Origin of the sequence: Paenibacillus sp. FSL R7-0272, assembly GCF_037969905.1 — a bacterium.
GTDB classification, from domain to species: domain Bacteria; phylum Bacillota; class Bacilli; order Paenibacillales; family Paenibacillaceae; genus Paenibacillus; species Paenibacillus polysaccharolyticus.
The window spans coordinates 1,557,129-1,672,471 of record NZ_CP150221.1; the positions used below are offsets into that span (position 1 = coordinate 1,557,129).

Genomic DNA, 115,343 nt, shown 5'->3' on the forward strand with positions numbered 1-115,343 from the left:
TTGCTCGCCGGGTACAAGACCCGCTGGCTGAACTCGTTAAAATTGATCCAAAAGCGATTGGCGTCGGCCAATACCAGCATGATGTATCCCAGAAGGTTCTGGAAGAGAGCTTGAAGGCTGTTGTAGAATCCGCAGTTAACCATGTTGGCGTGGATGTTAATACGGCTTCACCTTCCTTGTTGTCTTATGTTGCTGGTGTTAATGCAACGATTGCCAAAAACATTGTCAAATATCGTGAAGAGAACGGCCGTTTCACAAGTCGTCGCCAGTTGCAGAAAGTGCCCCGTTTGGGCGCAAAAACATATGAACAATGCGTAGGCTTCATGCGTATCTCTGAAGGAGAGAACCCACTGGATCGTACGCCAATTCACCCCGAATCGTATAAGGTGGTTGATCAGCTCTTCAAAGAGCTTCAGGTCGAGCTGGACAAACTCGGAAGCAAAGAACTGTCCGTACTTCTGTCCGAACAGCAGACAGAACAGTTGGCCGTTAAACTGAATGTCGGTGTGCCTACACTACGCGACATTCTGGACAGTTTACAGCGCCCGGGTCGTGACCCTCGTGAAGAGATGCCGCTGCCGATTTTCCGCACCGATGTACTCAAGATTGAAGATCTGGTGGAAGGTATGGAACTGCAAGGTACCGTTCGAAATGTCATTGACTTTGGTGCCTTCGTTGACATCGGCATCAAAAGTGATGGGCTTGTCCATATCTCTCAATTGAGTAACGGGTACGTTAAACATCCGATGGATGTTGTTTCTGTTGGTGATAATGTGACCGTCTGGGTGATGAATGTAGATACGAAAAAAGGTCGTGTTGGCCTGACGATGAAAAAACCTGCATCTGCAAATTCGTGATTAATTATCGCGTTTTGGCATCATGATGTGATGTCAAACTAAACGTCTGTAGACGTATATACGTGTAAACGTATAATGGGACAGCCTTCCGCATTGGGAAGGCTGTTTGCTGTTAAGTATTATCCTTTTTGGTGCAATGGTATGGATGGGTATGGTGTTTGGTGTACAAGGCTTAGATTTCGTTCTCCATGTTGCGCTGTGAACTGCTGGCAGGTTTGTTGCGATAGAAATACCAGCATTCGTTCAGTAACTTGATTTGACGACTGTCCTTTTTGTGGAACGCCCGCATGAGTTGGTTGCAGAGCCATTGAGGCAAAGGAATCTCCTCCTTTTGCATAATTCATCTGTACGTTAGCATATGTGGCAATAGCCTGGACTGTGCGGGATAACTCCATGTCAATTCAAAATGATCATAATCTGTTGAACCAGAACGAAAAAAAGCACATTCCCCTGTGCGGGAAGTGCGCCTTTTGCATTGTATTGAGTTTTGCCAAAATAATTTCCCTATGAAATGTATCAGAACGACTCCATCTCTTCTTCATACCATTGTTCCAATTGGGCTTGTAGTGCCCGGATCTCGGTAAGCAGGGAAATCAAAGGATAATTGCTTTCACGCAGGGCAGCAAAACGCTCTTCAAGGGCATTGATATAATCAAGCCCGCCGATGATGGACAAGTTTTCGTTTAACAGATCGAGATGATCACATTCGGCAATAGCCCAGGGTAGAACGGGTACATCTGTTGCCGTGAGTTTGTCGATTTCCTTGTGCAGACGCAGATTAAGTGCACTGAGTTGATAAGCATAATCCGCGGGCATTTCAACAAACTGTAATTGTTGCTCCTGCTGCAGGATGACATAGCGCATTGTAGGCATAACGAGTATTAATCTCCCCTCATACATTCTACTTGACAGTGTAGCCTACGAAACGGTTAAAATTCAAGTATTGTACGGGAAAAACAGTGTGCTCGGGCGGGTGGAGAGAGAGGAGAATGATGGAAAATAAGGAATTACAACAATGGATTGAACAGATTTCTCTGGAACATTTCGGAGTTCCGTTTACTCATGAAGCGATATTTAACCGTCGTCTGACGACAACAGGTGGAAGGTATATGCTCAAAAGCCATCGGATCGAGATAAATCCACACCAGCTTGAAGTTTATGGAAAAGACGAGGTTGAGAAAATTATCAAGCACGAACTGTGCCACTATCATCTGCATATTCGAGGGCGGGGATACCAGCATAGAGACCCGGAATTCAAGGCACTTTTGCAAAAAGTAGGTGGTTCAAGGTTCTGTCAGTCTCTCCCCGGAGACAAGGGCAGAAAACCGCTGCCGTATCGGTACAAGCTTGTATGCAAGAGTTGCGGGATGGAATATTTGCGTAAACGGAAAATAGATCCCAAACGTTATCGCTGCGGTCGATGTTCAGGCAAACTGACACTTCAAACCATCTGATGTACACTATGTAGAATCCGTTGTAGAAAGTGAATCAAAGGCAGGTTGACTTGAATTATTAATCATGATAAATTAATGTTATTCAAGTTAATTTTCCCTGATAGCTCAGTTGGTAGAGCACTCGACTGTTAATCGAGTTGTCACAGGTTCGAGTCCTGTTCGGGGAGCCATTTCTTGGAGAGATACCCAAGTGGCTATAAGGGGACCCTCTGCTAAGGGGTTAGACTGCGTAAGCGGTGCGAGGGTTCGAATCCCTCTCTCTCCGTTCTGAATATACTTCTATGCCAGGGATGAGAACCCTAAAGGTTCGTCGGAGCATAAGCTTCGGTAGCGATACATCGCAGTCTCGAGCGAAGTGAGAGTATCCCTCTCTCTCCGTTCTGATTATACACTTTTAATCCTCTTTACATGAATGAGAAAATTATTCATGTAAAGAGGATTTTTTGGTTTTTTAGCATCTGAGCCGTTTACAGGGAAATACCCAAAAGTTCGTACAAACCTGATTTTCCAGCCTCGGTTACTTCTACGGAGCGACTTCCTGTTTTTTGACGAATCCAATTCAGTTCAAGTAATCGCTGAACGAGCTGTTCACCAAGCAAGCCGGACAGGTGATGACGGCGTTCGCTCCAGTCCAGACATTTACGAGCGATGGCCCGGCGTGATCCTGGCTTCAATTGCAGCTTAATTCCAAATGAGCTAAACCACTGCGATCCTTCCTCCGTAATTAAATAATCCTTACCTTGCGCTTCTTTAGGTTCGACCAGATAACCTCTCTTGAGCAATGCTTCGCAGAGTAAAACCCCGAGTTTTCCAGCCAGATGACCGTAACAGGTGCGAGCATAGCTTAATTGTTGCAATTGATTGGATTGCTTCAATGAGCGAACCTGTACCGCTGGGGCAATGCTGGCCATTTTCTCAATCAGATCCGCAATGTCCTCGTTCGCGAGACGATAATACCGATGACGACCTTGCTGTTCTACTTCCAATAGTCCTCCCGTTACAAGTTTAGCAAGGTGATTACTTGCGGTCTGTGGACTGACTGCGGCCATATAGGCCAGCTCGCCGGCAGGTAACGCCCTTCCATCCAGCAGAGCGGAGAGAAATATAGAACGGCTTGTATCGGCAATAAGTGAGGCAATAACAGTGATATTCGGATATGCATTCATACTTCGATGATAGTTGAAATAATGCTGTATTACAATTGGATTCAATTCATGAATTGAACAGGAGAGGTATAAGGTGAGCAACGATATGCAGCAGTATAGCACAAAACAAACTACCCAGTCGGCTCGGGAGAATCAGCACGAGACGATTAATCCCAGTATTTTATACTATGGCACCCCTGTGATCATCCTTAGTACTTTAAACGAAGATGGGTCTACGAATCTTTCCCCATTATCGTCTTCTTGGGCGCTGGGGGATTGTCTTGTGCTGGGGATAGGTACACAGGGCAAGGCTTATGAGAATCTCTGTCATCATCCTGAATGCGTTATTAATCTGCCGGATGACTCGATGTGGGGAAAAGTTGAAGCACTGGGGCGGTTGACGGGAAGCTCTCCCGTGCCAGAAGTTAAAAAACAAATGGGATATACGTTTTGCCAAGATAAATTTAGGACAGTAGGTCTGGCGTCTCAAAGTTCAGTTCAAGTAGCGCCAGATAAAATAGCTGAATGTCCGCTTCAGATTGAAGCGGATGTACAACATATACGTATCCCGGAGCATACGCCGAATATGGCGATTGTAGAAGTGAAAGCGGTGAAGGTGCATGCACATTCTCATTTAATTTCAGATTTCAATAAGATTGATCCGAAGCAATGGCATCCGTTGATTTATAATTTCAGGCATTATTACGGACTTGGGGAGAGACAAGGGGAGAATTTTCGGGCATAGAAATAAATGGCTGATGAGATCGAGTAAGAGGCCGAATAAGAAGTCGAGTGAGAGGTTAAGTGAGAGTTGCACTCCTTGCATGTTACGGAACCGAAAAAACAAGCACAGGCTGGCTCGGTTAACGAGACTGCTGTGCTTGTTCTTGATTTTACTAATTTTACTAACTTTTGAATGGTACCTTATCAGCCTTCCGAGACAATGGTTTCCTCAGGCGCGATCGGTTTGCCTTCTAACAGGCTATGAATCGCATGAGCGACGCCATGCTCCACATTGGTCAGTGTGATTGTTTTAGCCATGGAGCGAATTTCGGGTTCGGCATTGCCCATTGCGATACCTAGCCCAGCCATTTGTAACATGGAAACATCATTAAAATTATCCCCGATCGCGGCTGTGTCTTTCATCGAAATGTTCAAGTGCTCCGCCAGTTTGGAGAGGGCATTGCCTTTGGATACATCCGGGTGTTGCATTTCAAAGTTATGCTCAAAGGAGACTACCATTGCCACATCGGTTCTGGAGGAGAAATATTCACGTCCGCGTTGCACCTTTTCTGGATTCATCGAGAAGGCCATGATGTTATAGATGCAAGCTTCTGCCGGAATTTCAAGATGGCTGTTCACGCGGTGATAGTCTTTTTTGTCGTAGTGTTTTTTGATCGAATGAATCATACGCTCGATATCTTCACCGGGTTTTGATCCCAGGACACGTTCCAATTCGGCGAGCATCGTCTCATGAGTACTGATTGCAGCGTATATGCCCATCTGAGTTGAAGCTTCATAATAAATGTGCTCATCTTCCAGCCATTGCATGACAGAAGCGGCCGTTTCACGTTCCAGAGGGAGGTGGAATAAGCGTTCTCCATTCTCATCATGAATGGTAGCGCCGTTGGAACCGATAATCGGTGTTTTGATTCCGCCTTGGCGGCTAATTGCCACAACATCTGAATATACGCGTCCGGTCGCAATGGTTACTTTCATACCAGACTGTTGCGCTTTCTGGATGGCATCGGCATTCTCGCGGCTAATCTGGCTGTCTCTATTCAACAAAGTTCCATCTAAATCGGTAGCAAATAACTTCATATCTTTACAACTCCTTATCTTGTGTGGGTTCAGGGATTAGAATCTCAACCTTTTGTTCGTTTAAAAAATCCAGCCATTCCTGATCCGGCCATTGATCTGTAATTAATACGTCTACCAGCGACCAGTCTGCAAAACGATAACCATAACGTTTGCCCATCTTGGAGTGGTCGGCGAGGATAATTACTTTTTTGGCGGATTTCATCATTTGATGTTTGATCTTGCCTTCCTCTTCGGAAGCACTGAAACCATCCATAGTGAGACCGCCAATGCCTATAAAGGCTTTATCCACATAGTAGTGGGAGAGTGTCTCAATAACCGGTGTACCGTAGACATAACGCTGTTCCTTATCCAATCGGCCTCCTAACAGTCGAATCTGGACTGCTGTGTGCTTGGATAACGAATCAGCAGAGTGAATGGAATTTGTAATTACAGTGCAGGATTTCCCGTTCAGATTCTCCGCGCAGGACTGCACCGTTGTGGAGGAATCCAGGATAATGGTTTCTCCTGAACGAACGAGAGCAGCGGCGAGTTTGCCAATGGCTCTTTTTTCCTCAGATACATACTTCAACCGATCCTGATACGATTTGAACTCTTGTGGGGGAGAAGGGAGGATTGCGCCACCACGTGTACGAATAATGGCTTCCTGCTCTTCGAGTTTAATCAGATCCCGGCGTGCCGTATCTCGTGAGACATCGAATAAAGATACAATCTCTTCAGCCGAGATACGATGATGCTTGCGCAGGTGCTCGATAATGAGTTGCATGCGTTCTTCTTGAAACAAACGTAAAGCCTCCTTATATTCATGGATGACCGTGCGTTGTACTATAGTTTAATTATAAGTAATTATAATGCGATCTGCAATATTGTAAGTGAAAATAAGTTTTTATAAGTTTTTTAATCATTAATTTACATAATTAAAGTACAGTTATGACAAGAATGTGATTTTAGATATAAGGAGATGTAAATAGGGAGCCAGATTAGGAGACAAAAAGTAGACCGATTGGCTGAGAAAAATGACTTTTGAATGCGAGCAAAAATTTGGGTTTTAAAAAAATATAAAAAAAGTGTTGCACTGTTTTATTTCCCTGTGATATACTCATTCTTGTCGCCAAGAAGACAAATTGTTCATAAGGCCCGTTGGTCAAGGGGTTAAGACACCTCCCTTTCACGGAGGTAACAGGGGTTCGAATCCCCTACGGGTCATAGCATTACCTCATTCTTCACCGTTAAGAGATTCGTCTTTAATCAGGGATTTCTTTGAAAGTCACTGCTCTGTAACATCCGATATGAAGCATGGCATAACATCAGGTGAAGGTACATTGAGAGCCATTAGCTCAGTTGGTAGAGCACCTGACTTTTAATCAGGGTGTCGAAGGTTCGAGCCCTTCATGGCTCACCATTTACAATTTTATATGCGGTCGTGGTGGAATGGCAGACACGCTATCTTGAGGGGGTAGTGGGTGTATACCCGTGGAGGTTCGAGTCCTCTCGACCGCATCAGATTTTAGAGTGGGACATCCTTAAGGAATTAAGGGTGTCTTTTTCTATTTTTTCGCGAATGCTAAGTTGTTGTTTAAAACGAACCTTTAATCAGCGAACCGGGCCAATCAGATTGATGTATTTATCGGACGATACTCCAGATGACTGGAACAGTGCTTTTCCTGGATATAAAAGGGCTGAGGATTCAGAAATATTGTGCTATAATTCAATCATATGGCATTTAAGTTGATATTACGGTTGGAAGGCGGTTCTTGCATGAAGTCAATCTATGAGCGAATTGAGCACCTGATTGCCGAAAGAGGGATGACAAAGAAGGCCTTCTGTGAACAGCTGAAGATAAGCACAGGCAATTTGGGTGACTGGAAACGTGGTAAATCAATCCCGAGTACAAATAAACTCATTGAAATTGCTTCATTTTTTGATGTGAGTCTGGACTGGTTAATGATTGGGCGTTTATCGAAGGAAGCCATTGTGCGGGAAAAGCGGGAAGATTATTTTTTTAACGTGTTGCGGCAATTGAATTGCCAAGAGAGTGAATTATCGACTGTGGAACAGTCTTTTATTAGTGAATATATCGAGTTCACTCGTTATCGCAAATTCAAAGAGAGTAAAGATTCCGGAAACTATAGCTACCAACCTGAAGTGGAAGACGAAAATAAGTCAGAGCAGTAAGGGGCGTAAGTGTCTCTGGTTGATAAAAAAACCTCCATCTGTGCCCAAGGGAATGATTTCCGGGACAGTAGGGAGGTTTTTTTTCTGTAGAAATATCCGTTTAGTGATGCTGATCAAGAATACTGGAGTATTTGGGGTACAACTGGCGGATGCAATCTGGGCAGATGTCGTGTGTAAACTCGGCGGAAGTGTGTTTTTCCAGATAGCACTCAACGCTGTTCCATTTGTCTGATTCATCCTTGATATGTTTGCAAACGGCACAAATAGGTAGCAGTCCATGGAGGGTGCGCGCTTCAGTCAAGGCTTGTCGCAGCTGAAGCTCTGTCTTCTTCTGTTCTGTAATATCTGTGTGAGCGACCAAAGCAAGGTTGGTATCTATCGTAGGTCCGTTCTGTAAGGGAGTAAGTTCTACGCGAAACCATTTCTCCTCGTTGTGTGGTGTGATAACAGAGATATCGTATGTATGGGTTTTGTTAAAAGGAATAACGTTATGCCTCAGATACCTCGCGAACTTGGTTGGATAGTGGTTTTTTTGTTGTGCTGCCCATGCTTCCATCAGGTGGAGGTAATGATTGTGGCGGCTGGCTGCGCGTATGAAAAGTTTATGAAGTCCGTGCTGCCAGGCCCGGTTACAGCTTCGTATCATCCATTGATGATCAATAATGATCAACTGATGATTGGTCGCCTGGAACGATAGGCTTTCCAGGTCGGATGTAATAGTTCCCATGAGAGAAGTCCTCCTTATGATGGATGAAAGTGTTCTTATCTCAGTTCCTCTGGTATGTTCAAAATGTCAGCGACCTGATGTCTGAATCGGGTTGCTTTGCGTGTGCCGTGAATAAGGTTGGATAGACGGTAGGGTGGAATATCATGTTGTTCGCAAAAGGTTTTCTGATCGACCTGAAGTTCGGTTAGCCGTCGTTTGATAGCCCATCCGAACGGAGTGACTGGCTTCTTCTTGTTCAATAGGGTTCACCCCTGAGTGGATTTTATAGTATTCAGCAGGTCATTCTTCGTGTGAAATAGATAGAAATACGTGCTGTTGGTTCCATTATATACGTAAATTCGTCATCTAACAATTAAAAAATACGGAAATAAGTGTATTTTTTGAATTAAAATGACGTAAGTCCGCCTTTTTGTTGATTGGACAAAATAAAAAAACACGCCAGCAAGGGGAGTTGCGGCGTGTTTTTGGTGTGCTCTGAAAAAGAGGTTTCGAGGAGGAGTGCGGAATTATGCTCTGTAAGCGTGCAGGCCTGCTCCAAGCATGTGGAAGCTGGGGAATAACGACTTCATGGACATGGACGTAGGATGCATGGGTGCATCCGGTGAGGAGGCGCTCACAGTAGTCCATTCATTCTCAAGGTCTGCGGTCAGGCGAGCCAGCAGTTCCCGAGTGGCATTTTCATTTAGGGGGATAACTTTGCAAGCTTCGGATACGCATGCATTCATGGCTGAATGTAAGTAACCGAGAACCGCCTCTTCGACGGGGATATCGAGGTGGTGGTTGATCCAGGCGTGAACGGTGGGGAGGCAACCAACTGAATTGTATTTTACGAAGATTTGTTCAAGCGGGCTAAGGTCGATCCAAGGATGCAAGGCGCGAGACAGTTTGATTAAACGTTTGCCTATGATTGCTGCTTGCTCTCTAAGTTCAGGAGGGGTTCGCTGTACATGTACAAGTTTGTCGATCAGGGCAATTCGCCATGTATCCTTATGATCTGTTGCGGTGTAAATCCCCTTGATAGCCATACCTTCTAGACGAACGAGACTGGGGTGTAACTGGCAACGCATAAATGATTCGAGTTCCTCAGCTGTCCGAATGGTGCCTTCCTTGATGTGGGTGTCCATGCCGAAGAAATGGGTGAATCCTCCCACTTGGACAGAGGGATCAAGCAGTTTCGCATAATCGAGTAGCTTATTCCCACGGTTCACGATCTTTCGCCTCCTGCGCTTTATTGTGTTATATTTAATTACATATGATAATCTTTTCTTAAGTTTAATGTGTAAATCCGAATTATATGATATATATATTCACATAAATATCCGTGTTTTGTCAATGATTTATGAGAAAATAAAAACTTAATTAAATATTATGCAGAATTAGAGTTATATAATATGACATAATAAATTATATCTGTGTCATATATTTATGTCTAAAGTCCCTTTGGCCTTTTGCCGAATCAGATTAATGATATGTAATTTTCGAGGAAATATGACTGAATTTTGCAAGAGGTGTGGAATAGGAAGGGAAGAAGAACTGTTATCAATTTAGAGTAAAGCCGGTTGTAGTAAAATGTCATTCATAAAGTGATTAATAAGGACTTTACATTTGTTTAAGAATCCGGTATAATCAATTCTGTTGCCGATAATTTACGACATGCGGTCGTGGTGGAATGGCAGACACGCTATCTTGAGGGGGTAGTGGGCGTATGCCCGTGGAGGTTCGAGTCCTCTCGACCGCATTATATGAAGATTTACGAGAGAAGCTTTCCGTGATGGAGAGCTTCTTTTTTTGTTTTCATATAGCAAACAAGGGCGAATTATTCAGGATGAGGGCATGTGTTAAAAGAGAGAACGCAAAAAAGCCGCCCAAAAGCTTGAGCAGTGTCTGGCTCTTTGCTTTATAGGTGGCTTGTTTTTGTTTATATGTTTGTTCGAAAGTCTACATTTATTGGTTAATCAGCTTCTGAATATCCTCTTCGATTTTGTCCGGTGTAGTCTGCGGAGCATATCGTTTCACAACTTTACCGTCCTGATCGACAAGGAATTTGGTGAAGTTCCATTTTATTGCTTTGGAGCCGAGCAAGCCTGGTGCTTCTTTAGAAATGTGCTGGAAGAGCGGATGAGCGCTGGAACCATTGACGTCAATTTTCTCAAACATCGGGAAGCTTACACCATAATTCATCTGGCAAAACTCAGCAATATCATCGGAAGAACCCTTCTCCTGCGCGAATTGGTTGCTTGGGAATCCAAGCACTTCAAACGGAGCATCCTGGAATTTATCCTGAAGTTCTTGCAAACCCTTGAATTGAGGGGTGAGACCGCACTGGCTTGCGGTATTCACGATTAACAACACTTTGCCGCGATATTGGGACATCTCAATCTCTTGTCCGCGAAGGGTGTTTACTTTGTAATCATAGACTGACATGGGGAACGCCTCCATCCTGTTATTCTTAATATACTTATTATATTTTAAGCAATTAAATAATGCAAAACTTATTTGGATTTAGCGTTGTTATAACCATTCGCCTGCTGGAATCCAAAATGGATGAGAAATACATGAATCAATTTTTGTGCGGTTGAGAATTAGATAGCTTGGAAGAGAAGGATAGCGTATGACCTCATTGTAAGCGTTATTATAGGTGGTTATTGCCGGAAATCTGGCGATTCGGTGATCTGTATGCACTTTACATGATCATGGCACGGGGTGTATGATTCATAGCGTAATTTGAATTTTAATTAAATTGTACCTGAAAAACGAAACAAACGATAATATCGATCGGTCTTATAATGAAGATTTACGAACGATGTTTTAATCGCTGAGTTTCCATTCATTGTGGATGGAAAACGGGGGAACCAACAGAATGGGCTGTATGACAGCAGCGGACATTCATGGGGTGAATTTTTCGGTGAAAGCCGGAAATAGGGCGACTCTCGCGCCCGAATCCGTCAGCTAACCTCGTAAGCGTTAAAGGGAGAGGCAACAAACCGCACGCTGGTTCATGGCGCTTTCGTCATGGATTATTTAAGAAGCGTTTCGGAGGCCTTGGTCCCCACGCTTCTTTTTTGTTGTCTTTTCACGCCAAGGGAGGAACGAAGAATGGATAAAGAGATGATTTTGGTAACCGCTCCAAATGAAGCAGGACGTAAATTTGTGAAATTGCTGATGTATAAAAAAATGCCATTTGCCGTTCTGACGAACAGTGCTGATGAGGAGCGCAAACTTCGCCGTCTTGGCGTAGAACACGTCATCCGTATGAATACAGCAGCTGCTGAGAAATGGTTTTTGCCGCAAGGCAGTGTAGGCAATGTATTTATTTTTGAGAACAGTCTGAACTTGACATGCCGCTATCTTCAAATTTGTCGCTCCTGGACATCGAAGTCCTTGTGTGTGATCACGGAGCAGAGCCATCCTAAAGGGATTTATCGTGGAATGGGCGCGGATAAAATTGTGTATTCACTGAATGGAGAAGTTGGGTTCCTTCTTAATAGCTGCAATAAACCGGAAGCTGAAGTGAGCAGCTTGTGATTGACATTGATCCAAGGTAAGACGCCTGTTATAATTGCAGGTATAGACTAACGGAATTTGAGGAGACTCATGCTTGTCGTGGGTCTTCTTTTTTTATGGAAACAGTACGGTAGTATAGAAGCGAGGGATAACCTGTAGCTTACGAGGAGGAATCAGCGTGCCGGATATTGCCGGATTGAAGTGGTTGTTTTTTGATGTGGGGGATACGCTGGTGGACGAATGGGAGCCAGTAGATGATATTATTGGGCAGTTCGTTCGGGAAGCGAATGATTATGGCTATCCAGTAAAGATTGAGGCGGTAAGAGAACTGTTTGCTACCTGTTACTGTAATTATGAACAGTGGCCCATGAAAGTGGCCATACGTACATATATTCATGATGAAGATCACCGCATTCAGATTCAGGACAAGCTGAAATTCCATAAAGAATTGGAGCAACCGTTTCCTTCTGCAACCAAGGTGCTTGAACAGCTTTCGCATCACTATCGTATTGGCATCATTGCGAATCAGAGCCCTGGGACTGAAGCAAGGCTGGAGAGTTACGGACTTCGTAAATATGTCCATGTCCTGGCCTGTTCGGCAGAAGAAGGAGTGTCCAAGCCTGATCCGGAGTTGTATGCGGTTGCTCTGAAGCAAGCTGGATGCGCGCCCGAAGAAGCGGTTATGATTGGAGATCGAATTGATAATGATATTATGCCAGCACGTAGTTTAGGCTTACGCACCATTCGTATTTTGCAAGGGTACGGAAGGTTCCAGCCAGAGCTTTCGGATGGCGAGCGTGCAGACTGGACGGTTGAATCGCTGGATGAACTTTTGCCCCTGCTTATACCGGATGTGGATGCAGGCAAATCTATATAATGATCTGCTAGATGAGATCGGATTACAGATTTTTTGTGTCTGGAGTGGCTTAACAACTCAAAGACACCAAAAGGCTGATGTGCCCCCCACTGTGGCACATCAGCCTTTTTTATTACGGAATTATATAAGTTGAATTCCTTTTTACACATAAACGTAGAGGACAGAAAAAAACTGGAAAAGCAAAGCGTTTGCCTGAAAGCTTTCTGAAAGAAAGCTACATCGGAAGCATACGCGCATCACCAGATTTTCCACTTGAGAAAAAGAATCCAAAAAATCTGGGGATAACCGCTACTCTCCAGGTTATTCTGTCATTGGAGTGAAAGTGTAAACATCTTTAGTCTGACTTATATAAGCTTAGAACAGCATGATGGTCTGGATGATTAAATACACATTCAGCACAACGATGATAGCGGCAATAGTCCAAGAGACGATTTTGAGCCACAGTTTGTTTGCAAAAGGCCCCATGCTTTTTTTGTCACTTGTGAACATCACAAGCGGGATGACGGCGAATGGCAATTGCAGGGACAGGATGACCTGACTCAAGATCAGCAACTCTTCAGTGCCGCGCTCACCGGCAATAGCAGTGACGATAACAGCAGGGATGATTGCAATCAGTCGGGTAACCAGTCTACGCAACCACGCCGGGATACGGATGTTCAGGAAGCCTTCCATGACGATCTGTCCTGCGAGCGTGCCTGTAAGGGTTGAGTTCTGACCGGATGCGAGCAAAGCTACGCCGAACAAGACACTGGCGATCGTTGTACCAAGCAGTGGGGTTAGCAGATGATACGCATCTGCAATTTCAGCGACCTGTGTCATACCGGCGCTGTGGAACACTGCCGAAGATACGATCAAGATGGCCGCGTTAATGAACAGAGCTAGCGTCAAAGCAATGGTTGAATCCATCGTGGTGTAGCGGATAGCTTCTCTTTTGCCCTGAGTGGTTTGCTCAATCTGGCGGGTCTGCACAATGGAAGAATGCAGGTACAGATTGTGCGGCATAACGGTAGCTCCGACAATAGCAATCGCGACATACAGCATGGCCGGGTTCTGCAAAATCTCGGTGCTAGGAACGAATCCGTGAAGAACACCGCCCATATCCGGTTTCGCCAAAAATAGGTCGATGCCAAAACATAGAGCAATGGTTGCCATCAGTATGATTACGAGGATTTCCAGCGCACGGAAGCCTTTATTTTGCAGTACCAGAATGAGTAAGACATCCACTGCAGTAATGATAACACCATATAGCACGGGGATATTAAACAGCAACTTAAGGGCAATTGCTGAGCCGATAACCTCAGCTAGATCGGTAGCGGCTATAGCGAGTTCACACAAAATCCATAACATCATGACGACGGGAGCGCTGAAACGTTCACGACATGCTTGGGCTAAATCTCTTCCAGTGACAATGCCTAGTTTACCTGCAAGGGATTGTAGCACCACGGCCATCATATTAGAGATAAGAATGACGGATAATAGCGTATATCCGAATTTTGAACCGCCTGCGATACCGGTAGCCCAGTTACCGGGGTCCATATAACCGACAGCGACAAGATAACCTGGGCCGACAAAGGCGAGGAACTTTTTCCACCACGCCGCATTTTTGGGTACTTTCATGGAACTGTGTGCCTCACCTAGCGAGGGGGTCATCGTAGCTGCAGTAGCAGACGCATATTCGCTGGATGGAGAATTGAACGGATTTTTTTGACTCATACATGGATCACCTGACTTTACAATAAGATGTGGCCGGCTTGTAGCCGGAATAAATTCATTTTTAGAATGTGCTCTAGCACAAATACTGTGGCAAATAAACGGAATGAATACGAGTGCTCATATATCTAAAATTTTATGTTCATGTTTACATTGTACACCCTCAATAATTTTTGTCTAGTGCAACTTTTGTGTAGTCGGACAAAAAATAAGGAGAATCTGAGGTTATATTTTCGAAGAGCCTCTTTGTATCGTACCCATTTCGTTAAAAGATACGACTTTTATCAGGGACGCATGAAATGTAGCCAAATGTAAAAGCTGATAAAGTAAACAATCAGACGTTTCAAATCGAGCCAGAAGTTTAAAATGAATTGTAGGCAGTCAAAACTTTATTAACGAAGGAGAGATTCTGATGGAAGCTTTATATACAGCAACAGCGACAGTAAAAGGTGGACGAACAGGTTCGGTGGCTTCTTCGGACGGTGTACTGCAACATGATCTGAAAATGCCGAAAGAACTTGGCGGTGCCGGTGGAGAAGGCACAAATCCCGAGCAACTTTTTGCAGCTGGATACGGTGCATGTTACGAGAGCGCTCTGGCTAACGTGGCACGCAAAGCAGGTGTGAAATTGGAGAATGTCGTTGTAACCAGCAACGTATCGATCGGCAAAGATCCAACAGATGACGGATTCAAGCTAGCGGTTCGTCTGGATGTGAGTATGCCGGGAGTGGATCACAGCCAGGCTGAGGATCTTGCCCGCAAGGCGCATGACTTCTGTCCTTATTCAAAAGCAACACGCGGCAACATTGACGTTGTACTCAACGTTGTCTAATAGATAAGATAATTCCTGGCTCTTTCTCTTTGAAAGGCACAGGTAAAATAAAGAGCAAGGTATCCAGTGATATCTGATCTTCAAGCACACAAGCCCTGCTGGTAGCTCAGCAGGGCTTGTGTTTTCTAACATATACCACCCAAGAATCACCTAATCTGAAAGCGGAGGAGGATTTCTCCGTGTTAGGTCGTACTCTTTTACATAAACGTACAGTCACTTCATGCCACATATTCCATTAAGGGGGAACGGCGATGAGTATTGAAGAGATGATTGAGAGGAAATTTGTATGTACCAAATGTCGGGGTACGGAATGCAACATTAAAGAAGTCTCTATGTCAGGAGCGGGGCTCAGTAAGGTGTTTGATATTCAGCATAACCATTATTTGTTTGTGGGCTGTACGGCCTGTGGATATGTGGAAGTGTTTAACCCGGACGTGTTGAAAGGCAAGAAACAGGGACAAGTTGGCACAATTCTGGATATTCTGTTCGGCGGATAGACATGCGTGAGTTGACATCGACCTGAAATTTCTTTAATATGATTTAGTACTGAAAGTGTCAGTGTCATTAGCATGAACCAAATTTGAATTCACGGGTGATATCCATGTCTTATAGACCAAGCATTGCACAACTGCAAGTAGCCAGCAAAAACGAAAAAGACGGATTGTACGAATTTACGATGAAACTGGTGGATGGTACACAGTGCCGTGTATTCTACTCCAAATCTCCGGATTGGAAAATGACAGCGATCAGCCGTCTGCAGAAAACACCTTGTCCTGTATGTCGTAAAGACTTCATCTGCAAATGTATGGATCAATGGTCAGGTGACCTGCATCAACAAATGATTAACGACGAGTGGATGGAAAAAGCACTGGCTGAGTAATTGTCGGACAGTTATGAGCGTAGGCACTGAGCCTGCGCTTTTTTTCTATTTTACTAGAGAGTGTGGCAGAATAAATTCGGGTTAGGCGAGAAAGTTGGCTCAAAATGGGTAAGTAATCTAACAGCACCATAGAGGAGGCCACGATCATATGACAGTAGACCAAGAGGATAAGCATCAGGGGCACCCGATTGTTCTTGTAGACGGCGTATGCAACTTTTGCCAAGGAATAACGAAATGGATTATCAAGCGTGACCCGGAAGGGAAATATCACTTTGCTTCACTGCAGTCGGATGTGGCGAAAGGATTGCTCGAGAAGGGTGGTCTGAGAACTGACAGCATGGATACGTTTGTATTGATTGAAAATGGAAAATACTATACACGCTCCACAGCAGCGTTAAGGTTGGCCAAAGGTCTCAAGTTTCCTTATCCGTTACTCTATGTGTTTGTTATTGTGCCCAAATTCATTCGTAATGCAGTATACAACTGGGTTGCGCGCAATCGGTACCGCTGGTTTGGGAAGGACGATGCATGTATGTTGCCTACACCCGAGACTAAAGATCGATTTTTATAAGTATAAAAGTATCAGTTTTCAAGGATAAGCTTCCATAAGAAAGAAGTTTCATGTAAGGTGATTAATATCGGAAATTACTGGGTAATTACTGTGGGTTACATTATTTTTTACATTATTGGGAGGATAACAACTTGAAGAAGTGGACGACAATGATTATTGGGGCATTATTGGCAGTAAGCTTGGCAGCATGCGGAAACGACACAGATAAATCTGCAACGCCGCCAGCAGGTAATGAAACAACGACTGAAAGCAACAATACAGCGGAGCAGAATGCGGCTGTTCCAACATTGGATGAATTGCTTGCCAAAACAGGTGAAGCAACGAAAGCGCTGAAAAGCTTCACTACAGAAGCTAACATTGATCAAAAAATTAAATTGGATGCTGGTGAGCAATCTCAAGATCAGCAAGTAAAAACGTCTTTGAAAATGGATATCATTAAAGATCCAATGATGATCTATCAAGAGATGGAATTGGATATGTCTGGACAGAAGCAAAATGTAAAACAGTATATTACTTCAGACAAAATTTACTCCCAAGTGGGTGACCAGTGGGTAGCTATTCCAGAAGATCAAACGAAGGCGCTCATCGAACAATTGAAAGCTAGCATGAACCCGGAAAAAGAGCTGGACCAATTCAAAAAAGTAAAAGAAGACGTTAAGATCACTGAAGAGGGCGACAACTATGTCCTGAACGCAGATGTATCGGGTGACAATGTCAAGGAATTGGCTAAATCCGTTATGGAACAAAACGGTTCAGATGCTCAAATGCAGGCTATGCTTGATCAAATGAACATTAAGAGCATGAAGATGAAATATTTGATTAACAAAGAGACGTCTCTTATGGAGAAGATCGATGTAGAGATGGTGATGGAGATGGAGCAAAACAATCAGAAAATGACGATGGACATGAAAATGGACACTTCGTTCTCCAACCATGACAAAGTTGCAGAAATCAAAATCCCGCAAGAGGCTTTGGACAGCGCAAAATAAGTAAAGCCTGAAACACCTTTGATTCTTACTTCGGAATACCTGTGGGTAGACCGGATAAGGATCAGGGGTGTTTTTTTGATTTTGGAAGTTCTTTAGAGTGTTATAATATGGACTTGTATGATTTGTTTTTTAAATTTGGTCATTTGTAAAAGGATCAGCCGTGATTGTAAACATGTGGTTGCGTAAGGTTAATTCATCATTGTTTTAATGGGAAGGGGATACCGAGATGATCAAATATGCACATATTCATCACGTAAGTCTGGCTGTTCGTAATTTGGAAACCGCAAAAAAATTCTATTCGGGTTTGCTCGGAATGCAGGAGATTGAGCGTCCTCCGTTTCGTTCCACGGGTGCGTGGTATGCGATCGGCAGTCAGCAACTTCATCTGTTGCAACATCCGGAAGGTCATACGCTGCGGGAAGCGGGGATTGATACAACCGACGGACATTTTGCACTTTGGGTGGTCAGTTATTCGGAGACGCTAGCTTGGCTGGAAGAGCAAGGTATTGAATATGAAGCTAGACCAGATAGTGTGGCTGGATTCGCTCAGATTTTTATCCTTGATCCGGATCGAAATATCATTGAATTTGGAGCGCCTTATGGTTCCTAGGTGAGATGGTTAGAATAAATCCCTTGCTCGTCCAGAAATTGTATGTTATAGTGTGCATACATTCATAGCACGTGACGGAAGCACCGTCCATATCCTGCAATTTCATGCGGGAAATGGGCGGTGTTTTTTGTGCTTTTTTTTGATGGGAGGGAAACGTAATTGATTGTCCTTAAGGCAATGCTGGTATCGAGGGATAAAGATTATATCCAAGCTTGGCTTGACTATGTACAGCGTAGTTCGTCAAGCTCCACGATGCGATTCATCGCTTTTTCACAGTGGGAAGCATTCAGGAATCATATGGATGAACTGGATGAACAAGAGCTACCTGATCTGATCATCGCTGAACCTGAGTTTTTAAACCCTTGGTTGATGAATGGTGGGGATGTCTCAGGTATCCCATGGCTTATGCTTAGCGAAGGAGCTGACGAAGGGCACGAGGCGAAGCAACTCATGAAGTATCAGCCGTTGCCTGCGTTGCTTGAAGCCGTCAGGAGGGCTTGCAGGCAACCACGTAGTAAGCGGAGTCGACATTCGGGTCAAGAAACATTAACCATCGGTGTATTATCGGCATCGGGTGGGAGTGGTAAAACAGCCGTAGCTCTGCATATGGCGAAGCAACTTGGACTCGCTGGGTATTCTGTGTTGTATCTCAATCTGGAGACTCTGGACAGCTCATTTCCTTTCCTGGAGAGAGGGTTACGGCAGGGCAGTCAGCATCATGTGGAAGCAGAGACAGGTTTATCACGACTACTATATGATCTGAAAGCCCGTAAAAGGGAGGTAGCGGGTGGTCAGTTACAGACGCAGCGGCGTAGCCTGAATCAAGGTCCTACACAAGATAGAAGTGCGGGGGGAAGGAAAAGTACGGATGCACATACAGATATAGAGTCTGCTACTTATTCGGATATCTCGGTAACAGGACAAATGAAAACAATAGTTGAGTATGTTGTTGGGCATGAGGCATTAAAGGCGGATGTGTTCTGGCCGTTAGCCAACCGTAAGGAAATGTTACAGATGTCTAAAGCGGATACAGTGGATCTCATCCGGTATCTGACCGATTCCGGGCAATATGAAGTGTTGATTCTGGACGGAGACTCAGGCTGGGATGAACGTAGTGATGGCATCCTGAAAACGGCAGATACCTTCGTCTGGTTAGTAGAAGATGATATCGCCGCGATGCATCGATGGGGACAATGGCTTCAGCATAACGAACGTAACCGAACAGAACTGTTAGGAAGTATGCTGGAGCGTACGTATTTTGTCATCAACAAATATCGGGAGCAAGTGATCAATCCATTGCCAAGACCTGATCTGTATGTGGATGCAGTGTTGCCTTATATTCCTTCTTGGAAACAGATGAATCAGGAAGAGGTCATGCTGAGTTCACCGATCTTCCAGCGTGAAGTAAAGAGATTGTGTGAATTGCTGATTCAGGCTGAAGGAGGTGGCTAGCCGCAAGACAGAATGCATTTATATACAGGAGGAGCCTGGGGAGTTATGACAGATCATTTATGGAACATCACAGACCGTGAAGAACAATTTCAAATGCTTCGCAGAGAGGTCCGAGCTTCGCTCGATATGACTTCTTCTGCCGGGGATGAGGAGTTGTGGGATGGGATTGAGAGAAAAGTTCTCGGTGATTCGGACCTGGAAGATTTGACTTCAGGTGAGCGCCATGAGTTGGTGCAACGATTGTACGATTCTTTTCGCGGATTGGATATTTTACAACCTCTGGTGGATCACCCGGACATTACGGAGATTATGATCAACAGTCATCGGGAGATATTTGTGGAACAAGAAGGGGAGGTCAGACAGATTCCACTGCAATTCGAGTCCAGAGAGCGGTTGGAGGATATTATTCAAATAATCGTGTCTGGTGTGAACCGCATCGTCAATGAATCTTCCCCCATTGTGGATGCCCGCCTGAAGGACGGTTCACGGGTCAACATTGTGCTTCCGCCTATTGCGCTAAAGGGGCCAACGATGACGATCCGGAAGTTTCCCAGTGAGCCGATGAAGATGTCTGATCTGATTGAGAAGGGGGCCTTGCATGAGGAAGCAGCCGAGTTATTACAGCAGTTAGTGCGGAGCAAATACAACATTTTTATCGGGGGAGGTACAGGTTCGGGGAAAACGACTTTTCTGAACGCGTTATCCCAGTTCATCCCTGCTGATGAGCGTATTATTACGATTGAGGATTCAGCGGAGTTACAGATCGTGACTGTGCCCAATCTCGTCTCTCTGGAGACCAGAAATGCCAATACAGAAGGAAAAGGTCTTATCTCTATCCGGGATCTGATCAAATCCTCCTTACGGATGCGTCCAAACCGGATTGTGATTGGGGAAGTGCGGGGAGCGGAAGCGCTGGATATGCTACAGGCGATGAACACGGGCCACGATGGAAGCTTGTCGACTGGCCATGCTAATACAATCTCGGACATGATCAGTAGACTTGAAACGATGGTCCTTAGTGGAGCGGAACTTCCCATTACTGTTGTAAGACAGCAGATTAGCTCGGCCATCGATATTTTTGTACATCTTTCTCGGCTTCGAGACCGTTCACGTCGTGTGACGGAAATCAGTGAAGTGATGGGTTTATGTCATGGTGAAGTGCTTCTGAACCCGTTGTTTCGATTTCAGGAGCAGGAGGAACGGGAAGGGCGTATCATTGGTGGACTCATCCGGGTGGGCAACCTGACCAAGGTGGATAAGATTCATATCGCCGGACTTGGAGAGTGGCTTGAAGGATACATAGAACAATTAGCTGAGCAGGCCGGACCAGAAAACAAGTAGTAAGCTATGAAAATAAAGCGAGCTATAGGATGGGATACAAGGTGAGTGGAAAAGAAAAACGTCTTATAACAACTATGATTTAATGTTTTTGATGTGACCTATCTTGTTGTTAACGATATTGGGAAGTTCCAAACCATGTTGTGAGAGAAAGAGGGTGCAGAGGGCGGTGCAGGGCAAGCAAGCATTAACGAATTATACCGTATATACACTTAGCTCAAGACAACGCTTTGTCTGTATGCTGGTCAGCGGATGTTTATTTTTCGGTGTTGGCTTGTTGTTTTATCATCACTGGTTGGCAGGCACGATACTGGCTGCTGGTTGTATATGGGTGCCCAGGTTTTGGACAAAGGTGTTACTGGAACGCAGAAGGATGACACTTAGTCTGCATTTCAAGCAGGCTCTGTATGCACTATCCTCGGCCCTGGCGGCCGGGAAGTCAGTGGAAAACGGTTTTAAGGAATCCGTTGAAGACCTGCGGATGTTGAACCCTGAAGCTGATACCGATTTGATTCGAGAGTTCACTATATTGCGGACACGCATGGAATACGGTCAGCCGATTGAAGAGGCGTTGCAGGATTTTTCGGAAAGGGCACAGATTGAAGATATTACGAATTTCGCAGACGTGTTTATTACTTGTAAACGAACGGGAGGTGATCTGGTGGAAGTGGTTCGTCGTACCTCCGCAGTGATTGGAGAAAAGCTGGATATTCAACAGGACATCATGGTTGCTGTGGCTCAGAAAAGATTTGAATCCAAAGTGATGTTTGCGGCACCCTTCATTTTTTTGTTATTTCTCAACCTGACCGCCAAAGATTTTATGGAACCATTATACAGCGGGCTCGGATATCTCATTTCTACAGGTGCGCTTGCTGTGCTGGTCTGCTGTTATCTATGGATTCATCGCATTATGGATATCAAAGTGTGAGGAGATGAAAAGATGCTGTTTCCCCTCATGATTGGAGGAGTACTTAGTGCGGGCTGGATTGTGCTTGATCGAACCCGAGGGAAAACTTACAAGCATTTACGAAAGCTGCATATGGAAGGATTACGTTTGAAAAAAATGCATGCTCCTTTTCTGTTTATGCTGGACAAGTTCGAGATCGGCCGCAGATTACCTGTACTTATGTTTCGGATGCAGCACGCGATCCAGAAGATGCATGGCATACAACATAGCGGTGAGAAAACGCTACTCTATTGTGCTGAAATGTTGACATACTCATGGCTAGTGTTGCTGGCAGGATGTTTATTATCCCTCGTGAGAGAGGTAGGAACGGGAGGATTAGCTGGTGGGATTGTTCTTGCAATTGCTTTACCGTTTGCGATGTATAAGGATCTTTACACCAAGGTGAAGCGAAGAGACCAAGATATCCTTATAGAGCTCCCTGAACTGCTTAATCGAATTGTGCTCTTGGTTGGGGCAGGGGAAACAGTACAACGTGCAATCAACCATAGTGTGAATAGCCAGGGCGAACGGAATCATCCCTTGTACAACGAATTGCGGAGAGCGGCAGGGGACTGGAATAACGGATACTCGTTTCAGCAATCTTTAGAGCAGTTCAGTCGCCGATGTGGTGTGCAGGAAGTAACGATTTTTACAACGACAGTTTTACTGAATTTCCGGCGTGGAGGAGGTGACTTTGTATTGGCACTGCGGGATCTGTCACATGTATTGTGGGAGAAACGCAAGGCGGTTAGCCGGGCCAAGGGAGAGCAGGCCTCTTCGAAATTAGTGTTTCCGATGGTGCTGATCTTTTTTACAATCGTGATCATGATCGGTGCGCCAGCTTTTATGATGATGAACATGTAGGAGGGAAATTGGGATGAAGAACAAGGTAGCGGCATTTTGGAAAGAAGAAGAGGGTCTGGGTACGCTGGAACTGATTCTGATTATTGGTGTAATTATCATTATAGCGTTGATCTTCAAAGACCAGATTAAAAAGTTGGTAACAAGACTGCTGGTTAATGTCAGTAGCAAAAGTGATGAGTTTTTTGAGTAGACGTTTTAGAAAGGAAGAAGGGAGCTTCACTGTCGAAGCTTCCCTGGTCTTCCCCATCATATTATTTATCCTGGTGTTGCTGCTGTTCTTCACGATGTACATGTACCAAAAAACGTTTTTAAACCAGCATGCTTATGCGGCTTCTGAACGAGCTGCCTACAGTTGGGATAATAGTCACAAACAGGCGCTGACAGGCGAATATGCTTCCGGGGAATATGATCACTTGTATTGGAGGTTAAGCGATGATCGGCTGTTAGGAGCTTTATTTGGTTGGGCGGGAGCGGACAATGAGGTTAGTGTTTCTATACCTGGATCTGAAGGCGTTAGTCTTTCGGAAAAAAAACTAGCACAAGCATCAAGCCATATGCCTTCAGCGATGAAGGGCACAATGACATATCAAAATGCATTGATCCAGCGGAAGGTAACAACTGAGCTTGAGCAGGTTATATCGTTGCCTCTGCCCTCATTTTTGTTTGATTCCGGCAATCTTGTGCTCACGAAGGGCTCCTCTGCTGTTGTAGAACCGGTTGAATTCATCCGAACGGTGGATTTGATCCGTTATTACGGTGCCAAGTTTAAAGGAAAAGGTGGAAAGGAAGCGACTTCAGCTGTGGAGGCAGGGCAAGTTATACAGCATTTTGGAAAAAACGAAAAATGAGCAAAGGGGGAGGGAGGCACTGTTTAGAAAAAAAGATGGTGAAGCTGGAGCTGTAACGTTATTTCTGATTTTGATTCTGGCTGGAGTGTATATGTTTGTGGCAATTTTTATTGATTATGCGAGAATTGCTGCCTTCAAAGTACAGACGGAGCGGATGGCACATGCCGCAATGAGATCCGTTATGTCAGCTTATGATACATCGCTTCGGGAGTATGGTTTGTTTGCATATGGCGACAGTAGCGGAGATGCCATTATGGCCAAAGTGTTGAATGATAGTGTGAAACCTTCTTCCGTAAAGGATGGTTTCCCGATTCTGGATATTCAATGGGACACCACTTCACTCGGTATGGAACGTGAACTGGGCAGGTATGATATTTTTAATCGTCAAATCCAGGAAGACATGAAGTATAGAGCGCCGGTTGATTTTGCTATTGAAGTGATTAATCGATTCAAACCGATGTCAGAGGAGATGAAGGAAGCAGCACATACCGTAGATCTGTTGAAGAAATTACAAAAGCTCTATGACAAACGTGAGAAATTGCTGGATGAAGCGATTGGGAATCAGATTGAATCTGCCGATAAGGTAATGAAACTTCCAGACTTGATCATGAAACCGCCAGCCCAGGCCATCTATGAAGAAATGCTTGAGACAGCGCCAGAGACAGCGGCAGAAGCGGCTGCACGTTATGCGGATTACTTAAGCAAGAAACAAGCAGACGAAGGACTGCCTCTCATTGAACAGCTGTACATATTGGAATTGGGGCGTTACCGGACAGGTGTAAATCAGATTGTGACAGGAATCAGCATGTTGATGCAACCAGGGCTAGAGGCGCATAAGACCAAACTATTGGAAGCACAGGACAAGATTGAAGAGGCACGTGAAATTAATGAAGAAATGAAACGAGTGATTGCGGAAGGAGAAAATCGTTCCGAGAATGCCGGTTATGACAACGTGGGTAGCTCTACCCTCCCTGGAACGAGTCCGACATCTGCGGGTTCCGGCAATGAAGCCAAAAGTACACGTTCGCTCGCTTCCGAGCTTGTCAGGGAAGATGCTCTATTTGATCGGATAAAATCTCGTGTGATTTCTCAAAATGAAGACTTCTCTGGCGTGCGAAAAGATAGCATGGAACTCAATACCCAGCTTCGGAGTGTGACGGGTATGAGTGGTGTTCCAATTAAACCTGCGGTCAGGCAGGCAAGTCAGACTACGGAACGTTATATGAATTCTTTTGGGAGAACAGGCCCTTCCAATCTTATCACACAGAGCCAACAGGAGCTTGAAAACGGCCGTGGATCGGATGCCCAGCGTAAAGAGAATGACAAGCAGTCCAAAGGGAAGTTGAAGGAAATCAAACGGATATTCAGCCGGATAGAAAACGGAAGTTCCGGTTCCGTGCAGACATTCAAACAGTTGGAACAATTTTATGAGGCCAACATAGCGTTCAATCAAAAAAGCTCTGAGCGAGCGGAAAAGACAGAGATTGCGAGTGATCCGTATGATTCCGGTGGAAATGCCATGAAGGGAATGGATCACCTGTTTGGAGGGATGTCAGGACTACTCGGACAACTTGGCGATGAGTTGTTTCAGAATGAATATGCGCTTGCTTACTTTAATTCCATGGATTTTGGTCAATTGTTCTCCTGGACGGAAGGTAGTGGAGATGTTAATGACGTGTTCAAACTGGAGAATCAGGAGCTGGAGTATATTCTATACGGTTTTCATAACCCTTCAGGTAACATCGCATCTGCATATGCGGAGGTCTTCGGAATGCGTCTGGCGATTCGTACAGCTGAAGGACTAAGTGAGAATAGTAAGCTTGGGAATCCGCTTCTTGTGCTGTCTGCCGCGATCCTATATGGAATCACGCATGCAATAGAAGATATGGTGAAGCTGGCGAAGGACGGCAATGTTGAATTATCCAAATATATCAAGGTGAAGCTGACATACAGGGATCACCTTAGATTGTTCCTGCTTATGCATAGCAATAATGATCGCAAAATGTCCCGAATGTTAGCCTTGATCCGATTGAATACGGGAGCTAACCCGGATGAGAAACAAACTTATGCTTCCGGTCAGATGCGCAGCAGCATCAAGCTATGGTTTTTGCCTGGAATTGTGCGAAGTATAGGCGCTGTTATGGGCAGTGAGGATCAAGTACAAGATGGACGCTTTTTCATTGAACGGAAGGTGGATTATTCCTATTGAACACGTGAAAACATGTTGATGGAGGCATGATGGAAAAAAGGGTTCAGGTTCAGGATGAAAGGAAATGTGTGCAGATGCAACATCGGATCACGCGGATAAGCAGATTGGAACGCTTGAAGTCACTGAGAAAACAGGTGTTTGAAGCGAAGAAAGAACAGGGCACTATGGTGCTGGAGGCTTCGCTGGTTCTACCCATTTTTCTATTCTTTATCCTATTTCTTATCTTCATTGTTCAGATGACACTGATCTCCACCGCATTGCAGAGTACAGCGGGGGAAACGGTAAAACAGTTATCAACGAAGGTTTATCCAGTATCGCTTGCCTTCGCGCCTTCAGATCCTGCTGGAGTTGAGAGCCTGGAGGAGGGCTGGAAATGGCCACAGCTGTCCCTGACGGAATGGGCAGACGGTTACGCTTCTTCCTTGCCTTCACCCTTAAGTGACTGGGTGCGAGATGCAGCGAAACGTGGTGAAGAGCCACTGCAAAGAATCAAAACGTCGGTAATGGAAGCCATACTTGATCCGGTTGTGAAGCCGTTGTTGCAACCTTTTGTTGAAACTACACTGCTAGATATGGAACGTATTCATGTTAACGGAGTATCCGTTCCTAACTTGAAGAATAAGACGAATCCGTATTTCAGATTAGAGCTGAGTTATGAGTTGCCTGTAAAGGTTCCTTTTCTCGGCAAGCCTTTACGAATTCAGGTTGCTGCATCAGAGCGGATATGGATTGGTGACACAGGAGAAGGAAGTGGCAACGGAAGCGGGGGAGAAAATAGCACGGGGTCAGCAACTGTTTTATCAAAGCCAGATCCAGCATTCATAGGGAACCATGCAACGATAAAGGTTCAGGTCGAGCCAGGCGCAACGGCTAATCTCACGATTTTTTACAAGTCTGGTGAGAGTTCTGCGAAGCATATTGGCTGGGCTACGGCTGACGAGAACGGAATCATAGAATGGACATGGTTTGTGGGCACTCGAACAACGGAAGGGACTTGGAGTTTTGTTGTAGAGACTGCGGAGGGCATGCAGACGGAAACTTCATTTACGGTAGCATCCAGAAAGTAAGGAGCGATGATATAGGTGGGATGGTTTTATGTGATCTGTGGTATATATCTTCTGGTGGCGTTTGTAACCGATATACGGTCTATGAAAATTCCGAATCGGTTGACTCTACCAGTAACGGCAATGGGAGTTCTTGCTCATCTTGCCTGGGGAGGCTGGGGAGGTATGTGGTTCTCTTTAGCTGGATTTGCTGTTGGTTTCGGTATGTTGTTTTTAATGTACGTCATCGGTGCAGTCGGTGCAGGAGATGTGAAGTTATTTGGGGGCATAGGAGCCTGGACGGGGTTTACATTTGGCATACACGTGATCATATATTCCATTCTGTACGCTGGATTAATCGGCTTAGTTATCCTTTTATTTCGCAAAGATGCGTCGCAGAGAATACGTACAATGATGTTTAATATATTCGGTTTCTTTAAACTCGGCTCTCTTAAACTCGTAAGTCACGAAAAAACGTTGAAGTTCCCGTTTATGCTCGCTGTACTTCCCGGTTTCGTCAGCTCATGGATTTATATGTTTGGGTAGTTGCTCTGCTCTGGAATAACAGCGATTGAAAGGCTCCTCTGTTATTGGAGCATCCGTGTAATGACTTTTGTTAACATATTAAAACAATGGAAAGTGAGGAGCGGTATGTATGGCTTAACGAGGGATTTCGTACGTAACGGCGGGACATTTATGGTTTTGGAAAAAGCGGACGGGCTACGAATGGAGGAACTCAGCAGGGTACAGATCGGTATGTTAACCTCGAATCGAATTCCTCGTATGCTACCTTTATTCACTCGGGAGATTGATCAGAATGTAACGTTACAGTATGACATCTCCGGATATAAGATGTTGTCCCAGATGTTAAAATCGAGTCAAATCAGCTTGCCAGTATTGTATAATCTTTTATTTCAGTTGGCAGAAGCTCTTGTGGAGTGCAGGCACTACATGTTGGAACCACAAAATTTGTGTATTCACGAAGACTATATATTTATTCAGGGGGCAATGGAGCAAGGGGAGCTTGGTTTAGTTTACGTACCCATGATGAATGCCCATGCCCGGCAGGAGAAGCAACCCCCGCAGATATTCCGTGACTTGGTAATCAAGCTTATGGCTCATGTTCAGGAATTAGAAGGAGAGGGCATACAACGAGTATTACAGTTATGTGATGATGAGCGGTGGGACATTCGGCAATTACGTGAACTTTTATTAGAATTGTGTACTGGTAAACCAGCACGACCGATATCCAGTCAGCTACCTGAAAAGAAAAGCGTCGCCAGACTTAATTACAATAAACCTGATACAGAACAATCAGATCGTCATCAACGTGAGCGCCAGCAAATCATCAAACCGGATGTAGACATTAAAAAAGTAGACCCTTATTCGAATTCTTTGTTACACAGGCCAACAGCTGGCCAACCTTCGTCGAGAAATACAAACTACTTTCATCAGAATCAGACCTCAACTCAGCCTGAGTCCTCTTCATCATTTGTTTCCGTAGATCAGAAAAATGTGGAGATGGAAGAGCAAAATTCGGTCACTAGCTCTTCGCGTACAACATATATCTGGCTAGGTTGTATAGTTTCCATGGCATTAGTATGGAGATTTATCTACATGCAACAGCCAAGTCAGAATGCAATGATTTTGTCTACAGCGCTAAGTGTTGGCCTCATTGCAGTGGCGAGTTGGATGTGGAAAAGAACGGGTGGCTCCGCTGGTGTATCCGGCGTTCGTATCCCGTTCTCTTTATCAGTGCTAGGTAAGAAAAAGGATAAGGGGGCTAAAGTTGAAGAGGAGATGTTTCAGGAGAGCTGGCGCTGGAATGCCATGGATAAGCCCGAAGAAGATAAGGGGAAATCCATTGAATCTTTGCCTGAGGTTGCTGAAGATCATACCTCTTCCCGCCTTCGCAGCATGAGCATATCCCCTATGAACCTAAAGTCTGAAGAAATGCTCAATCCACCATATACTGAGAAACGGGAAAGGGAATGGGGGAGCACTTCTGAATCCCATCTCACGGGCTCAGCCGCTGAGGCAACAGTTAATCTGCAGCCACTGGACGGATTATCCAATGAAGACAGAAGCTCTAGTCTACCATCATATTACCTTGAATTAACTCTAAATAAAGGTGGAGGGAGCAAACGTGTTGATGTGAAGGGGGCATCTTTTGTCATTGGAAGAGCAGCGGATATGGTTCAATATGTAGATAACTCGACAGGTGTATCCCGTGCACATGTGGAATTGAGTCGGAGCAAGTCTGGTTATGCTCTCAAGGATCTAGGTTCCGTCAATGGAACGATGCTTCAAGGAAAACTGCTGGCTCCTTACAAAGAATATCCACTGACGGATGGGGATACGTTCATCCTGGCCGAATCGGTCTACGTTTATCGAGTGTCAGGATGAACTGTACGATCCAAATGTAATTTGTTTTAATCGGATAACCCGCGATGCTTCAGGTCCTCAAGAGCCTGAGTCAATGTGGGGAAGGTAAACTTAAAACCGTGATCCAAGGATTTTTGTGGAATGACCCGTTGTCCTTGAAGCAGGACGACGGATAGTTCACCAACCAGTGTTTTGATCAGGAAGCCAGGGACAGGGAACCAGTGAGGACGATGATAGACTTTGCCTACCGTACGGCCGAATTCATCATTGGTTACCGGGTTGGGCGAAGAAGCATTAACTGGACCCGAAATTTCTTTGTTATGAATAGTAAAGTCGATCAATCGAACGATATCCATGATGTGAATCCAACTGGTCCACTGTTTGCCGCTGCCGATCTTGCCGCCAAATCCTAGCATATAGGGCAGTTTCATCAATGGGAATGCCCCTTTTTTATGACCCAAAACGAGACTGACACGGATTTTGACCAGTCTTACATCCCGGATGGCATCGGCGGCAACTTCCCATTGTTCCGAGACGCGGGAAGGAAAATTCATCGACCTTTGCGGGCTGCTCTCATCAAAGGTTTCATCGGGAGAGGTGCCGTAGATTGCCATGGCCGAAGCCTGGACGACAACTTCTGGCTTTTGTCGTAGCGATTCCACTAGTTTAGCAACCCGGGCAACGGTTGTAACTCTGGATTCCACAATTTCCAACTTGGCCTTCGTTGTCCAACGCTGGTTCAATGTCTCACCCGCTAGATTCACCAGAGCATCAAAACCTTCCAGTTCCTGCGGCGTTTCTTCGAGCTGATCCCAAGATATATATGTAAGGTTTTTACTCGGATTATGCATGTCAGGAAGCTTGCGAGTGATTACTTTCACATGATGTCCGGCCTGCAACCAGTAATCTACAAGTGCGCCTCCGACAAATCCGGTACCTCCACAAATGGCAATTTTCATATTGAACATCCTCTCTTATGGGTCAAAAAGCCCCGCAAGGTAAGTTAAATGAGTGAAAAGGGCTTACCGAGCGGAGCTAACATGTGTTTAATTTAACCAAATTGGTACCACATCTAACGATGCTGACCTGCTTTATTTTCCAATCGGTTCATACGCTATAATTCATGGAATGATTATTTCATCAAATGGCGATATGGAGTATAGTCGATTTTATTTTTCTCCAGAAATTTAACCAGAAATTTGTTGTCCCGTTTTGGTGTCGCAATGATATAACCTTTAATGCAATGGTCTCTGGACACTTCGGTTGCATGATCTTCCACGGCAATTTTACCAATCTCGGCAGCAATGGAATGTTTGGCAATGTCGCGAAAAGGGCCAGGTACAGGCTCAACAAGCTGATCCAGAAAAGCTTTGGCTTCATCTGTCCATAGGTGGCGGCTTGTCTCCACCCAGTGATTCTGCCAATCCAGCTTGGACTTTCCGTCAGCTTTCGGCAGCACTTTAAGGAACTTCCGCATCATGAAAAATCCACCGATGCACATGCTTCCAAGCAGCAAAAGCGTCCAGAACGCAATCGTATTCATAAACCAGTTGCTGGGCGAACTACTCGTTAAAAGCTGGGTGTAGGTATTAAAAATCATTGCCAAATCACCTCGGTTTATTGATTTTCACGCCCTGATGAAAAGGCGTCCATGTTCCGTAATTTGCTGTCAAAAATAGCCTCTCATTCGAATTATATCGCATTTCTAGATTTATTTCGATAATCGCGTTATGATAGTGGATAATTCAGAAAAAGGGGGATCTATTGATGCTGAAAATCGGCTCCCACGTGTCCTTTTCGGACAAGGGATTATTGAGTGCAACGAAGGAAGCGTCCTCGTACGGTTCCAGTTCGTTTATGATATATACGGGTGCACCGCAGAACACACGCCGCAAGCCTATTGAATCGATGTTTATTGAGGAAGGCAAACTTGCAATGCAGGAAGGCGGATTTGAGGACATTGTTGTGCATGCTCCTTATATCATTAACCTGGGCTCTTACAAGGACAGCACATATGGACTGGCTGTGGACTTCCTTCAGGAGGAAATTCGCCGTACTCACGCCATTGGTGTGAAAAACATCGTATTGCACCCTGGTGCATTTACGGATAAGGATGCTCATTACGGTATCGAACGTATTGCACAAGGATTAAATGAAGTGCTCGATGGTATTCAGGAAACCGATGTGAATATTGCACTGGAGACGATGGCTGGCAAAGGGACTGAGATGGGCCGGAGCTTCGAGGAACTTGCACAGATTATTGAGAAAGTGAAACATAACGAACGTCTGACGGTGTGCATGGATACGTGCCACATTCATGATGCGGGTTATGACATTGTCAATGATCTGGATGGTGTACTGGATCAATTTGATCGAACGGTTGGACTTGACCGCATTGCTGTAATGCACATTAACGATAGTAAAAACCCTGCCGGTGCACGCAAAGACCGTCATACACCGATTGGATCGGGCTGGATTGGTTTTGAAGCAATCAACCGTATTGTAAACCATGAGAAGCTGAATAATCGTCCATTCATTCTGGAAACGCCGTGGATTGGTAAAGATGCCAAAACCCAGCGACCGATGTATGAAATTGAAATTGCATTGCTGCGCGGAGACGTGGAAGGCCGTTTCGGTCAGGAGTTCCTGAGTGAAGTCGAGCAAATGCAGCACTTCTTCAAGGGTAAGGAACTGGATTCCCGTGCGTATGTACTTGATGTGTGGACACTGCTCAAAAATGATGCCAAAGCCAAAAAAGCTGATCCGCGTGAACCGCTGGAACGCTTGTATGACATGGTGACAGAGGCGGCATTGTTCCCGCATTTGAATGAAGAACAAATCAATCACCGCTTGATTGCTTGGCTTGCAGGGTAATCCCTGCAAGTCTTGCCTGATATAGTTCATGTATGTCTTGTCTAATTGAAGGAGGAAGATTAACCCGATGGAGATTCACGCAAAACAAATACGACCTGATGATCAAAACCGCGCCAATCGAGCGCGTATGCTTATTTCCTGTCCGGATGGTCCGGGAATTGTAGCAGCGGTATCACACTTTTTGCATCAACATGGTGCCAACATTGTACAGTCTGACCAGTATACGATGGACCCGTCAGGCGGTATGTTTTTTATGCGGATCGAGTTCGATCTACCGCAACTGGAGAGCAACTTGGCGAAGCTGGAAGCGGATTTTGCCGATGTAGCAACACGTTTCGAGATGGAATGGTCTCTTTCAGCGGTTAGCCGCAAAAAAAGGTTGGCTATTTTTGTATCCAAAGAGGATCACTGTTTGGTAGAGCTGCTCTGGCAATGGCAGGCTGGCGATCTTGATGCGGATATTGCTCTTGTGGTCAGCAACCATTTGGATATGAAAAACTATGTAGAGTCTTTCGGCATTCCGTATCACCATATTCCGGTTACAGCCGATACGAAAAAAGAAGCGGAGCAACGTCAACTGGAAGTGATCGGCAACGATGTGGATGTGATTATTCTCGCCCGTTATATGCAGATTATCTCTCCAACGTTTATTGAACATTACCGTAACCGTATTATCAACATTCATCATTCGTTCTTGCCAGCCTTTGTTGGAGGTAAGCCATACGCTCAAGCCTATAACCGTGGTGTTAAAATCATTGGCGCAACGGCGCATTATGTAACGGAGGAGCTGGATGGCGGCCCAATTATTGAACAGGACGTTCAGCGTGTAAGCCATGGGGATAATGTGACCGAATTGAAACGCATTGGACGTACTATTGAGCGTGTTGTGCTTGCGCGGGCTGTGAAATGGCATGTGGAGGACCGTGTTCTTGTACACGAAAATAAAACAGTCGTATTTTAAGTCTAAGTTTACGCTTTAATACTGTGCAAGGTTGATCCGTAACCTTGCAAGAGAAGTAGACTCAGTCACTCAGAGAGTGCTCCACTATAATCCGAGCGGCCCCAGTTCAATGATGAACCGGGTGCCGCTTTTTGGCGTGTATGTATTTTCCGCATAGACCTAACAAAGTACCAAAGAGAAGATGGCCAACGACCCAATAGAAAATGGCACCAGCGTCATTCAGATCGGGTACACGTGGGGATAACGGAGACAAAGGGAGATAGAGCAGGGAAGAGACGGCTCCAATAAGTATTCCTCTACTGACTGGACGGCCTGAACGTCTGATCCACCAGATATAGAAAATCCCGATGATAACAGATACAGCAAGGTGCAGGAAAAATTCGATCCATTCCGGCAGGCGCGGAGGAAGCCCTGGTACAAAATCAATGTTAAGTAGCAAGGTGTATACCTTTTCGTCAGTTAATGTTTGGACCACTTTGAGAAACAGTCCTAGAAAAACGCCGCTGACGATTCCGGTTATGATCCCGGAAAACAAGGGTAATGATGATTTTAACGAACGAGACGGGTGTCGCACTGCATCTGACATTACAAGCCCTCCTTGGAATGAAGCATACCTAGCTATCTGAAAAATAAACCGTTCACCTTGCTCTCGAATCGAGAGATACAGACTAGAAGATGCAAATTTCACGTTAATCTCTAAAAAGTGTATGGTTTTCAGCTTAAAGGTTATACTTCATCCGATGGATTAACAAGGTTTAGCGAGAATCAGCCGAATTTTTCCGTAACTTTCTAAAAGAAGGTTATGGAAAAGCTTCACGGCAAGTGATACAATACAAAAGTGAATAAGTCAAAATGAAACATTCAAGCGGATTCACTTATTGTTTATGCGGTTTGCTTGTATGATGAGAGGGACTCGCTTGCGCACCCGACTTATCTAAAGACATGAGGAGGACAAACCATGACTGACAAGAACGAAGCGATTCAAAAGGACGAGAACACCACAATCGACAATCTGTCGATTACAACCGTACGTACTTTGGCGATTGATGCAATTGAGAAGGCAAATTCCGGACACCCGGGTATGCCGATGGGCTCCGCTCCGATGGGGTACCAGCTTTTTGCAAAAACGATGACTCATAACCCGGACCACCCGACTTGGATTAACCGGGACCGCTTTGTGCTGTCCGCAGGACATGGCTCCATGTTGCTGTACAGCTTGCTGCACCTGAGCGGCTACGATCTTCCTATGGAAGAATTGAAACAATTCCGTCAATGGGGAAGCAAAACTCCGGGTCACCCGGAATTTGGACATACAGCTGGTGTTGATGCAACTACCGGACCACTGGGTCAAGGTATTGCAATGGCAGTTGGTATGGCTATGGCTGAAGCTCAACTGGGCGCGACTTATAACAAAGATCAATTTAACGTTGTTGATCACTACACATATGCAATCTGCGGTGATGGCGACCTGATGGAAGGCGTATCTCATGAATCTGCTTCCCTGGCTGGACGTCTGGGCCTTGGTAAACTGATCATGTTGTTCGATTCCAACGACATTACGCTGGATGGTAAACTTGATCTGTCTTCTTCCGAAAGCATCGCTAAACGTTTTGATGCGTATGGCTGGCAAGTGCTGCGTGTTGAAGACGGTAACGATCTGCCCGCAATTGAAAAAGCAATCAAAGAAGGTCAAGCAGACACAGCACGTCCTACATTGATCGAAGTGAAAACCGTTATCGGTTACGGTAGCCCGAACAAGCAAGGTAAAGGCGGCCACGGCGGTACTCACGGATCTCCACTGGGTGCAGAAGAAGCTAAACTGACTAAAGAATATTATAAATGGGTATATGAAGAAAACTTCCACGTACCAGCTGAAGTTCGCGATCACTTTGCTCAAGTAAAAGAAAAAGGTATTGCTGCAAACAAAGCATGGGACGCACAATTTGCTGAGTACAAAAAAGCATACCCTGAACTGGCTGCTCAGTTCGAAACAGCAATTAACGGTGATCTTCCAGAAGGCTGGGATCGTGATCTGCCGAAATATGCGGCAACAGACAAAGCATTGTCTACGCGTGTAGCTTCCGGTAACGCTCTGAACGGTCTTGCACACAATGTGCCTCATTTGACAGGTGGTTCTGCTGACTTGGAAAGCTCCACAATGACGCACTTGAACAACCTGGCAAACTTCACTCCGGAAGACTATTCAGGCCGTAACATCTACTTCGGTATCCGTGAATTCGGTATGGCTGGTGCGATGAACGGTATGGCACTGCACAGCGGCGTGAAAGTATTCGGCGGTACGTTCTTCGTATTTACCGACTACCTGCGTCCGGCTGTTCGTCTGGCTGCACTGATGAGCCTGCCAGTAACGTATGTTCTGACTCACGACAGTATCGCTGTTGGTGAAGATGGTCCTACGCACGAGCCGATCGAGCAATTGGCTTCCCTGCGTATCATCCCGAACCTGACGGTAATTCGTCCAGCTGACGGTAACGAAACTTCTGCAGCTTGGGCTTACGCGCTGGAGAACAAGAGCAACCCGGTTGCCTTGGTACTGACTCGTCAAAACTTGCCGATCCTCGAAGGTACTGTAGAAGGTGCACGTGAGAACGTTAAACGTGGTGCTTATGTGGTGTCCGATGCTAAAGACGGTAAAGCGGTAGCACAAATCATCGCGACAGGTTCTGAAGTACAGCTCGCTGTTAAAGCTCAAGCTGCACTTGCTGAGCAAGGGATTCAAGTTCGCGTAATCAGCATGCCTAGCTGGGATCTGTTCGAGAAACAAGACAAAGCTTACAAAGAGTCCGTTCTTCTTCCGGATGTTAAGGCTCGTCTGGCGATCGAAATGGCTTATCCAATGGGCTGGGAAAAATATGTTGGAGATCAAGGTGACATTCTCGGAATCAGCACATTCGGTGCTTCCGCGCCTGGCGACCGTGTAATCCAGGAGTATGGTTTTACTGTGGATAACGTAGTTAGCCGCGTAAAAGCATTGCTGTAATTAAAACTTTATACTTCAACAGTCTGTCATGGGCCGAACGTCTTCCGGCGCTTCTGGCTCATGACAGTTGTTATTTCCGCAGAGTCAAGGGCGGCATGGCTGCCCTGATCTGTGTTGCCTTTTGTTTTCATTAACTTCAGGGGAGCGGGTACGCATGTCACAATTCGATCAAGTCAGTGTAGTGAAAAAGGCCAACATATATTATGATGGCCAGGTAACCAGTAGAACGGTTATTTTGGGGGATGGCAGCAAAGTGACGCTAGGTATCATGCTTCCAGGTAACTATGAGTTCGGCACAGATTCCCGCGAAATTATGGAGATTCTGTCCGGCGATCTGAGAGTATTGCTTCCTGGTGAAGAAGAGTGGCAAGAGATTCAAGGCCAAGCTACATTCCACGTGCCTGCTGAATCCAAATTCAAACTGGAGATACGCAGCGTTACCGACTACGTCTGCTCGTACCCGGCGGAATAACACAAGAAGGGGAACTCGAACCGCATTGTTGCGGATTCGATTTGCCCTTTTTGCTTCTTGAATGTTAACAGCCAAGTTCGTGCATAAGCTTGTCAGCAAGTTGGATTTGAAGTATCCTTAGGACAAGTTGTTTAACATGGAAAACGGAAATAATATACCGATATCAGGAGGTTTTTGAGATCATGGCAAAAAAAGTGACATTTGACTATAGTACAGCTTTGCAATTTGTAAACCAGCACGAAGTAGACTATTTCGCTGAACCGATCCGCTTGGCTCACGAGCAACTTCATAATGGTACAGGAACAGGTTCCGACTATCTCGGTTGGATCGACCTTCCGACAGCATATGACAAAGAAGAATTTGCCCGCATCCAAAAAGCGGCTGCTAAAATCCAAAGCGATTCCGAAGTGCTGATCGTGATCGGTATCGGTGGATCATACCTGGGAGCACGCGCAGCGATCGAAATGCTGACACATTCCTTCTACAACAACTTGCCGAAAGACAAACGCAAAACTCCTGAGATTTATTTTGCAGGTAACAACATCAGCTCTACGTATGTGACACACTTGCTGGATCTGGTAGAAGGTAAAGACTTCTCCGTGAACGTTATCTCTAAATCGGGTACAACAACTGAACCAGCGATTGCATTCCGTATCTTCCGTGCAGCTCTGGAGAAAAAATACGGGAAAGAGGAAGCTCGCAAACGTATCTACGCAACAACAGATAAAGAGCGCGGAGCACTCAAAAAGCTGGCGAATGAAGAAGGTTATGAATCTTTCATCATCCCGGATGATGTAGGTGGACGTTATTCCGTACTCACAGCAGTAGGTTTGTTGCCAATCGCAACAGCAGGGATCAACATCGAAGAAATGATGCAAGGTGCAGCTGATGCTTCCAAAGAGTACAGCAATCCGAATGTAGCGGAGAACGAAGCCTATCAATATGCTGCTGTTCGTAACGCATTGTATCGTAAAGGCAAAGGAACAGAGATTCTGGTGAACTACGAGCCTTCCTTGCACTTCGTATCCGAGTGGTGGAAACAGCTCTTTGGTGAAAGCGAAGGTAAAGACTACAAGGGGATCTATCCTGCATCCGTAGATTTCTCCACAGACTTGCACTCTATGGGTCAATTCATTCAGGAAGGTAGCCGGAACATCTTCGAAACCGTTATTCAAGTCGCAGAAGTATCCGAACACATTTCCATTGAAGCTGATGCGGACGATCTGGACGGTTTGAACTTCCTGGAAGGAAAAACGATGGATTTCGTCAACAAAAAAGCATTCCAAGGAACGTTGCTCGCACATACAGATGGCCAAGTTCCAAATCTGATTGTGAACATTCCAGATATGACTCCATATTCCTTCGGATATCTGGTATACTTCTTTGAAAAAGCATGTGGCATCAGCGGATATTTGCTGGGTGTGAATCCATTTGACCAACCGGGCGTGGAAGCATACAAGAAAAATATGTTCGCATTGCTGGGCAAACCAGGCTTTGAAGAAGAGAAAGCAGCGCTCGAAGCGAGACTTTCTGAATAATTCATGGCTTCGCTCATATAGTTAAATAAAGATTGTTAAGTCCATCCGGGAATGCGAGCTTTTGCAGGGTATCGTTTCCCGGGTGTCATTAACCAAGGCAGTTCATCCGCAATATGCGGGGAACTGCTTTCTTGTAAAATGGATGATTTAAGGAAAGTTGGATTGGAAATGATTGAACGTTATCGAACGGTTCGAGGATCGGGACAACTGGAAATTGTGATCAAGAAATCACGGTTTATCGGTCATATTATGCCGGTCTCAACTGAGGAAGAAGCTATTGCTTTTATTGATGATATCAAGAAAAAGCATTGGAATGCGACACATAACTGCTCGGCGTACATGATTGGAGAGCGGGATGAGATTCAGAAGCAGTCCGATGACGGGGAGCCGAGTGGTACAGCGGGTAAACCTATTCTTGAGGTGATCAAGAATCAGCAATTAAAGAATGTAGCGATTGTTGTTACAAGATACTTCGGGGGAATCATGCTTGGCGCTGGTGGACTTATTCGTGCGTATACAGATGGTGCTGTGGCAGCGATTGAAGCAGGTGAAGCCATTACCAAAGTGTTGCATCGAGAAGTATTTGTCGAACTGGATTATACGTGGCTTGGGAAAGTGGAAAATGAGTTAAGGGGCCGGGAAGTGCGTACAGGTGAAACGGCTTTCACCGATAAAGTTACGTTAACGTGTCTTCCGCCGGATAGTGAAACCGAGGCATTTATCGCCTGGATCACGGATTTGACGCAAGGGCAATCCCGGATCACGGAGGGACAGCGGCTTTATTTTATTGAAGGGGAATAAAATATATGGCTAGAAGAGCAGTCGAACAGGAGTTGTCGAGGGAGCGGATACTGGAGGCGGCGAGGCATCTTTTTATTACCAAAGGATACCGCGCCATTTCGATGCGAAGCATCGGCCAGCATCTTGGCTATAGTCATGGGTCGCTGTATTATCATTTTAAGGAAAAAGCAGAATTGTTCTATGCGATCGTGGTGGAGGATTTCAACCATCTGGGACATCTACTGTTGCAAGCCATGGTCAGGCCGGTTGCAGGCGGCGTGAACAAAGTGGAGCATATTTTGATGGAGTTTATTCGATTTGGTCTGGAAAATCCATATCAATACGAGATTATGTTTATGATTCGGGACGAGGAGTTGTTGTCCTATTGTCGTACGGAGCAGGGACGTTGTTTCGAACTGTTTGCGTCGATTATCAGGCAGTATATGAAGGAAGAGGGCTGTGCCGAAGAAGATATTCAGCATGTGCCGCGTACTTTGTTTCTGGCTATGCACGGATTCATATCGTATCATATTCAAGATCGTTTAACGTTTGCGGAGATCGAATCCTCTGCGTTGTCTCATGTGAAAGTATTGTGCCGTAACTTGGGTCAGCAGCCTGGCGTGCAATAATTTGCCGCTTATGCCTGCCCCTACACTTCAAGGCGGTGATTGATCATAACATTAACTCTTTATTACGTTATCATGCGAAAGATATTATTTTCATACGCTGAAGATGAAGACAGGCGTTCCTAACCCCGGTACAGGGTGGAGCGCCTGTTTGTGTTTGTCTTTTTTGGAGATGGAACTTAACCTTCCATAATTTTAATAAAATACTCCCGGTTACGCGGTCCATCAAATTCGCAAAAATAGACTCCTTGCCAGCGTCCGAGAAGTAGTCTGCCTTCATGAAGGATGACAGTCTGTGATGGACCGGTAGTTATTGATTTGAGGTGAGAGGCCGTATTGCCCTCGGCATGACGATACTGAGGGTGCTCCCATGGGTACACCTCATCGAGACGTAACAAGACATCATGTTTAACATCAGGGTCGGCATTTTCATTAATAGCAATGCCAGCTGTTGTATGTGGACAATAAATGAGTACGGTGCCATTCTGCACGCCGCTGCTTTGCACAACTTGTTTGACTTCCCGTGTGATATCCTTCATTTCATCTCTTGCAAATGTTGATATATTTTGTGTGTATAACATGTCTTTCCTCCTTGTCGTTGTAATGGCTCTCCTCAATTTTAACTCCTCAGATAGTAACTTAACCACCTGAAGATCAACAAAACTCATTGATTCTACAGGTAGAAATAAACGATTTATAAAAGGATGTATACAAGGATGAAGGCTACACAAATGTTTGATTACATTGAACGGAATTTCGCCAATGTAATGTACTGAAATCGTTTATTAAAAATGGGGAAATTTGTGTATTCGAGGCATCAAATAGTTCGAATAAAAGCATTGACGATCAGCACTGCAAACTGGTAAAGTATCAGATAAGCAAAAACCAAGTAGACTAATGGGAATAATAATAAAGTAAACTTATCCAACTCAGGAAAATGTCGTATGAAGTCAGGTAGACTGCCGACCGGAGTTAAAGCCGGAGGCTGGGAGGGAACACAGTAATGAACACCGTTCTTCGTCACAAGGGATGGACTTGGGGTTTTCGCAGTACCGTATTGTTATATTTCATCGTGCTCATTGTACTTCCAATCATCGGTGTATACGCCAATTCCTTCTCCGAAGGATGGAGCAATTTTGCTGAGAGTATCATGGACCCGATCGCATGGAAGGCGGTGCTGTTAACGGTACGTCTGGCCGTGGTCGCCGCTATAATTAATGTGGTCTTAGGAACCATGATTGCCTGGGTGTTAACCAGATATCGATTCGTTGGCAGATCCTTTCTTAACAGTCTCGTCGATTTGCCTTTTGCGTTACCAACAGCCGTAGGCGGTCTGATGATTATGCTGTTGCTCGGCCCGATCAGTGCTGTCGGAAAACTGGCTGAATCCATGGGGTTTGAAATTGTTTTTCATCAGCCTGCAATTGTGATTGCGATGACCTTTGTTACCTTTCCTTTTGTCATCCGGGCAGTGCAGCCTTTGCTGGAAGAGATCGATCCTTCCGAGGAAGAGGCTTCGTACACGATGGGTTCTTCCAAGGCACGTACATTCATGCAGGTCATTCTTCCATCTATGGCTCCTGGCATGATTAGCGGCGGAATGTTGGCTTTTTCCAGAGCGCTCGCTGAATTTGGCGCGGTTGTACTGGTTGCCGGTAATATTCCAGGCAGAACACTAACCGCTTCTGTTTTTATCTATGGTGAGATTGAAAGTGATAACCCGACTGGGGCTGCTGCCGTATCCGTGTTGCTACTAACGCTCTCCTTCCTGATCCTCTGGCTGATCAATCTGGTACAGATGCGGGGGAGAAGAAGATGAGAAGACTCTTAATCGGACTTACGTTTGTAGTATTCACACTGCTGTTGATCATTCCTCTTGGACGGATTCTGATTGGCGCATTTGAGGATGGTGCAGGCGGCTTTGTTAAAGGCATTATGCGTCCTGAAGCGCTTCACGCTCTGATGATGACAGGGTTGGTCGTTCTGGTGGTTACCCTGTTAAATACATTGTTTGGCATCATGATGGCCATTTATCTGGTCCGCGCAGGATGGCTGAGTGATCGGGTGAAAGGACTGCTTAACAGCATTGTCGATTTACCTTATGCGGTATCGCCGGTTATTGGCGGTTTGATGATTGTTTTGTTGCTTGGACCAAACAGCATCATGGGAGGTTTTTTTGAGGGCATCGGATTTAATGTGGTGTATGCTTTTCCAGGCATGGTTATTGCCACGTTGTTCGTTACGTTCCCGTTGATGGTAAGGGAAGTTATGCCCGTCCTGCAAGAGCTAGGTTCGCAGCAGGAAGAGGCGGCTTCCACACTTGGAGCCTATGGCTGGAGAACGTTTTGGAGTGTTACCTGGCCTTCCATCCGCTGGGCAGTGGTCTATGGTCTGGTTCTGACGGTAGCGCGTTCACTGGGAGAATTCGGGGCGGTATTGGTCGTATCCGGTAACATTATGAATAAAACGCAGACAGCAACAACACTGGTGTATCAGGATGTAGAGAATTTCAACGTGTCAGCCGCAAACGGTGTGGCATTGGTGCTGGTAACCTTCTCCGTAGGACTGCTGCTCCTGATGGAATGGGCCAAGAAGCGAAAGGAAGTGCATTAAGATGCATGTAGAAGTTCGTGATCTGAACAAACACTTTGGTGATTTTCATGCGGTAAAAGATGTCTCGTTCGATATTGCCAAAGGACATCTGATCGGTTTGCTCGGCCCCAGCGGAGGCGGGAAAACGTCGATTCTGCGTATGCTAGCAGGGCTTGAAAGCCCAGGGTCGGGCGAGATCCGCTTCCACGGAAAAGTCGTGAATCATCTGCCGCCTCAAGAGCGAGGCATTGGATTTGTATTTCAGAACTATGCGTTGTTCAAACATATGAGTGTTTTTGATAATATTGCGTTTGGTCTCAAGGTGAAAAAGACACCCAAAGCCCAGATTCGTGATCGCGTGATGGAACTCGTTGAGCTGACTGGGCTGAAAGGTTTCGAACAGCGTTATCCGCACCAGTTGTCAGGTGGACAGCGTCAACGTGTGGCCTTTGCCAGAGCGCTTGCGCCTGAGCCACAGTTACTGCTTCTGGACGAACCGTTTGCAGCCATTGATGCAAAGATCCGTCAAGAGCTTCGTTCATGGCTGCGTGAGTTGATCGAGCGGGTAGGCATCACGTCCATCTTTGTTACTCACGATCAGGATGAAGCCATTGAAGTAGCAGATGAGATTATGATTATCAGCCAAGGTCGTTTGGAGCAAAAGGGTACTCCTTGGGATATTTATAAAAATCCGCAGACCCCATTCGTGGCGACTTTTATTGGGGAGTCTACGGTGGTGGAGGATGCCTCTCAGCTGAAAGGTTTCGAACATGCTGTGCATGGTGGCAATACGCGCGCACTGATCAGACCCGAGTATATCGAGATTGGACTCAAAAACGAGTTCACGATGTTGTCTGCAACGGAAAAAGGCATTGTGAAACATCTCCACTTCCGCGGTAGTGAATGGATGGTTGAAGTTGAGGTGGAGGGACATAAGCTCATCACTTATCGCTCATTGGAGAAAACGACACTGGAGATCGGGCAAACGATTCGTGTGCTTGTGCACCGCGCCTATTTGTTCAACGACTCGGAGAGCTGGGTTGTTGAGAACCGACTGAAAGAAGATCCGATGCCTGTCATGATCTAGAGCCTGTTATGTTAAGAATAAAGCAGAAATGAAAGAAGGAGCGGCCATGCAGACGAGCCAAAACAAAAAGAAATTTATACCTCTATACGTGATCCTGATGCTTGTGCTCGTCTGTGTGACTGCCGGATGTAGCAAGCAGGAGCCAGGGCAGCCAGACGGGGTTTCGAGTGGGGATTCTTCGAACACACTGGTTATTGGTGCATATAGCGTAGCGAAGGATGCGGTAGGTGAACTGTTGCCCAAGTTCCAGGCAGAATGGAAAGCCAAAACGGGACAGACCATTAATTTTCAAGAGTCTTATGAAGCCTCAGGAACTCAAGCCAGAGCGATCGTCGGCGGGTTCGAAGCGGATGTAGCCTTGCTGGCGATGGAAAGTGACATCGACAAACTGGTGAAGGCCAAGCTGGTCACTACGGATTGGAAACAAACGCCGAATGAGGGCATGATTACTCGTTCAATCGTTGTGCTGGGAACACGAGCAGGAAATCCACTTGGGATTAAAGATTTTCAGGATTTAACCAAGCCTGGCGTAAAGGTGCTGTATCCTAACCCGAAAACATCCGGCGGTGCACAGTGGGATATTAATGCGATCTACGGTGCAGGATTGAAGCTGTCGGAGGAGAAAGAGGGTAAGAAAGACCCTGCCGCAGCCAAAGCATTTCTGGAAGAGGTGCACCAGAACGTTGAATCCCTGGATAAGAGTGGCCGTTCCTCGATGGCTGCATTTGAATACGGTGTAGGCGACGTCATCGTAACATACGAGAATGAGTTACTCGCTCGAATTGCAAAGGGTGTAGATTATGATATCGTGGTGCCGAAAAATACGATACTCATCGAAAATCCTGCAGTGGTGGTGGATAAATACGCTGACAAACATGGCAATCGGGAGCTGGCGGAAGCCTTTATCGCATACTTGCGGACACCTGAAGCGCAGCGTATTTTTGCGAAACACGGCTTCCGCTCGGTAGACCCGGATGTATTTGCCGAGACGAAAGAATCGTTCCCGACACCAGCGGGACTGTTTGATATCAACTATCTGGGTGGATGGGATGAGGTTCGTAAGACGCTCTATTCCAAACGCGGCGTATGGTATCAGGTGCTGGCAGGACTGTAGCAGCTAATGTGAACCTTCATTTTACGGCATGCCGAGATGGAGGTTTTTTACTACGAAAAGGTTATAATAGGAAGTATACTAATACACATGTTGGCATAATCGTAATTGCAGAGAGGTGTGACCGTAATGAGTACAGAGATCAAATTGTCCCAAAGCACAGCGATTCGGCTGGAGCAGGCCCGCGGCAAGGGCATGCCAGAAGCGGATATATTAAAAGCGATTCAAGCCAAGGATGTAGCGGCATTTGATAGCGTATCCGAAGAGCATTATCGGTACGATACGTTTTTCTCCTATGCGGACGAGCATGGTGAGGACTTGGAAGGGGCTCTACAGAACGGGTATCGAATTACGTTTAATACGCGTGGAGGACTTGGAATTTGGCTGGAAAAAGCATTTAATCTGCAAGCAGACAAGGATTTCGCGGTGGGTGAGGGGATCATCACCGGTTTGCAGTTGACTGCAGAGCAGGCTGAGGTGCTAGAGCAACGTCTGGCATGGAACTGGGTCATCACGGATGCCTCAGAGGTTCCTGCTGGCCGTGAACTGACGTTGAAACTGCGTGCGCTGGTGTGAGCGGACGCATATGGAATCATCGTGTCTGAGGCTGGGTTTCTCCAGCCCGGTCAGACGACAGACTTTCCCGGCCAGCTGTGATGAGCTGTGAGTGGGGGAGTCTTTTTTTTGCAAAAGCGGAGGTAGGGGATTACAATTTACATAAAATATTTGTGGCACAACTTTGTTGATTACGAAGGAAGAGACATCACATCTGAGCTGAATCGGCTTCAGGGAGCGAGAGGGGAATGCGGAATGAATCAGCTCACATTTCTGGGCACAGGCGACGCCATGGGTGTCCCAAGGGTGTATTGTAGTTGTGAGGTATGTGCAGAGGCGAGGCAGACAGGAGAGAATCGACGAAAACGTTCATCGGTCATGATTCATGATGGTAGTCACGTGGAAGATCAGCCTGAAGACGGGATGTTTATGATCGACTGCGGGCCGGACTGGCGTTCCCAGATGGAAGATCAGGGGATGCGGATGGTGCACACGTTACTGATTACACATGCGCATTTTGATCATATCGGCGGTTTGCCGGAATGGGCAGATGCGTGCCGCTGGCTAGGCATGAAGGGAAAACTGTATGCCCCGCGTGAGGTAATTGTTACTATACAGGGACAATTTCCGTGGCTCGCTCGTCACATGGATTTTATGGAAACGGATAACGGGATTGAACTCGGTGGATGGAAGGTTCGTTCCTGGAAAGTGTGTCATGGACATAACGGTTTTTCCTATGCATATCGGCTGGAGCGTGAGGATTATGCGTGGGCGTACTGTTCGGATGCTATAGATTTGAAGGAAGACGAGAGGGAACCGTTGTATGGACTGGATCTACTGGTATTGGGCACAAGTTTTGTGCATGAGCTGGCGGAGTTTTCGACGCGTTCGGTGTATGATATGCAGGAGGCGCAGGAGCTTTTGCGAGAGTTGAAGCCGGGACACACCTATTTTACACATATGTCCCATGATGTAGATGTAAGGCAGGACTATAAACTGGATCAGGGCATTACCATAGCACGAACAGGCATGACGGTGACGCTGGGCTAAGGTTCGATGTCGATGCGAAATCAGGATTCGGCATTAAAATTGGAGAACCGGAGATCTAGGAATAGTTTTGTTTTGAAAAAATAATGAAGAAGAGCGTATCCTTTACAGGAGGTTCTTCGTTTACATAATGAAACACTTAATTAATATAAGTTGAACTATTTTTTACACTATAACGGAGAGGACAGAAAAAACCTGAAAAAGCGAAGCGATCGCCTTTATCACCGGATTTTTCCCTTTGGAAAAGGGAATCCAGAAAATCTGGAGATAACAGCGATTGGAAGGTTATTCTGTCATCGGAGTGTCCTGTGTAAAATTTTTAGTTCAAATTATATTATTAATCAGGAACAAACAAAGGGGGGCCCCCGAGATGGCCTTTGTGAAGTCCGCAGATTGCGAAGTCAACAGACTTGAGCATGAATGGAGTAACACGCGTAATTACAAGACGGATCATGTTGGAGATGGCGGAATTACCAATCAAATGAATCAAGCTAGTCCAATAAATCAGATTACTACAACGAATCAGAGATATGATATGGATTGTACAAAGGATGCTGTTGGGAAACGTATTTCGCACCCCATGTTGCACGATATATTGCCTGACCTAATGGCTTCACTCTATGCATATTGCTTGTCATTGACCAAATCAGTGACAGAGACAGAGGATCTCGTACAGGAAACCTGTCTTAAGGGATTATCGTCAGAGATGGTGCAAGCTTCCGAAAGATCAAACGCGTCGTTTAATTGGGAGGCTTATCTGATTCGGATTGCACGCAATACATGGATTGATGGAATTCGTAAGCAGGAGAAGCTGCGATCTATTCTCGCGGAGATGAAAGCTGTGATGTCCGAATGTACGGAAGAAGAATCATTTGAAGAGCTAGAGACTGCGGTGCAACTGTTAGTTCACACCTTGCCACCATGGCAACGAGCAATCTATATTTTACGTGAAATCATGGGATATAAGACGGCAGAAACCGCTGAGATGCTGCATACAACCGAAGGTGCTGTAAAAGCGGCATTAAGCCGTGCCCGTACAGCTTTAACCAAGGTTAGGCATACATTGGAGGAAGCAGGGATGGATGCTGCATTGGAACAGGCGACGATGGAAGAGCACGCTGATCTGGAGCAAGAGCAGCTCCGCAGTTATCTGATGGCTTTCCGCCAAGGGGATACCGCACGTCTAATTGATCTGTGCCTGAATCGCACGGACGATCCGATGGCTGTAGCGGGTACGATTTTGCAGCAGACTCTGCCGTCTCAAGCGATGCAGCCATTGATGTACGGTTATGCCACTTCGAGCACGATTTCGATGCCTTATGGAGGTGGATATACGGTAATCATGGCTGCCTAATATAAGGAGGCGACATATATGAACGTTGTACCTTACGTGGTAGAACAGACCGCTCGCGGCGAGCGGAGTTATGATATTTATTCACGCTTGTTGAAAGACCGCATCATTATGGTGTCAGGAGAGATTGAAGATCAGATGGCCAATGCCATTATGGCCCAATTATTGTTTTTGAGTGCCGAGGACCCGGATAAAGATATTCAGATGTACATTAACAGTCCGGGGGGATCTGTGACAGCGGGTTTCTCGATTTATGATACGATGCAGTTTGTGAAGCCGGATATTTCGACGATCTGTACCGGTATGGCGGCGAGTTTTGGTACGATTTTGCTGGTGGGCGGCACCAAGGGGAAACGAATGGCGTTACCGAACAGCGAGATTATGATTCATCAGCCGCATGGAGGTACACGCGGGCAGGCATCCGATATGCTGATACATGCAAACCGGATTATCCAGCACCGCCAGCGTCTGAATCAGTTGCTTGCAGACCATACAGGCCAGCCGCTGGAGCGCATTGAAAAAGACTCTGACCGCGATTATTTCCTCACCGCAGCCGAAGCGGTGGAATATGGTCTGGTGGATAAGGTTGTTACAGGTGCGTAGTGTCACCTTAGATGGAATTGACGAAGCGAGTGACACAGACAGCAAATATAATCGAAACGACGGATGTAAAGATTTGGACGACAGGGGACTGTCGTTCTTTTTTTTGTTTTTTCTATTGGAGGTAAGAAAATGGATAAAAAAGGTTGACCTAAACCGGATATAGTGTGTATATTATATATATACACTATGCCTGGTTATTAATATGAAACAATGGCAATGAGGTGAAGGAACGAACATGAATATACGGATATCCAATGCATCAAGCGATCCCATCTATATCCAGATTTTATCCCAGATTCGGCAGAGCATTCTGAACGGAGAACTGGCAGCAGGAGACCATCTTCCTTCCATCCGTCAACTTGCGAAAGATCTGCAAGTCAGCGTCATTACAACGAAACGTGTATATGAAGAGCTGGAAAAGGATCAGTTAATTGATTCCGTAGTTGGCAAGGGAAGTTTTGTATCCGGTGCAAATCAGGATTTTATCCGGGAGAGACGTATGAAGCAATTAGAAGCGAAGATGCTTGAGGTTATTCAGGAGAGCAAGGAACTGGGCATGAGCACACAGGATTTGATTCATCATCTTACTTTGCTGTTAGAGGAGGAATAGGCAAGATGAATGCGATAGAATTGCGGAATGTTACGAAAGGGTATCCGTTATTTAAGGTGGATAACATATCCACAGATGTGAAACAGGGATTTATCACAGGGCTCATTGGCCCAAACGGAGCTGGAAAAAGTACATTAATCCGAATGATTACCGGACTCATCCATCCTGATCGGGGAACAGTGAGAACGCTGGGCAGTGAGAATCCAAGCGGTGATGTGGCTGTCAAGCAGCGGCTCGGTATTGTGTCCGATGAATGCTTTTATTATGAACATTTGACCATCCGGGAGATGTCACGTTTAATTGCTCCTTTTTACAGTCGCTGGGACCATGCCGTGTTCAAGAGTTATTTGGAACAATTTGAATTGTCTCCGAAAAAGAAAATCCAGGATTTATCCAAAGGCATGAAAATCAAATTCTCGCTTGCGGTTGCTCTGTCTCATGATGCCGATCTGCTTGTCATGGATGAACCAACATCCGGTCTTGATCCGATTTTTCGGAGGGAGTTGCTTGATCTACTGGCTGACATGATTCAGGACGAGTCCAAATCCATCATTTTCTCGACACATATTACGACGGATCTGGAGCGGATCGCGGACTATATCGCTTTTGTTAATCAAGGCAAGCTGATTTTCAATGAAGCCAAAGACGACGTACTTGAGCGCTACACCATTGTGAAAGGCGATATGGATCTACTGGATGCGGATACCCGGCGTCAATTCGTTGGCATACGTGAAACATCGATTGGTTTTGAAGCGTTATCGGACAACAAAGTGGAGGCACAGCGTATGTTCGGCAGTGAGGCTCTTTTGCATAGGCCCGCGCTGGAAGACTTGATTTATTTCACGGCAAAAGGAGGACGTCAACATGCTTAATCTGCTTCGCAAAGACTTTATTGCACTGAGAAGTTCGTTGTGGATTATTGCTCTGTATGTGGTGATTTTCAGCTGGGCGTTTATCCCGAAGATGGAAATGTCCATGTATCTCGTAGGGATTTATACGGCTTTTGGCTCGATTATGCTAGCTACGATGATTGATATCAAAAACCATAATCATAACTTTTTAGTTACACTTCCAGTCAGTCGCAAACAGATCGTGCAAGCAAAGTATCTGTCTTCCATTCTCTATTCCCTGTTTGGAGTGCTTGTATCCTACGGCATTCACAAGATTGTTAGCCTGAATTATCCTGAACTCAACAAACCTCATTATTCCCTGTTGGATATCCTTATTTCTATGGGGTTGGTATTTATACTGGTATCTATTTATATGCCACTTTTCTATGCACTCAGCAAAAAGGGAGCAGGCATTATTAATACGGTTTTCTTCGTTTGTTTAATTGTTCTTGCTCAACCGACTGCGTTTATTCTTGATGTTGCGGGTAAAGATGGGCTGATCACAACACCCATTATCGTGGGGATTGCCATAGCCATAGTGACCTTGTTTTTTGTTTCGTATGTCGTCACGATCCGGTTATTCGAGAGAAAAGATCTGTGAGCGGATTGACTGCATGGACTCGAAGCGGGCGCTAACGATCACAGATGAGCCTATTTGCTCCATTTCAGGTGATTTAAGAATGTAACGATCTCAGGAGACGCTATTTTAGTTATTTCGATGGAAAATGGGTAAAAATCACATGTTTCCATTGAAATAAGGTCACTGGTGATCGTTACATTTTTAGGTTGTGAAAAACGCCTAAATAAGATTTCTGGTGATCGTTAGCGTTGGCATGAAGTGGACATCGATGTGCCCACAGAGGAAACAGCCATTTTGATTATAGACAAAAAGTGGTCTGACCTAAGCCTTGGACACCTCTCCCCATTTTCGTTGACTCTCTGAGCTTTCGTTGACCCACTGTCAGTGGGTACATTCAGAATTCTGCACACTTCTAAGACTTGGCGAGGTTCAATCCACTCTTCAAACTTCCTTATCCAGCCTAAATTCCGGTACTCCTTCGAGTCTTTGTTGCTCTTACTAGTTCTCTTCATCGATCCCAAACTAAGTTTCTTTTTAACTTCTCGCCGCTAAAGTGATCAGTCTGTCCATGCCTTCCCGAATCTGCTGTTCACGGGCGTAGGAGAAGGAGAGACGGAGTTTGCGGCTACCTGATGCGTGTGAGGGATCAAACACGGTGCCAGGCACAAAAGCAATGGAGTGCTCCATGCTTTGGTGTAACAACCTGCCTGTGTCGATCCCCTCGGGAAGCTCGGCCCAGATGTTCAGACCGCCCTCGGGGCGTGTCCATGTCCAGTCTGTCTCCAGCAGACACTGCTCCATCACTTCCATTCGAAGTTGAAGTGCAGTTCGAAGTTTGGACAGATGCTGATGCATACGATCCGACTGGAAGTAACGTAGAAACAGCTTCTGATTCAGTAGTGGTGATCCGTTATCTGTCAGGGCTTTGATCGCCTGGAGTCCTGCCATAAGATGTGAACGGCACATAATGGCTGCGATTCGCAGACCCGGAACAACGTATTTGCTGTAGCTGCGGATGTACAGTGTATGTCCAGAAGTATCATAAGTGAAGATTGGCGCAGGCGGTTTTTCTTTAAAATAAATATCGTATGTGCTGTCATCCTCCACCAGGAAACAGCCATATTGTTCAGCCAGTTCAGGTAACTGTTTGCGTTGCTCTACAGATATGCTGATGCCTGTTGGGTTTTGGAACGTCGGCGTCATATAAAAGAGGCGTGGCTTCTCTGTTTTCATCAGATGCTCAATCTGCTCCAGATCATACCCGTCGGGATGGATATCGGTAAAAACAAGCCGTGCACCCTGTTTGCGGAAAATTTCCATGGCAGGGCCGTAAGTTGGTCGCTCAATCAGTACCCGATCTCCGGGCTTGACCAGTGCACGGGAGATGACATCAATCGCCTGTTGAGCACCGGATGTAATCAGTACTTCGTCAGAGGACAGGTAGAAGCGTTCTTTTGCCGTCAAATGGCTGGCTAGACTGGTACGAAGCTCTAGATCGCCTTGGATCGTTGAGTAAGTACCGAGTAGACGAGGATATTGATCTAACAGATCGCGCATCAATTCGCCCCAATATCGGTTGGGTAGTAGTGCAGGATCGATTAATGATTTGGAAAACTGATATTCCGCTTCCAGTGATTGGACCCGGTCAAGTGTGTCCCAATGGAGCCAGGCCGACACGGAGGGATCATCTCCCTGATCTGTATCGGATAGTGGTTTGGCTGGACTGACGTAATAACCAGATTTGTCTCTAACATAGACGATCCCACGTTGTTTTAACTCCTGATACGCTTTGAAAACCGTTAGCCGGTGCACGCCGAGCAGTTCGGACAAGCTTCGTACCGAAGGAAGTTTTTCCTGTTCAACCCACTCCCCAGCCTCAATCCGTACCATGAGATAGTGGATAACTTGCTCGTACCGTTTCATGCTGTTGTCTGCCATCATTACCGTTCTGCTCACCCGACCCACGCTCCTTTTGATCTCCATTGTAACAGCAAAAGGGAGGTAACTGTTCTATTTTGTTCATTCTGTTCTATAGACCATGAGCTATGATGGAGAACAGATAAAGGAGTGGTTAACATGGTAGGGATTGCATTTACCGTAATGTGTCTCGTTTTTGGAACAACTTTTCTGGCGATTAAAATTGGTGTAGAGGCAGGTATGCCGCCTTTTCTATCTGCTGGACTGCGATTTTTGATTGCGGGAGCTCTAATGTTTACATGGATGTGGATGAAGGGAAAAGTGAACTTGTCCCTGTTATTCCGCAAAGAAATGCTGATTACAGGTGCAGGTCTAACATTTGCGACATTTGCCACATTATATTGGGCGGAGCAACATGTCAGTTCCGGTGTAGGAGCTATTCTATCGGCAACAGGACCGCTGATGATTATGCTCATGCAAACGGCATTATTGCGGCAGAAAACCTCTGCCCGCATGGTGATTGGCTGCCTGATCGGGTTTACAGGTGTCGTACTAGTCGTTTTGCCAGGCGTATCGCTTGGTGCAGGTTCTTTATTTTTGTGGGGATGCATCGCGGTACTGGTGGGGGAAGTCTGTTATTCCGCAGGTACGTTATATTCCAAAAAAGTCATTCATCAATTCAGTGAGATGAATCCTGTTGCCATTAATGCGGTGCAGATGATGTATGGCGGTGTGCTGTTATTTATCCTCTCTGCACTGACGGAATCCTGGAATATGTCGGCACTGGATGTGCTACCGGCGGTGTCGTCCGTGATCTATCTGACGGTCATCGGTTCAATGGTCGGGCACAGTCTATTCTATTGGATTATGTCACGCACTAATCCGCTGTTTCCGGCAACCTGGTTATACATATCGCCACCAATTGCCGTTGGGCTCGGTGCGATCGTGTACGGAGAGCATGTCAGCTGGGTGACGTGGGTCGGTGTCGTTTTGGTTATCTCGGGGCTGTTAACCATGAATGAGAAGGTGAGCGGCTGGTTGAAGAAAGGGAGACGTACGAAGGTGATTGTGCAAGGCTCCTAGAATACCGGATGAATCTCCTCTATAGTATGATAGTAAGAGTTCTTACTTTGAGGAGTTGTGTGTAGTCTATGAGAAAAATCTTCCTGAATTTCGTAACCAGTGTGGCTCTTTCTATCTTGGTATTCATTCTTGTTTTATTTTTCGTTCATATATCCGATTCAACGAATATCATGGTTTCGGTTGCAATTACTGTGTCGTTACAGATTTCTTTTTTAACCGCAGTATTGCTTGCCAAAAATAAAAAATAAAACTAGAAACAAGAAAGCCCGGAACCACCAATTATTGTGGTATCCGGGCTGTTTTTATAAGAACTTTCGTTTATTCCGCGTTCAGTACAAACTTCTCGATAACTTCTTTTACGCCGTCTTCGTTGTTGCTCGCCGTAATATAGTCTGCTAATTCTTTCAGCGCAGGGATGGCGTTGCCCATCGCTACACCAAGACCAGCGACTTCCAGCATCTCGTGATCGTTCCAAGAGTCGCCGATGGCGATGCACTCGCTGAGTTCGTGACCGAAATGGTCGGCCAGGAACGTCAGTGCGTGACCTTTCGTGCCTTCTTTATGCATAATTTCGAGGAAATACGGCTTGGATTTGGTGATATGCACTTCAGGCCCGAGCAACTCACGCAGCTCTACAGCCACTTGGTCCAGATAGTCTGGCTCATCGATGATGAGCAGTTTTGGTGTTGGTTGTTCGATGACTTTAATGAAGTCAGACTCGATGTAATATTGCGTGCCGTTTAACTTGGCATAGTCGAGCAGTTTTTGGTTTTCTTCACGAGCATACAGCTTGTCGTCGATGTACGTTTGCAGATGCAAGTTTTTCTCCAGGCAGTAGTCGAACAATTTGCGGGAAGCTTCTTGCGGCACATAGCGCTCATAGAGCACTTTTTCATCAAGCAGGTTTTTCACCAAAGCACCTTGATAGGTAATAATTGGCACGTTCAGCTTGGTTTGGCGTGCAAGTGCCTGTGCGGAAGCGTAAGCGCGTCCTGTCGCGAGGGTTACTACTACTCCGTGTGCTACCGCTTGCTCCAAAGCCGTTTGCGTAGCGGGTGTAACTTCCTTGTTGTCATTGATCAGAGTGTCATCGATGTCGATGGCAATGAGTTTGTAAGTCATGTGATGTTTCTCTCCTTTTTTATCTGTGTCTATTTCATTGAACGAAATAGTCTCACGCAAAAACTCCGATGACAGAATAACCTTTCAATCACTGTTATCCCCAGGTTTTTTTCTGTCCTCTCCGTTGCTGTGATTCTATTTCGTTCAAACAATCTATGCCCATCTAAATGTCGTAAATCCTTTGTTACTCTTCCAGGAAAACAAGACCGACAAAGTCTTCCAGCTCCAGGTTGCCGAAGTAATGCTTCACATCCAGACCTTCCAGGGCTGAACGCACTTCAGTCTCGTCATAACGCTTGCCGCGTAACATGTCCTCGATATCCGCTACATCGCCAACACCGAAGAAATCGCCGAAGATTTTAATATCTTCGATACGCCCATCCTTGATGTTCATGCGCAGATCGATGATGCCCACCGGGAATTTGCGGGTATGCTTCACATTGCTTTCCGGTGACAGACCATAGTTCCAGTCCCAATTGTTATAACGCTCCGCCGAAATTTCTTTAATCTTATCCCAGTCCTTCTCGGTCAGCTTGTACTGAGGAACGTCCTGCGGCTCCATGCGGAAAATGTGACGAAGCAACTCATCACGGAACTCTTCAATCGTCAGATTGGTGTCAATCAGATCACGAATGTTGGCAACGCGGCTGCGTACCGACTTGGTGCTCTTGGATTTGAATTTCTCGGGATTGACGTTCAGAGATGCCTGAACGTGCTCCAGATTCAGATCAAACATCAGCGTGCCGTGACTGAACATGCGTCCGCGGGTAGCGAATTGGGCGTTGCCCGAAATTTTCTTTTCGCCGACTTGCAGATCATTGCGCCCGGTCAACTCGGCATTGACGCCAAGTTCGTGCAGCGCTTCAACTACAGGCTGGGTAAATTTGCGGAAGTTATGGAAGGACTGACCGTCATCCGCAGTAATGAAACTGAAGTTCAGGTTGCCCAGATCGTGATACACTGCCCCGCCTCCGGAAAGACGACGTACCACCTGCACACCGTTATCCTGAACATATTCGATATTAATCTCTTCAATCGTATTTTGGTGTTTGCCAATGATGATTGACGGACGGTTGATGTAAAACAGCAGGTAGCTGTCATCCTCCATCGGCAGATGTTTCAAAATGTACTCCTCAATCGCGAGGTTTACAGAAGGATCTGTAATGCCCTGGTTATCTACAAACAGCATGGTCATTCCTCCATTAATGTATGTGAGAGGCGCGTAGCCCCTTATGTAGTGATACTCGTGCAAAAGAATCAGAAAACCGAAGTTCCTGAAATTCCTCTTCTATTGTAAACGAATTGTCGTTGGGACACAAAGAAAACAAGTAGATAAAGGCGGATTTGGGCTCGACTCTTGACAAACAGATGAATGGAGAAGGAATACAGGATTGACCCATCCCACCTACGCCATCCATAATAAAAAGAACATAGAGAGAGGATGACGGAAGAATGACCGGTTATATCGAAGTGTTCGGACATGGTGGAGATGTGGAGACCGCAGCTTCGAGGTTTGGTGGGAGTGCAGCGGCTTTTCTGGATTTTAGCGCTAATATCAACCCTTTAGGCCCTCCCAAAGAGGTTTTGGAAGCATTACAGCGAGGTCTGCATTCGGTGCTTCGTTACCCTGACCCGGGCCATCGGGGATTCAAAGCGCTTCTGGGTGAACGTTTGGGAGTAACACAAGAGCAAATTTCCGTAGGGAATGGTGCGGCTGAAAGTATGGCATTGATCCTGCTGGCACTTGCTCCGCGCAAGGTTGGAACAGTGGAACCGGGTTTCTCGGAATATCGCGCTTTGGCACGGCAATTCGGTGCGGAGACTTTGCATACAGAAGGCCTTGAAGAGCTGAATTGGAAAGCGCCAGCTGAACATATCGAACAGTTGATGGAAAAGGTAGACCTGCTCTTTCTTGGACAGCCAAACAACCCAAACGGTGTACAATATCCGGTGGAGACACTGCATAGGTTAGCACGGAAAGCCGAAAAGACGGGTACCGTGCTCGTTATTGATGAAGCGTTTATCGATTTTATTCCACCGGCCCTGCGACAGTCACTCGCTCCTGATCTGAATCAATATCCGCATGTGATCATCATCCGTTCGATGACGAAGTTTTATGCGATTCCGGGCTTGCGTCTCGGATATGCTATAGGTCATTCGAAGTACATACAGGCGATGACGGAGAAACAAGTCACCTGGAGTGTCAACGGACTGGCTCTTATTGCAGGAGAAGCCTGTCTGCGCAGCGGGGAACGGTTCGAGCTGGACACGATATCGCAGATTACGATTGAACGGACACGTTTAATCCAGGCACTGGAGTCGTATGGGTGTAGCGTAACGTCTGGTGAAGCCAATTTCATTTTGGTGCGTGTGCCAGAGCCTTGGACGGCAGCTTCTATGCAGGAAGCTTTGGGACGGCGGGGTATTCTGATTCGTAGCTGTGCCATGTATCCGGGGCTTGAGGCAGGACATGTACGTTTTGCGGTCAAAGGTGCTGTAGCCAACGACAGGTTGCTTGACGTGCTCGGAAGTGTGCTTGAACAAAGCGGGGATCAGGACATGGATATGGCATCTGTCGATCAGGGGATTCAGCAGGGGGATACGCAACATTTTGAAAAAATAAAGGGAGGGAAACGGTTGTGACACTCCCGTTTTATAACTATTTTACAGATGGAAAAAGAGATGAGAATATCTACGTGTCCTCTTCCTGGCCGGGTCTGTACATCGCTGCCCATGAACGGCATGTTAAAGCTCAGAGCCCACAACCTGCTCTCGCACTTTCCAGCGCTGTATATGGCGGCGGGATGCTTGAATTAAACCGCGTATTTAACATCTATGTGAACAAACATTACCGTTGTGATGATCCACCCCGTGATATCGCAGAGGCACTGTATGAATGGCAAGAGCAAGCTGATCATTGTGCCGGATTGTTAACTGCGGTCAGATTGGAGCATACCTCTATTCAGGAGTATACGAGTTCGGATTTTGGACTGTTGTGCTGTACGACTGCAGGCGTATCCAATGCAGCACGAGCAGGTTCCGATAGAGCCGTGTTTGATGTCCGTGGGAAAAAACAAAACAGAATTCCATATATCCCTGGTACGATTAATATCATGCTGTGGTTCAACGGACAGATGACCCCTGGAGCGATGGTTAATGCGGTTCAGACGGCCGTGGAGGCCAAGGCCGCTGCCCTTGCCGATGCAGGTATTGCCGATTCGGAGAACGGACTTCCTGCCACAGGTACAACAACCGATGCCATTGTATTTGCTGTACGTCAGATTTCTGCAGATGATAGCCAGCCACTTCACACATATGCGGGTACGGCTACTGCTTTGGGAGCGGCCATCGGCAGACTTGTATATGACACGGTGACAGAAAGCCTTCAGGCCGGATTGCAATGGAAAGAAAGGAACGGACACAGTAATGACATTTGAATTGGAGCATCTATGGACATCATCGTTCTGGATTGGCATGTCTGGAGCTTGGATCATCATTCTTGCATACATATTAGACCGGTGCATCGGAGACCCGCGCTGGATTCCGCATCCCGTTATCGGCATGGGGAAAGGCATCTCGGCATTGGAGCGTATTATTCGGGCACGTGTACATACAAATAAAGGACTGAAAAAAGCGGGGATCTGGTTCCCGATCTTGATTGCAGGAGGTTCTTTTGCTGTCACATGGGGTCTGCTCCTTCTGCTGGGTCTGATTCATCCGATCTTGGCGGTTGCAGCCGAAATTATTCTGATTGCAACAACGATTGCTTCCAAAGGGTTGCGTGATGCAGGCATGGAAGTGTACCGCCATCTGAAAGAGCAGGATTGGCCTGGAGCCAGGCGTTCACTCGGTATGATTGTGGGACGTGATACGGCACATCTGGATGAGCCGGAAGTGGTTCGGGGAACGGTGGAGACCGTTGCGGAAAACATTGTGGATGCCATTGTGTCGCCGCTATTCTATGCACTTATTGGTGGTGCTCCGCTGGCTATGGCCTACCGTGCCGTCAATACGCTGGATTCCATGGTTGGATATAAAAATGATAAATATCTGCATCTCGGGTGGGCCTCCGCACGGCTTGATGACTGGGCTAACTGGATTCCCGCTCGCATGACCGCTCTGCTGTTAATTGTAGGCGCATGGGTGCTGAAACTGGATGCCAAAGGCGCAGTGCGTATGGTTGCCCGGGATGCGAGACTACACCCCAGCCCGAATAGCGGTTTTCCCGAGTCGGCAGTCGCTGGAGCACTAGGCATTCGGCTGGGCGGGCATAACGTGTATCACGGCGTTGCTTCATTTCGAGCTTATATGGGCGAGGCTACGCGGCCGATGGAGTCGGAAGATATCGTGCGAACGACGCGGCTGATGTTTTGGTCGGCGGGAGCTTTTGTGGGCCTTTGTTTCTTGGCAACCTTGGGTGTGTGGTTAGCAGGAGGTGCGCTATTGTGGTAATTAAAGAATTAGAACAGCTTGGATCTAAACAGTCTCCGTACAAGCGTAGCATCGTATTGATCCGTCATGGAACAACCCAGTGGAATGTGGAAAAAAAGTATCTGGGGCATACCGACATGGGGCTGTTGCCTGATGCACAAGAAGAGCTGGCTCAGCTACGCGAGCAGTGTCGCGAGCTTACTTGGGATGCGGTGTATTGCAGTGACCTGCTTCGTTGTCGCCAGACGCTGGCACACATCGCACCGCAGGTTGCTGGACAGGCGAAGTTTGATTCGCGCCTGCGCGAGAATGATTTCGGACAATGGGAAGGCCTGAATTACGAGCAATTGAAGGATAATCTCTTGTACCGGGACTGGATTGATGATCCACATAAGGTAACCCCGCCTGAAGGAGAAGCGTGGCAGACTTTTGCGGAACGAGTGGATTCTTTTCTGTACGAACAGATCTGGTCGGAGCATTCACACGAAAATTCACACAAGACACTTATTGTGACGCATGGCGGTGTCATCCGTTATATGATGTCCCGGCTCATCCATGGCGTCGGGTTTTGGGATACACATGTCATCCCTGGACAGGCTATTCAGGTTGATCTTGAAAAGCAAGGGGATCACTGGCTTGGCAGACGAATGGATTTTCCGTACATCGGGTTGTAAGGTGTTGCAATATACCCTATAATCACAACAGAAGTGTGACTCGGACGGACATATTGGGTATGATGGGCTGAGACGCCTGAACTGACGTGATTCGTGCGAAGAGCACTGCGACTATGTTTGACCTGAATTAACCATCTTTAGCGACCAAGGGTCCCGCGTGCCAATCCGTTGTTCATGAAGAACAAGGACAAGTTATCATGCGCACAAGGGTAAAATGGGGAAGCTGGTGCAAATCCGGCACGGTCCCGCCACTGTGAAACAGGAGCCATCCTGTAAGTCAGATTACCAGCCCTGGACGTACAAGCCGGTGTTCCTTCGAGGAAAGGACAACGTTTCGGGCCATTCTGTGCGCATGGACAGCTAGCCGCTGTTACATGTACAGATTGCCGTATGCGAGACGTCATCCCTGATCCTTGTTTAAGGATAAGGGATTTTTCTTGTTGTACACGATGTAGTGGAGTCATCATATACACGTTTAACGGAGAGTGCAGAACCAATTTGGAGAAACGAAGTGTTCGCATTTATCACCGGATTTTCCCCTTTGAAAAGGAATCAAAAAAATCTGGGGATAACAGCGATCGGAAAATGGTACTGCAATCGGAGTGGCCTCGTGTATATAACAAAAGCAACAACAATAGTACAGATAGAGAAGGGGAGTTTAAATCAATGATTAAGAACTGGAAAGCACTCACATCACTGTTGAGCGCAGCAATGCTGGCACTGGCGCTGGCTGGATGCGGTAATACCGCAACAAAAGAAGGTGCGGGCAGCTCACAGCAACCTGCACAGGAACAGTCTCAGGAACAAACACAAACGGATCTGAAAACTCAATACCCACTGACCGTTACAGATGCAACGGGTGAGTCTTTCACTTTTGAAAAAGCACCAACCAAAATCGTCTCGGTATCTCCAGCTGAAACGGAGTCGCTGTTTGCCCTCGGACTGGATAATGAGATTATTGGCGTATCCGACTATGACGATTACCCGGAAGCGGCAAAAACCAAAACGAAAATGGGCGGTGTCACCAAGCCAAACGAGGAGTCCATTATTGCAGCAGATGCGGACATCGTGTTCACTGGCATTTCTATGAGTGAGGATGCGGTGAAGAAGCTGCGTGAACTGGGCATTACCATTTTCAAAACGGATCCTAAATCTATCGACGATGTAATAAACAATATCGAAACCTTCGGTAAAATCACCGATCATCAAGAGCAAGCTCAGAAGCTTGTCACGCAGATGAAGAAAGATGTAACAGATGTAACGGAAGCGGTAAAAGCCGTAAAACCGGAAGAGAAGAAAAAAGTATACATCGAGTTCTCCCCAGGCTGGACGGTTGGTAAAGGTGAGTTCATGGACGAACTGATCAACGTAGCCGGGGCTACCAATATTGCTGCCGACAAAGAGAGTTGGTACCAAATTAACGAGGAAAATGTCATTGCCTCTAACCCGGATGTTATCTTGTACGCCAATGACGTAGTTGAGGACAACAAGACGCTGGATCAGATCATCAAGGCACGTAGCGGCTGGGATCAAATTACGGCGGTGAAAAACAATGCTGTGATTGGGCTCGATGCTAACTTGCTGAGCCGTCCAGGACCGCGCGTAACTCAAGGGTTGAAAGATGTTGCCAAAGCGATCTATCCTGACCTGTTCAAATGAGCAGAAAGCTGATCCTGTTCGGAACGATGGGCATGGCGCTGCTGGTGCTTACCGTGCTCGTCTGCACGGGCATCGGTTCAGTGGCGTTGCCCATCCGGGACATCGCTGGTATTCTCGTTCACAAATTGCCATGGGTGGGCGACTGGATTACACCTGATTGGAACAAGGCCGCCGAACAAATCATATGGAAGGTGCGTTTCCCGCGTGTCTTGCTTGCGATGCTCGTAGGTGCTTCGTTAGCGATTGCAGGTGCAGGATTTCAAGGTGTGTTGCGTAATCCGCTTGCTGATCCATTCACACTGGGGGTTTCCTCTGGTGCTTCGGTGGGGGCGGCGTTCCTGATATTCTTTGGTTTGCAGTACGCTATCATTGGTATTTGGACATTGCCGCTGGTTGCTTTTTTGACCGGGGTAATCACGTTATGGTTCGTGCTGTCGCTGGCTCGTGAAGGACGTAAAATACCAACGCATAGCCTCATTCTGGCAGGTGTGGTCATGCAAAGTTTCTTGGGGGCGGTCGTTTCCTTCCTATCGACCATGTCGAAGCAGACAATCAATGAAATTATATACTGGACGATGGGAAGTCTGGCACTGCGCGGGTGGTCGTATACGACCATCCTTTTCCCGTATTTTCTGCTTGGACTGATTTTTCTATGGAGCCGGGCACGTTCGCTGAATGTCTTGGCACTGGGTGAACGTCAGGCAGCGCATATTGGTGTTGGTGTGGACAGGCTCAAGTTATCTGTGCTGGCTGTAGGCACATTGCTAACGGCAGGAGCTGTTTCGGTTTCGGGAGTCATCGGATTTGTTGGCTTGGTAATTCCGCATATTTTGCGATTGCTGGTGGGGCCGGACTATCGCTTGCTGGTACCTTTGTCTGCGATTGGCGGTGCGATTTTTATGGTATGGGCAGACACCATAGCTCGCTCCTTGCTGGCACCGACTGAAATACCGCTAGGCGTCGTGACTGCTTTTGTCGGCGCTCCGTTTTTCGCCTATTTGCTGCATCGGAACAAAAAGCTGCAGAAGGGGATGATGCCGTGACGACCGACAAAAATTATGCTACCGCTTCTCTAGTATCTGTTGTCCGGGCGGGCAAAACATACGGTGAACATCATGCCCTTCATCCTACAGATTGGCAGATCACAGAAGGAGATTGGTGGGGTGTCGTTGGCCCAAATGGAAGCGGGAAATCAACACTACTCCAGCTTATTGCAGGAACGGAATCGTTAAGTGAAGGCCAGATCAGCATTGATGGTCGTGATATCCGATCATATAGTCGTAAGCAATTGTCACGGATGATCGCGGTTTTGCAGCAGGATGGCTTGCCCGCGATCTCCTATCCTGTTCGGGACGTTGTCGAGATGGGACGTTACCCTTACCAGAACTGGCTAGGCCGTGAATCGGGAGATGGAGCCCATGTGGTGGACAGAGTGCTTGAAGAGCTGGGACTCACGGAACTGGCAGATCGACCTCTGGATTCCCTAAGCGGCGGACAACGGCAGCGAGTGGCTCTAGCCAAGGTCATGGCACAGGAGCCGCGATTATTATTGCTGGACGAACCAACGACGTTTCTCGATATCAAATATCAATTGCAGTTTATGGAGTTGTTAGCGGCATGGCAGAAGAAGAGCAGCATCACGATTGTGGCGGTGTTGCATGATCTCAATCTGGCTGCGTTGTTCTGCGATCGTATTTTGGCTTTGCGTGAGGGGAAGGTAGTGGGAGAGGGAACACCTCATAGTTTAATGACGGGAGAGCAGATTCAAGAGATTTTTCGCGTTAAACCTGCGATGGTATCTCATCCGGATCATGCTGTTCCCCAACTGTTGTTGCGGCGGGACATGGATTAAATGAGGACGAGAGAGCCTCTATTTTGATGAAGGAAGTGCTGGTTGAATGAAGACAGAAGAACAGAAGTTGGAGCAAGTATTAGACAAGATCACGGCTCCAGACCAAAATATTGCTGCGGAAACGTCTGCTCATGTGGATATACTGACGAAACCGCCGGGTAGTCTCGGCAAATTGGAAGACCTTGTGATTCGATTGGCAGGGATGACAGGGCAGGCACGTCCGCGTTTTGATCGCAGGGCTGTGATCGTTATGGCTGCGGATCACGGGGTCGTAGCTGAAGGGATCAGTGCTTTTCCAGCCGAGGTTACACCGCAGATGGTCATGAATTTTCTGGCTGGAGGCGCTGCAGTCAATGTCCTTGCTCGTCATGCCAGAGCGGAAGTGATCTGTGTCGATATCGGTGTAAATGCTGACCTTGATCATGCTAACCTGCTCTCCCGTAACATTCGTAAAGGCACGGCCAACATGGCTCAAGGAGCCGCGATGACTCGGGATGAGGCGATTCAGGCTATTTTAGTAGGTGTGGATGTCGTTACCGCGGAAGTAGCAAAAGGGACAGGGTTGTTTGTCACCGGAGAAATGGGGATTGGCAACACAACGGCAAGCGCCGCAGTGATGAGTGCGCTCACCGGTATTGCACCAGCATCAGCTGTTGGGAGAGGGACTGGCTTGGATGATGCAGGTGTGCTACGCAAGGCTGCTGTTATAAGTCAGGCTTTGAGTGTTAATACACCTGACCCTGAGGATGCGCTGGATGTGCTATGCAAGGTGGGTGGATTGGAGATTGCCGGACTCACCGGCGTTATTCTCGCTGCCGCGGCTCATCGCTGTCCAGTTGTCGTAGATGGTTTCATCTCGACTGCGGCGGCACTAATCGCAAGAAAGCTGGCTCCCCTGAGTGCGGCTTATATGGTCGCTTCCCATACCTCCCATGAGAATGGACATGCGGCTCTGCTACGTGAACTTGATTTGAAGCCGATGCTGGACCTGGATATGCGCCTTGGAGAAGGCACAGGTGGAGTACTCAGTCTGCATCTCATTGATGCAGCATGTCTGATTTTGAATGAAATGGCGACCTTTGCAAGTGCGGGTGTGTCAGACGGAACGAATCAGGCTTCCGACTCTGATTCCAGTGAGAAAGAGCATTCGACTGGTTCCTCCATTTTAACGGTCTCACCTATTCAGGGAGATGGCTCCCGATGAGTGTATTGGTTACTGGCGGTGCTCGCAGTGGTAAGAGTTCGTTTGCCGAACGTCTGTGCATGCAGCGTTCCTCAGAAGCCTGGTATGTAGCCACTGCTCAGGCGTATGATGACGAGATGCGTGAACGCATAGCAATGCACCAGAAGCAACGTGAAGATTCCGGTTACCTCTGGCGTACGATGGAGGAACCCTTGGCTTTGCCTGCTCTAATTCAGCAGATGGGGGAAGGGCATACGGGAACGTCCGCACCAACGATTCTGGTGGATTGCTTGACACTTTGGCTGACGAATGTGTTATTGGCCCATGAACATGACGAAGGTCATATGTTGCAAGGTCATCTGGATGCACTGGTAGAAGCGGTCCAAACCTATCCCGGATTACTTGTGCTGGTTACCAATGAAGTAGGGGATGGAATTGTACCCGAATACAAGCTTGGTCGTGTGTATCGTGATCTGGCAGGTGTTCTTAATCAGCGCATTGCAGCAATCTGTCGTGAGGTGTTTCTCGTGACGGTAGGCATTCCAATCGAATTGAAAAGTAAGGAGTATCGCTTATGAAGCATGGCTCAGCGGGTTCAGCCGTTCCGCAGCGGAAACATGCGGCTGCAGCGGCCTTTCAATTTCTGTCTCGTTTTCCTGTGAAAATGCAGCTCGATTTTGTTCCGCCATTGCTACGCGAAAGTGTGGTGTATTATCCACTGGTCGGTGCTGCAATCGGTCTCTGCGTGTGGCTGGTCGCCGCACTGAGCGGTGCCCTGCTTCCGGCTTTTCCGGCAGCGGTTCTGACCTTGACCGTATGGGTCTGGCTTACCGGGGGATTGCATCTCGACGGATGGATGGATACAGCAGATGGCCTGCTCAGTTACCGCAGCCGTGAGCGAATGCTGGAGATTATGAAAGACAGCCGAGTGGGCGCGATGGGGGTTATTGCCTGTGTGCTGCTCCTTATGATGAAGGCGGCACTGATTGCCGATATGATTGCCCGTGGGAACTGGTTGTACGGTGCGTTGCTGATTTTGCCTATGATCTGGAGCCGATGGTTTATGGTCTATGCCATGTCAGCCTGGCCTAATGCTCGTGGGGATGATGGGCTTGCCGTTCTATTCAAAGGGCTCGGGGAGCGGAATGAAGTCCAGCGAGCACGTAGCGCTGCGATTGGACTTACGCTGGTCTTAGGCGTCATTACAATTGCTGTCGTATGGCTGTTTAAACCGGATATTGCTATTGCCGATGCCATGGTCAGCGGGTTCGGGTCACTCCCTTGGTGGTTGTATCCTGTAACGTCAGTTATCGTACTGCCTGTGGCGTGTTATTGTATAGGGCGATTTGTTGCTACCCGGATCAGTGCCCGGCTCGGAGGGCTTACTGGAGATACATATGGTGCCATGAACGAACTGTTGGAAGCGGCTTTATTGACGGTATTAAGCGTGCTTCAAGGACTGTTTTGGCTGTAGAGGTTGAGTTGTAGAGGTTGGCTGCCCAGAATTTCATTGGAGAATTTTCTTTTGGTTTGAGCATTATCGTTACGTAGCAAGTTAATCGCGCGAAAGACAGGGGTGAGGGACCGTGGAAGATCAGGTAAAACAACCAGCGGCTGTACTCATGCTGCAAGGCACGGCTTCGGATGTAGGTAAGAGTGTCATTACAACGGCACTGTGCCGGATTTTCAAGCAAGATGGCTTCAGCCCTGCTCCGTTCAAATCACAGAATATGGCGCTGAACTCTTATGTTACAGAAGACGGCAAGGAGATTGGTCGGGCGCAGGGGGCACAGGCTGAAGCCTGTGGCATTGAAGCTACGACCGATATGAATCCGATTCTAATCAAACCTGTGCGGGATATGCATTCACAGATCGTGGTGCATGGTGTTCCTTTTGCCCAGATGAGCGCATCGGATTATCGTCAGCATTTCTTACCTGAAGCGAAGCAGACCGTAATGGATGCATTAAATCGGTTGCGAGATACATATGACATCGTTTTAATGGAGGGAGCAGGCAGTCCGGCAGAGATTAACCTGAAAGATCGGGATATTGTGAATATGAATCTGGCGGGGTGGGCCGATGCGCCGGTTATTCTGATCTCTGACATTGATCGCGGCGGCGTGTTTGCTTCGATTGTGGGTACGCTCGAACTGCTGGAGCCACATGAGAAAGCCCGTGTAAAAGGATTTATCATCAATAAGTTCAGAGGGGATCTCTCTCTGTTGCAACCAGGGTTAGACTGGCTTGAAGAACGGACTGGAATACCTGTGCTGGGTGTGCTGCCCTATATAAGAGATATTCAGATCGAGGCAGAAGATTCGGTGGTGCTGGACTCTCTTCGACATGGCAAAAAAGAAGAGACAGAACTGGATATCGCCGTCATTCGTTATCCGCGCATCTCCAACTTCACGGACTTCGATGCACTATCCCGTGAACCGGACGTGAATGTACGTTATGTGACTTCACCGGAGGAATTGGGTAGCCCGGACGCCATTATTTTGCCAGGTACAAAAGATACGATCGGAGACCTGATTTATGTACGGGAATCGGGATTGGAACAGGCGATCCATTCTCACTCAGAGCTTGAACATGTTCAACTTGTGGGGATATGCGGTGGATATCAAATGCTGGGACAACACTTGGTTGATCCGTATGCTGTCGAGGCAAACCAAGCTCAGGAAGCGGTGGGACTTGGCAAACTGCCTTTATCAACAACATTTCTTCAGCACAAACAGACGGTCAGAGCTATGGGGAACGTACAGCCTGAACATCCCATTCGGCTACATGGCGGAAAACAAGTTGAGTCTTCGGCCATACCTGTTAAGGGATACGAAATCCATATGGGTGTAACGGAATGCCACGAACCTGAACAGGTAACCGCTTTGTTTGAGATCGCTCATGCTGGCGGACAAGCATTCTTGGAAGGATGGGGCACATCAGATGGGAAAGTGTGGGGAACGTATCTGCACGGTTTGTTTGAAAGCGACCAATTCCGGCGTTCCTGGTTGAACGGACTGCGTACAGCAAAGGGACTTGCTCCGCTGGAGGAAACATACAGTGCTCAGGAGCGCAAAGAAATGGAGTTTGATCGAGTAGCCACCTCTTTGCGATCATCACTGGATATGCAACGAGTGTATGATATTATGGGCGTGACACAGCCTGAATAATTAACATGTGCACTTTGTTCAGGACTTATCTGTAATGATCCGAGTGAGAAATATGGATGAATAGCAAAAAACACCCCCATGACCCGCGACCTGTTCAGTCATTGAACGGTTGCATCTGGTATGGGGGTGTTTTTTATTAGATTATTTACAATGTTTAGTATAGCAAATGCAGGGTTATAGATATGTGATCATTATTGATGATTGTTGACGGATGATTCGATTGAAGCTTAATCAATCATTAGTCGATTTTAAACTTCTTCATCGCTGTTTGCAGCTCGACAGCTTGTTCATGCAGATGGCGCACCGTGCTCGAATGAGAGTCCATCTCGCTGAGTTGCATTTCTGCGGTAGTTGCAATCTGTTCCATGCTCTCACGAGACTTGGATGTGATCTGTGCTGTTTCTTCCACCGAAGCGCTAACTTCTTCTGCACCTGCAGAAACTTGCTGTGTGGAGGAGGAAACGGTTTGAATGGTGAGATTGACGTTCTGGATCAATTCATTGAGTTGCTGGAAGGCTGAACCTGCTTGCTGTACAACAGCAGTTCCAGAACCAATCTCTTGCGTTACCCGGCTCATCGCACTTACGGATCGTTCGGCATCTTCACGAATCGTACCGAGATAATCGGCGATTTCTTCGGTCGCTGTCTTGGATTGTTCCGCCAGCTTGCGGACTTCTCCAGCAACAACGGCGAATCCTCGTCCGTGTTCACCCGCACGGGCCGCTTCAATGGATGCGTTAAGGGACAGCATGTTAATCTGTTTCGTAATTTCAAAAATAGAATTGACAATGGTTCCGATGGCAACGGAACGTTCGTTCATCGTTTCGATATAACGCAGCGATTCGCTGGCGGTTTGTCCGACAAGTTCCATCTGATTCACTGCATTTTGTGCCAGTTGATTGCCGTTAAGCGCCTCTGTTGCAGCTTCATTGATTTGTTCCGATACTTCGGCGGCAGAAGATGCGATATGCATAATTCCTTGGGTGATCTCTTCCATCGCTCTTGCGTTCTCGGATGCACTGGAAGCGATACTGACACTACCTTTTCCAGCTTCTTCGGCAGCATGGCTGGAGTTCTGTACCATACCGGACATGGACTCTACACGCTCAAGCAAGTCATTGGAACCGACAACGACCTCATTAGAGGTAGTTAGGGCACGGCTAATCATTTCTTTGAGATTATGTGTCATCGTCTGGAAGCTGAAGGCCAGTTGGGCGATCTCGTCTTTGCCTTTAATCTGCAGCTCAGCGGTAAGATCACCTTGAGAGATTCGTTTACTATGTTCTACAAGTTTAATGATGGGTTTGGTGACTCTTTTGATCATACTAGTAGAGATGAGCCAGCCAAGGACAAATACCAACGCGGTAATACCAAGGCACAGCCAGAAAATTTGAGCAATTTTATCCTGAACAAACTTGGCATCCATGCTGACGGCCATGAGCATATTGCTTCCCGCAATCGGCATAAATGCTGCTTTATGTACACCATAAGAATCAGAGAAGACCGGGCTGATGACCACTTGTTTCTTCTCGCTTGCTTGGGCCATGGAAGGTTCTACATCAATAGCATCTCCGGTCTTGAACTTGGAGTTGATGCTAGCGACAACAACGGTGGCTTTGCCATCCTGCACGGCAATGACATAAGCCGCATCCAGGCTATGTTCTTTGGATTGATCAGCCAGGTAGGATCCGACCGTCATGGCCGCTCCTTCAGCGCCTGCACCGCCACTTTGGATCTGCAGAAGTTTGGATGAAGATGTATTTTTGTAAATATCCTGAATGGACGTATTCAGAACTTTGTCGAACTGAGGCAGCACGTAACTTTGAATAATATTCATCGATACGGCATAAAAACTGATACTAAACAACAGGGAGGCAACGAGTAACACTAGGAATAACGTGCCCCTGATCTTGCCAGCAACGGTGCGTTTGCGAAACATAGAATCACCCTTTCACGTCATCTTCAATAACATTGTCCCTTATTCCGTTCTCTATGGCCTTTTTTACTAACGAAGAAAGACCTATTTTTTATGTTTGTGAAACTCTCGAATAAGCGGATATACCCATTTTACAAAATTAACCGCGGGTTGAATAGCAGAATTTTCATAAAACTGCATAATTATTTTCATTGATCCAGAATGATTAACATGAATATTACATAATATCAATTAATACCTACCAGAATAGTTTGATATATGTTATATTGTTCATTGTCACATTTGAAGGCCAAATATAAATTAGAGAATCGGTTCAACACCGATGATACATGTCTGAGGAGGAACAAAGGTAATGAATACATTTCTATTAATTGTGAATGTAGTGGTCATGCTGGCGCTGCTGGGTGTTCTCTACTGGATGCAGAAGAAACACATCTCGTTTACGAAACGTGTATTTGCGGGTCTAGGTATGGGTGTTGTTTATGGTGTTATTCTGCAATTGATCTACACATCAGGTTCGGATGTGATTACGAAGTCAGTCGATTGGTTTAATCTGGTCGGTTCAGGATATGTTCGTCTGCTACAAATGGTAGTTATTCCACTCATCATGGTGTCGATTATCTCGGCGATCATGAATCTGAAGGGCAAGCAAAACCTCGGTAAGATGAGTTTCTCCATCATCGCTATTTTGCTAATTACGACAGCGATTGCTGCTGGAGTCAGCATTGCAACAAGTCTGGGATTCAACCTGACTTCCATTGAGATTCAAGGTGGAGACCGGGAAACGGCTCAAATCCAGAAGGTGGAGGAACGTTTGGCTGATGTGAAGGATCAGACGATTCCACAGCAGGTGCTGGAGTTCATTCCTTCCAATCCGTTTGCGGATATGACGGGTGAACGCCGTACGTCTACACTGGCTGTCGTTATTTTCTCAGCCTTTATCGGTGTAGCTGTATTGGGACTGGATCGCAAGAAACCGCAACAGGCGGAAACGTTCCGTGGCATGGTGAATGCCGTCTACGCCGTGGTGATGCGGATTGTCACGCTGGTACTGAGGCTTACCCCTTACGGGATTTTGGCGCTCATTACAAAAGTAACTGCAACTACAAATGCGGAAGAGATCTTGAAGCTCATTAAATTCGTCATTGCGTCTTACGTGGCGCTGGCGATTATGTTTGTCATCCATCTGATCATCATCTCCCTGTCCGGATTTAACCCGGTTACGTATGTGAAAAAAGTACTGCCAACGCTGGTATTTGCTTTTACTTCTCGTTCAAGTGCGGCAGCGATTCCGCTGAACGTGGAGACACAGACGAAGAAACTCGGTGTATCCGACGGGATTGCCAACTTGTCCGCAAGCTTTGGTGCTACGATTGGGCAAAACGGCTGCGCCGGTGTATATCCGGCCATGCTGGCGGTTATGATTGCTCCGACGGTCGGAATCGACCCGCTGAGCTGGGACTTCATCGTGACGTTGATCCTCGTAGTTATGATCAGTTCGTTTGGTGTGGCAGGCGTCGGCGGCGGGGCAACCTTCGCTTCCCTGATCGTTTTGTCCACATTGAATCTGCCTGTAGCTCTGGTAGGACTGTTGATTTCCGTTGAGCCGTTGATCGACATGGGTCGTACAGCGCTCAACGTGAACGGGTCCATGACATCCGGATTGTTGACAAGTAAAATTTTGAAAGAAAACGATCGGGACACGTTCAACGATCAAAGCCGTGAGCTGGATTCTGCTGCTCACGCGTAAGCTGCGCGAAGCTTGCCGCGCACGGCTTGTGCACTTGGTGAGGCAGCGTGCGCAGAGCGAGCTGCAATAGAGTGGAGGCAAGGCCGTCCTTCGGAGACATTCCGGAGGGCGGCTTTTGCGTGTGGGATTACACCGGAACGTGCAGATGCGGCGCGAGTGGTGGGAGTCTTTTTTTTCAATAGAGAAGGGGGATCGGGGTGATGGCGGGTTAGAGCGTGTGAGGATATATGTGTTGGGTTAACGGTGTTATGCAACGCTGGAGGGATTTAGTGCTGTTCAATGTTGAGGAAATGTGATAGAGTTATTCATGTTTTGGCGCTGCGCCAAACCGCGGTTCGTAACCATCCCGCGTAATCAAAACTAGGAAGGCAGTGTATGTATTCATGTTTAATTTGGTGTGGGGAGCGGTATTCGTTCTCGTGACGTATGGATTTTTTCTTCTATGTTATCGTCTGTTCGGCAAAAAAGGTCTGTATGCCTGGATCGGTGTAGCAACGGTCATTGCCAACATTCAGGTGACTAAAACGATAGACATTATGGGAATCGTCTTAACGCTGGGTAACACGATGTATGTTAGCATGTATCTGACCAGTGATCTTCTCAATGAAAAGTACGGGGCGGATGAGGCACGGAAGGCGGTATGGTTTGGATTTTTCACATTGATCATGACAACCGTTCTGATGCAGATGGTGTTGTTATTTAATGCGGCACCGACGGATTTTGCTCAGGATTCGATGGAAACATTGTTTGGTCTGTTGCCACGTCTGGCGCTCGGCAGTCTGTCTGCGTATTTCATCAGTCAGTTTCTGGATGTGCGTTTGTTCAGTTGGCTACGTAAAATCGCACCGGGACGTAATCAGCTCTGGATTCGAACGAACGGTAGCTCGATTATCAGTTCCTTTGTAGATACGCTTGTATTCTGCACGGTTGCCTTTGTGTTTATCTATCCATGGGATGTGTGGCTGGAAATTTTCCTGACGACCTACCTGATCAAGTTTGTGCTGACTGCGGTTGGAACGCCGTTTCTGTATGCCGCACGTAACTTTAAATTTGAAGATGAAGCTTAAAATAGGATCGCCACTTCAAATCCCTCTGCGGAGCCACAGTTGCAATATGGACTCTGCAGGGGGATAATTTATACAACAGAATTTGTTTCCTGATAATATACGTCTACGATTACATAAGACAAGGGGGATTGAGCATGTATTCCACACTGCGCTACAAACTGGAGAGCAATGGCACAACCTATGAGAATGATAGCCTTAATGCCTCGGTATTTGTGGACTTGATTACGGATCTGGAATTGCATGATTTTGTCGTTCTGCAACCGTCAGAACGGGTAGAGGGAAGTATGTATTTGCAGGCTGCTTCGCTTGAGGAACCGGGGCAAATGGTGGTAGAGACCCGTTTGCAGGAAGGTGAGAGCGGATTTCGGCATTACAGTTACACCACGGCAGATACAACCAAGGTGATTCAGTGGTTTTTGGATTACTGGGGGAAACAGGAGTTGCCTGAACTGGAGGATTGGCAGGATATAACCCATGAAATGGACTAACGAAGATTGATTGAGCAGATATACAGATTCCATACCTATGCAGCAGTCTCAGTGATAGGATCAAGATGCTGATGTATGCGCAAAGAGTGACGTATGATCTGTAAAGAATATAATTAAAAGATCCCGCAAAGCATGTTGACATGCATTGCGGGATTTTTTGTGCTAATTGCGGTAGCAGTTGTCTCATGTTTTGCGGCCGCTTATTTGCTTGCTAGCAGCTTAGTCTGTCAGGATTTTTAATTCTTTAGGATACGTAGTAAGTACCTCTACACCTGTATCGGTGACAAGAACATCGTCCTCAATACGCACACCGCCTGCTGCGGTGTAAATACCCGGTTCAATGGTAAACACGGTTCCTGCCTGAAGCAGATCCATGTTCTCTCCATGCAGGGATGGATACTCATGCACATCAATGCCGAGTCCATGTCCGACACGGTGCATAAAACGCTCGCCGTATCCTGCATCAATCGTCACCTGACGAGCAGCGCGGTCAACGGATGCGCAGGTAATACCTGGTTTAACAACCTGTATCGCGGCTTTGTTGGCGGCGAGTACGGTATTATAGATGGTTCGCAGTTCCGGTGAAATATCGCCAAAGGCAAAAGTACGCGTAATGTCTGACGCATATCCACCAGCGTACACACCCATATCAAACATAAGCAAATCCCCGTGCTGCAGTTTGCGATCCCCAGGCGTACCATGCGGCAGGCCAGTTTTTGGTCCAGTCAGCACCATGGTATCAAAGGAGGGGCCGTCGGCTCCGAGTTTTTTCATCTGATATTCCATCTCAGCGACCAGCTCGATCTCCGTAACACCTGCACGCACATGGGTAAGACCTTGGCGTAGTGTTTCTTCAATTAAATAGATGGCATGGCGAATACGAGCGACTTCTTCCGGTGTTTTGTTCACACGCAGTGCGCGCAGCAACGAACCAACATCTTCAAAGCTTGCACCGCCTAGAGCAGAGTTCAGTTGCTCATAACGAGAGACGGTGACGTATTCTTTTTCCAGACCTACCCGGCCCAGCCGTCCTTGATATCGGTCAAACAGCGCATAGGGATTATCCGTGTCCGAATGTGTAGCAATGTTGGATACAGTAGAAGCTGCCGCAGCGGCATCCGCGTCCAGTGCAGGCACAATCAGTAACGGATCTTCACCGCGTGCCAGCATCAGGCCCATAAAACGTTCATGCGGATTGCTCGCATATCCCGTCAGATAATAAATATGTTTTGGATCTGTGATGAGCATGGCATCGAGTTCTTGCTTGGACAGATCGGCTTCCAGTCTGGATAAAGGAGTTTGATTCATAGTAGATATATCCACCTTTCATATGTACGCTCTTTTAAATGCACCGTGTTTTCTTAACACTATAGCGTCTGCTCCTTCTATTATAGAAGATGTTGAATAAATTCTAAACTGGCGGCGACTTTTGAGCCAAGGAATGCCTGTTTTTACCGTTTAGGGGAAGAGTGGCAAGGGTAATACAGGGCGAAACCGCTTTATCGGTGGGACGTTGGCTGAAGGAAAAGACGCATATATACTAGACATATAGAGACTTGTAAGACAGACAAACGATACAGAAACACAACGCGAGAGATAATACAGGTACAACATAGGCTTGCAATACATTCAGAAGACAGAGAGACACAGACAAATCGGGCAGCAGACCATGAATCAAAGACTCACACATAAGACTCATCGGGACTTCAGGCAACATACGAAAATGAGGGAGAGAAGCTGATCCACTTTTTTACTCAATCCAATGAAGTTGAAAGGGGAGTTTAATCCGTTATGAACAATCGATTAACTGTGCCGCTCTATGCCTCATTGCTTAGCATGGCTCTGTTAACCGCATCCTGTGCTCCGGGCACCCCGACGTCAGATTCGCAACGGCTATCTCAAGGAGAAGGAACGGGTCAAGGACAGACGGCAACCGGAGGCAACGCTGAAACAGGTACTGAAGAGCGGGATGAGCAAGGGAATACAGTCGTTCCCTATCAGGCTTCCGTTCTGGTCGAGGGATTGAACGCACCTTGGGAGATGGTGACCGTTACAGATGGACGAATGTTTGTGACCGAGCGCCCGGGCGTGATCCGAGTTATTACGAATGGAAAACTGGAGTCTGAGCCGCTGATTACATTCGAGGCACCCTTTAACGAAGAAGGCGAAGGTGGATTGCTCGGGCTGGAGGCAGATCCGGACTTTGAGAGCAACGGTTATCTGTATGTGTATCACTCGTACTTGGAGGGACAGGATATTGCCAATCGCGTGCTGCGCCTGAAGGTGACGGATGGAAAAGCGGTAATCGACAAAGAGCTATTGACGGGCATTCCAGGCGGGGTGAATCACAACGGCGGACGAATCAAAATCGGACCGGATCAGCTGCTGTATATCACTACAGGCGAGCGTTATGAACCGGAACTGGCACAGAACCGGGATAGCCTTGGTGGAAAAATACTGCGCATCGGTCTCGATGGGTCGATCCCGTCAGATAACCCTTGGCCGAATTCCCCTGTATACAGTATGGGGCATCGTAACGCTCAAGGGCTGGCATGGAATCCGGATAACGGATATCTCTATGCGACCGAACACGGTCAGCGCAATCATGACGAGATTAACCGGATTGTTGCCGGGGAGAACTATGGCTGGCCCGAAGTAGAGGGCGACGACGATGATAACGGAACCTATCAGGCTCCGCTGGCGCATAGCGGGAATGATACCTGGGCGCCTTCGGGTGTAGCCTTCATTACAGAAGGCCCATGGGCGGGTTCATTAGTGGCTGCGAATCTGCGAGGGGAGCAGCTACTGCGGGTTGTATTGTCCGAAGACGGTATGAAGGTCGAGCAGGTGGTCCCTTTTTTCGAAGATGAATGGGGCCGTATACGTAATGTCACCGCCGGTGAAGACGGTAAGCTATATGTGCTGACGAACAATCGCGATGGCCGAGGCTCGCCACGTGAAGGTGATGATAAGTTGATCGTGCTTACGCCCGAAGGGTAGCGTTTATTTAGCTGGATTGGTTGGAATTCGGTGATCTGTAGATCGGGAAATGAGAGTGCAGGTAAAGTGGATTACAGAGTAAATGAGGGAACGTGCCAAATTGGGAGTTAGGAGTAAGGAAGTAAAGGAGAAGGAATTGGGTGTCACAGGGGGACGGAAAAGGCTAGGGTTTTGCAGACTGCAGAACGCCGGGTGTATGGGTACTGGCTCCGACTTTTATTCTAACGATCACAGGCGAGCTTATTTCGCGATTTTTGAGGGTTTGAGAATTTTAACGATCACCACAGACGTTATTTTGCTGAAAATGCGCATAATGGGGCGAAATCGTTACGAATTGGAGTAAATAAGCTCTCTGGTGATCGTTAGAAAATAAAACGTGGCGAATCAGGCCTACTAAGGCTTCTGGTGATCGTTAGAATTTTTGGCGGACGGCGGGGCATTGAATAGGCAGAAGGTAAATACTCATCTAAAGGTAGATAGAGGGTTTCGAACACTCGATATAGCTCCGCTGTGTTAAATTACAGACGCATCCATCGCGATAATATTCAGAAAAAGCTGTCCCCGCCAGTATACAGACGAAGGACAGCTTTTGAATTAAAGGGAATCTAGTTATGGCATTTAGATATGAGAGAACGCACAAACCAACTTAAAAAGTCAGTGTACCAATGTACACTGTGAGAAGGTTTTACGTTACTCAAATGCTACACAGTGTGCCGTACCCACAAATTATAATGCTTAAACGTTAACACTGTACGGTGGTGACGAAATGTAGCATGACACCTAAGCTTCCGAATTCTCAGCCAGTACGGCGATGCGCTTTGCAGGCTCTTTTGTATATTCTCCGCCATGGTAGCAGAGAATTTGATCTACCGTTAGGCCGGTCAGCTTCTTCAGACTGCGCAGTGCTTCAGGCATGTCCGGCGTTGCTGGTGGCGCTGGGCCGACCAGTTCATCGTCGACGACTCGCAGTTCATCGGCAGCAAGCAGGAACTGTTGCTCGCTAAAATAAAAACACAGGTGACCTGGCGTATGTCCTGGTGTATGAATGACCTGTGTTCCGCCTTGGAGCGGAAGGATGTCGCCGTCCGCAAGTGTTCTGCTGATGTTGATCTCAGGCAGTTGCATCAACAATTGATCGGCCAAAGCCAGCACAGGGGCAGGTAGCATGGCACGACGTTCCGGCGTGAATTTGATCAAAGGTTTTGCACCTGTCAAATAAGGAACTTCATCCGCATGAGCCCAAACTTCTAGGCCTGGAATAGCATCCAGCAGAGCACCCAGATTACCAATATGATCGATATCCTGATGTGTTACAATCACACGTTTAATGTCGGAGAGAGGGACGTTCAACTCTTTGAGTGCGGATTGAAGTTCGGCAAATTGGCCAATCATGCCCGTGTCAACCAGAGTGTACCCGTCTTCGTCTTGAAGAAGCACAGGATGAATAGGGCTGTTGCCCGAAGGTGTTGGAATGTTGAGTGTTAGCACTGTGATGGATGGTATAGGTTGGCTCATAAAATATCCGGATATGTGTCCGGAACACCTCCTTATATGGTTGTATTTTTAAAAAGGGACAGTGAACTCAGCTTGTACCTTGTACATTTTCCCATTATGCATCAAGCAACGATTAAGTAATTAATCACTTAATCACTTAATCACTTACTTACTCCTTATTCTGAACGTTCGGTTCATAGCTCAGATGTTTCCTATATTTTTTCACTGCATGTAAAATGGTTTCAAAGGTGTCCTCTTCATTGCTGCCGTCTTTTACGATCGTTACGAACGAGAAGTTCTCGTGAATTAATCTGTTTCTTGTCTGGAACGCCTGATGGAGCGCTGTGCTGCATGGCTCTTTGCCCGCTTTCAAAGCAATATGTTGCTTGCCCAGTTCGGACTCCAGCATCTCCATGTTGGAGCGTGCCCGGTAAGCAGGAGTTTTCATGAGCTGGGTCGAATTAAACTTTTTCTGATACGTCCGTTTGTAAAGCTGTAATAACATCTGTTCCATAATAGAGCATAACTCCATCGTTAGCGAAGCGTATCTCCGGTTTTTGCGTTTGCGGGTAAGCTCACTTGACTGTTCTTCGTTCAGCCATTCGTATTCTTCATATATTGAGGAATCGTCATGGTTCAGAATATCGCGATATTCCTGTTCCAGCAGTTTAATCTCAAGCTTGGCGAGTTTCTTGACGTGTTTGAAATCCTCTTGGGTTAGCATACGACTTGTCCTCCCATGGGTACCGAGATGTGAATGGAGCACGATCTATTCATGAATGTTGCTGATCAGGTGATCGCTTCATTATCTCATATTCTGGAACATAATGCCTTAGCGCTTTCATTATAAAATAATTCACGGAACCTCAGGTTCAGAAGGGAAGGACACCTCATGTCCATTCAGACAGCCATCGTTACAGGAGCCAACTCAGGTATGGGACTGGCCACCACTATTGAACTTGCCAAGCAGGGGTATCGCGTCATTATGGCCTGCCGCAGCGAAAAGCGAGGACAATCGGCGCTTGAACAAGCTTTTCGCCAGTCCGGATCGACCAGTATCGAGCTAATGCTATGTGATCTCGGTTCGCTGGACAGCATCCGCCAGTTTGCGCACAACTATCGCGAGCGCTATGATCACCTGGACGTACTGGTGAATAATGCGGGCGTGGTGATGGTGAAGCGCAAAGAAACGTCGGATGGCTTCGAGCAGAGCATTGGCATTAATCACCTGGGTCACTTCCTGCTTACGTTGCTCCTCATTGAACCACTGAAAGCGGCTAAACAGGGCCGAATTGTAAATGTGTCGTCTGGAGCGTACAAAGCAGGTAAAATTCATTTTGATGATCCACATTTGCGAAAAGGCTATAATCCGATCAAAAGTTACGCCCAATCCAAGCTGGCTAACGTATTTTTCACACGGGCGCTTGCTCGTAAGCTCGCGGGAACTTCCGTTACGGCGAACTGTTTACATCCAGGTGCGGTAGGAACCAGCATCGGAGTGGATCGCAACACCGGATTTGGCACCCGCATCATGGCACTTGCAGCCAAGTTGCCGTTTTTCTTGACACCAGAGGAAGGGGCCCGGACTGCAATCTACTTGGCAACAAGTCCAGATGTCACCGGGGTGACTGGGCGATACTTTTATCAGCAGAAGGAGCAGCGCTTGAAAGAGCATGCTTTGGATGATGCGGCTGCCGAGCAGTTATGGACGTGGAGCGAAGAACAGGTTGGTTTGCAACCTGACGAGAGGTTATAGCCCTCCTATAACTGTCCGGGCACAATCTTATTCATCACCTCGTGCTGAATCATCTGGACAAAAGCATCGATGTGTTGCATGCCTTGATCTCCCTGACCGTATGCACGGACAGAGGCGGATGAGGCATTTTTCTCTTGTTCACCAAGTACGAGCGAATAAGGGACCTTTTCCATCTGTGCTTCCCGAATCTTGTAACCAAGCTTCTCATTGCGTAAATCTGTTTCTACACGGATACCTGCTGCCCGCAACTGGCTCTGCACCTCAAGTGCATAGTCGGCATAATGATCCGATACCGGAATCAGCTTGACCTGCACAGGGGCCAGCCAGAGTGGGAACGCACCTGCATAGTGCTCAGTCAAAATGCCGATGAAACGGTCAATGGAGCCATAAATAGCTCTATGAATCACGACTGGGCGGTGTCTCAGACCGCCTTCACCGATATAAGTAAGATCGAATTTCTCCGGCATCTGAAAATCAAGCTGTATCGTTCCGCACTGCCAGCTTCGCTTCAGCGCATCAAGAATATGAAAGTCGATCTTCGGCCCGTAAAAGGCGCCGTCGCCTTCGTTAATGCGATATTCCACACCGCGGGCGTCTAACACATTGCGTAACGCCTGTTCCGCCTGATCCCACAATTCTTCGGAGCCCATGGAATCTTCGGGGCGTGTGGAGAGCTCGATTTTATAATCGAAGCCAAAAATATCGTACATCCGTCCAATCAGGGAGATGGCCCGATTGATCTCGTCCTCAATCTGTTCAGGCATCACATAGAGATGGGCATCGTCCTGACAGAACGTCCGCACCCGCATCATGCCATTCAGGGCCCCTGAGAATTCATGACGATGAACCTGACCGAATTCCATCATGCGAATCGGCAATTCGCGATAGGAATGCAGTGTGCTTTTGAAAATCAGCATATGTCCGGGGCAATTCATTGGTTTTAAGGCAAATGTAGCGTCATCCACGTCCGCAAAGTACATGTTATCCTTGTAGTGCTCCCAGTGGCCCGACTGTTCCCACAGGCGGTTGTTCATCATGAGCGGAGTGCGAACCTCCTGATATCCTTCCTGAAGCTGCAACTCCCGTGAAAATTGCTCCAACGCTGTACGCACTGTCATGCCTTTGGGTAGATAGAAGGGCATGCCAGGCGCTTCCTCAGAGAACATAAATAGCTCCAGCTCTTTGCCAAGCTTGCGGTGATCCCTCTTTTTCGCCTCTTCCTGCAACTGGGCCTTGTTCGGAAAAGCAGTGCCATAGATACGCTGCATCATTTTGTTGTCGGAATTTCCACGCCAGTAGGCACCAGCGACATTCAGCAGTTTAAACGCTTTGATTCGCCCAGTGGATGGGAGATGTGGCCCGCGGCACAAGTCGAAAAACTCACCCTGCTCATAAATCGAAAGTTCAGCGTCTTCTGGCAGATCACGAATAAGTTCCAGCTTGTAAGGGTCATGGATGGCTTCGAATCGCTCCAAGGCTTGCACCCGACTAACCACTTTGCGGCGGATGGGCCAATTTTCCTGAATAATCTTGTTCATTTCCCTCTCGATGGCATCTAGGTCACTGATGGAGAGGGACTGCTCCAGATCGACATCATAGTAAAATCCATCTTCAATGACCGGACCGATACCCAGCTTCACGTGGTCTGCGCCATATAACCGTTTAAGTGCCTGTGCCAGCACATGTGCTGTGCTGTGACGATATCGGTGCAGACCTTCCTCGCTATCCAGTGTAACAATGATGAGTTCGCAGTCCTGCTCCAGTTTTTCGCTCAGATCGACATTCTGGCCATTCACGATCCCACCGATCGCCTGTTTACCAAGACTTGTGCTAATCGAAGAGGCAACTTCGCCGACAGTGATGCTTGCTTTGTAACTACGTACAGCACCGCCTTGCAACTGGACTTCAATCTTTTCAATCGACGATTTGGCTGCCAACGACTCATACACTTCTGCGTGCTGATCACCCAAGGATAAATGCTCGCTTGCATACTCATGTTTTTCTTGACTCATGTGAACCACTCTCCCATATTTTTTGTGTTGGAAGCGCAAAAAACACCCGTCCCGGAGAAGGGACGAGTGCGCTTGGCTCGTGGTTCCACCCTAATTTGGTTATGCTGCATTCTGCTCTCGGCCAGCCGCCGCAAACAGAACCATCATAACCCTCATTGGAATCCGTTAACGGGGATCGGGCGGTGAACTCTACTGACCGTACGAGTAACTATCTTGCGAAATCATCGATTAGAGTAATCTATTGAGATGATCTGCGCAATATCTGTACATCGTCGGAGGTTCGAGACCACGGCTACAGAGGGGTAACTTGAATTCGTTCGCTGAAGAAGGTTTCACCAATCCCTTCTCTCTCTGGGCAGCACGCAATGCAAATCATGTCTCTGGTCATCGCTAAATATGAAGGATGCAACGAGCTGAATAACACAGGCATATTTCAGATCTGTTGATCCTGTAGTGTGTAGAATTTAATGTAATCATTGGAACAGGTGTTACTTGAGAGTCGATTATATAGACTGAAAATGGAAAGGTCAAGTGGAATATTCAAATGCAGGCTAGTCCATTTCTTTTGCATTTTGCATCCAGATTAATCGAATCGTTGTTCCTTCGCCAGGTGTGGATGACACTTCAATTCGGCCTTTCATGGCCTCGATTAAACCTCTCGTAACCGCCATGCCGAGTCCTGATCCAACATCGCTTGTTCCCGTATCTGTACCACGGTAATACCGTTCAAATAGCTTCCACACGGTTTCGGGGCTCATGCCTCGTCCATTATCGGCAAACTCGATTGTAAATTCACCTTCACGTTCACCGGCCTCGACACGAACAACGAGGACAGACTCGGATGGGTTGTGCAGCAGAGCATTAGCGGTGAGATTATCTACAATCCGTTCAAAAGAAGGAACGTGTACTAGCCCATAGACAGGCGCGTCTGCAGATTGAAAGACAATACGTCCTTCACCGTACGCAGGGTTGCGCTCGGCTCGCTGCACGAGATTACGAAGTAGCGTATTTACGTCATTTCGTTCAACCTCAGGTTGATATCCTCCACTCCGCAACCGATAGGTCATCGCAAGATCATTCACAAGTCTGTCCATATACATCGATTTGTCGATCATGATGCCTGCGAATTCTCGAACTTCTTCAGCCGTCCAGGTGTATTTGTCCGTTTCTAGCATATGCGCGTATCCCTGAATGGAGGAAAGAGGTGTTTTGAGATCATGCGTGATCCCAGCGATCCATTCCTCTCGAAGGGAATCGGTTTGTTTCCGTAGTTCCTCATCCTGCTTGAGTGTATGGGACAAAGCTTGCATGGAGTGGAGTACGTCGCCATACACTTGGTATTTACGTTTCCATTTTCCATTGCGGCGTTGGCTCCGCGGAATACCTGCTGCCCCGGTTGGTTCCTCATACTGTCCTTTCTCCAGACGTTGCAACCACTGAAGCATGTGCAGCATCGGAGCACCGAATCGATTAGCGTACCATAAAGCGAGTAAAATCAGCAGCGCAACGATGGACAAGATCAGGACGATTAGCGCCGGTTCAAGAATAAAAGCGTATGGATTCTGTTTCTCAACGACAGTTGAATCAATCCGTACACTTACCATCCAGGTCGTTTCGTTTTGGTTATCGTACCATGTGGCGACCGATATGCCTGAACGATTCGGGTAACGAACTTGGAGAACGAGATCCTGAATACTGTACTGGTTCGGCACGCCTACGGCCGGTTTGTTATAAGAGTCGATTTCTTTTCCATAAGGGTCCAATATTTGGATGTAGGCATCTGCTTTGCGAATCGTTTCTTGCTCCGCATGTTTCACAGTCAGTTTGCCGCCCTCATACGACAGCTTTGGACGGATCTCATCAAGTAAGGATTTGGCCGCATTTCGCTCTCCGTATAACAACGTAAAATATTTCCCGTCCTTCTCCCGGATCAGCATGGATAGCTGATAGGGGAATGGTTTATTAGCTTCCCAGTAGGCGATTAATTCTCCTGGTTTGTAGTGGTCTGGTACATCGGACGGGACATGATAATCGTCGATGACATAGCCCTTTTCATCCAGAACCTGAAGCCAGCCATGATTTTTATCCACCTGCTTGAGCAGATCGGGATCGTATCGTATCGTGTTATCCGGCAGGATCTCGGCGGTATTAATAAGTTGATCCAATCCGTTGTTTGCAAAGTCATCAACCAGATCCACTTCATTCACTTTCTGCAAAACCCAGATGGTAGCGATTGATCCTAGCAAAATAATCAGAATGACCGTGCCAGTGAGCATACCAATGAAGCGAGTTAATAACTTACGGCGAATACTCATGTCTGTGACAGGTTGCTAGGCTGGATCAGCTTGTACCCCAAACCGCGCACATTAACAAGAAAAGCCGGATTGGAAGGATCTTTTTCAATGCGTTCCCGAATGCGGTGGATATGCACCATAACGGTGTTATCGTCGCTAATGGCTTCTGAACCCCACACCCGTTCATACAGTTCAGACTTGGTGAAGATTCGGTTCGGATGTTTGCAGAAGAAGAGAAGCAACTGGAACACCAGCGCCGGGCAGGTTATAGCCTGTCCTTCAACGCGAAGCTCCCCAGCCAGTTCGAATACTTGGAATCGTCCAAAATCATAAATGCCTTGTGATAGGTCAGGATATGACGTATTTACGTGTGATGGAATGTTTTGTTGTTGCTGCAAAACGACTGTCTTGGAAGGCAGATAGCGATTAAGCAACGATTTAATTCTTGCAACGACTTCCAGCGGGTTAAACGGTTTGACGACATAATCATCACCGCCAACGGCAAATCCGGTCAGTTTGTCATAGTCCGTTGTTTTGGCGGTTAGAAACAGGATAGGGGCATCTGTGACCTGCCTTAGGAAAGGGCAGATTTCCAAGCCGCTTTTCCCTGGAAGCATAATATCAAGCACGATACAATGATACGTTTTGTTGTTGCATGCTTCGAGCGCTGCTTCACCTGTCGTGACCGTATCAATATCGAGAAACTTTTCTTTGAGCAGTACGGTTTTGAGCATATGTAAAATCGCTTGTTCATCATCAACAAGCAGTAGTGAGACATGATCCATGATGTAATGCTAACCTCCTTCTTAACTCTCTTTCTTGGTATATTGCCCATCATAACATTCTTGAGACCAATTGGAAGATAGGTTGCCTTAACAGAAGCTTAATTATAAAGCTTAGGTAGGGCGGTAAATTTAACTAGATGTAAGTGAAGGTTAGACAAAGCATAAGACTCATGATGTAGATTTGAGGTAAGTAAGAAAAGATAAACAGAAAGGGTGTTGAATGATGAATAGGAAATGGAAACTACTCCTTCTAACCGTGACAGCATGTGTTGTACTCTCTGCTTGTACAAGTAACAAAATTACCTCCGACGAAGCAGAGCAGGCTGAGAAGCAAGCTACAGAACAGGTAAAGGATCAAAAGGATAACGGTGACACTTCAAGCAAAGAACAAAATGATGGTTCGACAGCTCAACAGGTAACACCAGATAATCTCATGGATACATTGACGAAGGGCTCCAAAGATGCAATTTATAATCAGTTTACTCCTGACATGAAACAAGCTGTTTCCTTGGAAGATTTCAAGGCGTCTGCTGACAGCTTTTTGAAAGGAGTGAAGTCGTGGAAGCAGGTGGTAGATTCTGAGATGAATGGTTTGACGGAACATGCGTGGACAGACGATTCAGGAACCAAGGGGATCCTCGCCTATTTTACAGAAGATCATCAGATTGCCGGATTAAGCATTACTCCACTGGAACCACATCCCGATACAGATAACAAGCTGACCAAGACTGAGTTTCAGTTCCCGATGAAAGGAGAGATGTATGTCTTCTGGGGAGGTCATAGTGTTATGGAGAATTATCATTACGAGCATGAAACACAGCGCTATGCACTCGATATTGTTCAAACGAAAGACGGGGCGAGTTATCAGGGCGATGCCAAGGATAATGCCAACTATTATGCGTTTGGTCAGCCGCTCTATGCTGCTGCGGATGGTACGGTAGTGGAGATCAAGAACGATATTGAGGATAACGTGCCTGGCGTGATGAATCCGAAAGAGCCGGCGGGTAATTATGTGGTTATTGATCATGGCAATAAAGAATACAGTATCACGGGCCATATCAAAAAAGGCAGTGTAGCGGTGAAAAAAGGGGATAAAGTCAAGCAGGGGGATCACATCGGGGATCTGGGTAATTCGGGCAACTCTAGTGAAGCTCACTTGCACTTCCAGGTATCCGATGGTCCAGACCTGTTCACGTCACGTTCCCTCAATATCCGCTGGGCCGATCAGAGCCAGGAGTTGACAAGGGGGAATACCGTTCAGGGACTGCCGGAGTAAGCAGGTCAGGAGAAAAACATTTTAAAGGTAATACTTGTTGTCGCGGTATGGATATTCTACATGCTGTACGCCAGCTTCCTTTTTCCATTATAATAGCGTCTATAATTAATTATAGTCTTGAACTTGGTTGTGAATGAGATTAGAGCTGGATAAGGTGAAAATTTTATTTACACTTTAACGGAGAGGACAGAAAAAACCTGAAAAAGCGAAGCTAAAAGCTTTCTGCAAGAAAGCTACATCGGAAGCATAAGCTTAGCGCCTTTATCACCGGATTTTTCCCTTTGGAAAAGGGAATCAAAAAAATCTGGGGATAACAGCGATTGAAAGGTTATTCTGTCATCGGAGTGGACTGTGTAAATTCTTAGTTCAACTTATAGAGGTCAATGGAGGAATAGGGAATGGCACTGGAAAAGGTACAGATCGAATATGCATGTCTCGAAGACTTGCCGAGAATTGTGGAGATTTATAATTCAACCATCGAGAGCCGCATGGTAACGGCGGATTTGGAGCCGGTGACGGTAGAGCAGCGTTTGCCATGGTTTAATGAGCATACACCGGATCGTCGTCCTCTATGGGTAATGAAACGGGATGGGCAGGTTGTCGCATGGGCCAGTTTGAGTTCGTTTTATGGGCGCCCAGCGTACAATGGAACAGTGGAAGTCAGCGTATACGTCGATCAGCAGTGCCGTGGAATTGGGGCCGGTGGGTTGCTGCTGAATACGGTATTCGAGGCTTGTCCTGAGCTGGGAATCACGACGATTCTAGGGTTTGTATTCGGGCATAACGAGCCGAGCCTGGGGTTATTGCGCAAGCATGGCTTCGAACAGTGGGGATTTTATCCGGAAGTGGCGGTGCTGGATGGCGTGGATCGAGACCTTGTGATTCTGGGCAAAAAAGTTGGAGCTGATCACCGCCTGAAAGAGGCGCAGATTTAAATAAAGAAAAAACCTCCGTATCCACTATAAGTGGAATGCGGAGGTTTTTTGCTTATTTTCAAACCACGAACCCATTTTACAGTCCCAGTTGCTGCTTGATCTCTCGAATCTGTCCCAGATGACGTTCCTCGTGGTAGCTTGTAAAATCGATCCATTGTGCCAGATCCAATTCACCGAACGCCGGGTGAGGGAACGACTTACTACGTAACAGGGCAACATCATGCTCGCGTGCAAACTGTTCCAGTGCTTGATGGGACTCAGCCAGATCCCTACGAATATCCGCAAGTCTCTCAGGCTCAGTTGGTGGTTGCACATGAGGAGGGGCTTCGACAGATCTGCTGCGGTCCAGAGACATTTCATAAGGCTTTTTCTCAATGGACACATTCTGTTCTTTTTCCACTGCAAGACGAGCTTGCTTGGTGATGACATTTTCCATCAGATTCAAGTGCCGTAACACTTGCATAATGCTCCACTGTTCCGGGGAAGGTTTCCGGTTCAATTGATCTTCATCTAACCCGGAGATAGCCTCCCAGATTTGGTTACGTATTTCGTCATTACGTTCAAACATCATAAACATCCTCTCTTTAGGTTTATTACAATAACATTACTGTTTCTATATGTCCAACCGAACATATAAGACCCTGTTTAACCAGCATAAAACACAAAATGAGCAAATGCGAACTTTACCTATATTACCCCTTGTTAGGTGAAGTTGAGGAAAAAAATAAAAACATACCCTTAAATTGGGTATGCTGAATTGTATACAACAGCTTCCATAAAACGAAAAAAAGATTGACGGGCACACCCCGGCAAACTATAATCGGTAACAAGTAACTTGATATGTAAGGAGTCCTGACATGATATGTTAGTAATCGACGAGGTGTATCACCATACAGCATTGCAAATATCATCGTCCGATCTATTGTACCTTATCGAACGGTTGAAGGTCAAAAAAGAAAATGAGATCGAAACGCTCAAGCAGAAGATTGAACAGTTTGAACAAAAACGACGAGCCGAGGAAGTGGCTTATCAGTCGCTGTCTCCTGTTCGCAAATGGTTTGCGGGACGTCCGGCTTCTCATCACCAAGCGGTGGAATACATGGTGCAGGTAAAGGAACGATTCCGCAAGATGGAGCAGATTCGCAGGCGCATCCGTGATCTTGATCAGATTATGGAACGTATTCAGAGCGCTAATCATAATCGGCAGGAAGAGATTGAGCTTTCGCCTGAAATTATCCGCGAGATCAGACAGCTTAGTGAAACGGAGGATGTGCAGGCATGACTTTGGAAACGTTAAGCTCCGGGATCGACACGGTCTGGGTTGTTCTCAGCGCAGCGATGATTTTGTTGATGGAGGGCGGATTTGCCCTGCTGGAGGCTGGGTTTGTACGTTATAAAAATAGTGTGAATATCATCATGAAAGTATTTGCTGATATTACGATTGGCACATTATTGTTTTACGCGATTGGTTTTGGCTTGATGTATGGTTCAGATGCTGGAGGGTTTATAGGAGTGACAGGTTTTTTCCTGAACGGTGATCTCTCTCATCTGAACGTTCCGGTATCCCTGGAGACGTTTTGGCTATTCCAAGCCGCGTTCACGATTGCGGTCATTTCAATCGTATCCGGTGCCGTAGCTGAACGGATCAATTTCCGTGCATACCTACTATATATCATCCTGATGACGGCGATTATTTATCCGATTGGCGGACACTGGGCTTGGGGTGGCGGCTGGCTCAGTCAGCTCGGCATGCAGGATTTTGCCGGTTCAGCTGTGATTCACGCACTGGGCGGTTTCTCTGCACTGGCGGCAGCAATTATAATCGGGCCACGTAAAGGGAAATACACACCACTTGGTGTAAGTGCAATTGCACTGCCAAGCAATCTGCCGCTGGCATCGGTAGGTGCCTTCCTGTTATGGTTTGGCTGGTTTGGATTTAATGCGGGAAGTACATTGAGTGCAACTGATGTCAGAATCGGTCACATCGCCATCGTGACGATGCTATCCGCAGCTGCGGGTGGTGCGGCTACGTTGCTCTATACCTTGTTCCGCTTTAATCGTTCCGATGCACCGTCCGTGATTAACGGTTCACTTGCTGGACTGGTAGGCATTACAGCAGGCTGTGCTTTTGTAGGTGATCTGGCAGCAATATTCATCGGCGCAGTCTCCGGTCTGTTGATGATGGCTGCTACGAACTGGCTGGATCGCATGCGCATTGATGATCCGGTAGGGGCTTTCCCGGTTCATGCCGTTTCGGGAATGTGGGGGACGGTTGCTGTAGGTCTGTTTGCCACGGACGGAGGTTTGTTCATGGGCGGCGGCTGGAAGTTGCTTGGTGTTCAGGTGCTGGGTCTGACTGCACTGGTCGTCTGGGGATTCGCAATGACCTGGTTCGGACTGAAGCTCATTGGCAAAGTGGTTCCTGTCCGTTCGACCGAGGAAGAGGAAGACCTTGGTCTGGACATCAGTTATCATGGGGTGATGGCTGCGCACCAGTCGCATGAATTTCTGGATGGTGAGGAGCATATGATTGCTTATCAGCAGAAGTCCTCTGATTCAAATCGATAACAAAAGTATATGAAAAGATAGGGGCTGACGAAGGTCAGCCTCTTTTTTACACAGAAAGCAGGGAAAAAAGACAAGGCGGAAGAATATACAGGTGTGAACGTGAATAAGTCTCAGCATAGGTGTAACGTCAAAAAGGGAGGATCTATATGATTAAGCCGGAACAATGTGAACGTCTGACTAGAAAAGCACGTAAAACCCTCGAAGAAGAATACGGTCTCGGTGCTGTTGCCGATCTGGTGCTGGATGCTGGGCGCTGGGGTATTCGCCTGGATGTGTCCACAACGGATGAATATCGCAGAACAGGAAATTCGCGTGTTGGCGGACATCCTGATCTGCCGGATGATCTGGACTGGCCGCTTACGAAGGACGGGGTGCCAATGACTTTTCTGGCCCAGCTGAATATGGTGGATTTGTCTCCGTATACACCGAATGACGGGCGCGGAACGTTGCCGGAGCGGGGCATGTTGTACTTTTTTATTGGCAGTGTGGATGCAGCTTATCCGATTGAACATCGAGTGATCTATGAACCATCTACATATAATCTTGTAAAACGCGAACCGGACGGGGCCACTGCTCTGGGGGGAGAACCTACGATAGCGCATTCGGTTACCGTCTTGCCTAACCTTGAGCTTCCTACATATGCGTACATAGATGCTGCGGCGTTGGATGAACAGGGGAAAGCCTCAGAGGCAGTTTCCAATCCAGAGGGAGCTCTCGGAGGCCGTTGGCTAGACCGTTATTTGGAATTCGAATCAGACTGGAATCACCCAAGCCCGCTGAATTGGGGCGGTATGTTTGGTTACCCCGATGGGCAGCATCCCGATGCAGAACACCGGGCGTTGAGTTATATTGAGCTGGGTGAGGCACACACCGGCAGTGAGCAGGAATGTGTGAAGAAGCTGACCGCGCATTACGATGGGGATGAGGAGCGCACGTGGGAGGAATTATCGGACACACTGCTGCTGTTAAAAATAGATACGAATGATGCTATCGGTTTTCAGTGGTTGGATTGCGGTGAATTACAGTTCTTCATTCGAGGTACTGACCTGGAGGCTGAGCAATTTGATCATACATGTTGTTCGATTTATTCCAGTTAAGTTTTAGTTCATTTTTATACCCAGGCCTACTGCCATTCCATAAATTAGGTGAATATTTATTCAATAGCTGTAACAAAATGCCCTGAATCCCCGTTTATAAGAGGAGGAGGGGCTTTTTTTTGTGCGCATATGTTAATCAGAGGCGCCAGCGTGTTTAAATAGTTAAAGGAAGTACATAGGTTGAAATGAGATCATATGTTCTATATAATGGAATGAAAAGGAAGTGATAATATTGATTCAGTCTGCATTCAAACATATTGATACGGCGGTTGCATCATTAGTTGATATTTGCGATCAGTTAAGTGAAGAAGATTTGGACCTGACTCCGATTGAGGGCAAGCGTTCTATAAGGGAGTTACTTTCGCATCTAGCGTTAGTCTGTCGCGCAGATCTGTACATATCCGAAGGTGCATCAGAAGAGGAAATGACTCGATTTTATCAAGAGAACCGCGTGTGTTCTGTGAACCAGATCAAGGATTCTCTCATAGAGAACCGGAACTTCCTCTACCAGCGTTACATGCAGTTTACGACGGAAGAATTGCTTCATATAACAACATCCTATTGGGGTGCTTCCTATAGCCGTCTGGAATGGTTACTTGAAATGATGGGGCATATGTACCATCACAGGGGACAACTCTATACGATGTTAACCTTGACGGGAAGAGAACCCAAGACGGCGATGTTTGCCTAAACGAATACATATCATCAATACATATTGGGTAAAGGTATGAAGAGCATTAACCGGGATACAAGGGACAGTACATAAATTTATGCAGGTATTCTTTGATATAAGCCGACTTGTGACTTACATCTAATAATGGAGGGGTTAAGTTGGTAGAATTTATGGATAACCAGAATTCATCTTCGAGTGAGAGCGGCATGCTGGAGATTGTGACAAGGATTCCTGAACTTCGAAATGCTCTACAGGTTGAACGTATATCCCGAGGATATTCCCTGGATCATAAGTTCAAAGTCGTTGTTCCTGATCAAAGAAATATGTTGCTGCGAATCTTTCCTTGTCGTGATATGGATGACAAGCGACAAGAGACTCATGTTTTGGCAGCGTTAAGAGAGATGGGGGTTCTATGCTCTACACCGCTTGGCGTTGGAAGGTTGGATGAGAACAATGGATATATGATTTTGAGTTATCTTGAGGGTGAAGATGCTTCCGAGGTATTGCCTTCGATGAGTGAGCAGCAGCAGTATTCCATCGGCCTGAAAGCAGGTGCAGAGTTAGAGCGCATTCATCAGTTAGCTGTAGAGAAGCAGGCCGAGTCCTGGTACATACGGAAAAGTAAGAAGCATCGGCGGTACGTGGATCGATACAACGCGTGCCCTGTTGTGATGGAAAGTGATCAGCATATTCTGAATTTTATTGAAGAACATTTGGAATGGATGAAAGACCGTCCCGATTGTTTTCAGCATGATGATTTTCATCCAGCTAATCTGATAGTAAACAAGGGTGAACTGGCTGGAGTCATTGATTTTAACCGGGCAGATCAGGGCGACCCTGTGCATGAGTTTTTGAAGCTGGGGTTATTTGCTACAGAGATCAGCATTCCATACTCGATTGGGCAGATACATGGATATTTTGATGGGCATGAACCGGATGAGGGTTTCTGGAAGATGTACTCTCTGTATATGGCCATGGCGCTGATATCTTCCGTGGTATGGATTCAGAACGTGAAGCCAGAGGAGACCGAGCAGATGATGATGAAGATTGAACGTGTGCGGAATGATCATGATGATTTCCGTAGTATGATTCCAAGGTGGTATACTGTGAACAGATAGATTGCATTAGTAGTTGGGTTAACCGATGTAGCATTTGTGAAGCAGAAAGGAAAAATGCCGTGGCACAACCAGCATCCATACTGCTTGTCGATGATGAGCAGGATATTATTAAACTGATGGAAATTTATTTTGGCAATGAAGGGTACCGGATTTTTACTGCGAATGACGGAATACAGGCTCTAGAGGTGCTTAAGACGGAAGACATTGATCTCATTATTCTGGACGTCATGATGCCCAATATGGACGGAATCGAAGCCTGCATGAAAATTCGCGAAGAGCAGAAAATGCCAATTATAATGCTGTCTGCAAAAAGTACGGATATCGATAAAATAACGGGTTTAAGCATTGGCGCTGATGATTATTTAACCAAGCCGTTCAATCCGCTTGAGCTTGTGGCGAGAGCGAAATCCCAGCTTCGCAGGTACCATACATTTAATGAGGGCAGGGAAAGCAAGGAGCATGAATGGATCATTGATGATCTGATTATTAATACAGACACACATGAAGTGTGGCTGGATGACAAACCTGTGCATCTTACACCCCGGGAATTTGCAGTGCTTGAACTGCTCGCAAGGCATCAAGGATCGGTACTTAGTATGGAACAGATTTACCGCCAAGTCTGGAAAGAAGAATTCATGGAGTCTAACAACACGGTTATGGTGCATATTCGTAAACTTCGTGAGAAGATTGAGCACGATAGTAAACATCCGAAGTTCATTCAGACCGTATGGGGTGTCGGATATAAGATGATTAAACCGATTTAGGTTGTACGTCACAAGCAGGGAGTTTCTACCATGAATTCGAAATGGATTAATACGGTACGCTGGAAGTTTATTTACGCATTTATATTAAGTGGCATTTTGACTGCGGTGATATTGTATGGAGCAGGTAAAGTGGGCGAGACGATTCTGAAGAATCAGCAATATCCGAATTATACGATTCCGGGGCAAGTGGTTCGCTGGCTAGTGAATCATATTGGCTCTGTTCCACTGATGATTGCTGTAGGAATCATCAGTTTTGTGCTGTTTTTCTTTCTGTTCACCCGCAAAGTGATGGTTGTGCTGGATGAGATCACGGCGGGTATTCAGGAAGTAGCCAAAGGAGAACTGTCACATCGGATTGCGGTGAAGACTTCGGATGAGTTTGGTGTGGTTGCGGCGAGCATCAATCAGATGGCGGAACAACTCCAGCGATCTCTTCAGGAAGAACGGAGTGCCGTTGCAGCCAAAAATGATCTGATTACAGGCATCTCGCATGATTTGAGGACACCCTTAACCTCGATTCTTGGATTTTTGGAGTATATCGAGAAGGATCGTTATCAGGATGAATTAGAAATGCGTTATTACGTCAGTATCGCTTACGAGAAATCCCTGACGTTGCGTAAACTCATTGATGATTTGTTTGAATATACTCGGGTCAGCGGCGGAAGCCTTCCGTTGTCTTTAAGACCACTGAATCTGACTCCATTCCTCATGCAACTCGCCGAAGAATTTGCTCCAATGCTTGAAGAAGCAGGCATGACCTATACGATCGTTGGAGGACAAGATCCATTATGGATTCAGGCTGCTCCGGGAGAACTCGTTAGAGCCTATGAAAACTTGTTCAGCAATGCGATTCGATATGGCGCCAAGGGCAAAGTAATGGAAATTGGCCTTGTTCTTGAAGGGGGAGAAGCTGTGGTGCGTATTAGTAATTACGGGGAACCGATTCCCGCTCAGGACTTGCCACATCTGTTTGAACGTTTCTATCGGATAGATAAATCACGTTCTCGTGATACAGGAGGCACGGGATTGGGACTTGCCATTGCCAAATCCATGATAGAACTGCATCAGGGGCAGATTGCCGCTTATAGCGATCAGGGCCGGACGGATTTTGTTACCCGTTTTCCGGCCATAAAACCACCCGTCCATACGCCATTGGAAGAGTAGGAAGAGTAGGAAGAGTAGAATGTTCATATCATACCTCTCATATTAAGCTTTGGATATGTAAATTAAGAATTTGATAAGAAGTTAACAACGCTTCTTTAAGAACTATTCGGTATGCTACCTCTATCAATCTGTTCGAAGTATGAGGAGGGTACCGAAGATGAGTTCAAGATTTAACACCGTTCGAATGAAATATATCTATATTTGCGGAGCAAGCGCGGTTCTCAGCATCGTGCTTCTTTTTGTTATGTACCAGATCATGAGATTAGCTTATCGTTTGATGTTCCATGAAGCTGTCTGGTTTACCGACCTAGTACATTGGAGTATCAATCATATAGGAAAGAAACCGATCGGGTTGCTTATGGGCGGAGGTTTGTTTCTTTTATTTTTCTGGATTCGTTCTCAGAAAATAAGCGAAGACATGCAAGCTCTTGTGCGGGGAACTAATGAACTTGCTAATGGCCGGAATCCTGCACCCATTCAAATCCTGAGCGGTGGTGAGCTGCGGCAATTGAGTGATCAGATCAATGCGATTGCGGCGCTTACAGCGAATAAAGATTGCTCTGAAATGAAGGTTAAATCAGAGGAACCATCATGTTAAATGTGAAGATGAAACGTTCCATATATCGATTGTACGATGTTGCTGTTATTGTAGCGGTTCTACTGGTGCTACTGTACATCTATTTGTTTTCGTATGGAAAAATGGTGATTCATCATCAACCGGAAGTTATGCAGCAAGTGTCATCAACCGTCATTCTGGATGAGGCTGGACAAGAGATCATCAGGTTGACGACACCAAACGGAGGATATATGGCGTATGCCGATCTGCAAGAAATGCCGGATATGCTAATACAGGCCTTTTTAGTGACCGAGGATCGGCGTTTCTACCGACATGCGGGTCTAGACGTCATGGGTGTTGGCAGGGCAATGGTAGAAAATATACTACATATGAATTGGAGCCAGGGCGGAAGTTCGATCACACAGCAACTAGCTAGAAATCTGTATCTGAACGCCAACAAGAACTTCATCCGTAAAATAAACGAGTTATCCATTGCGATCGAGATGGAAACGAAGTATTCGAAGGACGAAATCCTGGAAATGTATTTGAACCGGATTTACATGGGACGGCAGCAGTATGGGGTCAAGGCAGCAGCATGGCGTTATTTCGGTGTGGAAGATTTGAAACGGTTAAAACTCTGGCAGATCGCGACGCTCGCGGGTATTCCCAAGGGGCCGTCTATTTACAATCCGGTGGATAACAAGAATCTTTCCCAAGAGCGACGTAATGTCGTTCTCTCCATGATGCATGAACAGGGAATCATTACGAGCAAACAGATGCAGGAGGCCGCAGCTGTTGAATACCAAGCGCCTCCTCCAAATATGGCGAGCCTGTCAACGGCACATAAGTCTCAAATGGAGAAGCCTTCCTATACGTCTGCCTTAGATGCAGTCTTGCAGGAGGCTTCACTTCTCACCGGCAAGGGTGAGGACGAGATTCGTTCCGCAGGATGGACCATTCGAACGGGCTTGAATGCAAGTGTGCAGCGGGCAATGGAGGAAACATTCGCGGAGCATGTCTGGTTTCCGGATGACCGAGAAACTCAACAGGTACAGGCAAGTATGGTAATTCTTGATCAACATAACGGTGAAGTGAAAGGAATGATGGGTGGACGAAATCCTGTGAAGGGAGATATGAATCGTGCTATGAAGGATGCAAGGCAGCCAGGATCCGTATTTAAACCCGTCATCGTCTATGGCCCTGCATTGGAGTCCGGACAATTCGAGCCATCAAGTATGCTTCCTGACCGACCTACACGTTACGGGAATTACCAGCCGGGCAATGTGGGAGGAAGGTACAGAGGTACGGTATCTTTGTCGGAGGCGCTGCAAAAATCAATCAATGCGCCTGCGGTTTGGTTGTTACACGAGATCGGGTTGAACCAAGCCAAAGGGTTCGCTGAGCGACTAGGAATTCAATTACAGGATGAAGATATGAATCTGTCCGTTGCCCTTGGGGGGATGCATCAAGGTGTCTCGCCGCTCAAGCTTGCACAAGCCTATGCTGTTTTTGCCAATGAGGGGAGATTCAATCGTGCACACCTTATACACGAAATAACGGATGCCCGAGGACAAATTATCTATAGCCATCGCTCAGAGAACAAACAAGTTATCACGAGGCGAACGGCTCAAGAAATAACGAACATGCTGCAGCTTGTCGTGAGCCAAGGAACAGGAAAGCGTGCCCAGTTGCCTGATGATCAAGTGGCTGGCAAAACGGGTACGACACAAGCCGCATTGCCGAATCTGCCCAAGCAAGCAAATCGGGATATCTGGTTTGCCGGATATACAAGGAAATGGACGGGGGTCGTGTGGATGGGATTCGATTATACGGATGCGAAACATTACTTAAAGTCCGGAAGCGGAACAGCAGCGAAGCTGTTCGGAACGGTGATGAAACGTAGCAACCAATAGAGGAAAGGGCTAAGGAAACGGGAAGGTCAATGTATACTCGTGCTCGATCTGTAAGAGGATGTCCTCCTTTTTATAACACAACATACAGATATTAAGTTATAATAGATGCTCTTCTATTTTTCTAAGGAGGGTATCATGAATATGAATCGTTCATACGGTAAGCAAGATGAGGATGTAGATATGGTTTCGTCCAAAAGTGGTACCAGGCCTGAACTTCCAGGTATTTCGGGTTTGGGCGGCTGGTTGATTTTAATTCAGATTAGTCTTTGGGCTTCACTGGTATTTTTACTTTCGGATATCTCACAGGTTGCGGTGATCATGGATCCGGCACGATGGGAAGGAGGTCGGGGCATCGACCCGCAGCTGTATACGGAAGTCATAAGGCCGTTGCTGTGGTTTGGATTCATTAGTAGCGTTATTTTGTCTGTCATCGTTGTTGTGAATCTTGTTCTTTTATACCGAAGAAAGCGGATTTTCCCGCGGTTGATGATTATACAGTACATTGTCAATCTGGTGATCGGTATCGCCACCTGGATTCTTATCGCTCAGAACGAGGTGGGAAGGGAAGAACATGTGCTGGATGCGACCCCTGCTTTTAACCTGATCATTCGTTCGCTGCTGACGTGCTGTATTTTTATACCCTATTTTCTGAAGTCGGTACGTGTGAAAAATACGTTTATCAAGTAAAAGAGAAAGCCCATAGCCTACAAGAACGGAGCTAAGTCAAAACTCCAGCTTGCAGACCATGGGCTTTTTTTGCTTGGTAGCAACTTCCATTGGGAGGTTCATTTGGAGGTGGACTTGATGCGGTTTGAACGGGAAAGGCTCTGAATCATCTGGTTTAATACCTCGGATAGGACAAGTCCTACGGCGATAGCACCCGACAACATAAGAGCTTTGGCGGCCATCTCCATGGCAGCACTGTAGTCATTTTGTACAAAACTACGCATCGCATTATACGCCAGCCCTCCCGGCACGAGAGGAATGATACCTGCCACACTAAAAATAATAACAGGTGCCCGGAACATACGAGAAAATAGCTGACTGATGACACCAACAGCAATTGTTGCAGCCAAGGTAGCCGGAACAGCATCTGCTGCATACTCCAGCACAATATAGATAATCCAGCCAATCATACCGACAAATCCACCGTGAAGCAGCATCCGTCTTGGCGCGTTAAAGATAATGCCAAACGCAGCTGAAGCAATGAAGCTGGTTAAAGCTTGTCCTATAAAATGGAGCATTTCTTGCAACCCTCCGTCTTACATCAAAAGTGAAAATACAACAGCAATACCTGTACCAATGGCAAAAGCGGTCAGAAAAGCCTCGGCACCCTTGGATAAGCCGGATACGAGATGTCCAGCCATCAGGTCGCGCACGGCATTGGTAATGAGCAGTCCTGGCACGAGCGGCATGACAGAACCAATAATGATTTTGTCCCGCTCAAAGCCTGCACCCACATACACGAGGAAAAAGGCGAGCATGCCGATGACAAAGGAAGCTGTGAGCTCAGCAAAAAATTTAACACGGACCCAGCGGTGAAAAAGAATGACCGCCGCGTAACCGATTCCGCCGCAGAGTAGTGCGGGAAGAAAATCCCCCCAGCCTCCGCCGAACATAATGGTAAAGCAGGCACTGGATAACGCAGCGGCCCCTAGCTGGACAGCATACGAATAACCAGAAGGTTTTCGTTCGATCTCCAGTAGCAGGTCATGGGCTTCCTGAACGGTCAGTTGCCCTTGTCCGATACGGCGCGAGACTGCGTTGACTTCAGATACTTTATCGAGATCTGTTGTGCGCTCCGAGATGCGAATCAGCTTCGCGGGTTCCGTGGCATCCACCGAGAAAAAGATGCCCGTGGGCACCACATAACTATGTGAATGTGGCAGCCCCAAGGCAGCGGCCATCCGCTTCATCGTATCTTCAACGCGGTACGTTTCACCGCCACTTTGCAGCATGATTTTCCCGGCAAGCAGACAGATGGCGATGACTTGGGATTGCTCAGACGGTTCAGTAACAGGGTGTTGACTTTTGTTACGCATCTCCGATTCGGATTCAACAGGAGAAGAGGGGTCATGACGTATGTATTCCAACCGGATCAAACTCCGTTTCATATGAAATAAGGCGTGGCACCGACACCATTGTATCATATTTCACACGCTCATAAGCAATCCCGGGACATGTAATAAAAAGCTTCGCCCAATCCTCGAAAGGAAAGAGACGAAGCCCTTTTGGCTTACATTAACAAGGTGATGACGAGCAATTCATACAGCACCAGCGGTAGAATCGTTGGGCCAAACAAAGCACGTGGTTCAGGATAACCATGCATTGGTGTCACTTGAAGGTACAGAATTCCGCGGTCTGCACTAATAATGACCCCTTCCCAGACCTGACCATCGATGTTCTGAACTTGTACTTTCTTGCCGATATGCTGACGAACCGTATGATGAAGCATGTTCCGCACATTTTGCACGGATTGCAGCATCGGTTGATTGGCCTGATATACAACACGTGTGGTTGGTGTGGATGGTGATTCGGACATGATGCACAACCCTTCCTCGAAATAAAATGCTTCTTACTTCAAGGTATGCATCTGCCTACAAAAGGTGATTACACATATGACATGTGCAGAGCTCCACGGCCATCTTCGTAACATACCTGACCCTCAAGGATTTACAGGGATTTCGAGTGAGAAAGGTGACTTTATTTTTGACGGATAGGTAGCAATTTTCATCTGAAGCTTACCCTGTAATTTTGCACCATGTTCAATGGTGATTGAAACCGTGGTGTAATCCAGATCTTTACCATAACCCGGACTCCAGCTTGCACCAGGGGTTTGATAAGTTTTACCCGTACTGTCTTTTACTTTGCTGAAACCGAGTACGAAACTATCTTCCATGCTGTCAGGAACAGAGAAATCAACAATAAGATTTTTGCCCTCTACTTTGCTACCCAGCATCTTAAGACCGGAAGGGCCTCCCGTAATCTCACGTGTTTTCAGGTCGAGGCTGAAATCAAGCTCTTTTTTATCCAGACCTGAGAATCCAGAGCCTTGTAAGGTCAGCTTTTTGGGTTTGGAGAAATACATGCTCTCAAAATAAATGGAACGTGTATCCTCCCCAATGGCGGTGTCGGTTCTCCAGGCACGTCCTTGTTCATCCACGAGTTGCAAATCGCTGAGACCAAAGATTTTTTTGCTGTTGTTTGGGTCAATCTGTACGTCAAGTACCAACCGGGTTGGATACATGATCGCCTGTTTTACCTGGATACGCTGTCCATCGACGACCAAGGTTTCGTTTACAGGGATAACCTCTTTCATGCCCTTGGTTAAATTTTTATCGACTGGCATCGTTACCTTCCACACGCCTGGATTGGCTTTGTCTCTCGATTTGAATACCACCGTTAACACATCCGGAGGGGGGGCTTGGTCGGTAAAAATAACATCAATATAGTTTTCATACACTGGATCATCTGAGTCAAAGTGGATTGTAGAATAGCCAAAACCAACAGGAAGATCTTTACCGTTTCCATCCAGTAAATCGATGTCATAGTCGAATTTTTCTGTATTTTTCATGCCTTTCATCTTGTAAAAAATAACCATGCGTGAGTCGTCAGTAATAATGCCTTCCACGGTTACGGAACCCCCATTATGCTCGTCGGTGATCCCGACTTTTTGCAACAGGGACTGATCAATCGCCATCATCAATCCTTTGTCTTGCCGGATCAGATTGACGACGCCTTCCATTCCAGGCAGTTGCTCGACAAAGGACGCAAAGGCAGGGGATACCCGAATACAGCCAGTGAACAATAAAATCAGGGCTGCTGCGGAGATGGAGCTGGTCAGCCAGCGTAATCTGGTTTTTCGTTTACGGGAAGCTTGTTGAATCCCGGCCTGTACAGCTCGGGAAGTTGCTGTATCCGGTACGGGCATCGTATCGTATTCGGCTTTGCGTGCTTGAAGACGTGTCTCCAAAGCTTCGAACGGATTTTGTTCGTCGGTCATGATAAGAGCTCTCCTTTCGGTTCAAGTTGATCCCGGAGCTTGCCAAGCGCGCGGTGCAGTCGTGATTTGACCGTGCCTGCCGGAATTTCGAGAATGTCAGCGACTTCAGTTAACGAGAAACCTTCGAAATAACTCAGAATAATAATTTGTTTGTATTCCGGCTCAAGTGCAGCTACCGCAGCGGCAAGGTCTGGATCTTCAGGACGATCCCAGCGGCCGGATTCACGGATCTCGGTCACGGGACTGAACCGGATTTTGCGTTTGCGTTCATCTGCACAGTAGTTCAGAAGGATGCGGATTAGCCATGTACTGAAGTAGGTAGGTTCTTTCAATTTTTTGAGTTTGCGGTATGCGCGGTAGGTTGCTTCCTGTATCGCTTCCAGTGCATCGCCCTCATTATGCAGATACGCATAGGCGATCCGGTACAGGCGGCTCTGATGCATCTCCATTAAGACTGCAAACGCTGCAGCATCCCCTTTTTGTGCAGCTCGCGTAAGTTCGGTAGGGGTCACAAGGCTCCTCCTTTGCTGATGTTGTTTCGTATTAGACAGAGAAAGTTGCCAAACGGTTCTTGTTTTTTTGAAAAAAATGTTGTGCATGTTGATCTTCAGAAAGTTTCGTTGCATTATACAGCAAAAACCGTCAGCCCTCTCATGAGCATTACGGCTCCAGGAAGAGTCTGACGGTTACAAGTATGATCTCGAATAGCCTTCTAGGTACGATGCCGAGTCTTAAGTGTAGCATGAGTCCCAAGTATATTAAGGATTCACAGCGTTATCGCGGCTTATATCTATCCCGCTTAGGATAGCTTTGCCATCGCTTGCTCCAGACGAGCAGCGACAGAGGTATGACCACGTTGCTTCGCAATATCTAGTGCGATTTCGCCGGATGTGTTAGATGCTTTGACATCGGCTCCATATTCAAGCAGCAAGTCTATAATGGCTGTCTGATCGGTATGAAAGGCAGCCGTGTGAAGGGCTTGCTGTCCATCACTGTCAAGGGTGCTCGTGGATGCGCCATGTTCCAGCAATAGCTTGATCACTTCCACTGAACCCTCTCCAGCGAGTGCGGCGTGTAGCGCTGTGTTGCAGGGAATGAAGGAGATAAGGGAATGAGAGATCGCATTCACATCCGCACCGTGTTCAATAAGGGCATGTACGCTCTCCGTGCTTCCAAAATGTGCGGCATATCCCAGCGGTGTCAATCCATCCTTGTTTTCCGTGTTGGCCAGTTCTGGTTGTACAGCTAGCAGGGACTTTACTTTTTCCGCATTATTCTGCTGTGCAGCTTCAAATAACTGTTCCAATGGTTCTAGCTGCTTTGTATTCTGATCTGTGTCTTTCATCTGTGAAAACCTCCTCTTTCGTATCTGTACACACAGGGAATGTGGCGTAAGCTCGTTCGGAGCTAACTTCATGATAGATCGTTCACACGGGCAGTGCTTCTCGAAAATCACCTTTTTATCCGATGCTGTGCAGGGGAGTGTTTAAATCGTCTGGAGAAAAGGGAGCTGAACGAGCCAAGGCTCTCAAAACCGACGTTGTAACAGATTTCTGTAACAGGGAGATCCGAATTGGATAACAGCTGACAGGCGGCCTGAAGCCTGCGTTCCGTCAAAAATTGATGTGGCGATATGCCAAATACCTTTTTATAACTGCGGAGAAAATGATTCACGGATAGATGCGCGGCTGAGGCAGTCTCCGCAAGCGTGATAGGTTTATTATAGTAGGCTGTCATGTACTCGTGTGCGATATAGATTCTTCGATATATCTCGTTTCGGGTTGAAGATTTCACCATATCCAGGCTATCGATTTCCAACCGAATCTCACGGTGCAAAACAAGCATGTGCACGCCCAGATGATAGAGTTGTTCCTCTAGTCCCCATACATCTACGGCCTGAGAGGCATAGGAGGAGCGCAATCGCTCAAGAGCAGCTCCTAGTTGATCGGTCATAGGATATGTTCGTTCCATCCAGTCCAGTGTACCAAGGGAAGATGTGGCATAAGGCTCATCCAAGAGATACTGGTGACTTCTTGAGATATTCCGACCGATTTCTTCCACTAGCCCCGAAGGGAAGAAGATGCAAAAAGATTCGACAGGAACAGGTGAATCAATATGTAGCTGATATTCCTGTCCTTCGTTCAAAAGCAAATATCTGTCCTGATCGACTGCAAAATGTCCATGACCCGCTTCGTATAATGATGTTCCGTACCGGAACGTTTTCAGGGAAAGGGCACCTTGACCTTTCCAGTCGAACTGGTGTCTGGACTCATGCAGTATGAAAGGGACGCTACGTTGCGTTAATGTATTTCCCGTAAAGCTATTCATTGTGAGATGTCGGTGCCATGTTTCTGTGTATATTGCTGCTTCGCTGCTTCCAATGCCGGGACGGCAAAGCTGGCGAGTGGAGAAGGTAGCTCATGGAGCGGGAACCAGCCAATCTCCCCAATAGCTCCGCCTTCTTCCAGATTGCGTGCTTCTCCGCTAACTACCTTGGTGGAGTATAGCACGGAAATCCAATGCTCCTGTCGCTCAGGGCGAATCGTTTCTGCGGTACAGAGAAGACCGTTGATCACAATATCCAGATTGACTTCTTCTTTAACCTCCCGGATAACAGCCGTCTCCAGTGTTTCGTACACATCGACTTTCCCGCCGGGAATACTCCAAGTGTGCTGTTCGGGCGCACGATTACGCCAAACCAAGAGCACTTCATCTCGTTCATTAAGGATCACTGCACCTACGCCGATCCGGGGAGTGGCCTCGACCGCCATGCTACCAACAGTAGTAGAGCCTGCCGAAGGGGAAACACTTGCACTACCCGAACTAGACCCTGGCTGAAACGAAACGGGATATCCAGTCTGAGCAGACCAATCCGTTGCTAGAATGCTCATCGAGATCAGATCGTACTGTGTACCGTCTCGAAGAACAGCAGCACGATGTCTGCCTTCCTCGCGGAATCCAGCCTTGAGATATGCCCGTCTTGCGGCTTCGTTGTATTCGATCACGTCAAGAGCAATTCGATTCAGGTTTAACTCATGGAATGCATATCGCAAAATCAACGCAAGAGCGTCACTGCCATAACCTTTGCCACGATCTCGTTCTTCACCAATGCCGATCGCCAGTTGTGCAGAGCGGTTATTCCATTCCAATCGATAGATGGCAACAAATCCGAGAAAGCGATTGTCTTCCAACGTGCGCAGGGCAAATTCGAAATCTTGACCGTTCCGAACGGAAGAAGATCCGGTCTCATCGGATGTTTGTGGCGTAACAATATCCGTATCCAAGTTACGCATATATTCGTAGTTTTGTGTAAAATGTGCGATTTGCACGCTGTCTTCGGGACAGGGTGCCGTGAGTCTGACTTTGGAGCCTTGAAACGCATTGTATTGACGAGTCATGTTGCACCTCTTTTTATATAATCTAACGTTCTTCGCTTATCCCATTATACTACAGCCCTAATAAATACCGAACTTCCAGTGTGGATTGGTCGGCGGAGAACTTGGATCAACGCTTGCAGACGCTACACTTGAAAGTACTAGAGCTGATCGAGAAATTGTTTTATATTATATACAAAGGGATAATGTGGGAGTGAAACTATGAATCGGTTCAATAAAATAATATTATGTAGTATTCCAAGTGCTATTTTTCTATATGTATTCTATCTACCACAACTAAACTATTACCGGATCACAAGATTAACGGGTTGGTCAAACAACACAATGTCACTTTTAATAAGTATTATTAGTATTTTGCTGTTGGTTTCATTTGTGGTGTTGTTCTATTTTATAACGAAGAGAATGTTATATAATGAAAAGTTTAAATATATTCCAACGGTCTCATGGATTCCGTTCTATATTGTTCTTATTCTCATTAATAATTATACAATTCCTATTACAGAATCGGGGGACAAACCTTCGCCAGGAACAGGCATATTACTTATATTCTCTTATGTTTTATTACCTGTCATTCTAGCTTTCATCATCGGCATTTTTACCTCATACACAAAAAAACAGCCACGAGGGCTGCTGGTGTAAGCTTTTATTTTAAATCATTCAATAAATTTTTCATTTTTTTGTAATGTCCGCTGACTCGATCAGCCATGTAGTTATACATGAGTTGATTCTCGGAAAGCATAGCCATCTCCCGGTCAATATCTACATTGTTGTTGTTATTATTCATGGCTGTTTCGTTGTTCTGCATCACTCGGTACTGCACGATGGAGGCATTCGGATTGCTGACGGGAAAATGTTTCTCATGTGTGCGTTGCATCCGGAGTTGTCCGGTTTTACCGTTCTCGATGATACGTCTAAGCTCATCTTGAAACTCAACGGTTGTTTTTTTGTAATTGGGCGTATCGGCGTTAGCAATGTTGTTTGTTATGGCTGCATGTCGGGCGTTTAAGGCTTGCAAAAGGGATTCATTACGCTTGGTCGTATTCGTTTCAATCATACCCTGTTCCTCCTTTACCGCATCCGAGTGCAGTTCCCTCTATTTTAAGAAATTCGCGCGCACACTGTCAATCTGTTCAAAGTAACATATGGCGGCTGGGATCACCGTCACAGCCGAAATAAACAACAATAAAGACAAGTATATGACCCAAATATGTGCTTCTGTGAAGGAAGTCAGCAGGATCAGAATCACTTGTCTTTATTCATGATGACATCACTCCTGACTGGTCTGTCCAATCAGGAAGAACGGTCTATATTTTTGCCGTAATAAATCTCGTCCATCTCCAGCTTCAGCCACTCGGTAATCTCCTGTTGTTCCGCTTTGCTGAGCTTGTCCTTGGTGTACCCGAACAAATAATTATCCAGGTCGAATTCTTTCAGCTTACATTTGGTGTGGAAAATGTTCTCCTGATAGACGTTCACGTCAATCATATCGAACCCGCTTTTGATCTCGTCCGGGATATAGTTCTGGATCGAACTGATCTCATGGTCAATAAACAGCTTGCGCCCGCTTGTATCCCTTGTAAAACCACGCACGCGATAATCCATAATCATAATATCCGTATCAAACGAATGAATCAGGTAATTCAACGCTTTCAGCGGTGAAATCTCACCACAGGTCGACACATCGATGTCTGCACGGAAGGTGCTGATGCCCTCGCTGGGGTGGAATTCGGGATAAGTGTGCACTGTAATGTGACTTTTATCCAGCTGCATGACGACATTATCGGGCAGGGGACCAGGCGATTCATCGAAGGATTCTTCTGGAATCTCAACGATCGGGCCTTCCGATACCAGCATGGTTACACTTGCGCCCTGCGGCACATAATCCTGCTGTGCGACATTCAGGACGTGTGCGCCGATGATGTCCGATACATTTTTCAAAATATGGGTCAGTCGGTCTGCGTTATATTGTTCATCGATATATTCAATGTAAGCTTCACGTTCTTCTTTGGTCTTGGTGTAACAGATATCGTACATATTGAAACTGAGTGACTTGGTCAGGTTATTGAACCCGTGCAGCTGGATGCGCTGCTCTGGCGTTAAAGTCATGGTTGCAGTTCCCCTTTGTCCCATACGACATAAAAATCGCAGTTTTAATACTACTTATACCCAACCTTGCCCGAAAAAAAACATGAGTTTCCCATTTGGGGCGAGCAGGCAATTTCCTATAAAACACCGTAAACACCGATGAACATCGTCTTAGATTGATGTATAACATCTCACCGATCCCGAAATGCAGTCCGATAACAGAGTCAGTCCGGGCCTAGTCCAATAAAACGGAGTCCAGTAAGATAGCAAAAAAATACTGCACAGCAATTTGCCGTACAGCATCCAAAGTTAGAAGGGGATGTCCCCATCATAAGCAAAATCATTCATGCGTTCTTCCTCCGCGACCGATTGGATATCCTCGGAAGTGACCGTAATGATGGGATAATGCTCATTTTGTTGTTTCTTCAATGCCTTTTCCTTTACAAAACGCGGGCTGCCTTCGCCGGCATCTTCGTCATAGACAAGCAGCAAGCCATCGCTTTTACGCAGCAGCAGATCGTCCCGTGCGGTGAACTGCCACGGCCCGATGTATGGCTGTTTGCTAATTGCACCATAATAGTCCACTCCAGACAGAATGGAACGGTAGTACTCCTGCTTGTCTTCTTTCCATTGTTCCTCTGGGTTCTGAAAAGCAGTGATAATCGACAGCTTCAGATGTGGATAGCTCTGTTTCAGCTCCAACACAACCTCGCAGGCCCAAAGGTCGACACCGTATTGACCTGGAGTAAGCACCCATTCCAAGCCATCTTCCACAAGAGGTGTAAGGCGGGAGGCGATGGCTTTTTTAATGTAAGGGATACCCTCATGCTTCTGACCAAAAATTTGCAGTTCATGTGCGCGGTAGCCGGTGATGAACAGGTTTTGCAAACGTGTTAACCTCCTTTCAGACGGACGATGAGTCCGTGAGGAACGGCATCTTAGTCGGTTGTCCGTCTTCGTATGAGCACGTTATTGTGCAGGTGTAGCTTCTCCGCGGAACGGATACAGAAATGGCTTCGGAATATCCGTTTCGAATGTCATCAGTTTGCCTGTCGTTGGATGAATAAACGACAACACTCGTGCATGGAGCCCCAGACGCCCCAGATCTCTTGTACGTGCGCCGTATTTACGATCCCCCGCAATCGGATGTCCCAGGTCTTCCATATGCACACGAATCTGATTTTTACGACCCGTTTCCAGACGAACCTCCAGCAGGGAGAACTCACGGTTCGACTTCAGCCGTTTGTAATGCGTAACCGCATGTTGTCCGTCATTTGGACGCGGGCTGGAGTACATTTTGAGTGTTTTGGTTTCCTTGAGCCAAGAGGAGATCGTACCTTCTTCCTGAGCTACCGCGCCTTCAACTAGTGCGACATAAACACGGTCCTGTACGTTTTCTTTCCAGTTGTTTTGCAGCTGCTGCTGAACCTCTTCACTTTTGGCAAACATCATCACACCCGAGGTGTCCCGATCCAGACGATGTACGATGAAAATCCGGTTCAGTTCGTTGGTACGACGCACATGTGACATCAGCTGGCGATAAGCGGTCAGATCGTCACTTTTGTCAGCCGCGATCGATAGGAGTCCGGCTTCCTTGCGAATCACAATGATGTCGTCGTCTTCATGCAAAATGTTAATACCTGTCAGAGAAGGAGCGGCTACAGCCCCTTCTTTGCTGATGGATACGATCTGTCCGGGTAGCAGAGGTTCGTTAAACTTCGTTACAACTTTCTCATCGATCGATACTTGTCCACGTCCCAAAATGGACTTCACCGCATTACGTCCTGACTTTATATGCTTCAGCAGGAAATTCAGCAGTTCATCCGGCTCGGTTACCTTGTACTGACGTGGCGGTTCGGACTTGCGATAATGTGCATTGCCTGGACGCTTGGATGCCGTAGCCGGTTTGGCCGGTTTGCTTCCTTTGCCACCGTTTTTTGCAGGCGCCACGGACGAATGGGAAGCTGAAACCTTACTCGTATCCTCTCCCGAACGAGGAGAATTCGGTTTGGATGATGAAGTGTTGAAACGGCCGGAACGCGGCTTGGAAGAGCCTCCGTATGATTTTCCTTTGGCAGATGTACCGCCTGTTGAACGTTTGCGTTTATTCATGAATGACAATCTCCTTCTGAACAGCATGTACCCTTTGTGTGCATACGATCCGTTCATTTCGTTATGCTGTTCAATATACCATTAACCGCGCGGAATTAAAAATAGGTTCATCAAATCTGCCAACCATCCAATCCGAAGAGTTATCAGTTTCATAGAATATGTTATCCCATAGCATTGGAGGTGTTACTTCATGGGCGTGTTTCTCGATATGAGAACCTCGGAGAACTCGGGATACGTAGGGGCACCGGGATTACCTTTGTCCGAATCCCCTGAACCTTTCGGCGCTATCGGTCTTCAAACCCAGGGGGTCATTAATCCTATCATTACCTTGAATGGTACAGTGGGTGTTACAGGAGAACTGGGCGACACGTTTGTTGTAGAGATAGTGCGTGGTTTTGTGTACGATCCGTTCTTCATCATCTATCGAGCAGAAGGAACGGTCGGGCAAAATGGCGGTGCCGAGTTCCATTCGTTCACAGCTCAGGATCTGGCTGCACCACCAGCGCTGGAAAATGTATATACGTCATTCATCTCCGGTGTATCCACAGCTGTGCGAACCGGGCCGGAGATGTTTTACGGTATTGCCGCGACCAACTAAAGGAGCTTTGAAAGACTTTAGAGAGACTATCTTATAGTAACGTTTGTTGTACCCGTTAAAGTTACATGGCAATCAAGATCATTCCAATCAAGATATAACTCAAAATCCCCGCCTACCGAGGCGGGGATTTTGAGTTTGAGATGAAGCAGGATTGTAAGAGCATTGATTTATAAGAGAGAGATTAGAAAGGTTTTGATATAGAAGGAAAGGGAGAAGTAGAGATACAAGCAGCGCTATCGATCATGGGCATAGAGAAAAACTGAATACTGTAGATGCAACTTAGTTGGCGCGTCCTTTCAAAATCATGTTATTGGCTTTGCCGAAATCGATAGCGACTTTACCTGCGAGCGCTGCTGTTCGTTCTGCAAGAATGACGGCGTTAACCCCGCAAGAGAACAGAGCAACATCAAAGTCATCCTGATGCGTTTGAATCCATTGCAAGGTCTCATCCATCTGATCATAGTTGTCAAAAGCCAGTGTACTTACGATGTCGAGATGATAAGGCTCCTTAACGAGTGCGGCCTGTAACTCATCCAGTTCACGCGTTACAAGCAACACACGTTTGCCGGCAAGCATCTGCCAAAACCGAGGTACTTGCACAAGTTCACGATTCACACAAGCATGACAGGTCAACGCAGGCGCGATGCCGTAGTGAGCAAAGATCATATCGGTCAGCGGCCGCTTAAGGTAATCCGGAGCCTTGATGGTGCTGTCTCCACGCGGAAGGACACCCACAATAGTGGCTCTTTTCAACGAAGCAGCGACTTCGTCCCGCATCTTCAGGTTGGGAAGCCGCAGCCCCTTTTGTCCGAGATTAGCTTTGATTGCCCAACGCTCTTGTAGCACCTGCTCCATAGGCCATACGGATTCTTGCGACATCACGATATTTTCACCATCCCCCACACGCACCAGTGAGAATGGACGCTTCTCTTGCAAAGCTGCTTCAAGCTGATCCAGCACGTCTTGCATTTCTAGATAAGTAGATTTCATTCCGAATGCCTGCCCCCTTTGAAAATCAAGCTCCTCTATTCTATGTCGCGAGAGAAACCGTGATCTGTGCGTTCGACCTCCAAGAGATAACTTGGGGTGTATATCAATCTATTTATAAGAAAATCAGTACATATGTCGGTGCCGGAATGTTCGGGAGTTCATACGTTATACAGTGCTGGCATTTAAGAGAATTGAAGTGTAAGCGATCAGCGCGAGGAACGAGTTTCGTAGATGCGAGATTTCATTCTAAAAAAAACTATGAAAACGTCTGTACTCGCCATATAGGCTTACAGCGTTCATGAGGAGGAAGGGTATGTCCAGGAAAGTTGTGATTGAGATTAACTTCAATAACTACGGGTTAGATCCGCAGCGGCTGACCCGCGAATGGCTGGAGCGCCGTATGACCATTTTTCGCACATTTACATTGCATTGTCTCAAGGCTCAGACCAATCAAGATTTCTTGACAGTGGTGAAGCTTTCCAAAGAATCCGGGGAGCTGATGCAGGAGATTTTGGCGAGCCAGGAGCCGCTGCCTTCGAATATTCGTTTTGGAACCCATATCGAGAGTGTACGTGCGATTCTGGAGTTTGCCAAAGACGTAGAAAACATCTATATTGCCCGTCTGGATTCGGACGATCTGTATCACAAAACATTTGTGCAGCAGCTCTATGATGTGCAGCCTCAGCCAGAAACGATGGCTTTGATTAATCAGAACGGTTATCTGTGGGACAGTGTGAACAACGAGATGGCGCCGGCGTTTCACCGCTCCCCTCAATTTTATGTCTATCTCTACAAGACAGCGGAGTATGCCGCTGGATATCGGGTCAAACTTCCCGGCCGAGGAACGCATGGGAACGTGATCGACTTGCCACATGAGCTGCTTGCACCGCGGAACTACGTCAATATCGTGCATTCCAGCAATACGTCCGTCAAAAAAGTACCGCCTAAAGACCGCTTAAGCCGCGAAGAGATGGCGCAGGTTTTACGTGAATTTATGATCTGAACAGGAGGGATTCATCCATGATTCAAGGACAAACGATTCTGGTCACCGGAGGAACTGGCTCCTGGGGTCAGAAGCTAACGGAGGTACTGCTCGCGCAGAACCCGGCGGAGATTCGGCTGCTGTCTCGGAACGAGTATGCTCAGATTGCAATGCAGCGGGAGTTCAATCATGATCCGCGTCTGCGTTTTATCATTGGAGATATTCGCGATTACCGGGCAGTGGAGGAAGCGTGCCAAGGCGTAGATGTGCTCTTCCATCTGGCAGCGCTGAAGCATGTCCCGGTCTGTGAGGATCAGCCGGATGAAGCATTTAAAACCAATGTGATTGGAACACAGAATATTATTCGGGCGGCCATCCGAATGGGGATTCCGAAAGTCATTGACGTATCCACCGACAAGGCGGTCGATCCGATTAACGTATATGGCATGACCAAAGCACTGGGCGAAAAAATGATGATTCGTGCCAACTGGCTGAGCGAGAAGACCCGATTTGTATGTATCCGCGGCGGCAACGTGCTGGGCACAAGCGGCAGTGTTGTACCTTTGTTCCGGCGGCAGATTGACGAAGGCAAAAGCCTGACCATTACAGACGAAGGCATGACTCGCTTTTTCCTGACCCGTACCGAGGCCATTCATCTATTGCTCAAAGCAGCGGAAGCGGCGGTGGGCGGAGAGACCTTCGTCATGAAAATGAAAGCTTGCAACATGACCGAACTAGCTTCCGTCATGCTGGAACAGGCAGGTCGCCCGTCAGGCGATTACAAAGTGACAGGCATCCGTCCGGGGGAGAAGCTGCACGAAGTGCTGATCTCTCCATTCGAAGCACCGCGTACTCGCCAGTACGATGCGCAGTATTATGTCATTTTGCCGGAGCATGCCGATCAAGGTCTTACGAAACATTATGATCATCTGCCACGTGTGAAGTTTGACCAGTATCGCTCTGACAGTGAAATGATGAACAAACCGGCGATTGCTACGTTTTTGCGTGCCGGAGGATATATCGACTAACGGAAGGGAGGCGGAACGTTTGGAGGTGGAAGAGATGAGTGAGAACAGCCTGAATCCCGAAGAGAAACGTCAAGACGAAAAGGAGAAGCAGGCACAGGCTCCAGCAGAGCCCCGTGGCCGGAAACAGCAACGATTGAAGCAGCTCTACCCGAAGCCACAGCAGACCACGCTTCAATGCATTCATGACCGCTCCCTGAAGGCTGTTGTCATCGGTCTTGGTTACGTGGGACTGCCGATGGCCGTTGAGATGGCACAGTCCGGTTACCAGGTGCATGGCATTGATATCGATGCAGGCAAAGTGGCTAAGCTCCGCGCAGGCCATTCGTATATTATCGGCATTGAAGATGAGGTGCTTCAAACGCTGCTGGAGGCGAATTTGTTAACGGCAGGCACAGATTATGCAGCAGTCGCAGGTGCGGATGTCATTGTCATCTGTGTGCCGACTCCGTTAACAGATGAACACCAGCCGGATATATCTTATATTTCATCAGCCGTGGGGGGCATGACCCCCTATCTTCAGCAGGGCAGTCTTGTCATTCTGGAGAGCACCACGTATCCAGGCACTACGGAAGAGCATGTGAAACAGCCCGTAGAAGCAGCGCGCGGCTGGACTGCAGGTGAGCATTTCCATGTCTGTTATTCTCCGGAGCGAGTCGATCCGGGCAGCGTGCATTATGGGGTGAAAAATACGCCTAAAATCATCGGCGGTTCGACTCCCGCCTGTCTGAGTTACGGAAAACAATTTTATGGCTCGTTTCTGAACGAAGTCGTGCCGGTTAGCTCGACAACGGTTGCCGAGACAGCCAAACTTTTTGAAAATACGTTCCGCAGCGTAAACATTGCGCTGGTTAATGAGTTAACTCCGGCTTGTGAGCAGATGGGCGTGGATATCTGGGAAGTATTACAGGCAGCGGCAACGAAGCCGTTTGGCTACATGCCGTTTTATCCTGGACCGGGTATTGGCGGGCACTGTATTCCGATTGATCCGATCTATCTATCTTGGGCAGCCAATCGCCAGGGATCGGAGCTGCGGTTCATCGAGCTTGCAGATGCGACCAACAGGCAGATGCCAGAGCACGTAGTTCAGCGTGCAACAGCCCTGCTGGAGCAACGCGGCCATTCCATTCGCGGCGCCCGCGTTGTACTGGCGGGTATGGCGTACAAAAAAGACATTGACGACCTGCGCGAATCCCCTGCGCTCGACGTCTTCCGGCTGCTGAGCGCAGCGGGCGCCGAAGTTGTTTTCACCGATCCAATGGTGCCCGTATTCCGTCAAGACGATGGTTCCATGCTCCAGTCCCGGCCTGCTTCGCCCGAATTGTGGACATGGGCCGATCTGGTGATTATCACGACAGACCACTCTGCGTTTGATTATCAGGAGATGGCGGATCATGCACCGCTGATTTTTGATACACGTAACGCAACGGCGGGATGCCGCGGAGACCATATCGTTGTACTGGGTCAACCTGAGCGACATGACCATGGGAGAGCACACAGCTTGGAGCAGGATAAGGGCGCTGGTGGGGAAACGGATGCGCAATCAGCACATGTAGAGCATGAGGAACAAGGGATGGAGAAAGAGGGTTTTCAAGATACAGAGCATGAAGCGGCAGGATTGCAAGGTCATAGTAACAGCGGTCGGGTCACGAGAGAGAGAGATTCTGCAGGAGCAGATGTAAAAAGACACAGTGAAAGATATCCAGATACGAAACGCGAGAGTGTTACCTCGGGTGAAAGTGCAGAAAACGAGAACGGTGAATCATATGGAAGCCAAGACGATGCATGGGCGGAACAAAATGTGAAAAATGTGCACGGGAAAACGGGAGATGGCTATGGCGAATCATGATCGGGTGAACGAACGTTATTACGGGCAGATCAACTCCGAAGATTCTCATGAAGCGACGAGGACCCGCGTGCACTGGATGTGCCGGGAGACCACAGGCAAACGTATTCTGGATGTGGGATGCAGTCAGGGAATTACGTCTATTTTGCTGGGGCGTGAAGGGTTTCGGGTGACAGGTGTGGATTTGGAGGAAGAAAGTATCCGTTATGCGCAAGAGGAGCTGGCTAAAGAATCCAAGCCCGTCCGCAACCATGTCGATTTCCGCATGCTGGATATCACGCAATGGAAGGCGAGAACCACGTTTGACACTGTCCTGCTAGGGGAAGTGCTGGAGCATTTTGCGCATCCCGAAACACTGCTGTTGCAGATCCATCGACTGCTTGTAGAGGAAGGTACACTCATTGTGACAGTTCCGTATGGTTACCATCCCTTCTACGATCATAAACAGACGTTCTATGCGAGTAATCTGGCGATGTGTTTATTACCTTATTTTGAAGTATTGAAACTGGAAATTCATCATAAATATCTATGTTGTGTAGCACGCAAACGCCAGAAAATACAGCTCGACGTAAAACCGCCTCTGAACCAGGTGCTGGACTGGACGAAACTGGATCATATTCATTTTGAAGAGTTGGAGCAGCAGCATCTTCGCTCCATGAAACAGCGTAAAAAAGCGCTGGACAGTGCCGTGGAGCAGCTGAAACGGTTACGTTCAGGAGAATGAGTAAGGCTAAGCGGCGCAGAGTGGTAACACTAACAAAAGTACCAACACCAACACCAACACCAACACCAACACCAACACCAACACCAACACCAACACCAACACCAACACCAACACCAACACCAACACCAACACCAACACCAACACCAACACCAACACCAACACCAACACCAACACCAACACCAACACCACTAACTTAAGCGTGACATGAGCAACTGTACCATTAGCATGGGCACCACTGACACCAGTAACAAAACCGCGATCACAGCGAGAGTAGGGTAACCACAAGCACGAACTACACAAACACCAACCTTACCTCTACACACTTTAGAACAAAGTAACTGTGCTAACTCAAGTATCAATATCACCGACCATACCATTAGCATGGGTTCCACCGACACCCACAGTCAACAGCATTAGCAATACTACCATTACCAGTACCAGTAGCAATTACGATAGAGATTACAGCGTATTAATGAGGCAAGTTTTTCTAACGATCACCAGAAGCCTTATTTAGGCCATTTTGAAGCTCTCAGAATTCTAACGATCACCAGCGACGTTATTTGCCTTAAATTCAGCGATTTCCCTCAAATTTAGCCCTGAAATACGAAAATAGGCTCATCTGTGATCGTTAGATTTTCAAAAGCGCTGAAATGAGCTAAATAGCGTGATCTGTGATCGTTAGAATTTTTAGAATTTGCAAAAGCTTGTTTGGATTGGGTTGCATCAGTACGCGTACGACAGGAAGGGGCTCAAAACGTGATCACCATCAGTTTGTGTATGATTGTGAAGAACGAAGAACGCACACTGGCAAGGTGTCTTGATACGGTAACTGACCTTGTGGATGAGATTATCATTCTGGATACGGGGTCGTCTGATCGAACGATGGACATCGCTGCAAAGTACACCGACCGGGTCTATACGTATACATGGAATGAAGACTTTGCCGCAGCACGGAACGAGTCATTCGCCCAGGCTACGCAGGAGTATATCCTGTGGCTTGATGCGGATGATGTGCTGTTGCCCGGGGAACGGGCGAAGCTTGCGATGTTGAAGGAGCAGCTGCCGTCCGGAGGTAAGACGGCGGGTGTGATTATGGGCTATACGCTGGCCGAGGGGCCGGAGGGAAGTCCGCTGGTGGCGGACCGCCGGCTTCGCCTGGTCAAGCGGGATGCCGGGTGCCGCTGGCATGGCCGGCTGCACGAGCAGCTGAGCTTCCCGCAAGGCGAGGTTATTACGGCAGATATTGCCGTCACCCATCGCCGCGAGGCGGGCAATCATTCGGCGCGAAACGTGCGCATTCTGCGCAAATGGATCGCCGAAGAGGGCATAGCCCAGGGACGCCTGCTGTTCTACTATGCAGGCGAATGTTATGACCGCCAGCGCTACGCAGCGGCGGCACGCGGTTACGCCAAGCTGCTGGAGCAGCCCAGCGGTTACCGCGAGGACCGGCTCATTGCCTGCGCAAGGCTGGCGGAATGTTATGAGCGGCTTGGCGAGCCGGGCCGTAAGCTGGGCGCATTGCTGCAGTCGTTCCAGTACGACCTGCCGCATGCCGATTTCTGCTGCGCCATTGCCGCCTGCTTCCATGAGCGGCAAGAGATCGTCACCGCCATCTATTGGTATATGCAGGCGGTGGATGTAAGCAGCCGTGATCCGGGTCTGCGCCCTGTACCGGCTGCTTGCCGAACTTGGCTACCACATGCCCGGCTCTCACTCTGTTATGCTCATCTGGGTAACTGGGAGCAGGCGCTTTTGCATAACACGAAAGCTCGGAAGTATCTGCCGGATGATCCAGGTTTGATCGGTAACCGGGAGAAGCTCGAAGCCGTCATTCGCAAACAGCGAAAAGAAAGCGAAGGGTAACACATGGAAGAAGGAACAAAAACGGAAAGTGAAGATGGGGCATCCAATAGTATGAAGCTAGCAATCCATTGGTG

General features: G+C 47.0%; 114 protein-coding genes, 6 tRNA genes, 1 pseudogene and 2 riboswitches (1 of these 123 only partly in view). Of the genes and pseudogenes, 82 read left to right on the forward strand and 39 right to left on the reverse strand.

Going from position 1 to position 115,343, the window contains the following annotated elements:
• A protein-coding gene (locus tag MKY23_RS06655) for a Tex family protein (RefSeq protein ID WP_339836505.1) crosses the window boundary here: on the forward strand, window positions 1-857 show its 3' portion. It extends 1,360 nt beyond the left edge of the window; only the last 857 of its 2,217 coding nucleotides appear in the window; the start codon falls outside the window, past its left edge; the stop codon is at window positions 855-857.
• Window positions 858-1,029: 172 nt separating this feature from the next.
• On the opposite strand, the gene cmpA is transcribed toward MKY23_RS06655, so the two are convergent.
• Entirely contained in the window at window positions 1,030-1,173 is a 144-nt protein-coding gene (gene cmpA / locus MKY23_RS06660; protein WP_090918135.1) for a cortex morphogenetic protein CmpA, read from the reverse strand.
• Between the two features lie 200 nt (window positions 1,174-1,373).
• Window positions 1,374-1,730 carry a hydrolase/acyltransferase gene (locus tag MKY23_RS06665; protein WP_090918133.1) on the reverse strand — a complete coding sequence of 119 codons (357 nt, stop codon included), beginning with the start codon at window positions 1,728-1,730 and terminating at the stop codon, window positions 1,374-1,376.
• A gap of 119 nt (window positions 1,731-1,849) precedes the next feature.
• Here MKY23_RS06665 and MKY23_RS06670 point away from each other — a divergent pair, with 119 nt between their 5' ends.
• From MKY23_RS06670 to MKY23_RS06680, 3 genes are all read left to right on the forward strand, one after another.
• Complete coding sequence (locus MKY23_RS06670; RefSeq protein ID WP_154958617.1) at window positions 1,850-2,311, forward strand: SprT family protein; 462 nt, start codon at window positions 1,850-1,852, stop codon at window positions 2,309-2,311.
• Window positions 2,312-2,405: 94 nt separating this feature from the next.
• A tRNA-Asn gene (locus tag MKY23_RS06675) sits at window positions 2,406-2,481 on the forward strand.
• A 6-nt stretch (window positions 2,482-2,487) separates the two neighbouring features.
• Window positions 2,488-2,576 (forward strand) — tRNA-Ser (locus MKY23_RS06680).
• A 202-nt stretch (window positions 2,577-2,778) separates the two neighbouring features.
• Here the strand turns inward: MKY23_RS06680 and MKY23_RS06685 are convergent.
• Window positions 2,779-3,477, reverse strand: a complete 699-nt coding sequence (locus MKY23_RS06685) for a helix-turn-helix transcriptional regulator (RefSeq protein ID WP_339836510.1) — start codon at window positions 3,475-3,477, stop codon at window positions 2,779-2,781.
• A gap of 85 nt (window positions 3,478-3,562) precedes the next feature.
• Between MKY23_RS06685 and MKY23_RS06690 the strand changes: the two genes are divergently transcribed.
• Complete coding sequence (locus MKY23_RS06690) at window positions 3,563-4,201, forward strand: flavin reductase family protein (protein ID WP_339839288.1); 639 nt, start codon at window positions 3,563-3,565, stop codon at window positions 4,199-4,201.
• Window positions 4,202-4,383: 182 nt separating this feature from the next.
• Here MKY23_RS06690 and MKY23_RS06695 read toward each other — a convergent pair whose 3' ends face one another.
• Both MKY23_RS06695 and MKY23_RS06700 read right to left on the reverse strand, forming a co-directional pair.
• Window positions 4,384-5,277: a Cof-type HAD-IIB family hydrolase gene (locus tag MKY23_RS06695; protein WP_339836513.1), complete on the reverse strand. Its 894-nt coding sequence runs from the start codon at window positions 5,275-5,277 to the stop codon at window positions 4,384-4,386.
• A 4-nt stretch (window positions 5,278-5,281) separates the two neighbouring features.
• Complete coding sequence (locus MKY23_RS06700; RefSeq protein WP_090918125.1) at window positions 5,282-6,058, reverse strand: DeoR/GlpR family DNA-binding transcription regulator; 777 nt, start codon at window positions 6,056-6,058, stop codon at window positions 5,282-5,284.
• Window positions 6,059-6,408: 350 nt separating this feature from the next.
• Here MKY23_RS06700 and MKY23_RS06705 point away from each other — a divergent pair.
• The 4 genes from MKY23_RS06705 (at window position 6,409) to MKY23_RS06720 (ending at window position 7,449) form a co-directional block, all read left to right on the forward strand.
• Window positions 6,409-6,480: transfer RNA gene (locus MKY23_RS06705), tRNA-Glu, on the forward strand.
• 120 nt (window positions 6,481-6,600) lie between these two features.
• Window positions 6,601-6,676, forward strand: a tRNA-Lys gene (locus MKY23_RS06710).
• A gap of 15 nt (window positions 6,677-6,691) precedes the next feature.
• Window positions 6,692-6,774, forward strand: a tRNA-Leu gene (locus MKY23_RS06715).
• Between the two features lie 258 nt (window positions 6,775-7,032).
• The gene (locus tag MKY23_RS06720) at window positions 7,033-7,449 is read left to right on the forward strand and encodes a helix-turn-helix domain-containing protein (protein WP_339836519.1); all 417 of its coding nucleotides are present in this window, start codon (window positions 7,033-7,035) and stop codon (window positions 7,447-7,449) included.
• 100 nt (window positions 7,450-7,549) lie between these two features.
• On the opposite strand, the gene MKY23_RS06725 is transcribed toward MKY23_RS06720, so the two are convergent.
• The 3 genes from MKY23_RS06725 to MKY23_RS06735 all read right to left on the reverse strand — a co-directional run bounded on the left by MKY23_RS06725 (window position 7,550) and on the right by MKY23_RS06735 (window position 9,384).
• On the reverse strand, window positions 7,550-8,176 hold the full coding sequence (locus MKY23_RS06725; RefSeq protein WP_339836522.1) for a hypothetical protein: 627 nt from the start codon (window positions 8,174-8,176) through the stop codon (window positions 7,550-7,552).
• Window positions 8,177-8,211: 35 nt separating this feature from the next.
• A complete protein-coding gene (locus MKY23_RS06730; protein WP_090918120.1) occupies window positions 8,212-8,415 on the reverse strand; it encodes a Rha family transcriptional regulator in 204 nt (67 codons plus the stop codon).
• 267 nt (window positions 8,416-8,682) lie between these two features.
• On the reverse strand, window positions 8,683-9,384 hold the full coding sequence (locus tag MKY23_RS06735) for an urease accessory UreF family protein (protein WP_339836525.1): 702 nt from the start codon (window positions 9,382-9,384) through the stop codon (window positions 8,683-8,685).
• A gap of 447 nt (window positions 9,385-9,831) precedes the next feature.
• On the opposite strand from MKY23_RS06735, the gene MKY23_RS06740 reads away from it, so the two are divergent.
• Window positions 9,832-9,914, forward strand: a tRNA-Leu gene (locus MKY23_RS06740).
• Between the two features lie 206 nt (window positions 9,915-10,120).
• Here MKY23_RS06740 and MKY23_RS06745 read toward each other — a convergent pair.
• Window positions 10,121-10,600 (reverse strand): glutathione peroxidase, encoded by a 480-nt coding sequence (locus MKY23_RS06745; protein ID WP_339836528.1) that lies wholly within the window; start codon window positions 10,598-10,600, stop codon window positions 10,121-10,123.
• Between the two features lie 379 nt (window positions 10,601-10,979).
• A riboswitch (cyclic di-AMP (ydaO/yuaA leader) is annotated at window positions 10,980-11,155 on the forward strand.
• A gap of 117 nt (window positions 11,156-11,272) precedes the next feature.
• Here MKY23_RS06745 and MKY23_RS06750 point away from each other — a divergent pair.
• Together MKY23_RS06750 and MKY23_RS06755 are read left to right on the forward strand one after the other, a co-directional pair.
• On the forward strand, window positions 11,273-11,701 hold the full coding sequence (locus MKY23_RS06750) for a hypothetical protein (protein ID WP_090918114.1): 429 nt from the start codon (window positions 11,273-11,275) through the stop codon (window positions 11,699-11,701).
• Window positions 11,702-11,858: 157 nt separating this feature from the next.
• Window positions 11,859-12,557 (forward strand): HAD family hydrolase, encoded by a 699-nt coding sequence (locus MKY23_RS06755; protein ID WP_339836531.1) that lies wholly within the window; start codon window positions 11,859-11,861, stop codon window positions 12,555-12,557.
• Window positions 12,558-12,911: 354 nt separating this feature from the next.
• Here MKY23_RS06755 and MKY23_RS06760 read toward each other — a convergent pair whose 3' ends face one another.
• On the reverse strand, window positions 12,912-14,270 hold the full coding sequence (locus MKY23_RS06760) for an Nramp family divalent metal transporter (RefSeq protein WP_339836535.1): 1,359 nt from the start codon (window positions 14,268-14,270) through the stop codon (window positions 12,912-12,914).
• 409 nt (window positions 14,271-14,679) lie between these two features.
• Between MKY23_RS06760 and MKY23_RS06765 the strand changes: the two genes are divergently transcribed.
• The 16 genes from MKY23_RS06765 to MKY23_RS06840 all read left to right on the forward strand — a co-directional run bounded on the left by MKY23_RS06765 (window position 14,680) and on the right by MKY23_RS06840 (window position 29,255).
• Complete coding sequence (locus MKY23_RS06765) at window positions 14,680-15,099, forward strand: organic hydroperoxide resistance protein (RefSeq protein WP_090918107.1); 420 nt, start codon at window positions 14,680-14,682, stop codon at window positions 15,097-15,099.
• A gap of 251 nt (window positions 15,100-15,350) precedes the next feature.
• Window positions 15,351-15,596, forward strand: coding sequence for a zinc ribbon domain-containing protein (locus MKY23_RS06770; RefSeq protein WP_090918105.1), 246 nt, complete (start codon window positions 15,351-15,353; stop codon window positions 15,594-15,596).
• Between the two features lie 104 nt (window positions 15,597-15,700).
• The gene (locus MKY23_RS06775; protein ID WP_090918103.1) at window positions 15,701-15,979 is read left to right on the forward strand and encodes a hypothetical protein; all 279 of its coding nucleotides are present in this window, start codon (window positions 15,701-15,703) and stop codon (window positions 15,977-15,979) included.
• A gap of 148 nt (window positions 15,980-16,127) precedes the next feature.
• The gene (locus MKY23_RS06780) at window positions 16,128-16,550 is read left to right on the forward strand and encodes a thiol-disulfide oxidoreductase DCC family protein (RefSeq protein ID WP_090918101.1); all 423 of its coding nucleotides are present in this window, start codon (window positions 16,128-16,130) and stop codon (window positions 16,548-16,550) included.
• A gap of 131 nt (window positions 16,551-16,681) precedes the next feature.
• Window positions 16,682-17,539: a DUF6612 family protein gene (locus MKY23_RS06785; protein WP_339836539.1), complete on the forward strand. Its 858-nt coding sequence runs from the start codon at window positions 16,682-16,684 to the stop codon at window positions 17,537-17,539.
• Between the two features lie 226 nt (window positions 17,540-17,765).
• Window positions 17,766-18,149 (forward strand): VOC family protein, encoded by a 384-nt coding sequence (locus MKY23_RS06790; protein ID WP_154958501.1) that lies wholly within the window; start codon window positions 17,766-17,768, stop codon window positions 18,147-18,149.
• 177 nt (window positions 18,150-18,326) lie between these two features.
• Window positions 18,327-19,601 (forward strand): hypothetical protein, encoded by a 1,275-nt coding sequence (locus MKY23_RS06795; RefSeq protein WP_339836544.1) that lies wholly within the window; start codon window positions 18,327-18,329, stop codon window positions 19,599-19,601.
• 45 nt (window positions 19,602-19,646) lie between these two features.
• Window positions 19,647-20,942: an ATPase, T2SS/T4P/T4SS family gene (locus MKY23_RS06800; RefSeq protein ID WP_154958499.1), complete on the forward strand. Its 1,296-nt coding sequence runs from the start codon at window positions 19,647-19,649 to the stop codon at window positions 20,940-20,942.
• 166 nt (window positions 20,943-21,108) lie between these two features.
• Window positions 21,109-21,867 (forward strand): type II secretion system F family protein, encoded by a 759-nt coding sequence (locus tag MKY23_RS06805; RefSeq protein WP_145333424.1) that lies wholly within the window; start codon window positions 21,109-21,111, stop codon window positions 21,865-21,867.
• A gap of 12 nt (window positions 21,868-21,879) precedes the next feature.
• Complete coding sequence (locus MKY23_RS06810; RefSeq protein ID WP_154958497.1) at window positions 21,880-22,749, forward strand: type II secretion system F family protein; 870 nt, start codon at window positions 21,880-21,882, stop codon at window positions 22,747-22,749.
• 13 nt (window positions 22,750-22,762) lie between these two features.
• Complete coding sequence (locus MKY23_RS06815) at window positions 22,763-22,939, forward strand: Flp1 family type IVb pilin (protein ID WP_090918085.1); 177 nt, start codon at window positions 22,763-22,765, stop codon at window positions 22,937-22,939.
• Entirely contained in the window at window positions 22,923-23,597 is a 675-nt protein-coding gene (locus MKY23_RS06820; RefSeq protein WP_339836548.1) for a TadE/TadG family type IV pilus assembly protein, read from the forward strand. The genes MKY23_RS06815 and MKY23_RS06820 overlap by 17 nt, the downstream gene beginning before the upstream one ends.
• Window positions 23,578-25,806, forward strand: coding sequence for a hypothetical protein (locus tag MKY23_RS06825; RefSeq protein ID WP_339836551.1), 2,229 nt, complete (start codon window positions 23,578-23,580; stop codon window positions 25,804-25,806). The genes MKY23_RS06820 and MKY23_RS06825 overlap by 20 nt, the downstream gene beginning before the upstream one ends.
• A 29-nt stretch (window positions 25,807-25,835) precedes the next feature.
• Window positions 25,836-26,873, forward strand: a complete 1,038-nt coding sequence (locus MKY23_RS06830) for a pilus assembly protein (protein WP_339839290.1) — start codon at window positions 25,836-25,838, stop codon at window positions 26,871-26,873.
• 30 nt (window positions 26,874-26,903) lie between these two features.
• The gene (locus tag MKY23_RS06835) at window positions 26,904-27,395 is read left to right on the forward strand and encodes a prepilin peptidase (RefSeq protein ID WP_339839292.1); all 492 of its coding nucleotides are present in this window, start codon (window positions 26,904-26,906) and stop codon (window positions 27,393-27,395) included.
• 60 nt (window positions 27,396-27,455) lie between these two features.
• Window positions 27,456-29,255 (forward strand): DUF6382 domain-containing protein, encoded by a 1,800-nt coding sequence (locus MKY23_RS06840; protein ID WP_339836554.1) that lies wholly within the window; start codon window positions 27,456-27,458, stop codon window positions 29,253-29,255.
• A 26-nt stretch (window positions 29,256-29,281) separates the two neighbouring features.
• Here the strand turns inward: MKY23_RS06840 and MKY23_RS06845 are convergent, their stop codons facing one another.
• Window positions 29,282-30,193, reverse strand: a complete 912-nt coding sequence (locus MKY23_RS06845; protein ID WP_090918075.1) for a TIGR01777 family oxidoreductase — start codon at window positions 30,191-30,193, stop codon at window positions 29,282-29,284.
• Between the two features lie 173 nt (window positions 30,194-30,366).
• Window positions 30,367-30,834, reverse strand: coding sequence for a DUF2621 domain-containing protein (locus MKY23_RS06850; protein ID WP_154890895.1), 468 nt, complete (start codon window positions 30,832-30,834; stop codon window positions 30,367-30,369).
• A gap of 167 nt (window positions 30,835-31,001) precedes the next feature.
• Between MKY23_RS06850 and MKY23_RS06855 the strand changes: the two genes are divergently transcribed.
• A complete protein-coding gene (locus tag MKY23_RS06855; RefSeq protein ID WP_090918070.1) occupies window positions 31,002-32,108 on the forward strand; it encodes a deoxyribonuclease IV in 1,107 nt (368 codons plus the stop codon).
• A 67-nt stretch (window positions 32,109-32,175) separates the two neighbouring features.
• The gene (gene purU, locus MKY23_RS06860; RefSeq protein WP_090918068.1) at window positions 32,176-33,069 is read left to right on the forward strand and encodes a formyltetrahydrofolate deformylase; all 894 of its coding nucleotides are present in this window, start codon (window positions 32,176-32,178) and stop codon (window positions 33,067-33,069) included.
• Window positions 33,070-33,175: 106 nt separating this feature from the next.
• Here the strand turns inward: purU and MKY23_RS06865 are convergent, their stop codons facing one another.
• Window positions 33,176-33,655, reverse strand: a complete 480-nt coding sequence (locus tag MKY23_RS06865; protein WP_154890897.1) for a hypothetical protein — start codon at window positions 33,653-33,655, stop codon at window positions 33,176-33,178.
• Window positions 33,656-34,027: 372 nt separating this feature from the next.
• On the opposite strand from MKY23_RS06865, the gene tkt reads away from it, so the two are divergent.
• From tkt to MKY23_RS06890, 5 genes are all read left to right on the forward strand, one after another.
• Complete coding sequence (tkt, locus tag MKY23_RS06870; RefSeq protein WP_154890898.1) at window positions 34,028-36,070, forward strand: transketolase; 2,043 nt, start codon at window positions 34,028-34,030, stop codon at window positions 36,068-36,070.
• 154 nt (window positions 36,071-36,224) lie between these two features.
• Window positions 36,225-36,542, forward strand: coding sequence for a pyrimidine/purine nucleoside phosphorylase (locus tag MKY23_RS06875; protein WP_090918062.1), 318 nt, complete (start codon window positions 36,225-36,227; stop codon window positions 36,540-36,542).
• Window positions 36,543-36,724: 182 nt separating this feature from the next.
• Window positions 36,725-38,080, forward strand: a complete 1,356-nt coding sequence (locus tag MKY23_RS06880; RefSeq protein WP_090918059.1) for a glucose-6-phosphate isomerase — start codon at window positions 36,725-36,727, stop codon at window positions 38,078-38,080.
• Window positions 38,081-38,248: 168 nt separating this feature from the next.
• The gene (locus MKY23_RS06885) at window positions 38,249-38,881 is read left to right on the forward strand and encodes a YigZ family protein (protein WP_090918449.1); all 633 of its coding nucleotides are present in this window, start codon (window positions 38,249-38,251) and stop codon (window positions 38,879-38,881) included.
• A 5-nt stretch (window positions 38,882-38,886) separates the two neighbouring features.
• A complete protein-coding gene (locus MKY23_RS06890) occupies window positions 38,887-39,489 on the forward strand; it encodes a TetR/AcrR family transcriptional regulator (protein ID WP_090918057.1) in 603 nt (200 codons plus the stop codon).
• 176 nt (window positions 39,490-39,665) lie between these two features.
• Here MKY23_RS06890 and MKY23_RS06895 read toward each other — a convergent pair whose 3' ends face one another.
• Window positions 39,666-40,067 carry a secondary thiamine-phosphate synthase enzyme YjbQ gene (locus tag MKY23_RS06895; RefSeq protein WP_154890900.1) on the reverse strand — a complete coding sequence of 134 codons (402 nt, stop codon included), beginning with the start codon at window positions 40,065-40,067 and terminating at the stop codon, window positions 39,666-39,668.
• A gap of 422 nt (window positions 40,068-40,489) precedes the next feature.
• Here MKY23_RS06895 and cysT point away from each other — a divergent pair, with 422 nt between their 5' ends.
• The 11 genes from cysT to MKY23_RS06950 all read left to right on the forward strand — a co-directional run bounded on the left by cysT (window position 40,490) and on the right by MKY23_RS06950 (window position 49,933).
• Window positions 40,490-41,305: a sulfate ABC transporter permease subunit CysT gene (gene cysT, locus MKY23_RS06900; RefSeq protein WP_339836567.1), complete on the forward strand. Its 816-nt coding sequence runs from the start codon at window positions 40,490-40,492 to the stop codon at window positions 41,303-41,305.
• Window positions 41,302-42,099, forward strand: a complete 798-nt coding sequence (locus MKY23_RS06905; RefSeq protein ID WP_090918049.1) for a sulfate ABC transporter permease subunit — start codon at window positions 41,302-41,304, stop codon at window positions 42,097-42,099. The genes cysT and MKY23_RS06905 overlap by 4 nt, the downstream gene beginning before the upstream one ends.
• A 1-nt stretch (window position 42,100) precedes the next feature.
• Window positions 42,101-43,165, forward strand: coding sequence for an ABC transporter ATP-binding protein (locus MKY23_RS06910; protein ID WP_154890902.1), 1,065 nt, complete (start codon window positions 42,101-42,103; stop codon window positions 43,163-43,165).
• Window positions 43,166-43,211: 46 nt separating this feature from the next.
• Window positions 43,212-44,279, forward strand: a complete 1,068-nt coding sequence (locus MKY23_RS06915) for a sulfate ABC transporter substrate-binding protein (protein WP_339836572.1) — start codon at window positions 43,212-43,214, stop codon at window positions 44,277-44,279.
• A 126-nt stretch (window positions 44,280-44,405) separates the two neighbouring features.
• Window positions 44,406-44,852, forward strand: coding sequence for a hypothetical protein (locus MKY23_RS06920; protein WP_154982772.1), 447 nt, complete (start codon window positions 44,406-44,408; stop codon window positions 44,850-44,852).
• 234 nt (window positions 44,853-45,086) lie between these two features.
• Window positions 45,087-45,881 carry an MBL fold metallo-hydrolase gene (locus MKY23_RS06925; protein WP_339836577.1) on the forward strand — a complete coding sequence of 265 codons (795 nt, stop codon included), beginning with the start codon at window positions 45,087-45,089 and terminating at the stop codon, window positions 45,879-45,881.
• Window positions 45,882-46,248: 367 nt separating this feature from the next.
• A complete protein-coding gene (locus tag MKY23_RS06930; protein WP_339836580.1) occupies window positions 46,249-47,232 on the forward strand; it encodes an RNA polymerase sigma factor in 984 nt (327 codons plus the stop codon).
• A gap of 18 nt (window positions 47,233-47,250) precedes the next feature.
• Window positions 47,251-47,832, forward strand: coding sequence for an ATP-dependent Clp endopeptidase proteolytic subunit ClpP (gene clpP, locus MKY23_RS06935; protein WP_339836582.1), 582 nt, complete (start codon window positions 47,251-47,253; stop codon window positions 47,830-47,832).
• Window positions 47,833-48,067: 235 nt separating this feature from the next.
• Entirely contained in the window at window positions 48,068-48,442 is a 375-nt protein-coding gene (locus MKY23_RS06940) for a GntR family transcriptional regulator (RefSeq protein WP_339836584.1), read from the forward strand.
• Window positions 48,443-48,447: 5 nt separating this feature from the next.
• On the forward strand, window positions 48,448-49,314 hold the full coding sequence (locus MKY23_RS06945; RefSeq protein ID WP_090918037.1) for an ABC transporter ATP-binding protein: 867 nt from the start codon (window positions 48,448-48,450) through the stop codon (window positions 49,312-49,314).
• The gene (locus MKY23_RS06950; RefSeq protein ID WP_154958484.1) at window positions 49,307-49,933 is read left to right on the forward strand and encodes an ABC-2 transporter permease; all 627 of its coding nucleotides are present in this window, start codon (window positions 49,307-49,309) and stop codon (window positions 49,931-49,933) included. Before MKY23_RS06945 ends, MKY23_RS06950 begins: the two co-directional genes overlap by 8 nt.
• Window positions 49,934-50,446: 513 nt before the next feature.
• Here the strand turns inward: MKY23_RS06950 and MKY23_RS06955 are convergent.
• Window positions 50,447-51,853, reverse strand: a complete 1,407-nt coding sequence (locus MKY23_RS06955; RefSeq protein WP_261764447.1) for a PLP-dependent aminotransferase family protein — start codon at window positions 51,851-51,853, stop codon at window positions 50,447-50,449.
• A gap of 135 nt (window positions 51,854-51,988) precedes the next feature.
• Here MKY23_RS06955 and MKY23_RS06960 point away from each other — a divergent pair, with 135 nt between their 5' ends.
• Window positions 51,989-52,912, forward strand: coding sequence for an EamA family transporter (locus MKY23_RS06960; protein WP_339836588.1), 924 nt, complete (start codon window positions 51,989-51,991; stop codon window positions 52,910-52,912).
• 318 nt (window positions 52,913-53,230) lie between these two features.
• Here the strand turns inward: MKY23_RS06960 and MKY23_RS06965 are convergent, their stop codons facing one another.
• Together MKY23_RS06965 and MKY23_RS06970 are read right to left on the reverse strand one after the other, a co-directional pair.
• On the reverse strand, window positions 53,231-54,034 hold the full coding sequence (locus MKY23_RS06965) for a Cof-type HAD-IIB family hydrolase (RefSeq protein ID WP_145333445.1): 804 nt from the start codon (window positions 54,032-54,034) through the stop codon (window positions 53,231-53,233).
• 184 nt (window positions 54,035-54,218) lie between these two features.
• Window positions 54,219-55,223 carry a lipoate--protein ligase gene (locus MKY23_RS06970; protein ID WP_339836590.1) on the reverse strand — a complete coding sequence of 335 codons (1,005 nt, stop codon included), beginning with the start codon at window positions 55,221-55,223 and terminating at the stop codon, window positions 54,219-54,221.
• 263 nt (window positions 55,224-55,486) lie between these two features.
• Here MKY23_RS06970 and cobD point away from each other — a divergent pair, with 263 nt between their 5' ends.
• From cobD to MKY23_RS07025, 11 genes are all read left to right on the forward strand, one after another.
• Window positions 55,487-56,677, forward strand: coding sequence for a threonine-phosphate decarboxylase CobD (cobD, locus tag MKY23_RS06975; RefSeq protein ID WP_339836592.1), 1,191 nt, complete (start codon window positions 55,487-55,489; stop codon window positions 56,675-56,677).
• Window positions 56,674-57,471 (forward strand): adenosylcobinamide amidohydrolase, encoded by a 798-nt coding sequence (locus tag MKY23_RS06980; RefSeq protein ID WP_154890911.1) that lies wholly within the window; start codon window positions 56,674-56,676, stop codon window positions 57,469-57,471. The genes cobD and MKY23_RS06980 overlap by 4 nt, the downstream gene beginning before the upstream one ends.
• A 37-nt stretch (window positions 57,472-57,508) precedes the next feature.
• Complete coding sequence (cbiB, locus tag MKY23_RS06985) at window positions 57,509-58,486, forward strand: adenosylcobinamide-phosphate synthase CbiB (RefSeq protein ID WP_339839297.1); 978 nt, start codon at window positions 57,509-57,511, stop codon at window positions 58,484-58,486.
• Window positions 58,480-59,139 carry a histidine phosphatase family protein gene (locus MKY23_RS06990; protein WP_339836595.1) on the forward strand — a complete coding sequence of 220 codons (660 nt, stop codon included), beginning with the start codon at window positions 58,480-58,482 and terminating at the stop codon, window positions 59,137-59,139. Before cbiB ends, MKY23_RS06990 begins: the two co-directional genes overlap by 7 nt.
• A gap of 173 nt (window positions 59,140-59,312) precedes the next feature.
• Window positions 59,313-59,448: riboswitch (cobalamin riboswitch) on the forward strand.
• Window positions 59,449-59,805: 357 nt separating this feature from the next.
• Window positions 59,806-60,798: an ABC transporter substrate-binding protein gene (locus MKY23_RS06995; protein WP_253496260.1), complete on the forward strand. Its 993-nt coding sequence runs from the start codon at window positions 59,806-59,808 to the stop codon at window positions 60,796-60,798.
• Complete coding sequence (locus MKY23_RS07000) at window positions 60,795-61,841, forward strand: iron ABC transporter permease (protein ID WP_154958477.1); 1,047 nt, start codon at window positions 60,795-60,797, stop codon at window positions 61,839-61,841. Before MKY23_RS06995 ends, MKY23_RS07000 begins: the two co-directional genes overlap by 4 nt.
• Window positions 61,838-62,650 (forward strand): ABC transporter ATP-binding protein, encoded by an 813-nt coding sequence (locus MKY23_RS07005; RefSeq protein WP_154958476.1) that lies wholly within the window; start codon window positions 61,838-61,840, stop codon window positions 62,648-62,650. Before MKY23_RS07000 ends, MKY23_RS07005 begins: the two co-directional genes overlap by 4 nt.
• Before the next feature lie 46 nt (window positions 62,651-62,696).
• Window positions 62,697-63,854 (forward strand): nicotinate-nucleotide--dimethylbenzimidazole phosphoribosyltransferase, encoded by a 1,158-nt coding sequence (gene cobT / locus MKY23_RS07010; RefSeq protein ID WP_339836600.1) that lies wholly within the window; start codon window positions 62,697-62,699, stop codon window positions 63,852-63,854.
• Entirely contained in the window at window positions 63,851-64,411 is a 561-nt protein-coding gene (cobU, locus tag MKY23_RS07015; protein ID WP_221790400.1) for a bifunctional adenosylcobinamide kinase/adenosylcobinamide-phosphate guanylyltransferase, read from the forward strand. The genes cobT and cobU overlap by 4 nt, the downstream gene beginning before the upstream one ends.
• Window positions 64,408-65,307: an adenosylcobinamide-GDP ribazoletransferase gene (gene cobS / locus MKY23_RS07020; RefSeq protein ID WP_154958474.1), complete on the forward strand. Its 900-nt coding sequence runs from the start codon at window positions 64,408-64,410 to the stop codon at window positions 65,305-65,307. Before cobU ends, cobS begins: the two co-directional genes overlap by 4 nt.
• 148 nt (window positions 65,308-65,455) lie before the next feature.
• Window positions 65,456-67,000, forward strand: coding sequence for a cobyric acid synthase (locus tag MKY23_RS07025; protein ID WP_154983107.1), 1,545 nt, complete (start codon window positions 65,456-65,458; stop codon window positions 66,998-67,000).
• Window positions 67,001-67,238: 238 nt separating this feature from the next.
• On the opposite strand, the gene MKY23_RS07030 is transcribed toward MKY23_RS07025, so the two are convergent.
• Window positions 67,239-68,939, reverse strand: a complete 1,701-nt coding sequence (locus MKY23_RS07030; RefSeq protein WP_154982784.1) for a methyl-accepting chemotaxis protein — start codon at window positions 68,937-68,939, stop codon at window positions 67,239-67,241.
• 349 nt (window positions 68,940-69,288) lie between these two features.
• Here MKY23_RS07030 and MKY23_RS07035 point away from each other — a divergent pair, with 349 nt between their 5' ends.
• The 3 genes from MKY23_RS07035 (at window position 69,289) to MKY23_RS07045 (ending at window position 72,241) form a co-directional block, all read left to right on the forward strand.
• Window positions 69,289-70,686, forward strand: coding sequence for an L-cystine transporter (locus MKY23_RS07035; RefSeq protein WP_090918005.1), 1,398 nt, complete (start codon window positions 69,289-69,291; stop codon window positions 70,684-70,686).
• 383 nt (window positions 70,687-71,069) lie between these two features.
• Window positions 71,070-71,753 (forward strand): queuosine precursor transporter, encoded by a 684-nt coding sequence (locus tag MKY23_RS07040; RefSeq protein WP_221790396.1) that lies wholly within the window; start codon window positions 71,070-71,072, stop codon window positions 71,751-71,753.
• 134 nt (window positions 71,754-71,887) lie between these two features.
• Complete coding sequence (locus MKY23_RS07045) at window positions 71,888-72,241, forward strand: hypothetical protein (RefSeq protein WP_154958471.1); 354 nt, start codon at window positions 71,888-71,890, stop codon at window positions 72,239-72,241.
• Between the two features lie 219 nt (window positions 72,242-72,460).
• Here the strand turns inward: MKY23_RS07045 and MKY23_RS07050 are convergent, their stop codons facing one another.
• Complete coding sequence (locus tag MKY23_RS07050) at window positions 72,461-73,549, reverse strand: Xaa-Pro peptidase family protein (protein WP_339836607.1); 1,089 nt, start codon at window positions 73,547-73,549, stop codon at window positions 72,461-72,463.
• 483 nt (window positions 73,550-74,032) lie between these two features.
• On the opposite strand from MKY23_RS07050, the gene MKY23_RS07055 reads away from it, so the two are divergent.
• Complete coding sequence (locus MKY23_RS07055) at window positions 74,033-75,241, forward strand: PQQ-dependent sugar dehydrogenase (RefSeq protein ID WP_339836610.1); 1,209 nt, start codon at window positions 74,033-74,035, stop codon at window positions 75,239-75,241.
• A gap of 780 nt (window positions 75,242-76,021) precedes the next feature.
• Here the strand turns inward: MKY23_RS07055 and MKY23_RS07060 are convergent.
• Window positions 76,022-76,756: an MBL fold metallo-hydrolase gene (locus MKY23_RS07060; protein WP_339836612.1), complete on the reverse strand. Its 735-nt coding sequence runs from the start codon at window positions 76,754-76,756 to the stop codon at window positions 76,022-76,024.
• 148 nt (window positions 76,757-76,904) lie between these two features.
• Complete coding sequence (locus tag MKY23_RS07065) at window positions 76,905-77,459, reverse strand: hypothetical protein (RefSeq protein ID WP_339836615.1); 555 nt, start codon at window positions 77,457-77,459, stop codon at window positions 76,905-76,907.
• Between the two features lie 168 nt (window positions 77,460-77,627).
• Here MKY23_RS07065 and MKY23_RS07070 point away from each other — a divergent pair, with 168 nt between their 5' ends.
• The gene (locus tag MKY23_RS07070; protein WP_339836618.1) at window positions 77,628-78,491 is read left to right on the forward strand and encodes an SDR family oxidoreductase; all 864 of its coding nucleotides are present in this window, start codon (window positions 77,628-77,630) and stop codon (window positions 78,489-78,491) included.
• 5 nt (window positions 78,492-78,496) lie between these two features.
• On the opposite strand, the gene thrS is transcribed toward MKY23_RS07070, so the two are convergent.
• The 3 genes from thrS to MKY23_RS07085 form a co-directional block, all read right to left on the reverse strand.
• Window positions 78,497-80,503 (reverse strand): threonine--tRNA ligase, encoded by a 2,007-nt coding sequence (thrS, locus tag MKY23_RS07075; protein ID WP_339836621.1) that lies wholly within the window; start codon window positions 80,501-80,503, stop codon window positions 78,497-78,499.
• Between the two features lie 551 nt (window positions 80,504-81,054).
• A complete protein-coding gene (locus tag MKY23_RS07080; protein WP_339836624.1) occupies window positions 81,055-82,818 on the reverse strand; it encodes a HAMP domain-containing sensor histidine kinase in 1,764 nt (587 codons plus the stop codon).
• A complete protein-coding gene (locus tag MKY23_RS07085; protein WP_154887324.1) occupies window positions 82,815-83,582 on the reverse strand; it encodes a response regulator transcription factor in 768 nt (255 codons plus the stop codon). Before MKY23_RS07085 ends, MKY23_RS07080 begins: the two co-directional genes overlap by 4 nt.
• 220 nt (window positions 83,583-83,802) lie before the next feature.
• Between MKY23_RS07085 and MKY23_RS07090 the strand changes: the two genes are divergently transcribed.
• Both MKY23_RS07090 and MKY23_RS07095 read left to right on the forward strand, forming a co-directional pair.
• On the forward strand, window positions 83,803-84,858 hold the full coding sequence (locus MKY23_RS07090) for a M23 family metallopeptidase (RefSeq protein WP_339836630.1): 1,056 nt from the start codon (window positions 83,803-83,805) through the stop codon (window positions 84,856-84,858).
• Between the two features lie 398 nt (window positions 84,859-85,256).
• Window positions 85,257-85,793, forward strand: a complete 537-nt coding sequence (locus MKY23_RS07095; protein ID WP_154887320.1) for a GNAT family N-acetyltransferase — start codon at window positions 85,257-85,259, stop codon at window positions 85,791-85,793.
• 76 nt (window positions 85,794-85,869) lie between these two features.
• Here MKY23_RS07095 and MKY23_RS07100 read toward each other — a convergent pair whose 3' ends face one another.
• Window positions 85,870-86,364: a DinB family protein gene (locus tag MKY23_RS07100; RefSeq protein WP_221787235.1), complete on the reverse strand. Its 495-nt coding sequence runs from the start codon at window positions 86,362-86,364 to the stop codon at window positions 85,870-85,872.
• Between the two features lie 291 nt (window positions 86,365-86,655).
• Between MKY23_RS07100 and MKY23_RS07105 the strand changes: the two genes are divergently transcribed.
• The 10 genes from MKY23_RS07105 to MKY23_RS07150 all read left to right on the forward strand — a co-directional run bounded on the left by MKY23_RS07105 (window position 86,656) and on the right by MKY23_RS07150 (window position 96,333).
• On the forward strand, window positions 86,656-87,075 hold the full coding sequence (locus MKY23_RS07105; RefSeq protein WP_090917976.1) for a hypothetical protein: 420 nt from the start codon (window positions 86,656-86,658) through the stop codon (window positions 87,073-87,075).
• Entirely contained in the window at window positions 87,072-88,361 is a 1,290-nt protein-coding gene (locus MKY23_RS07110) for an ammonium transporter (RefSeq protein WP_090917973.1), read from the forward strand. The genes MKY23_RS07105 and MKY23_RS07110 overlap by 4 nt, the downstream gene beginning before the upstream one ends.
• A gap of 146 nt (window positions 88,362-88,507) precedes the next feature.
• Window positions 88,508-89,458, forward strand: coding sequence for a YwqG family protein (locus MKY23_RS07115; protein ID WP_339836637.1), 951 nt, complete (start codon window positions 88,508-88,510; stop codon window positions 89,456-89,458).
• A 232-nt stretch (window positions 89,459-89,690) separates the two neighbouring features.
• A complete protein-coding gene (locus MKY23_RS07120) occupies window positions 89,691-90,149 on the forward strand; it encodes a DinB family protein (RefSeq protein WP_339836640.1) in 459 nt (152 codons plus the stop codon).
• Window positions 90,150-90,289: 140 nt separating this feature from the next.
• Window positions 90,290-91,249 (forward strand): aminoglycoside phosphotransferase family protein, encoded by a 960-nt coding sequence (locus MKY23_RS07125; protein ID WP_339836643.1) that lies wholly within the window; start codon window positions 90,290-90,292, stop codon window positions 91,247-91,249.
• Between the two features lie 59 nt (window positions 91,250-91,308).
• The gene (locus tag MKY23_RS07130) at window positions 91,309-92,013 is read left to right on the forward strand and encodes a response regulator transcription factor (RefSeq protein WP_090917965.1); all 705 of its coding nucleotides are present in this window, start codon (window positions 91,309-91,311) and stop codon (window positions 92,011-92,013) included.
• Between the two features lie 30 nt (window positions 92,014-92,043).
• Window positions 92,044-93,177, forward strand: a complete 1,134-nt coding sequence (locus MKY23_RS07135) for a HAMP domain-containing sensor histidine kinase (RefSeq protein ID WP_339836647.1) — start codon at window positions 92,044-92,046, stop codon at window positions 93,175-93,177.
• 157 nt (window positions 93,178-93,334) lie between these two features.
• Window positions 93,335-93,775, forward strand: a complete 441-nt coding sequence (locus MKY23_RS07140) for a hypothetical protein (RefSeq protein WP_339836650.1) — start codon at window positions 93,335-93,337, stop codon at window positions 93,773-93,775.
• Between the two features lie 8 nt (window positions 93,776-93,783).
• A complete protein-coding gene (locus MKY23_RS07145) occupies window positions 93,784-95,646 on the forward strand; it encodes a PBP1A family penicillin-binding protein (protein WP_339836653.1) in 1,863 nt (620 codons plus the stop codon).
• A gap of 135 nt (window positions 95,647-95,781) precedes the next feature.
• Window positions 95,782-96,333, forward strand: a complete 552-nt coding sequence (locus tag MKY23_RS07150) for a DUF2569 family protein (protein ID WP_339836656.1) — start codon at window positions 95,782-95,784, stop codon at window positions 96,331-96,333.
• A gap of 98 nt (window positions 96,334-96,431) precedes the next feature.
• On the opposite strand, the gene MKY23_RS07155 is transcribed toward MKY23_RS07150, so the two are convergent.
• The 13 genes and pseudogenes from MKY23_RS07155 to MKY23_RS07215 form a co-directional block, all read right to left on the reverse strand.
• Window positions 96,432-96,890 (reverse strand): threonine/serine exporter family protein, encoded by a 459-nt coding sequence (locus MKY23_RS07155; protein ID WP_090917956.1) that lies wholly within the window; start codon window positions 96,888-96,890, stop codon window positions 96,432-96,434.
• An 18-nt stretch (window positions 96,891-96,908) separates the two neighbouring features.
• The gene (locus tag MKY23_RS07160; RefSeq protein WP_311280935.1) at window positions 96,909-97,688 is read right to left on the reverse strand and encodes a threonine/serine exporter family protein; all 780 of its coding nucleotides are present in this window, start codon (window positions 97,686-97,688) and stop codon (window positions 96,909-96,911) included.
• Window positions 97,689-97,882: 194 nt separating this feature from the next.
• The gene (locus MKY23_RS07165) at window positions 97,883-98,188 is read right to left on the reverse strand and encodes a hypothetical protein (RefSeq protein WP_090917955.1); all 306 of its coding nucleotides are present in this window, start codon (window positions 98,186-98,188) and stop codon (window positions 97,883-97,885) included.
• A 123-nt stretch (window positions 98,189-98,311) separates the two neighbouring features.
• Complete coding sequence (locus MKY23_RS07170; protein WP_339836663.1) at window positions 98,312-99,649, reverse strand: DUF4179 domain-containing protein; 1,338 nt, start codon at window positions 99,647-99,649, stop codon at window positions 98,312-98,314.
• On the reverse strand, window positions 99,646-100,161 hold the full coding sequence (locus tag MKY23_RS07175; protein ID WP_339836666.1) for a sigma-70 family RNA polymerase sigma factor: 516 nt from the start codon (window positions 100,159-100,161) through the stop codon (window positions 99,646-99,648). The genes MKY23_RS07170 and MKY23_RS07175 overlap by 4 nt, the downstream gene beginning before the upstream one ends.
• A 287-nt stretch (window positions 100,162-100,448) precedes the next feature.
• Window positions 100,449-100,994, reverse strand: coding sequence for an ankyrin repeat domain-containing protein (locus MKY23_RS07180; RefSeq protein WP_339836670.1), 546 nt, complete (start codon window positions 100,992-100,994; stop codon window positions 100,449-100,451).
• Between the two features lie 107 nt (window positions 100,995-101,101).
• Complete coding sequence (locus tag MKY23_RS07185; protein WP_339836673.1) at window positions 101,102-101,977, reverse strand: AraC family transcriptional regulator; 876 nt, start codon at window positions 101,975-101,977, stop codon at window positions 101,102-101,104.
• Complete coding sequence (locus MKY23_RS07190) at window positions 101,974-102,420, reverse strand: NUDIX domain-containing protein (protein WP_339839307.1); 447 nt, start codon at window positions 102,418-102,420, stop codon at window positions 101,974-101,976. Before MKY23_RS07190 ends, MKY23_RS07185 begins: the two co-directional genes overlap by 4 nt.
• 141 nt (window positions 102,421-102,561) lie before the next feature.
• Window positions 102,562-103,047 (reverse strand): annotated as a pseudogene (locus tag MKY23_RS07195) (GNAT family N-acetyltransferase); the annotation flags it as partial.
• A 640-nt stretch (window positions 103,048-103,687) separates the two neighbouring features.
• Window positions 103,688-104,098: a flagellar basal body rod protein FlgB gene (gene flgB / locus MKY23_RS07200; RefSeq protein WP_090917944.1), complete on the reverse strand. Its 411-nt coding sequence runs from the start codon at window positions 104,096-104,098 to the stop codon at window positions 103,688-103,690.
• A gap of 236 nt (window positions 104,099-104,334) precedes the next feature.
• A complete protein-coding gene (gene speD, locus MKY23_RS07205; RefSeq protein ID WP_090917942.1) occupies window positions 104,335-105,150 on the reverse strand; it encodes an adenosylmethionine decarboxylase in 816 nt (271 codons plus the stop codon).
• A gap of 288 nt (window positions 105,151-105,438) precedes the next feature.
• A complete protein-coding gene (locus MKY23_RS07210; RefSeq protein WP_154887296.1) occupies window positions 105,439-106,017 on the reverse strand; it encodes a DUF1273 domain-containing protein in 579 nt (192 codons plus the stop codon).
• Window positions 106,018-106,098: 81 nt separating this feature from the next.
• Window positions 106,099-107,241 carry an RluA family pseudouridine synthase gene (locus MKY23_RS07215; protein WP_339836679.1) on the reverse strand — a complete coding sequence of 381 codons (1,143 nt, stop codon included), beginning with the start codon at window positions 107,239-107,241 and terminating at the stop codon, window positions 106,099-106,101.
• A gap of 190 nt (window positions 107,242-107,431) precedes the next feature.
• On the opposite strand from MKY23_RS07215, the gene MKY23_RS07220 reads away from it, so the two are divergent.
• A complete protein-coding gene (locus MKY23_RS07220) occupies window positions 107,432-107,839 on the forward strand; it encodes a hypothetical protein (RefSeq protein WP_090917938.1) in 408 nt (135 codons plus the stop codon).
• Between the two features lie 279 nt (window positions 107,840-108,118).
• Here MKY23_RS07220 and MKY23_RS07225 read toward each other — a convergent pair whose 3' ends face one another.
• Window positions 108,119-108,829 (reverse strand): GT-D fold domain-containing glycosyltransferase, encoded by a 711-nt coding sequence (locus MKY23_RS07225; protein WP_221787193.1) that lies wholly within the window; start codon window positions 108,827-108,829, stop codon window positions 108,119-108,121.
• Window positions 108,830-109,142: 313 nt separating this feature from the next.
• On the opposite strand from MKY23_RS07225, the gene MKY23_RS07230 reads away from it, so the two are divergent.
• The 6 genes from MKY23_RS07230 to MKY23_RS07255 all read left to right on the forward strand — a co-directional run bounded on the left by MKY23_RS07230 (window position 109,143) and on the right by MKY23_RS07255 (window position 115,269).
• The gene (locus MKY23_RS07230) at window positions 109,143-109,832 is read left to right on the forward strand and encodes a glycosyltransferase (protein ID WP_111268253.1); all 690 of its coding nucleotides are present in this window, start codon (window positions 109,143-109,145) and stop codon (window positions 109,830-109,832) included.
• Between the two features lie 17 nt (window positions 109,833-109,849).
• The gene (locus MKY23_RS07235) at window positions 109,850-110,839 is read left to right on the forward strand and encodes a polysaccharide biosynthesis protein (protein WP_090917931.1); all 990 of its coding nucleotides are present in this window, start codon (window positions 109,850-109,852) and stop codon (window positions 110,837-110,839) included.
• A gap of 34 nt (window positions 110,840-110,873) precedes the next feature.
• A complete protein-coding gene (locus tag MKY23_RS07240; protein ID WP_260510696.1) occupies window positions 110,874-112,685 on the forward strand; it encodes a nucleotide sugar dehydrogenase in 1,812 nt (603 codons plus the stop codon).
• Complete coding sequence (locus MKY23_RS07245) at window positions 112,666-113,406, forward strand: methyltransferase domain-containing protein (RefSeq protein WP_339836693.1); 741 nt, start codon at window positions 112,666-112,668, stop codon at window positions 113,404-113,406. The genes MKY23_RS07240 and MKY23_RS07245 overlap by 20 nt, the downstream gene beginning before the upstream one ends.
• A complete protein-coding gene (locus tag MKY23_RS07250; RefSeq protein WP_339836696.1) occupies window positions 113,403-113,603 on the forward strand; it encodes a hypothetical protein in 201 nt (66 codons plus the stop codon). The genes MKY23_RS07245 and MKY23_RS07250 overlap by 4 nt, the downstream gene beginning before the upstream one ends.
• A 559-nt stretch (window positions 113,604-114,162) precedes the next feature.
• Window positions 114,163-115,269, forward strand: a complete 1,107-nt coding sequence (locus tag MKY23_RS07255; protein WP_339836699.1) for a glycosyltransferase family 2 protein — start codon at window positions 114,163-114,165, stop codon at window positions 115,267-115,269.
• The last annotated feature ends 74 nt before the right edge of the window (window positions 115,270-115,343 follow it).

Coding starts and splice junctions, on each gene's coding strand:
- MKY23_RS07090 (WP_339836630.1), top strand. CDS start 83,803: ATGATGAATAGGAAATGGAAACTACTCCTTCTAACCGTGACAGCATGT.
- MKY23_RS06950 (WP_154958484.1), top strand. CDS start 49,307: ATGCTTAATCTGCTTCGCAAAGACTTTATTGCACTGAGAAGTTCGTTG.
- MKY23_RS06670 (WP_154958617.1), top strand. CDS start 1,850: ATGGAAAATAAGGAATTACAACAATGGATTGAACAGATTTCTCTGGAA.
- MKY23_RS06760 (WP_339836535.1), bottom strand. CDS start 14,270: ATGAGTCAAAAAAATCCGTTCAATTCTCCATCCAGCGAATATGCGTCT.
- MKY23_RS06850 (WP_154890895.1), bottom strand. CDS start 30,834: ATGATTTTTAATACCTACACCCAGCTTTTAACGAGTAGTTCGCCCAGC.
- MKY23_RS07180 (WP_339836670.1), bottom strand. CDS start 100,994: ATGAAAGACACAGATCAGAATACAAAGCAGCTAGAACCATTGGAACAG.
- cbiB (WP_339839297.1), top strand. CDS start 57,509: ATGTCTGGAGCTTGGATCATCATTCTTGCATACATATTAGACCGGTGC.
- tkt (WP_154890898.1), top strand. CDS start 34,028: ATGACTGACAAGAACGAAGCGATTCAAAAGGACGAGAACACCACAATC.
- MKY23_RS06775 (WP_090918103.1), top strand. CDS start 15,701: ATGTCTTATAGACCAAGCATTGCACAACTGCAAGTAGCCAGCAAAAAC.
- MKY23_RS06925 (WP_339836577.1), top strand. CDS start 45,087: ATGAATCAGCTCACATTTCTGGGCACAGGCGACGCCATGGGTGTCCCA.
- MKY23_RS06930 (WP_339836580.1), top strand. CDS start 46,249: ATGGCCTTTGTGAAGTCCGCAGATTGCGAAGTCAACAGACTTGAGCAT.
- MKY23_RS07245 (WP_339836693.1), top strand. CDS start 112,666: ATGGCTATGGCGAATCATGATCGGGTGAACGAACGTTATTACGGGCAG.
- MKY23_RS06875 (WP_090918062.1), top strand. CDS start 36,225: ATGTCACAATTCGATCAAGTCAGTGTAGTGAAAAAGGCCAACATATAT.
- MKY23_RS07055 (WP_339836610.1), top strand. CDS start 74,033: ATGAACAATCGATTAACTGTGCCGCTCTATGCCTCATTGCTTAGCATG.
- MKY23_RS06830 (WP_339839290.1), top strand. CDS start 25,836: ATGGAAAAAAGGGTTCAGGTTCAGGATGAAAGGAAATGTGTGCAGATG.
- MKY23_RS06690 (WP_339839288.1), top strand. CDS start 3,563: ATGCAGCAGTATAGCACAAAACAAACTACCCAGTCGGCTCGGGAGAAT.
- MKY23_RS06965 (WP_145333445.1), bottom strand. CDS start 54,034: ATGACTTACAAACTCATTGCCATCGACATCGATGACACTCTGATCAAT.
- speD (WP_090917942.1), bottom strand. CDS start 105,150: ATGACTTTAACGCCAGAGCAGCGCATCCAGCTGCACGGGTTCAATAAC.
- MKY23_RS07145 (WP_339836653.1), top strand. CDS start 93,784: ATGAAACGTTCCATATATCGATTGTACGATGTTGCTGTTATTGTAGCG.
- clpP (WP_339836582.1), top strand. CDS start 47,251: ATGAACGTTGTACCTTACGTGGTAGAACAGACCGCTCGCGGCGAGCGG.
- MKY23_RS06905 (WP_090918049.1), top strand. CDS start 41,302: ATGAGAAGACTCTTAATCGGACTTACGTTTGTAGTATTCACACTGCTG.
- MKY23_RS06955 (WP_261764447.1), bottom strand. CDS start 51,853: ATGATGGCAGACAACAGCATGAAACGGTACGAGCAAGTTATCCACTAT.
- MKY23_RS06910 (WP_154890902.1), top strand. CDS start 42,101: ATGCATGTAGAAGTTCGTGATCTGAACAAACACTTTGGTGATTTTCAT.
- MKY23_RS06685 (WP_339836510.1), bottom strand. CDS start 3,477: ATGAATGCATATCCGAATATCACTGTTATTGCCTCACTTATTGCCGAT.
- MKY23_RS06790 (WP_154958501.1), top strand. CDS start 17,766: ATGATCAAATATGCACATATTCATCACGTAAGTCTGGCTGTTCGTAAT.
- MKY23_RS06920 (WP_154982772.1), top strand. CDS start 44,406: ATGAGTACAGAGATCAAATTGTCCCAAAGCACAGCGATTCGGCTGGAG.
- MKY23_RS07235 (WP_090917931.1), top strand. CDS start 109,850: ATGATTCAAGGACAAACGATTCTGGTCACCGGAGGAACTGGCTCCTGG.
- MKY23_RS07155 (WP_090917956.1), bottom strand. CDS start 96,890: ATGCTCCATTTTATAGGACAAGCTTTAACCAGCTTCATTGCTTCAGCT.
- MKY23_RS06915 (WP_339836572.1), top strand. CDS start 43,212: ATGCAGACGAGCCAAAACAAAAAGAAATTTATACCTCTATACGTGATC.
- MKY23_RS06820 (WP_339836548.1), top strand. CDS start 22,923: ATGAGTTTTTTGAGTAGACGTTTTAGAAAGGAAGAAGGGAGCTTCACT.
- MKY23_RS07095 (WP_154887320.1), top strand. CDS start 85,257: ATGGCACTGGAAAAGGTACAGATCGAATATGCATGTCTCGAAGACTTG.
- MKY23_RS06745 (WP_339836528.1), bottom strand. CDS start 10,600: ATGTCAGTCTATGATTACAAAGTAAACACCCTTCGCGGACAAGAGATT.
- MKY23_RS07115 (WP_339836637.1), top strand. CDS start 88,508: ATGATTAAGCCGGAACAATGTGAACGTCTGACTAGAAAAGCACGTAAA.
- MKY23_RS07140 (WP_339836650.1), top strand. CDS start 93,335: ATGAGTTCAAGATTTAACACCGTTCGAATGAAATATATCTATATTTGC.
- MKY23_RS07065 (WP_339836615.1), bottom strand. CDS start 77,459: ATGCTAACCCAAGAGGATTTCAAACACGTCAAGAAACTCGCCAAGCTT.
- cobU (WP_221790400.1), top strand. CDS start 63,851: ATGAGTGTATTGGTTACTGGCGGTGCTCGCAGTGGTAAGAGTTCGTTT.
- MKY23_RS07135 (WP_339836647.1), top strand. CDS start 92,044: ATGAATTCGAAATGGATTAATACGGTACGCTGGAAGTTTATTTACGCA.
- cobT (WP_339836600.1), top strand. CDS start 62,697: ATGAAGACAGAAGAACAGAAGTTGGAGCAAGTATTAGACAAGATCACG.
- MKY23_RS06815 (WP_090918085.1), top strand. CDS start 22,763: ATGAAGAACAAGGTAGCGGCATTTTGGAAAGAAGAAGAGGGTCTGGGT.
- MKY23_RS07220 (WP_090917938.1), top strand. CDS start 107,432: ATGGGCGTGTTTCTCGATATGAGAACCTCGGAGAACTCGGGATACGTA.
- MKY23_RS07000 (WP_154958477.1), top strand. CDS start 60,795: ATGAGCAGAAAGCTGATCCTGTTCGGAACGATGGGCATGGCGCTGCTG.
- MKY23_RS06770 (WP_090918105.1), top strand. CDS start 15,351: ATGAGTATTGAAGAGATGATTGAGAGGAAATTTGTATGTACCAAATGT.
- MKY23_RS06880 (WP_090918059.1), top strand. CDS start 36,725: ATGGCAAAAAAAGTGACATTTGACTATAGTACAGCTTTGCAATTTGTA.
- MKY23_RS07110 (WP_090917973.1), top strand. CDS start 87,072: ATGACTTTGGAAACGTTAAGCTCCGGGATCGACACGGTCTGGGTTGTT.
- MKY23_RS06695 (WP_339836513.1), bottom strand. CDS start 5,277: ATGAAGTTATTTGCTACCGATTTAGATGGAACTTTGTTGAATAGAGAC.
- MKY23_RS06885 (WP_090918449.1), top strand. CDS start 38,249: ATGATTGAACGTTATCGAACGGTTCGAGGATCGGGACAACTGGAAATT.
- cobD (WP_339836592.1), top strand. CDS start 55,487: ATGACCGGTTATATCGAAGTGTTCGGACATGGTGGAGATGTGGAGACC.
- MKY23_RS06845 (WP_090918075.1), bottom strand. CDS start 30,193: ATGAAAATTGCCATTTGTGGAGGTACCGGATTTGTCGGAGGCGCACTT.
- MKY23_RS06890 (WP_090918057.1), top strand. CDS start 38,887: ATGGCTAGAAGAGCAGTCGAACAGGAGTTGTCGAGGGAGCGGATACTG.
- MKY23_RS06945 (WP_090918037.1), top strand. CDS start 48,448: ATGAATGCGATAGAATTGCGGAATGTTACGAAAGGGTATCCGTTATTT.
- MKY23_RS07070 (WP_339836618.1), top strand. CDS start 77,628: ATGTCCATTCAGACAGCCATCGTTACAGGAGCCAACTCAGGTATGGGA.
- MKY23_RS07105 (WP_090917976.1), top strand. CDS start 86,656: ATGTTAGTAATCGACGAGGTGTATCACCATACAGCATTGCAAATATCA.
- MKY23_RS06940 (WP_339836584.1), top strand. CDS start 48,068: ATGAATATACGGATATCCAATGCATCAAGCGATCCCATCTATATCCAG.
- MKY23_RS06665 (WP_090918133.1), bottom strand. CDS start 1,730: ATGCCTACAATGCGCTATGTCATCCTGCAGCAGGAGCAACAATTACAG.
- MKY23_RS07045 (WP_154958471.1), top strand. CDS start 71,888: ATGTATTCCACACTGCGCTACAAACTGGAGAGCAATGGCACAACCTAT.
- MKY23_RS07185 (WP_339836673.1), bottom strand. CDS start 101,977: ATGAATAGCTTTACGGGAAATACATTAACGCAACGTAGCGTCCCTTTC.
- MKY23_RS07025 (WP_154983107.1), top strand. CDS start 65,456: ATGCTGCAAGGCACGGCTTCGGATGTAGGTAAGAGTGTCATTACAACG.
- MKY23_RS06970 (WP_339836590.1), bottom strand. CDS start 55,223: ATGCTGTTTGTAGATAACCAGGGCATTACAGATCCTTCTGTAAACCTC.
- MKY23_RS07080 (WP_339836624.1), bottom strand. CDS start 82,818: ATGAGTATTCGCCGTAAGTTATTAACTCGCTTCATTGGTATGCTCACT.
- MKY23_RS07170 (WP_339836663.1), bottom strand. CDS start 99,649: ATGACCGACGAACAAAATCCGTTCGAAGCTTTGGAGACACGTCTTCAA.
- MKY23_RS07100 (WP_221787235.1), bottom strand. CDS start 86,364: ATGATGTTTGAACGTAATGACGAAATACGTAACCAAATCTGGGAGGCT.
- MKY23_RS07030 (WP_154982784.1), bottom strand. CDS start 68,939: ATGTTTCGCAAACGCACCGTTGCTGGCAAGATCAGGGGCACGTTATTC.
- MKY23_RS06995 (WP_253496260.1), top strand. CDS start 59,806: ATGATTAAGAACTGGAAAGCACTCACATCACTGTTGAGCGCAGCAATG.
- MKY23_RS06800 (WP_154958499.1), top strand. CDS start 19,647: ATGACAGATCATTTATGGAACATCACAGACCGTGAAGAACAATTTCAA.
- MKY23_RS06960 (WP_339836588.1), top strand. CDS start 51,989: ATGGTAGGGATTGCATTTACCGTAATGTGTCTCGTTTTTGGAACAACT.
- MKY23_RS06780 (WP_090918101.1), top strand. CDS start 16,128: ATGACAGTAGACCAAGAGGATAAGCATCAGGGGCACCCGATTGTTCTT.
- MKY23_RS06725 (WP_339836522.1), bottom strand. CDS start 8,176: ATGGGAACTATTACATCCGACCTGGAAAGCCTATCGTTCCAGGCGACC.
- MKY23_RS07050 (WP_339836607.1), bottom strand. CDS start 73,549: ATGAATCAAACTCCTTTATCCAGACTGGAAGCCGATCTGTCCAAGCAA.
- cysT (WP_339836567.1), top strand. CDS start 40,490: ATGAACACCGTTCTTCGTCACAAGGGATGGACTTGGGGTTTTCGCAGT.
- MKY23_RS07150 (WP_339836656.1), top strand. CDS start 95,782: ATGAATATGAATCGTTCATACGGTAAGCAAGATGAGGATGTAGATATG.
- flgB (WP_090917944.1), bottom strand. CDS start 104,098: ATGATTGAAACGAATACGACCAAGCGTAATGAATCCCTTTTGCAAGCC.
- MKY23_RS07190 (WP_339839307.1), bottom strand. CDS start 102,420: ATGGCGGTCGAGGCCACTCCCCGGATCGGCGTAGGTGCAGTGATCCTT.
- MKY23_RS06895 (WP_154890900.1), bottom strand. CDS start 40,067: ATGTTATACACACAAAATATATCAACATTTGCAAGAGATGAAATGAAG.
- MKY23_RS07225 (WP_221787193.1), bottom strand. CDS start 108,829: ATGAAATCTACTTATCTAGAAATGCAAGACGTGCTGGATCAGCTTGAA.
- MKY23_RS06765 (WP_090918107.1), top strand. CDS start 14,680: ATGGAAGCTTTATATACAGCAACAGCGACAGTAAAAGGTGGACGAACA.
- MKY23_RS07060 (WP_339836612.1), bottom strand. CDS start 76,756: ATGAGCCAACCTATACCATCCATCACAGTGCTAACACTCAACATTCCA.
- MKY23_RS07165 (WP_090917955.1), bottom strand. CDS start 98,188: ATGTCCGAATCACCATCCACACCAACCACACGTGTTGTATATCAGGCC.
- MKY23_RS07085 (WP_154887324.1), bottom strand. CDS start 83,582: ATGGATCATGTCTCACTACTGCTTGTTGATGATGAACAAGCGATTTTA.
- MKY23_RS06810 (WP_154958497.1), top strand. CDS start 21,880: ATGCTGTTTCCCCTCATGATTGGAGGAGTACTTAGTGCGGGCTGGATT.
- MKY23_RS07160 (WP_311280935.1), bottom strand. CDS start 97,688: ATGCGTAACAAAAGTCAACACCCTGTTACTGAACCGTCTGAGCAATCC.
- MKY23_RS06795 (WP_339836544.1), top strand. CDS start 18,327: ATGCTGGTATCGAGGGATAAAGATTATATCCAAGCTTGGCTTGACTAT.
- MKY23_RS06840 (WP_339836554.1), top strand. CDS start 27,456: ATGACTTTTGTTAACATATTAAAACAATGGAAAGTGAGGAGCGGTATG.
- MKY23_RS06750 (WP_090918114.1), top strand. CDS start 11,273: ATGGATAAAGAGATGATTTTGGTAACCGCTCCAAATGAAGCAGGACGT.
- MKY23_RS06865 (WP_154890897.1), bottom strand. CDS start 33,655: ATGTCAGATGCAGTGCGACACCCGTCTCGTTCGTTAAAATCATCATTA.
- MKY23_RS07040 (WP_221790396.1), top strand. CDS start 71,070: ATGTTTAATTTGGTGTGGGGAGCGGTATTCGTTCTCGTGACGTATGGA.
- MKY23_RS07215 (WP_339836679.1), bottom strand. CDS start 107,241: ATGAATAAACGCAAACGTTCAACAGGCGGTACATCTGCCAAAGGAAAA.
- MKY23_RS07250 (WP_339836696.1), top strand. CDS start 113,403: ATGAGTAAGGCTAAGCGGCGCAGAGTGGTAACACTAACAAAAGTACCA.
- MKY23_RS07230 (WP_111268253.1), top strand. CDS start 109,143: ATGTCCAGGAAAGTTGTGATTGAGATTAACTTCAATAACTACGGGTTA.
- MKY23_RS07035 (WP_090918005.1), top strand. CDS start 69,289: ATGAATACATTTCTATTAATTGTGAATGTAGTGGTCATGCTGGCGCTG.
- thrS (WP_339836621.1), bottom strand. CDS start 80,503: ATGAGTCAAGAAAAACATGAGTATGCAAGCGAGCATTTATCCTTGGGT.
- MKY23_RS06720 (WP_339836519.1), top strand. CDS start 7,033: ATGAAGTCAATCTATGAGCGAATTGAGCACCTGATTGCCGAAAGAGGG.
- MKY23_RS06855 (WP_090918070.1), top strand. CDS start 31,002: ATGCTGAAAATCGGCTCCCACGTGTCCTTTTCGGACAAGGGATTATTG.
- MKY23_RS07240 (WP_260510696.1), top strand. CDS start 110,874: ATGAGTGAGAACAGCCTGAATCCCGAAGAGAAACGTCAAGACGAAAAG.
- purU (WP_090918068.1), top strand. CDS start 32,176: ATGGAGATTCACGCAAAACAAATACGACCTGATGATCAAAACCGCGCC.
- cobS (WP_154958474.1), top strand. CDS start 64,408: ATGAAGCATGGCTCAGCGGGTTCAGCCGTTCCGCAGCGGAAACATGCG.